The following is a 115,343-nucleotide window of genomic DNA, read 5'->3' as shown; positions in this document are numbered from 1 at the left end:
GTCGTCGAGCTGCTGCTTCAGCTCACCGATCCGGTTCAGGCTCGCCCGCTCGGCCTGCCAGCGCTGCTCGAGCTCGCCCAGTCGTTCCTCGCGCGTGCGGAGTTCGTTCCGCAGGGTCTCCAGCCGGGCCTTCGAGGCGTCGTCCTTCTCCTGCTTGAGCGCGAACTCCTCGACACGCAGCCGGTCGACGTTGCGCTTCAGTTCGTCGATCTCGACCGGGCTGGAGTCGATCTCCATGCGGAGCCGGCTGGCGGCCTCGTCGATCAGGTCGATCGCCTTGTCGGGCAGCTGGCGGCCGGAGATGTACCGGTTCGACAGGCTGGCCGCAGCGACGAGCGCCGAGTCGTTGATCGTCACCTTGTGGTGTGCCTCGTAGCGTTCCTTGAGCCCGCGGAGGATCGCCACGGCGTCCTCGACGCTGGGCTCGCCCACGTAGACCTGCTGGAAGCGTCGCTCGAGGGCGGCGTCCTTCTCGATGTACTCGCGGTACTCGTCGAGCGTCGTCGCCCCGATGAGCCGCAGTTCGCCGCGCGCGAGCATCGGCTTGAGCATGTTCGAGGCCGCGACGGACCCTTCGCCGCCGCCGGCGCCCATCAGGGTGTGCAACTCGTCGATGAACGTGATGACCTGGCCGTCGGAGTCGTTGATCTCCTTGAGCACGGCCTTGAGGCGCTCCTCGAACTCGCCGCGGTACTTCGCGCCCGCGATGAGCGAGGAGATGTCGAGCGAGACGAGCCGCTTGTCCTTCAGTGAGTCGGCGACGTCACCGGCGACGATGCGCTGCGCGAGCCCCTCGACGACGGCGGTCTTGCCGACGCCGGGCTCGCCGATGAGCACGGGGTTGTTCTTGGTACGGCGGGTGAGCACCTGGCTGACGCGTCGGATCTCGGAGTCGCGTCCGATGACCGGGTCGAGCTTGCCGCTGCGAGCGATCGCCGTCAGGTCGACGCCGTACTGCTCGAGGGCGGTCTTCTGTCGCTCTTGCGAGTCAGGAGCACCCTGGAGGTTCGCCATGCGTTCCGTCCTTTCGTTGCGGTGGTGTTGTACTTGAGTCTACTGCACTCAACTTACGTCGGCGCCGGGAGATTCCGGATCCCGACGGCGCTGACGACCGCGCCGGCCAGCAGGAGGACGGCCATCACGACGACCGCCCGGTGCAGGCCGGCGACGCTCATCTCGCCGCCGAGGACCACGCCCGCGAGCGCCACCATCACCAGGCCGGCGATCCGCGCGATCGCGTTGTTCACCGCCGACCCGACGCCGGCCTCGGACTGCGGCACCGACCCGAGCACGGCGCTGGTCAGCGGTGTCACCATGAGCGCGATCCCGAACCCGATGAGCACGAGCCCGGGGAACACCGCGATCCAGTACCCGTCCGGCTGCGCACCGACCAGCAGCATCAGGAGCGCACCGACCGCTGCCACCGCCGGGCCCGCGGCCATGAACCAGCGCGGCCCGAACCGTCCCGCCAGCCCGCCCACGGACGAGGACACCAGCAGCAGGACCACCGTCGGGGGCAGCGTCGCCAGGCCGGCGAGCCAGGCCGGGAACCCCCAGACCTCCTGCAGGAACAGGGTGACCACGAAGAAGACCATGCTCAGGGCGCCGTAGATCGACAGGGTGGCGAGGTTGCCCACCGCGAAGTTGCGGGCCCGGAACAGCGCGAGCGGCACCAGCGGCGAACCGGTCGTCCGGATCACGTGGAGTTCCCACGGCACGAAGGCCCCGAGTGCCAGGGCACCGAGCACGAGCGCGGTGACCACCACGGGCGCGCCCCACCCGAGCCGCTCCTGCTCGATGAGCCCGAGCACCGCCCCACCGACCCCGACGACCGCCAGCACGGCGCCGACCACGTCGATGCGCGGTCGGATCGCGGGGTGCACGTCACCGGTGATCCGCAGCACGAGCGGGATCGTCACCGCGATCGGGACGGCGGTCAGCACGAAGATCCACCGCCAGCCGACGCTGTCGACCACCAGCCCGCCGACCACGGGTCCGAGGATCGTCGACGCGCTCGACCAGGCGGTCCACGTGCCGATCGCCTTCGACTGCGCTGCCCCGCGGAACGCCGCCACGATGAGGGCGAGCGCGCTCGGGGTCACCAGGGCGCCGCCGACACCCTGGAACGCCCGCGAGACGATCAGGAACTCCCCCGTCGGGGCGATCGCACACGCGACCGAGGCGATCCCGAACACGACGAGCCCCCACGTGATGATGCGCACCCGGCCGAACACGTCCGACAGTGATCCGGCGACGAGGATGAGCGAGCCGAGCGTCACCAGGTACGCGTCGACGGTCCACTGCTGCACGACGAGTCCGCCGCCGAGCTCCTGTCGGATCGCGGGGAGCGCCACGTTGACCACGCTCGAGTCGAGCCCGACGACGAACGACGACAGGATCGCCACCACGAGCACGGTGCGCCGGTCGTCCCGGAGCGGCGCGGTCGCGCGGGGTGCAGCAGTGGTCATGTGCTCATCCTGCGCCCCCTCGGACCGCTGCGCGCCCCGCACGACGAAGCCCCCGCGACCGGAGTGGTCGCGGGGGCTGCCGACAGGACGGGGCTGGGTGTCCTGAGCTGGTGTTCTAGCGCCGGGAGTCGGTGTTCGGCTGCGCGCTCGGGCCGGGGTTCAGGATCGGACCGGCAGCGGGCTCGGCGGGAGCGTTCGGCACGGTGCTGGTCGGGGCCGCGGTGTTCTGCACCGTGGTGTCGCCTGCCTGAGCCTTCTTCTCGTCGTCGGTCATCTCCTTCTTGAAGATGTTGATCGACTGCCCGAGGCCCTTGGCGAGCGCCGGGAGCTTCGTCGCGCCGAACAGCAGGATGACGATCCCGAGGATGATCAGCAGGTGTACGCCGCCGAGGTTTCCGAGCATCATGACTCCTTGATCTGGAACTGGTCGCCGTCCGCAGGTCTTCTTCGACCCACGCGGCGGAAGTCCGTGTTCCCCCCATCGTAACTCTCCCGATCCCCGAAGCCCAGGCCGGGGACCGGAACGGACACCGTTCGCACAGGGAAGGCGCCGGGCCGATCCGCCGCAGCGCCCTCAGTACGCGCCGCGCGACCGGAGCACCGACGGCACCGTCCGGGCGAGGATCACCAGGTCGTGCAGGAACGACCAGTTCTCGACGTAGTGCAGGTCGAGCCGCACACCCTCGGCCCAGTCCAGATCCGACCGGCCGCTGACCTGCCACAGGCCGGTGATCCCCGGGGTGACCAGGAGTCGGCGGTCGGCGAAGTCCTGGTACAGGGCGACCTCGCGCGGGAGCGCCGGGCGGGGTCCGACCAGGCTCATCGCACCGGTGAGCACGTTCCACAACTGCGGCAGCTCGTCGAGCGACGTCTTCCGCAGGAACGCCCCGACCCGGGTGACGCGTGGGTCGTCCTTCATCTTGAAGAGCGGGCCCGCACCCTCGTTCGCTGCCTGCAGTGCGGCCATCCGCGCTTCGGCGTCCACGCACATCGTGCGGAACTTCAGGATCGAGAACTCCGCGCCCCCACGGCCCACACGGGTCTGGCGGAAGAACACCGGACCGCGGTCGTCGAGCCGGATGACGAGCGCGATCACCGCGAGCACGGGCGCCAGCAGCAGGAGACCGAAGCCGGCTCCGACGACGTCGAGCAGACGCTTGCCCGTGCGACGGCGGTAGTCGGGGGTCTCCACGTGCATCAAGGGCAGGCCGTCGACGGGACGCTCGTGCACGCGACCCGCGGCGATGTCCGCGAGGGGCGACGACACGACGAGCTCGACGCCGTGCTCCTCGAGTTGCCACCCGAGGCGGCGCAGTCGCTCGTGCCCGCCGCGTACGGCGCCGGCGACGACGACCGCCGAGACTCCCTCGGAACGAGCCAGCGCGAGGACGTCGTCGATCCCGCTGACCACCGGGACGGACGCCGAACCGAGGTCGATCGTCGCGCCCACCGGCTCGCAGTCGGTCACGACCGCGCGGACCCGGTACCCGGCGCTGGGCGTCGCGGCGATCCGTCGCCCGACGTAGCGGACGTCCTCGGTGTCACCGACGATCAGGACGTCCTGCAACCGTTGCCCGCGAGCACGACTGCGCGCCAGGACGGTGCGGACGGCCTTCCGCCCGACGGCGAGGAAGAGGAGCCCGAGCGGGAAGGCGATGGCCACGTACCCCCGGGCCAGGTCGAGCTGCGCGGCGTACGCCACGACCGCCACCACGGCGACGGCGACCAGACTCGCGGTGACGAGCCGGCGGTACTCGTCACTGCCGATGCCGGCGATGCGTGGGTCGCGGGTGCGGAACATCGACAGCAGGGCCATCCAGACCAGGATGATCACCGGAGCCGTCGCGAACTCGATCCAGCCAGCCTGGGGTCGCACGGCCGACAGCTCCCAGGGGAAGCGCACGACGTGGGCGACCGCGAACGCCAGGACCAGCAGTCCGACGTCCAGCAGGGCAACGGCGGGGGCGAAGCCTCGGCGACCACCCGCGGGTGCCGACGGCGGCGCGGTGGTCGGTGCGGCGGCGGGGGGAACGGTGATGGCAGCGGTGGGTGGGCGCATCGCGAGCGACATGGTGGGGTCCTCCTGTCGACCGGGCCGACGGGAGGTCGACCGGACGCCGGAGTCGTCGGGTCACGACAGCGAGCGGCGCACCACAAAATATATCACTGTGTCGTTCTGTATATCAATGTTCGAGCGCGCGGTCCAGGCTCCACAGGACGGGTTCGGCACGGAGCGCCGGGATGTCGGCCTCGGTCACACCGGTGAGCCGGAAGGTCACCCGCTCCCCGGGCAGCAGGGTCATGAACCCGCGGTCCACCACACCGGACGCGGTCACCCGGTCGGGCTGCACGAGCAGGTCGCGGACGAGCGTCTCGGCTTCGACGGTCAGGTCGAGCCCGCCGTCGACGGGTGTGAACGAGGTGCGGTACCGCGCGGGTTCCCACCGCACGTCGACGTCGGGGCCCGGTGTCCAGACCGCCCGACGCCAGTCCATGTCCGCCACGATGAGCTCCCGCGCGGGGTCGTCGACCACGCCGACGGACTCGGGCAGGGCGACGACGGCGACCCCGGCGGACGACAACCGGACGGGCAACGACGCCTCGGCCAGGATCGTGCCGGCCGTGGTGACCCGTCGCACGCGCACCACGCTGTCGTGGCCGCCGCGCGTGGACCGGACGGCGACCTCGACGGGCGAGGACCCGAACGCACCGGGCGAGACGCCGAGGGACAGGGTGTCCGCCACGTCGCCCAGATCAGCCGTCTCGCCGGCGGAGGCCGAGCGGCCGGGGTGATCCGGGCCTCCCGTCCGATCCGCACCGGACGCGACCGGCGAGGCGGGCGCGACCGCTCCGGAGACCGGTGAGACGGGCGACGACGCCGGCGAAGCAGCCGGCCCGGAGACGGCGGACGGCGCGACCGCCACCCGCGACACGGGACGGATCGTCAGCAGGACGTCGTCGTACAACCGACGCAGCTCGTGCGCGAGCGGCTTCAGCCGCCCCGCCGAGTCGATCGCCGACCACGACGACACCGGCCACAGGTCGTTGAGCTGCCACATGACCACACCCGTGTTGCGCGGCCAGTGCGTGCGCCAGTGCTCGACGCCCGTCGCGATGGCGCGGGCCTGCTGCAGCTGCGTCAGGTAGTGCCACGCATCGAACGAGAAGGGCCCCGTGCCGAACCGGGGCTCGATGCCGCGGGCCAGCTTGCCCATCCCGTCGGCAGCCTTCTGGTGGTGCACGACCCCGGGTGCGTCCTGCGAGAGCACCTCGTCCGCGACCCCGTCCCGCAGCGTCCGCCAGGCGGGCGGCGCCTGCCAGCCGAACTCGGACACGAACCGCGGCACGGATCCGCGGTAGGCGGTGTCCGGCAGGCGGTTCCAGGCGTCCCACGAGTGGTGCGTCTCGTGGTCGACGTCGTTCGCGGGCAGCGACTCGGCGCCCGACCACGGCGAGGCCACGGTGTAGAAGCGCGACGGGTCGACCGCGTCGACGATCGTCGGCAGCAGGTCGAGGTAGTAGTCGAGGCCCCAGCCGCGGTCACCGAGCGAGTCCGCCCAGCCGTCCACGTCGTGCAGCCAGATGTTCTCGTTGTTGCCGTTCCACAGCACCAGCGAGGGGTGCCGCGCGAGGCGGGCGACGTTGTCGCGGGCCTCGGCGATGACCTCGCTGCGGATCGGTTCGACCTCCGGGTACGCCGAGCACGCGAACGGGAAGTCCTGCCAGACGAGCAGGCCGAGTTCGTCGCAGACCTCGTAGAAGTCGCGCGACTCGTACACACCGCCGCCCCACACGCGCACGAGGTTCGTGCCGAGCGAGGCCGCCGCGGTCAGACGGGACTGCAGGCGCGCGCGGTCGACGCGGGAGACGATCACGTCGTCGGGGATCCAGTTCACCCCGCGCACGTCGATCAGCGTCCCGTTGACGTGGATGCCGAAGGGACGACCCATGTCGTCCACCTGCGTGTCGATCCGCGTCGACCGGAAGCCGGTGCGGAACGTGTCGCGGTCGAGCACCTCGCCGTCCACCGTCTGCAGCTCGACGACCACGTCGTACTGCGCCTGCGCGCCGTAGCCGCGGGGCCACCAGCGCAGCGCCTCGGGCACGCGCACGGTGACGACGGTCTCGTCGTCCTTCGGTGTCAGCTGCGCCCGCGACCGCTGCCGCGTCGGCGTGCCGTCCTCCTTCAGACCGCTCACGGTCACGACGAGCACCAGGTCGTCGTCCTCGCCGTCCTGGTCCAGGTCGTTGAGGCCGGAGCGCTCGACGGTGATGTGGGCGTCGAGCACGCCCTCGCCGGCCTCGACGTCGACGAGCGGGCGGATCTCGCGCAGCCGCGCGGTCGACCACCGCTCGATCGCGACCGGTCGCCAGGGACCGCTCGTGACGGCGGTGAGCCCCCAGTCCCAGCCGAAGTTCGAGGCGTTCTTGCGGATGTACGGGAACGGCTCGTCGTACGGGCCCGGCATGCTGCCGGCCTTCGCGGCGACCCGGCCGGCCTCGCGGTACGGCGACTCGAACAGGATCTCGAGGTCCTTCGTCGTCGCGCCGGACCCGGTCTGCACGCGCGCGTCGAAGCGGTAGCGGCGGTGCATGTTCCGGGTCGTGCCCACGACGACGCCGTCCAGGCTCAGTTCGGACACCGTGTCCAGGCCGTCGCAGACCAGGTCGACACGCTCGTGGCCGCGCGGGTCGACGTCGACCGCGGTCCGGTAGGCCCAGTCGGCCCGGCCGACCCACTTCGCCGCCTGCTCGTTCAGGTGGAAGGTCGGGTCCGGCAGCAGGCCCTCCCGCTCCAGGTCGGTGTGCACCTGCCCCGGCACCGTCGCCGGGATGCTGCGTCCCGCGACGCCGTCCGGCGCGCCGGTTCCTCCGGCCATGGTCACGGTCCAGCCGTCGCGGAGTTCCTCGCGTTCGAGGGTCATGCAGGTCCTTCTCTTCGGCGGACGGGGTGTCCGTCGCCTCGGTCGGGACGCCGGCCGGTGGCCCGCCCCGTGGCCGGTTGGTCGGCCTGGAGGCGCGGCACCGGTTGCCCGGGCGTCGTCACGTCGCGCGCGCGATCGGGTGGCGCTCGCGCGTGGGGGTGCTCGGCGATGCTAGTACGGGATGCTTTCGGCAACCTACGTGGTGACAGCGCGACTTCGTGGTGACAGCGCGGTCTCGCGCGTGCAGGGTGGGGAGGTGATCACCGTTGCACTCGCCAGGACCCTCCGCGACGCCGGCCTGCGCTGGCACCCCGAGACGGGCGACCGCTTCGTCATCGACAAGCCCGAGGTGGACGAGGACGTCTACACCGTGTCCGAGATGACCGTCGAACGACACGACTCCCCCACCGGCACGATCCTCGGCTTCAACGGGACGACCGAGTGGGCGCTCGACTCCGTGACCGCGTCGGAGTCGCTCTGGCTGCCGCGTGAGGACCAGTTGCGCGAGCTCCTCGGTCCGTCGTTCATCGGGTTGACCCGGGTGTCGGTGAACGGCCGGATCGTCTACACGGTCACCGCGACGATCGGCGGTGCTGACCGCAGCTTCGCGTCCGAGGTCCCCGCGATCGCCTACGGCCAGGCGCTGCAGGCGTACATCGCCGCTGCGCTGGAGTGACGGACCGCCCCTGTCCCTGGGCTGGGACAGGGGGCGGTCCGTGTTGGCTGCGCTGTGTCGTGCCGGCGCCGCTGCGCGTCAGACCTGGCGGTCGTCCGGGCGGCGCTGGCGGCGCCAGAGCAGCAGGACCGCTCCGGCGAGCAGGAGCACGATCGTCGCGGGGACGCCCATCGCGAGGACGGTCGATCCGGTGAACGCGAGTTCCACCGGCGCGGCGGAGGGCTTCTCGGCGGCGGGCACGGGCTGCGGCTCGGCGTGCAGCTTCGTGTGCACCTCGAGCGAGAACACCCAGACCGGCTTCGTCGACGCCGCGGCGGTGGTCACGCCGAACGTCGCTGGCGTCGCGGTCTGCCCCGTGCTCGCAGCACCCGGCTCCTCGGTCGTGGCACCGTCGGCGCGCGTGACCTGGCCGGCCACCTGACCGGTGATCGCGACCTCGCCGGTCGCTGCTTCTTCCTCGGTCACGACGTGCGCGTCGCTCTCGCACGTGGCACGCTGCCCCGGCTCGACCGTGGACTCCTCGCAGGTCACCGCGGGCATGCCCTCGGCCTGCTGCAGGTCGTGCACCGCGAGGTTGCCGGTGTTGAGCACCTCGTAGCGGACAGACACGCGGTCGCCCGGGCGCAGCACGTGGTCATCGGCGACGACCTTCGTGCTGCCGTCGGTTCCGTGCAGCACCGGCTCGGCGGACAGGTCGAGGGCGCTCTTCGCCGTCAGGCCGACCTGGACCTCGTCGCGCGAGGTGACGGAGTCTCCGGCGGGACCGGTCGCGTCGAGCACCGCTGCGACCGTCACTGTGCCGTGGTCGACGTCCGCCTGGGTGAGCACGTACTGCGGGGTCGTGCAGTCGATCGACGCACCCGGTGCGACACCCTCGCCGACGCACTCGACCGGTAGACCGGCGAGTTCGACGACCTCGGCGCGGGTCCCCGTCAGCGTGACGTTCCCCGCGTTGGTGGCGCGGATGCCCACGCTCACGTGGTCACCGGCGCGCGGCGCCTCGTGCTCGGACTCCGCCAGGTGCGCGGTGACCTGGACCTGCACGCCCGGGGCGCGCTCGATCGCAGTGCCGGCCTTCGCGCCGGCAGTCACGGTCTGGTCGTCCGGGCCGACGGCCGCTGCGGTGAGGGCGAACTGCACCTTGCCCGCGTCGACGTCGCCCTGGGTGAGCGCGTACTCCGCCGCTGCGCAGTCCGCCGAAGCACCGGGAGCGACCCGCTCGGCGGGGCAGGCGACCGTCGTGCCGGCCCGCTCGTCGACGATGCCGCTCAGGTCGTGCACCGTGACGTTGCCCGTGTTTGTGATCGACATGCGGACCGATGCCGTGTCGCCCGCGGTCGGGGCTCCGTGGTCGGTGTCGTCGAGCGCAGCCGTGGCCGTCGTCGTGATCGACGGCGCTCGCACGATCGAGAGTGTCGTGTCGGCACGGGCCTCGACGCGCTGACGGTCGGCACCGGTCGCTGCGCTCGACAGCACGAACCGGACGGCACCGCTGTCGACGTCGCTCTGGGTGAGGGTGTACTCGGACACCTCGCACGTCACCGCGGCGCCCGGGGCGAGATCGTCGTCCGGGCAGTCGACCTCGAGGCCCGCACGGTCTTCGACCTTGCCGCGGATGCCCGTGACCGTGACGTTGCCGGTGTTCCGGATCGTCATCGTGACCGTCGCGGTGTCGCCGGCCAGGGGGACCTCGTGCTCGTTCGCATCGAGGACGCTCGTCGCCGACACGGCGATGGCCGGCGCGCTGACGAGCTCGACCACCACGGTGTCCGATGCCTGGGCACGCGAACCGCCGGGGCCGTTCGCGTGGACCGTGAGCGCGAATTCGACGGCGCCGGCGTCGATCTCGTCCTGCGTCAGGACGTGGTCGCCGACGGAGCAGGTCGCCGCGGCGCCGGGGGCGAGCGCACCCTCGGCGCACTCCACGTCCAGGTCGCGGCCGTCCACCTCGGCAGCGAGGCCCCGCAGGGTGGTGTTGCCGGAGTTGCGCGCCGAGACGGACAGCTCGACGTGGTCACCGGCCTTCGGTACGCGGGACTCGTCGGCCAGGCCGGCGGTCGCGGTCGCGACGATGCCGTACTGGCGGTCGACGGTCACCGACGCAGAGTCCGAAGCAGTCACGCGACGGTCGTCGGGTGCGGTGGCGGTCGAGGTCACGGCGAACCCGACCGTGCCGGCGTCGATCTCCCGCTGGCTCAGGGTGTGGGCCGGAACGGTGCAGTCGACGCTCGCGCCGGGTGCGAGCGGGGAGGTCGGGCAGGAGACGGGCATGCCGTCGCGGTCCTCGACCTCGGCGGCGACGTCGCGGAGCGTGACGTTCCCGATGTTGCGTGCGGCGACGCTCAGCGTGACCTCGTCACCGGGAGCGGGGGTCTTGCCGGCGGTGTCGAGCGTCGGGGTGACGGTCGTGGCGAGCGCGGGGGCCTGGGCGACCGTGGTCTGTGCGGTCCGGGCGTCACCACGGACCGGCTGACCGGCGGCGTCGACTGCGGTCATCGTGGCGACGAACGTGACGGTGCCGCGGTCGACGTCGTGCTGCGAGACGGGGTGCGAGCCCTCGACGGCGCACTCGATGGACGCGCCGGGCGCGAGGCGGGTCGGCGGGCACGCGACGGTCATGCCGGGCTCGTCGGCCACGGTCACCGCGAGGTCGCGGATCGAGACGTTGCCCTCGTTGGTCACCGTCACCGTGAGCCCGATGTCGTCACCGACCGCGGGGGCACCGCCACGGACGACGGGCGTGATGGCGAGCAAGGCGCGCGAGGTGGTGGTCGAGGTGGGGACGGTGGCGGTTGCGCTGGCCGTCACGGCCTGGCCGGCGCGCGATCGTGCAGAGACCGTGGCGGTGTCGTCGATCGAGCCGTGGTCCAGGTCGTCCTGCGTGACCGGGCGGGGAGCGGTCGCGCACGCGGCGGATGCTCCGGGGGCGAGCTGCTGCACGTCGCAGTCCGCGTCGCCGTTCGGGCTGGTCAGCGTGACGTCCCGCACCAGGACGTTGCCGGTGTTGTCGACGGTCGTGCGGAACGAGACGGTCTCGCCGAGGTCGGCGACGGCGTCACCGTTGCCGCCGGACAAGACGGCCTGGTCGGTGACGCGCAGCTCGTTCACCTCGGGGGCGAAGGTGATGCTCGCCGAGCCGGTCGGCAGGTCGACGCCGGTGCGCTCGGTCACGGCGTCGGCACCGATCGTGTACGTGCCGGGAGCCGAGGCGCTGACGTCGAACGTCACCGTGCAGTCCGGTGCGTCGATGTCCAGGTCGCCCGACGCACCGATGGTCGTGGCATCTGCCTCGACGTCGAGGTCCGCCGCGGCGCAGGTGGTCGCGACCTTCGGGTCGGACGCGACGCTGAGGCCTTCGGGCAGCGTCTCGGCGAAGGACCAACCGGGCTTCGAACCGTGCTCGCTCGTGTTCACGACGCGCGCCGTCATGCGCGCGGTGTCCCCGACGATCGGGGCGCCGGAGAACTCGTTCGCCAGGGTCGGGGTCGAGTCGACGATCGTCACTCGGTCGATCGCGCCGTCGTTGCCGCTGTAGGACGACTGGGCGTTGCGGAGACGCCATCGCAGGGTGTCGCCGGAGAAGAGCACGCCGCCGTTCGAGACGAACTCGCCGCCCTTGTACGTGTTGCCGCCCGCGGTGAAGGTGCTCGAGCGAGGGTCGTTGCAAGGGTCGAGGGGACGCTCGGACACCGGGTGCTCGGCAGATCCGTCCACCAGCAGGAAGTCGAGCAGCGGGTGGTCGAACCCGACACAGCTTCCGGCGGCGGCGCTGACACCGAACGACACGAAGCGTCCGGTCTGCCCGAGCGAGAAGTCATCGCGCGACTCGATCTGAACGGCGTTCCGCGGCAGGTTGCGCGACGCGGTCCAAGCACTCACGACGTGGTTGGTCTCCGGGTCCTCGCCGGTGATCTGCCCGAGGACCGACCCGAGCTGCTTGAGCTGGGGGTTGGCGTCGCAGGATGCCATGTCGGAGCTGCTGGCGCTCGTGACGATGCCGTTGCACTCAGCGGCGTTGATCCACGCCGGGTCGGCCGTGTAGGTCTCACCGTTCGCGCCCTTGTACGCGTTCAACAGCACCGGCGTCGTCGTGACGCCGTTCTCGAAGTCCTCGACGAACAGGATCGTGGAGTCGGCGGCAGAGTCGGTCCGTGCGGATCCGGCGTCGGCCGCGGGGGCCGGGACTGCCGTGGCGGCGAGCGGGGTGGCGAGCGCGGCGACCAGGCCGGCCGCGGTCGCCACGGCGGCGACGCGCGGCGCGGTGCGCGCACGAGGGCGTCGTGAAGCGTGTCGGTTCATCGCGCCAGAATACCAATATTCTGCATTTGACTTGAACGGTCCTGGGAGCGAGCGGAATGCCTGGGAGCTGGTCGGGTGTTGTCTGGACTCATGACCGTTCCGAACATCACCCTGAACGACGGCAAGACCATCCCGCAGCTCGGCTTCGGCGTCTTCCAGATCGACCCCGCGTCGACCAAGGAAGCGACGCTCACAGCGCTCGAGGTCGGCTACCGCCACATCGACACCGCCGAGATGTACGGCAACGAGAAGGAGGTCGGCGAGGCCATCGCGTCGTCCGGCATCCCGCGTGACGAGATCTTCGTCACCTCGAAGCTCAACAACGGCTTCCACGACCCTTCGGCAGCTGCCGAGAACGGCAAGAAGTCAGCTGACCTGCTCGGCGGCTACACCGACCTGTTCCTCATCCACTGGCCGCTGCCCACCGTCTCGGACTTCGTGCCGACGTGGAAGGCGCTCGAGGAGCTCTACGCCGCCGGCACCTCCCGCTCGATCGGCGTCAGCAACTTCCAGGCCCACCACCTGCGCCGCCTGCGTGCCGAGACGGATGTCCCGCCGGCCGTGAACCAGATCGAGGTGCACCCGTACCTGACCCAGGACGAGCTCCGCGCCGTGAACAACGAGCTCGGCATCGCGACCGAGGCCTGGTCCCCGATCGCCCAGGGCCTCGTGCTCGACGACGAGACCATCACCCGCATCGCCGGCGCCACGGGCAAGAGCCCGGCGCAGGTCGTGCTCCGCTGGCACATCCAACGCGGCGACATCGTGTTCCCGAAGTCGGTCACGCGTGCCCGCGTCGAGGAGAACTTCGCGATCTTCGACTTCGAGCTCTCCGACGAGGACATGACGGACATCACGACTCTCGACAAGGGCCACCGAACGGGTCCGGACCCGGACACGTTCGACTACGTCCCGGCCTGATCGCTCGGAACACACGACGAAGCCGCCCGGGGAGACCCGGGCGGCTTCGTCGTCTCCGTCGCGTCCGGAGTCGTACCGGTGTGGATCAGGCGTCGGCGTCCGGGCCCACCTCGAGTCGGCGACGTCGAAGCGTCAGGAGCACGCCACCGGCGGCCGCGAGCCCCAGGCCGAGGACCGCTGCGACGAGCACCCCGTCGGAGCCCGTCCACGCGAGCCGGTCCGGTCCGCCGGACGACGGTCCGCCGACGGTCGACGCGTTCTGGGGACCGTCCCCGGGCCCAGCGGCGGAACCGGCACCCGGTACCGCGGTCGGATCGGCCGTCGGCCCCGCGGTCGGCGCCGTGGTCGGATCCGGCGTGGGTTCCGCCGTCGGCTCCGGCGTGGGCCCCGGCGTCGGGTCGACCGCACCGGCCTCGATCTCCACCCGGAGCTCGGCGGACGCGACCTGCCCGGCGTTCGACGTGATCTCGTACCGCACCGGCGACGCGACCCCGCTGAAGCCGTCCTCGGGCGTGAACGTCACCCGCCCGGCGTCGTCCACGACGTACGTGCCCTCGCCCGGAACGCGCAGCTGTTTGCCGTCGTCGGACAGCTCCGCACCGTCGAGTCCCTCGTCGGTGAGCCGCAGCGAGCCGAGGTCGGCACCGCCGCCGTCGAGCGCGTCGTTCCCCACGACGTCCACGACCACTGGTTCACCCTGCTGTCCGGTCGCAGCGTCATCCGAGGCGACGGCGTCCGGCAGCACGACGTCGAACGCGATCGTGTCCGTGTTGTTCGTCAGGTCGACGTCGCTCACCGAGCCGTCCCGCGCGACCGCGGCCCGCCCTTCGTCGAACCGGCCGGTGGTGAAGTCGGTGACACTCTCCACCGGCGCCGAGTACGTCCCGCTCCTCGTGGTCGCCGGCACGGTCCCGCGGGCCAGCAATTCGATCTGCCCTCCGGGCGGCGCCGTCCAGTCGGTCGCCACGACTCCTGCGCCCTGATCGGCACCGCACGACGCGCCGCCCGTGGCCTCGCACGACCAGGTGACGTCCTCGAGCGGGAGCGCATCGATCAGTGCCGTCGTCCGCGCCACTGCGTCGGTGGGCCCACCGATCGTGGCCGGCCCGTCGTTGACCGATCGGACGCGGAACGACACGTCGTCGCCTGAGGTCACCGGCCCCTCGGTGTCCACTGACGCCGTGGTCACGACGTCGGTCGGCTGTGTGGCCCGCACGTTGCGGATCTCGTGGAACTCGGCCCGCCCGCCGGTCGACGCGCTGAACCCCAAGCGCATCTGGCCAGGCAACGCCGTCGCCGGCAGGTCGGTCGAGATCAGGTGGTGCAGCTCCGCCGGCTCCGAGCCGACGGGGGTGGCGTCCGACATCGTGACGATGGCCGTGATGCCACCGGCGTCCCGGGGCACGACGTCGACCTTCACGTGCCGGTAGGTCGCCGTCTCGGCGTCGACGCCGCGGTCCTCGAGGAACCCGTCGCCGCGGTTGCCCGTCGTCGCCAGCACGGGGTAGCACTCAGCCTCGGCCCCGCGGACGGTGACGGCGTTCTGGATGAACTCCGGCAGCGCGAAGTTGCCGAACCGGTCGAACCCGACGCCGACGACACCGCCGTCCAGTCCTGCCGAGCAGGCGGACTTGCCGTCGAAGTAGCCGAGTCCGCCGCCCACGGGGCCGATGGAGTCGAGCGGCATCGCGGCGTCCTGCAGGAAGAACCCGATGCCGTCGGCGTACCCGGTGTCGGTGGGGCTCCACATCCGCTGGTCGAACTCGACGGTCAGTCCGTTGCTCGAGTCGTACGGCACCTCGTTGTACACCGCCGAGGCCATGTACTTGGCGTTGTCGGTCATCCGCAGCCACTTGCCCGCCGAGCCGTTCTCGACGATCGCGGCCTGCTGGTCGTTCGAGGCGATGCGAGCCCAACCCGACGGCATCGTGGTGCCGACGGGCAGGTCCACGAACGGATCGTGGACCGGGAACGGGTCGACGGCGTGGGCCGGTGGTGCATCTGCGACGACGCCCGCGCCGGCGACGAGCGCGCCCAGGGCGACCATCGGGACCAGCGCGACGGTGACGGCCGCGCGGGACGGACGGGCACGAGGCGGACGGGCCGGCGGTGGAAGAGCACGGGTGGAACGAGTGTGCATGGGAGTCCTCTCTGACGGTGCAGGAGACGACTGCGCACGGGCCGCGGAGTGGTCCTCAAGTATTATCCGTACGATATTCCGCGTTCGGTATGGCGGGCCTCAGTGCGGGGCAGCGACCGACGCCGTGACCGTGAACTTCGGGGTGCGCAGGACCTGCCGCGTCGGCCCGACCAGGCGCTCCAGTACCGGCCGGTAGCGCAGGTGCCCGTTCCACACGCACCACAGTTCGCCGCCGGGCTGCAGGACGGTGGCCGCGTTCCGGAACATCGCCTCGGCCGCGTCGGTGGTCACCGTGGTGTCCGCGTGGAACGGGGGGTTGCAGAGCACGAGCTGGGCGGACCCGACGGCGAGCTCGTCCCCGGCGTCGGTGCGCAGTGCCGTCACCCGGTCAGCGACGCCGTTCGCCTCGGCGGTCGCCCGTGTGGACGCCACCGCGATCCGGGACACATCGGTCGCGATCACCTTGACGTTCGGCCGCCGCAGTGCGATCGCCGCGGCGATGACACCGTTGCCGGACCCGAGGTCGACGACGGTCCGCGCGGTCGGCACCGCGGCGTCCATCGCCGCGAGCAGCACCCGGGTGCCCTGGTCGAGCGAGGTACCGGCGAACACCCCGCCGTGCGCGACGAGCGTCATGCCGAGGTCGTCGACGTGCACCGATCTGGGCCAGGGATTGGTCGCGGCCGCACGGTTCGCCTGGGCACGCAACGGGTCCTGCGCGATGAGCAGGCGCGACTTCCCCCGCCCCCGCGAAGCCGTGACCTCGCCGAACGAGCGGCGCAGCACGTCGTTCTGCGACAGGTTCATGTACTTGACGTTGCCGCCGCACAGCAGCACGACGTCGGGAGCGGCGAACCGCGCGACGGCCCGGGCGATCTCGTCGAGGCGGTCGTGTGACTTCGACAGCCGCAGCACGACGAGCCGGACGTCGCGGAAGGCGTCCTCGAGCGAGTCCGGATGGTGGAAGCCGCGGAGCCCGAACGTGCCAGCGTTGGCCTCGAGCGCGCGTTCCCCGACGAGCGAGTCCTGCACGACCCGGATGTCCGATGCGCCGTACTGCGTGATGAGCCCGAGGGTCAGGACTCCAAGACGGTCATCGACGACCGCCACCTCGCCGGGCTGCCGCAGGGCGTCCCCGTGCACGTGCGGCGCCTCGTCGATCAGGAACCGGTCGGTGCCGTCGATCGCGATGAGGTCCGGGGCGGTGTCGTCGCGGCGGCGGAAGAGGTCGGCGAAGTCTGGCACCGCGTCAGCGTACCCATCCCTTGACGGCGGACCTCGCAGCGGCGCGGACGACCGCGTCCAGTTCACGCGGACCAGCGTGCGACTGCACGTCGCCGCCCGAGCTCCACGACGGCAGGTCGGTCCGGGGGCGCTCCTCGTTGCAGGGGACTCAGCCGGTGGTGCCCTCCGCACGCAGCTCCAGCGACGAGTCGCCCGCGACCGCGTCGGCCGGGACACGGACGACCGGCTTCCAGCGAAGCGTCGAACCCGGGGGCATCGAGAACCCCGAACCCGTCTGCAGCGTGAACCGCATCGTCGTGCCGCCGTCGGCGAGCGTCCCGCCCCGCAGCACGAGGTTCGCGCTCGTCCGCCAGTCCTCGCCCGGCTTCCGGTACATGCCGGCGAGCGTCGACTGCCCGGGTGCGAAGGTCGTGCCGTCCGGACTGGTCAGCGTGATCGCCCCGGTGATCGTCGAGATCTGGGCGTGGACCTGCAACCCGGCCTCGACCTCGACGTCGGCGCCGCGGGTCAGGGCGGTCTTCGGGCCCTGCAGTCCGGACAGGGACTGCCACCCCGGGATCGCCTCGGGCGCGGTCAGGTGCAGTTTGCCGTCCGCGATCCGGAACGCCTGGGGCGCGCTCGAGTCCGAGATGAGCGAGTCGGAACGGTACGCGGCGAGGAGCGTCGGTTGCGCGTGCAGGACGAGCACGAACTCGCCGTCCGCGTACGGGCGGTCCCGGAAGGTCTCGTCGAGGACCTTGCCCGTCTGGTTGCCCTGCACCGTGCCCGTGGCGAGTACCGTGCCGTCCGCCGCGAAGTGCGTGACGGTCAGGTAGGCGTTCGATCCCCAGGACCAGTGCGCGTCGTAGGACGTGACCGCCCGCCACCGGAGTTCCTCGTTCCGCTGATCGAGCCACAGGTCGCCGACGACGCGGTTCGACGCCCCGCGCAGCACGATCGAGTCCCCGCCGACGGCCGCAGTCCTGACGACGATCGTGTCCTCGGCGCCGGTGTCGCTCCGGAGCCGCACGAGGAGCCGTCCGGTGTCGGTACCGACGGCATCGGCGACCGCTGCGGCGTCCACGGCGGTCGCGCTCCCTCGGCCGCTCGCGGTCCCGAGCCCGGTGACCGTCGGCGCGGCGACCACGTGCTCGCCGACTGGCACGGGCGACACTGCTCCGGTGACCACGCCGACCGGCGGGTCGTAGTCGGGGACGAGTCGTTCCACGATGCGGTGTCGTGAGTCGACGTTGTCCCAGATGGGCTCCCGCAGGTCGGGGAGCGCACCGATGACAGCGCGGGTCGCGTCCGACATCGGGAACCCGAGCTGGTCGTAGAACGGCGCGAGGTCGCGGTCGGCCACCCGCGAGGCGACCTCGACGAAGATCGCGTGCTTGTCGTCGATGGTCAGGGCGTTCACGTTCGTCTTCGCCGCCTCGGCACGCAGCGCCGCGAAGAACCTCGGCAGGTAGCCGTCGCCGAACGCGCGGCGCAGCTGTTCCCATGCCAGGAGCCGGACCCGGTCGTGGGCGCCTTCCCAGTCCCGGTCCGCGATCGGTGTGGTGAAGTACCGCTCGAGGAGCGGGATGCTCTCGTCCCACCGGCTCCCGAACCCGAGTCCGTCCTGCACGGCGAGCGCGGACAGGTTGGTGATGGTCTCCGCGGTACCCGGGAAGATGTTGATCGGTGCTTCGTAGGTGTGGCCGATCTCGTGCCACAGCCCCCACAGCCCACTCAACGGAAGCCGGAAGAGATCGGCGGCAGCACCGGTGCCGGTCTGGAACATGATGCGCGCGTTGCTCGCGTTGGCGTACCCGGCACCGGAGTCGGGTGAAGCGATGTGGATCCGGTGCGGGTACTTGTGCGAGGTCCCGACGGCACGCTCGTCGAGGCCGTACGTCTCGTTCGTGAGCTCGATCACCCGGTCCCAGTTCGCGGTGCGCTCCGCGAGGTCGGCACCGGCGATGGCCGTGCCGGTCTTCGGCTTCTGGAAGTCGCCGAACATCCGGTCCGACACCACCTCGACGAACGGTGCATCGGCGAACCGCCGGAGGTCCGCTGCGAACGAGTCGGCGGTCGATTGGCCCCGGACGTAGGTCGGGACGGCAACACCGCCGGCGATCGTGACCGTCGCTTCTCCGGTGTCCGCCGCGCTGACCATCGAGACCATCCCGTCGTGCGGAGCCGTGACACGGTTCACGCCAGCGGTCAGTCGCGTCTGCTGGTACCCGACATCGGCGCCCGAGTTGTGCGCCGCGTACGGGCCGATCAGCCCGATGGCGACGTCCATCGCCGGCGCACCGGTCGGTACCGACACGGTGACGACGTCGCCGGCGGCGACGAACCGTCCGGCAGGCTGCAGATCACTGTGCCGGAACCGCCGTCCCTCTGCTGTGGCCGCGGCCGCAGCATCACCGATGCCGTGCACCAGGACGCTCGTCGCGTCGCCGTTCGCCGAGTGCTCGATCACCGTCTCGTGGACGTCGACTCCGCCGGTTGCCGCTGCGGCGACCCCGCCACCGATGGCGAGTGCCGTGACGATGAGGACAGCAGGGAGGGCAGGAAACAATCGCATACAGATATTTTACATGCGGTATGGCGATTCGGGAAGGGTCAGCGCGGCCCGCGGTACAACACGATCTGCGTGTTCCGCTGCGGCCGCGCACCGGCCCGCAGCGACACCGCGGCACCCGTCGTCGTCGCCGCGAACACGCGCGCGCCGGGCCGGTTGATGAGCTGGTCGGCCAACGCGGTCTCGAGCTCGCGCACCCGGTCGCGCAGGTCCTTGTTCTCGTTCTCCAGGTCGAGCACCCGCCGGATCCCCTCCAGCGACACCCCCTCGGAGCCGAGGCGCGCGATCTCGCGCAGCTGCGCGACGTCGCGCATCGAGTAGCGGCGGGAACCGCCGCGAGTACGGCCGGGTACGACCAGGCCGAGCCGGTCGTACTGCCGCAGCGTCTGCGGGTGCATCTCGGACAGTTCCGCGGCGACCGCGATCGCGAAGACGGGCGAGTTCTCGTCCATGTCGGTCATGGCGTGCTCCTTCCGTCGTTCGCGTGGGGTGAAAACCAGCCTGGAGGCGCGGTGCGGCTTCCTGACGGAGCCGCGCCGCGCCTCCAGGCCGGGTCTACTGCATTCGGTGCGTGACGCTAGTCACGCGCCTGCGCGAGGATGTCCTCGCGCGGGTTCTCGTCGGGCAGGGTCGCCGCGAGTGCCTCGACGGCCTCGCGCTGCTTGTCCGACAGGTGCGACGGCACCGCGACCTGGACGGTCGCGAGCAGGTCGCCCGTGCCGTTCTTCGTCGCGACGCCACGGCCCTTGACGCGCAGGACGCGACCCGACGGCGTGCCGGGAGCGACCTTCAGCTTGACGGGCGAACCGCCGAGCGTCGGGACCTCGATCGTCGCGCCGAGCGCTGCCTCGACGAACGTCACGGGGACGTCCACGCGGAGGTTCAGCCCGTCGCGCTCGAACACCGGGTGCTTGCGGACCGAGACGGCGACCACCAGGTCACCGGCCTCGCCGCCGTCGGGCGAGGGTTCGCCCCGACCGCGGAGCCGGATCTTCTGGCCGTCCGCGACCCCCGCGGGGATGCGGACGTTCACCGGTCGACCGTTGCCCTGCGACAGCTTCACGGTGTCGCCGGCGATCGCGGTGGTGAAGTCGAGCGTCGTCGACGCCGTGACGTCGCGACCCTTCGTCGGTCCGCCGAAGCCGCGGTAGCCGCCGGACGTCTGGCCGAAGCCACCGCCGCCGCCGAACATCCCGCCGAGGATGTCCTCGAAGCCGCCGGCACCGCCCGGGCCGCCCTGGCCGAAGCGGACGCGCTGTCCGCCCCCGCCCTGCTGCTGCCCGAACATCCCGCCGAAGACGTCCTCGAAGCCACCACCCTGGCCTCCGCCGCCCGCCGTGAAGCGGGCGCCGGAGCCCATGGCACGGACCTGGTCGTACTCCTGGCGCTGCTCCTTGTCGGAGAGCACCGAGTAGGCCTCGCTGATCTCCTTGAAGCGGTTCTCCGCCGCGGCGTCACCCGGGTTGGAGTCCGGGTGGAACTGCCGGGCGAGCTTCCGGTAGGTCTTCTTCAGCTCGGCCTCCGACGCGTCCTTCGACACTCCGAGGACCTTGTAGAAGTCCTTGTCGAACCAGTCCTGACTGGCCACTGGTACCTACCTTCCGTTCCGGCTCAGGCCGGGACCGCCACCGCGACCTTGGCCGCACGCAGGACGCGCTCACCGAGCTTGTAGCCCGGCTCGACGACGTCCGCCACGGTCTGGCCGGTGGCACCCGGGGTCGGGAGCTGGACGATCGCCTCGTGGATGTTCGGGTCGAAGGCTTCACCCTTCTCGCCGATCTGCACGAGCTTGAACTTGTCGAAGCCCCCGCGGATCTTCTGGCCGATGACCTGCATCGGACCCTCGGCGAGGTCACCGTGGGCCTCGGCCCGGGTGAGGTCGTCGAGTGCCGGCAGCAGGGCCCGCACCACTTCGGCGATGGCGACCTCGCGGTTGGCCTCACGGTCGCGCTCGACGCGCTTCCGGAAGTTCACCAGCTCGGCCTGCGCACGGAGCATGTCCGCACGCATCTCGGCGACGAGGTCGCGGTCCGTGTCGGACAGCTTGTCCTCCTGGATACCGCGGGCTGCGTCGTCGAGCAGGGCCTGGTCTTCCGGGGAGAGGTCGTTCGCCGCGTCCGTTGCCGGACCGCCGGCGGCGGGGCCGTCGGTCGGTACTTCGACGTCGGGCCCCTCCGCCTCGATGAGGTCCTCGGGCTCGGCCGCGTTCGTGGCGTCGCCCTCGACCTGGGGTTCGTCTTCGTTGGGCGCGTTGCCCTTGGGGTCCGTCATCGTTACTTCTTGTCCTTGTCGTCCTCGTCGTCCACGACCTCGGCGTCGACGATGTCCTCGTCGTCCGCCGGCTGCTCACCCGCGGGCTGCTCGCCACCGGGTGCGCCGGCTGCTGCGTCCTGCTGGGAGTAGATGGCCTGGCCGAGCTTGCCCTGCGACTCGTTGAGCTTGTCGAATGCCGTCTTCACGGCGTCCTCGTCCTCGCCCGCGAGCGCCGACTTGAGCGCGTCGACGTCGGCCTGCACCTCGGACTTGACGTCCTCGGGGAGCTTGTCGTCGTTCTCCTTGATGAGCTTCTCGATCGAGTAGACGAGCTGCTCGGCCTGGTTGCGACGCTCGTTGGCCTCGCGACGGGCCTTGTCCTCGGCCGCGTGCTCCTCGGCTTCGCGGACCATGCGCTCGATGTCCTCCTTCGGCAGCGACGAGCCGCCGGAGATGACCATCGACTGCTCCTTGCCGGTGCCCTTGTCCTTGGCGGACACGTGCACGATGCCGTTGGCGTCGATGTCGAAGGTGACCTCGACCTGTGGGACGCCACGGGGAGCCGGCGCGATGCCGGTGAGCTCGAACGTGCCGAGCGGCTTGTTGTCGCGGGTGAACTCGCGCTCGCCCTGGAAGACCTGGATCGCGACCGACGGCTGGTTGTCGTCAGCGGTCGTGAAGGTCTCGCTCCGCTTGGTCGGGATCGCGGTGTTGCGGTCGATGAGCTTCGTCATCAGGCCGCCCTTGGTCTCGATGCCGAGCGACAGCGGCGTGACGTCGATGAGCAGGACGTCCTTGCGCTCACCCTTCAGCACACCGGCCTGCAGTGCCGCGCCGACGGCGACGACCTCGTCCGGGTTGACGCCCTGGTTCGGGGACTTGCCACCGGTGAGCTGCTTGACGACCTCGGCCACGGCGGGCATGCGGGTCGAGCCACCGACGAGCACCACGTGCGCGATGTCGTTGACCGAGACACCGGCTTCCTTGATGACGTCGTTGAACGGCTTCTTGGTGCGGTCGAGCAGGTCGGAGGTCATCTGCTCGAACTGTGCGCGCGAGATGGTCTCGTCGAGGTTGAGCGGGCCCTCGGCCGTGAGCGTCAGGTACGGCAGCTGGATGTTCGCCGACATCTGCGACGACAGCTCCTTCTTGGCCTGCTCAGCGGCTTCCTTCAGGCGCTGCTTGGCGATCTTGTCCGTGGACAGGTCGACGCCGTGCTCGTCCTTGAACTTCTTGATCAGGTAGTCGACGATGCGCTGGTCCCAGTCGTCGCCACCGAGGCGGTTGTCACCGGAGGTCGCACGGACCTGGATCGTCGAGAAGTCGTCGTCCTTGCCCACCTCGAGCAGGGAGACGTCGAACGTGCCGCCACCGAGGTCGAAGACCAGGATGAGCTCGTCTTCCTTGCCCTTGTCGAGGCCGTAGGCCAGAGCGGCCGCGGTCGGCTCGTTGATGATGCGGAGGACGTTGAGGCCGGCGATCTCACCGGCGTCCTTCGTGGCCTGGCGCTCGGCGTCGTTGAAGTACGCCGGCACGGTGATGACCGCGTCGGTGACGTCTTCACCGAGGTACTGCTCGGCGTCGCGCTTGAGCTTGCCGAGGGTACGGGCGGAGATCTCCTGCGGCGTGTACTTCTTGCCGTCGATCTCGGTGGTCCAGTCGGTGCCGACGTGACGCTTGACCGACGCGATGGTGCGGTCGACGTTCGTCACCGCCTGGCGCTTGGCGGTCTCGCCGACCAGGACCTCGCCGTCCTTGGTGAAGGCGACGATCGACGGCGTGGTGCGGAGGCCCTCGGCGTTCGCGATGACGGTGGGCTCGCCACCCTCGAGAACGCTGACGACCGAGTTGGTGGTTCCGAGGTCGATGCCTACTGCACGTCCCATGTGTGGTGCTCCTTCTTGCTCGAGGTAAGTCGTTGGACTTGCGTCCGATGGACTCAAGTCTACTCAGACCCCGGCTCGCGTCAACTCAGGGCGGCCGAAGTTGCGTCGATCCCACTCAACTCCCAGCCAACAGCGCGCCATGCAATGTTTCGCATGTCATATGCCATGTGATATTCTGGGCTTGCAGGCTGGCCGAGAGGTCCTGGACTGCGATCCCCCACCGTGCCGCGGATTCCCGGCGGCCCTCCCCGAAAGAACGTCACATGTCTCGAAAGAAGAGGGCAACGGCCCTCAAGTCCTTCGGCGCGGCAGGTCTCGCCGCAGCCACGCTCGTCTCCGGCTTGTCCTTCGGTCCGGCCGCCTCCGCCGCTTCCGCGGCCCCGTCCCCCACCGCATCGGGTGATCGCCTGACCGGCAAGATCGTCTTCAAATACCCTTTCAACGAGCAGTACGCCGCTGTTGATAAGAACTTCGGCTCCAAGTGGTATTCGACGTACGAAGCGGCACTGCAGAACGCCGCTCCAGGATGGGAGATCCCCGCCAAGGGATCAACAGGCATCATCAAGAACAGCGACGGTCGCTGCGTACAGAATCCTGGCTGGGACTTCGGCGGACGGCTGTTCTTCATGGGAGCCTGCGACTCGGTTCAAGCTCAGAGTGGCACTTACTACTCCACCGGTCAGCTGACGATGGCCCCGTGGGCGATGTGGCACAACGGTTCAGGCTTGTCGACTGGCAACCAGTCGAGCCTTGAACTTGCGAGCGGCAAGGACATGCGCCCCGCGCAGTCCCCACTCGTTGCGAAGGTCGACTCCGTGGACAACGTCGCGAAGACTGCCGTCGTCTCCGGCACCGCCACCCCCGGCGCCGCGATCACTGTCAGCGGCACCTCGTTCGCGACCACCGCAGACGGCACCGGCAAGTGGTCCCTCACCGTCCGCGACCTCCCCGTCGGTGCGAACGGCCGCACCATCATCCAGAAGGTGAACGGCACCGAGGTCGACCGCGTCAACGTCACGATCACCATCGGCGCGCCCTCGACGACGCTCGGGACGTACAACCTCACCGGGAAGCCCAACACCGGCGACGCCTTCGCCAACGGCACCCAGGGCACTGTCTCCTGGAACGCACGAGCCAAGACCGGCGAGACCGGCGTCGACATGGAGAGCGGAACCTCGTACTCCTGGCTGTTCACCATGCCCCGCGGCTACGAGGTCTACGACCTCCCCGCCGGGACGAACAACGGCGTGTGGAAGGACGAGTGGATCACCGGAACCAACTCGAACGGCCTCCAGACGCTGATCTACAAGGCCACCAACGTCTCCGCGGTCACGCAGAAGAACGTCGCCAAGGGCGTCGCCACCCGCACCTTCAAGATCCGTGCGACCACGCAGCCGACAGCCGACGCCACCCTGTCCGCCGTGTTCACGGCACCTCCGGGATACACCTCCACCACGCCCCAGGCCTCCACCATCCTCAAGGCCGGCGTCGGGAACAGCGTCGTGGTCCCGGAGACGACTCCCCCGGTCGCACTCAACCGCGGCGCGACGACGACCGTCCCGGTCACCGTCAAGACCACCGGCGCACGCTCGGGCGTCAACGCCACGATCGTCCTCTCTGCGCCCGCCGGCACTACCTTCGCCAACGCCGACACGCGTGCCGTGCAGTACAAGACGCCGGACGGCAACTGGACTGACTCGTCGTACCTCGGGATGCGCAACGGTGTCCGCTCCGACAGCAACACGAAGCTCACATACGCCGTCAACGGCTCCGGCTTCGATGTCCCCGCCGGCACGCTCATGCGGTTCAACACCCTGGTGTCCACGCCCGCCCAGGCCGCTGGCGGCAACAGCACCGTCGGCTACGTGTTCGCTGGCACGAGCACCCAGGGTGCCTTCAGCGCGACGGGGTCGACGGTCACCACGCTCACCGCTGCCGCCACGAGCCCGATCACGGCGAAGGTCGATTCCGTCGACAACGCCGCGAAGACCGCCGTCGTCTCCGGCACCGCCACCCCCGGCGCCGCGATCTCCGTCAGCGGCACCTCGTTCGCGACCACCGCGGACGGCACCGGCAAGTGGTCCCTCACCGTCCGCGACCTCCCCGTCGGTGCGAACCCCCGCACCATCATCCAGAAGGTCGGCGGCGTCGAGATCGACCGCACCAGCGTCACGATCACCATCGTCGAGAACGGCCCCATCATCGGCGTGCCCCAGCCGAACGTGACCCTCAGCCGCACCACACCCACCAACGTGCCGTTCGTGGTCGAGAACCAGGCGACCCGCACCGGCATGGAGGGGACCGTCACGGTTGCCGCTCCAGCCGGCACCACCTTCGCGCCCGGCCAGACCACGGTCACCGGACAGTGGCGCAACGGCTCCAGCGGCGCGTGGGCGAACTCCGAGGTTCTCAACCTCAAGAACGGCCGCCTGTTCGACAACAACCGCCAGATGGAGTTCAACTTCGGCAAGACCGGCGGCTCGCAGAGCGCCGGCCAGCAGTTCCGCTGGAACCTCAAGGTCGACGCCTCGAACGCCACGACGACCTCGAGCCAGATGAACTACCTGTTCATGGGCACCAGCTCCATCGGCAGCTACCGGGTCAACGGCTCGACCCCGACGACCCTCGAAGAAGCCCCGGCGAACCCGGCACCGCTCATCGTCCAGACCCCGACCAACGGGTCCACCGTCACCACCAAGCGCCCGGTGTTCTCCGGCACCGGCGACGAAGGCGCAACCATCGAGGTGAAGGGCAACGCCGGCCAGATCATCGCCACCGCAACCGTCAAGGACGGCAAGTGGTCTGCCCCCTCGGACATCGACCTCACGAACGGCGCCTACGACCTCACCGTCACCCAGACGCCCGTCCGCGGCGACACCTCGAACGCACGCGTCAACTTCACCGTCGAGGCGGCTCCGGAGTCGACCACCCTCGGCATCCACAACCTGGGTGCGGCACCGGACTCGGGCGAGGTGTTCACGAAGGACACGACCGGCAAGGTGCGGTGGAATCCGCAGGTATCGGCGAATCCCACCGGCATCGACATCGAGAACGGCAAGTCCTACTCGTGGACGTTCACCCTGCCGGTCGGCTACGAAGCCGTCAACCTTCCCGATCCGTCGACCTGGTACGGGTGGCACGTGGAGTGGTTGAAGGGCACCACCTCCGACGGCCAGCAAACCGTCACCTACAAGAACACGAACGTCTCCGGCGAGACGATGAAGAACGAAACCACCGACATGGGCGAGCGCTCGTTCAGCATCCGTGCCACCGAAAAGCCGACCGCGGACAGCACCCTCACCGCCTCGTTCACGCCGCCACCGTCGTACACTTCCTCGTCTCCCAAGGGATCGGCGACGCTGAAGGCTGCCGCCGCGCTGACCGCCACGGTCGGGACCGTCGACAACGTCGCGAAGACCGCCGTCGTCTCCGGCACCGCCACCCCCGGCGCCGCGATCTCCGTCAGCGGCACCTCGTTCGCGACCACCGCGGACGGCACCGGCAAGTGGTCCCTCACCGTCCGCGACCTCCCCGTCGGTGCGAACCCCCGCACCATCATCCAGAAGGTCGGCGGCGTCGAGATCGACCGCACCAGCGTCACGATCACCATCGTCGAGAACGGCCCCATCATCGGCGTGCCCCAGCCGAACGTGACCCTCAGCCGCACCACACCCACCAACGTGCCGTTCGTGGTCGAGAACCAGGCGACCCGCACCGGCATGGAGGGGACCGTCACGGTTGCCGCTCCAGCCGGCACCACCTTCGCGCCCGGCCAGACCACGGTCACCGGACAGTGGCGCAACGGCTCCAGCGGCGCGTGGGCGAACTCCGAGGTTCTCAACCTCAAGAACGGCCGCCTGTTCGACAACAACCGCCAGATGGAGTTCAACTTCGGCAAGACCGGCGGCTCGCAGAGCGCCGGCCAGCAGTTCCGCTGGAACCTCAAGGTCGACGCCTCGAACGCCACGACGACCTCGAGCCAGATGAACTACCTGTTCATGGGCACCAGCTCCATCGGCAGCTACCGGGTCAACGGCTCGACCCCGACGACCCTCGAAGAAGCCCCGGCGAACCCGGCACCGCTCATCGTCCAGACCCCGACCAACGGGTCCACCGTCACCACCAAGCGCCCGGTGTTCTCCGGCACCGGCGACGAAGGCGCAACCATCGAGGTGAAGGGCAACGCCGGCCAGATCATCGCCACCGCAACCGTCAAGGACGGCAAGTGGTCTGCCCCCTCGGACATCGACCTCACGAACGGCGCCTACGACCTCACCGTCACCCAGACGCCCGTCCGCGGCGACACCTCGAACGCACGCGTCAACTTCACCGTCGAGGCGGCTCCGGAGTCGACCACCCTCGGGACGTACAACCTCACCGGGAAGCCCAACACCGGCGACGCCTTCGCCAACGGCACCCAGGGCACTGTCTCCTGGAACGCACGAGCCAAGACCGGCGAGACCGGCGTCGACATGGAGAGCGGAACCTCGTACTCCTGGCTGTTCACCATGCCCCGCGGCTACGAGGTCTACGACCTCCCCGCCGGGACGAACAACGGCGTGTGGAAGGACGAGTGGATCACCGGAACCAACTCGAACGGCCTCCAGACGCTGATCTACAAGGCCACCAACGTCTCCGCGGTCACGCAGAAGAACGTCGCCAAGGGCGTCGCCACCCGCACCTTCAAGATCCGTGCGACCACGCAGCCGACAGCCGACGCCACCCTGTTCACCGTGTTCACGGCACCTCCGGGATACACCTCCACCACGCCCGTCGCGATCACGACGCTCAAGGCAGCCGAGATCCCGGCCGACCCGGCACCGCTCGTCGTCCAGACTCCGGCCAACGGCTCGGTCGTGGACACCAAGCGTCCGACGTTCTCCGGTACCGGTGACGAAGGCGCGACCATCGAGGTCAAGGGCAACTCCGGCCGTGTCGTCGCCTCGGCGACGGTCAAGGACGGCAAGTGGTCCGCTCCGGCGGACTTCGACCTCGGCGAGGGCTTCTACGACCTCGGCGTGACCCAGACCCCACTCACGGGCTCCGCCGAGACGAAGCGCGTGAACTTCACGATCCGCACCGAGGCCCCGGCGAACCCGGCCCCGCTCGTCGTCCAGACCCCGGCGAACGGCTCCACGGTCGACCAGAAGCGTCCGGTGTTCTCCGGTACGGGTGACAAGGGCGCACGTGTCGAGGTCAAGGGCACGTCCGGCCGCGTCGTGGCCGCTGCAGTGGTCGATGACAACGGCAACTGGTCCGCCCCGGCGACGTTCGACCTCGGCAACGGTGTCTACGACCTCACCGCGACGCAGACCCCGGTCCGTGGCAACGCCGACTCGAAGCCCGTCTCGTTCACGATCAACGCCTCGGAGTTCTCCACGGCGCTGACCGCCACGGGCGCCTTCGACCAGGACGTCACCAAGCCCGCGACGATCTCGGGCGCGGCGACCACCGGCGCGACCGTCGTCGTCAAGGACAGCCTCGGCAACGAGATCGGCCGCGTCGTCGCAAGCGACGGCCGCTACACGATCCCGGTCCCGGCGAACCGCGCACAGTTCGGCGTGAACGAGTTCAGCGTCACCCAGACGCTGAACGGCAAGACCTCCGCAGCCGTGAACGTCTCGCTCGACTACGGCACGCCGACGCCGATCAACATCACCTCGCCGGCGAACGGCGCGACCGTCAACAAGGAGGGCCTGACCTTCACCGGCACCGGTCAGACCGGCGCGAAGGTCACCGTCCGTGGCACCGTGAACGCGATCGCCAGCGGCGACGTCGTGAACGGCGAGTGGACCGCCAAGGTCGACTTCCCGCTGACGAGCAACCTCTACAACCTGTGGGCGGTGCAGACCACCAAGGGCGGTCTGACCACCCAGCAGGCGATCACCGTGACGGTCACGGACGAGCAGGCGGTCACCCCGCTCACCGCAACGGCGGCGTTCAACACCACCGACGAGAACCTGCCGGCGACGATCTCCGGCGCGGCCCAGATGGACGCGACGGTCACCGTGAAGGCTGCTGACGGCTCGATCGTCGGTACCGCGAAGGCGACCGGCGGTCGGTACACGATCACGATCCCGCCGGCCAAGGCCGCGTTCGGTGTCAACACGTTCACGGTCACCCAGACCGTCAACGGCGCCGTGTCCGCCCCGTTGAACCGCTCGCTCGACTACGGCAACCCCGTCGCCCCGGTGATCTCCACCCCGGCGAACGGCGCCACCGTGACGAACGGCCAGATCCGCTTCACGGGCACCGGCGCCACCGGCGCCAAGCTCGACATGCGCGGCAAGACCTCGTCGATCGGTGACACGAAGGTCGCCAACGGTGCCTGGACGGTCGACGTCTCCCGGCAGCTCACCCCCAACCTCTACGAGCTGCACGCGCTCCAGACGAGCAAGGGCGGGCTGACGAAGCAGGCCGAGATCACCGTCACGGTGCAGGACAAGCGGGTCACGGAGCTCACCGCGGCCGGCTCGTTCCAGGCCGACGTCGAGAAGCAGGCCACGATCAGCGGCAACGCCCAGACCGGCGCGACTGTCGTGGTCCGCGAGGGCAGCACCGTCATCGGCACCACCACCGGCGCCGACGGCAAGTACTCGCTCTCGATCCCGGCCACCGTCGCGGGCGTCCGCACCTTCACCGTCACCCAGACGGTCGACGGTGAGGTCTCCCCCGCCAAGACGGCGACGCTCGACTACGGCACGGCGACCCAGGTCGTCGTGAACACCCCGGCCGAGGGCGCACAGGTCCCCGGAACCGGCATCACGTTCACCGGTACCGGCCAGGCTGGCTCGAAGGTCGTCCTCGGCGGCACCACGAGCCGACTCGGCGAGGCCACGGTCAACTCCGAAGGCGAGTGGTCCACCACGATCAGCCGCACGCTGACCCCGCAGGTCTACGTGCTTTACACGAAGCAGATCACGAAGGGCAACCTGATCGGCGACGCGGTGGTCACGACCATCAACGTCACCCAGTAACACCCCAGCAGGACCCGACGGCCCGACCCCACCCAGGGGTCGGGCCGTTCGGCGTCCCCGGCACCTGCGCAACGCGCAACGCCACCGGCACCGGCACCGGCACCGGCACCGGCACGACAACCCAGCAACCGCAACCGCAACCGCACCGGCCCACCACCCACCGCCCACCGCCGACCGCCCTGCCACAGCCCACAGCCCACAGCCCACAGCCCACAGCCCACAGCCCACGTTCACCAACGACGAAGGCCGCTCAGCGGCGGACTGCGATCAGAAGGCGGCGATGCGGTGCCGCACGGAGCCTGCGAACCGGCCGCAGGCGGCGCCGACGCGCGAGGCGGCGGTGATCCGGGCCTCCTGGCCGGTGCCGGCGAGCAGAACGGCTTTGACCGTCGATGCGAGCTCACGGACCCCGTCGACCGCGCGCCACCGTGCACCGGCGGCGCGGTATGCCCGCAGGAGGCGCGCATCGTCGACGCCGTAGCGGTACGCCTGGTGGAACGCACCGCGGGCCGCGCTGCGCAAGCGGTACTGGACGACCGCCTGCGGGACGAAGACGATGGGCGAACCAGCCGCAGCCACCCGCCAGCAGAAGTCGATGTCCTCGCCGCAGTGCAAGGACTCGTCGAAGCCGTCGACGGCCTCGAGCAGCGCGCGGGTCACGCCGAGCGCACAGCTCGGCGTGTAGGGCAGGTGCCGGAACTTGACGGGCAGCTCCGTCGTCGACGCGGTCACCCGGGCCGCGAGCGCGGGTGCGTTGAGCAGGTCGTACGCCAGTCGGCCGCCGCCGATGCCGTGTTGCTGCACGGCCGCAGCCATCGCCGAGATCCATCCGGGTTCGAGCACGTCGTCCGCGTCGCAGAACAGCACGATGTCGTGTCGTACGGCGCGCCAGCCGACGTTGCGAGCGTGGCTCGGCCCACGGACGTCTGTCGCGTCGACGACGCGCACGGCCCAGCCGGATGGCCACTCCGTGGCGTCGACGAACGGGCGCAGGACGCTGGGCCTGACGCCGTTGGCAGCGAGGACGACTTCGACGTCGCCCTCGTGCTGTTGCACGGCGATCGCCCCGAGCTGCGCGCTCAGGGCGGTGTCGGGTCGACCGACCGGGACGACGACGGAGACGGGCACGGCGGAGACGGGCACGGCGGACTCGCTCTCTCAGGGTGTGGTTGCGGTGGTGCGCCCGAACTGGGCGGGCACGACGTGGCGCGCCATCGCGATGACGTCGCGGCGGATGCCCGGCAGCACGACGGCAAGGGCGAGCACGACGAGCGCAGAAGCGCCGCCGACCGTGATCGCGAGCCAGGGGCCGAGGTCGAGCAGCCGGGTCAGGAGCGTGACACCACCCACCGCCACGGCCACGATGCCGGGGCGGACGATCGGCGTGACGAGGTCACGGAGCCCGAGCCCTGGGCGTCGACCAGCGACCACGAAGCCGGGGACGACGAGGACGAGCGAGCTGACGGAGAACGCCCACGCCATCCCGGTGACGCCCCACGGCAGGCCGACGAAGAACGAGGCGAGGACGAGTGGACGGCTGACGAGCGCCCAGATGGTCTGACGAGCGCCCTGGCCGGTCGCGACGAACACCCAGACGGTGACGTAGCCGAGGGTCTGCGCGATGCCAGCGAGCACCAGCACGCGGAAGATCGGTACCGAGCCCGCCCACGCGGGGCCGAACAGCACGGTGACGACGGCGTCGGCGAGCACTGCCAGCACCGCGAAGGTCGGCCACAGCACGTACCCGGTCAGGGCTGTGAGGTGCCGGTAGTAGCGCCGGAAGCGCTCGCGGTCGTCGGCGACCTTGGCGAGCACGGGGACCGCGACGCGCTGGAGCGGCCCGTTGACCTGCTCCAGCGGGATCGTGAGCAGCTGCCCGGCCTGTGCGTACAAGCCGGCGGCGAGCGGGCCGAACGACGCCCCGACGATCACCTTGTCGAGGTTGCGGGCCGCGAAGTTGAGGACCTGGACCGCGGTGACGTTCGCTGCGAAGCCGAGTTCCGGCCGGACGGCGGACCACCGCGCGGGGCGGGTCGGGCGCCAGGGACACACGGCGATCGAACCGATGCCGAGCACGAGCGAGAAGAGGAGCGCCTGGGCGACGAGCGCCGATGAGCCCGCACCGGCGATCGCGAGCACGAGCGCCAGGGCGGCGCCGGAGACCATCGACGCGACCTCGAGCAGGGCGAGGGCACGGAAGCGGAGGTTGCGGGCGAGCAGCGCCGTGGGGACCGCGCTGGCCCCGGCCACCACGAAGGGAACCGCGAGCAGCATCACGGACCTGCCGGACGCTGGGAAGCCGAGGACGACCGCGAGTGCCGGCGCCGACAGGGCCAGCGCAGCGCCGACAGCGAGTCCGGCTGCGGCGCTGAGGAGGTGGAGCGAGGAGGCGACGCCGGCGGACAGGCGCGGCGCACGGGTGACGAGGGCTCCGATGCCACCGATGCGGAGGAGCTCGGCGAGACCGCTGAGCAGGAGCACGACGACCGCGAACCCGTACTCGGCGGGGCCGAGGATCCTGGCAATCACCACGACGGTGACGAGCTGCACGAGGAACCGGGTCGCGGTGCCGGCGGCGGTGACGATGCCGCCACGGGCTGCCGCGGTCGCGAGCGGAGCGGAGGACTGCCAGTCCGGCAGGGTCGTGCGGGTCATGGCAGTCCTCCGTTCGGGTCGGGTCGGACTCAGCGGGTGACGAACAGGTTCTCGGCGCCCTTGTCCGTGACCTTCGGCTTGCCGTCCGTGGTGACCCGGTTGCCGTTGCCGCTGACCGTGACCTTGCCGATCTCCTTGGCGTCGACGTCGTTGATGGTGCCGCTCATGACGAGCGCGTCGACCTTGCCGAGGTGGACGACCGCGTTGCTCGCGGTGATCTCGACCGAGGCGCAGTCGCCCACGGTGACGTCCTTGTTGCTCTGGTCGATGACGACCTTGCCGTCGGCGCACTCCGCCGTCGGCTTCTTGGTGGGTTCGTCGCCGCCGGTGCCGGAGCACGCCGTGACGACGGTGAGGATCCCGATCGCAGCCAGGGTCGTGGCGGCGATGCGGGCGGTGCGGGAGGTGTGACGCATGTCGGGTTCCGTTCTGGGATCGCGGCGAGGCGGATGACGCTTGGCACTGTCGCCCCGGTGACGTTTCAATGTCACGCTCTATAGAATACTGGTATTCTAGATGCATGACAACCCGGAACCTCCCGCTCGTCGCCATGCTCACCCACAGCGCAGCACTGTCCGGGGCGGAGCTCCTCGTGGCGCGGGTGGCCGCCGCCCGGGTCGAGACCGAGGTGATCGTCGTCCTCGGTGAACACGGGCCACTCGAGTCCCTGCTCTCCGGGCTCGGCGTCGAGCACGAGGTCGTCGCGCTCGACCCGTCCGTGACCGAGCACGCAGCCGATGCGGGTGGGGGCCTCCTCGCGAAGGGAGTGTCGACGCTCCGCTCCACGCGGGCCCTCGCGCGACGGCTCCGCGACGTCGGCGCCGACGTGGTCGTCACACACTCGGCGAAAGCGCACGTGTACGGCGGACTGGCCGGCCGGCTCGCACGCATCCCCGTCGTGGCGTACGTCCACGACGTCGTCGGAGCGGCCGGTGCCTCCCGCGCGAACACCCTGGTACTCCGCGCGGCGCTGACGACGCTCCCCGCAGCCAGAATCGCCAACTCACGGACGACGGCCCGCTCCCTCGGCCGGTCCGGTCCGGCACCCGCGGTGATCGGCTGCCCCGTGGACCTCCCGGACCAGGCCGCCCCGTCGGCACCCGGCCCGTTCACCATCGGCATGGTCGGGCGGCTCACCCGTTGGAAGGGGCAGGACATCGCGGTCCGCGCCTTCGCCGCGGCCCGCGCGCTCGGTCTCGACCCCGATGCGCGGCTCCGGCTGATCGGCGCGGCGCACTTCGGGACCGACGACCACCACGCCGCCGAGTTGCACACCCTGGTCACGGAGCTGGACCTGACGGCGGTGGTCGAGTTCCGGGGACACCGGCAGGACGTCGATGCCGAGATCAGCGCGTGCGATCTGCTCGTGCACGCCAGCCGCCGCCCGGAGCCGTTCGGGCAGGTGGTCACCGAGGCGATGGCGCTCGGTCGACCGGTCATCGCCGCGGACGCTGGCGGCCCTGCCGAGGTGCTCACGCACGGCGAGGACGGGCTCCTCGTCCGTCCAGGCGACGTCGATGCCCTCGCGCACGCGATCCTCCGGTTGGCCGGTGACGAGCAGGAACGGAACCGACTCGCCCGCAACGGGCGCCACTCCGCCGCGCGCTACGCGACGCCGCACATCGTGGCGCAGATCGAGCGCGTCCTGGTGAGCGCAGCCAGGTAGCGACCGACTGGAGGCCCGGTGCAGGTCCGACGGACCGGCACCGGGCCTCCAGGTGGTCCGGTCCACCCCCGCGGACCTTCAGCCGGTCCGGCCCCCCACCGGGATGCCGGTCCACTCCGCGATCTCGCGCTGGAACCGCTCGGTCGAGAACGCGGCGGCGCGCGCACGACAGGCCGCTGGGTCGAGTCGCACGGCACCGTCGACCGCTGCGGCCAGGGTCGAATCCGCGAGGTCGTGGAGGAGCGTGCCGCTCGTTCCTTCCTGCACCGAGTCGCGAGCCCCGCCCTCGGCGTTCGCGACCACCGGCGTGCCGAGGGCCAGCGCCTCGACGGGCAGGATCCCGAAGTCCTCGACGGGAGGGAACACGTAGACCGCGGCACGCTGCAGGAGCGCCGCGAGCATCGCGTCGGAGGGCGTGCAGACGAAGTGCACCTCGACCCTCGACTCGGCAGCCAGCGCGCGCAGCCGCTCGGCATCCGGACCGTCGCCGGCGAGCACCACCGGACGCCCGGACGCCCGACCGGCATCGATGACGACGTCGAGGCGCTTGTACGGAACGAACCGCGAGGCACCGAGGACGAAGTCGGCAGGCAGCGCCTCGAGGACAGCGCGGTCGCGCTCGTCGAGCACGGACGCCCAGTCGGCGACCGCAGCGAGCCGCTCCACGCCGACCGGCGGGTTGATCACCTGAGCGTCGATGCCCCAGGTGTCGCGGATGCGCTGCTGCACGAAGCGACTGTTCGCGGCGACGTGACGGAGCCCCTGGGCGCGACGGCGGTCGACGGAGCGGAGTACCGGCGAACCCGCGCGGGCGAGCATGGTCGATCCGCGGGCATCGAGTTCCGGGTTCCAGAGGTACCGGGCCGGCGTGTGCACGTAGGTGAACTGCCGGTCCGGGGCGACCCCGGTCACACGGGCCTGGTGGGCGAACAGGTGCGAGCTCACGATCGCCCAGTCGTACTCGCCGACGGTGCGCAGGCCGTGACTCCACAGGGCCGGGAGGAACGGCATCGACAGCGCCTTCCTGCCGCGGAGGGGCGACCGCGCCAGGACGCTCTCGACCACCCGCCGATCCGCGTATCGCCCGGGGGCGTCGTTCCACAGCCCGAACACGTCGGCGGCAGGATAGGCATCGGCGAATGCGTCGACGACACGCTCGGCGCCGCCCACCGCCTCGATCCACTCATGGACGAGCAGTCCGCGCACGGTCGGCTCCGTTCTGGTCGGTGGCGGCGCGTTCCGCGCACGCCGCGAGGGTCGCGATGGCGGAGATCGCCCGCTCGCGCATGGTCAGGAAGTCGTGCTCGTCGCCGCGTACCGGGTCGGCGACGTCGTCGAGCGCCGGGTCGGTCGGGGCCGTCGCGACCCGGAAGCGGGACACGAGGCGCGGGAGTTCCGCCCAGAACCGCTCGTCGACGGCATCGGCGTCCAGCAGGGGGCGGACGAGGCGGTCGAACTCCGCCATCGTGAAGGTCCGCCGCAGGAGGTGCGGCGCGAGGTCGAGGACCTGCGCTCGGTGCGCGCGCTCGAGCGTGAGCACGAGGTCCCTGTCGCGCAGCACCGCGGCGGTCAGCGGCGTCGAGACGAACGCGTCCGGGTCGCCGCCGTCCTGTCCGACAGCGGTGGCGGAACGCGGGAACATCGGCGTACCCGCTGTCGCAGCGGTGCCGGCGCTGTCCACGCGGAAGACTCCGGGCAGCACTGCGTCGAGGCGCGCCCGGAGGACGCGTTCGACGTACGGCGAACGGCAGATGTTGCCCTCGCAGACGATGAGGATCGAGATCACTGATGGGCTCCTGTCAGGGTGACGGGTCGTGCACCGGCGGCGTCCGGTCCCGGTTCCGGCGGCTCGGCGACGGGGCGCCAGACGCTCGAGGCACATGCGGCGAGGAGCAGCCAGAGGATCGGCGTCGAGAGGTCCGGGGTGCCGACGAGCTTCGCGACGAGCACCGCGGCGAGCGCGACCGAGGCCGGGACGGTCGCCGGTGACCGCGCCGCGCGCACGAGCACGCCGAGCGCGAAGACGGCGAACGCGATCGTGCCCGGGATCCCGACGCAGGTCAGCAGCGTCATCCCGAAGGACGACGGCCGGTTCGCGCCGAGCCCGGCGCCGATGCCGAGGGTGTCGGCGAGGACCCCCCAGCTGAAGCCGTCCGCGCCGGTCCGGGAGTCGTACGACTGACTGCCGACCTTGTCGTCCACGATCGCCTCGACCGGTGCGGCGAGCTGCGGGCCGGCCGCGAGCAGCACGATCGCGATCGTCAGCCCCCCGAGGACGAACCAGACGGTGCCGCGTCCACCCCGGACGACGTACCGCACGGCGACCACGAGCAGGCCGACGGCGATCACGACGGCGGAGGCGACGACAGCGGTGCCGGACGCCGCCTGCAGGAGGTTCGCGCACGACAGCGCACTCGCCGCGGCCCAGATCATCCGCTGCCCGCCGGACGACCGCAGTGCCGTGACGGCGAAGTACGCGGCGGCCGGGAGAGCGAACGCTGCGAGCTCGCTCGGTTCGCTGAAGACCCCCCGCAACCGCTCCCCCGGGAGCGCCCACGCGTAGGCGACCCCCGGCAGCGTGTCCATCAGGGGTGCCAGCACGTCCGCACCTGCCTGCACGAGCACCCCGCGCACGGTGGTCACGACCGTGCCGACGACCAGCGCGATCCGGAGCGCGGTCTCTGCCGCCCCGACGCGGACGAGGTACAGCAACGCGCACACCGCGAGCAAGAGGTACCCGAGCTGCGCGAGGTTGCTGATCGAGTAGGTGAGGTACCCGGGGTCCAGCACCTGACCGTCCACACCGCCACGTGGGACGAGGACACGGACGCCGGCGAACATCCAGGGGGCGACGGCGGTGGCGATGGTCGCCCACGCGACGAAGGCTGCGAGCGCGTTCGCCGACCAGTGCGTGGTGCGCAGCGGGCGGGTCCCGAGGAGCGCGATGCCCGACGCGAGCGCCGCAGCCGAGAACAGGGGCACGCCGTTCCCTCCGGCGACGACGGCAGCCGTGTACGGCAGGCCGCCGGCGACGCCGATCACCGCGGGGAGCCACGTCCGACGGGCGATCAGCGCAACGGCGAGCACAGCCGTGAACACGGCTCCGAGGACCGGCATGATCCCCCTCCATTCCACTGTCGCTTGCGGTGGTATTTCATATCATCTACGATAAGTATCACACATCCGATCGCCTCCCGGAAGGCCCCCAGTGACGCTCTCGCAGTTCCTCGAAGTGATCAGACGGCGATGGATCTCCGCGCTCGCGCTGGTCCTCCTCGCCACGTCGGCTGCCGTCGGCGTCACCCTCGTGCAGGCGCCGGAGTACCGCGCCTCGAGCGAGGTCTTCGTCTCGGTCGCCGCCGGCTCGTCGGTCACCGACCTCAGTCAGGGCAACAACTTCTCGGCGGCGCGCGTGAAGTCGTACACGGCGCTGGCACTGACCCCGCGCGTCCTCGGCGCCGCGGCGAAGCAGCTCGGACTCCCGGCCGGCACCGACCTCTCGAAGGTCGTGACGGCGTCCTCCACCGACGAGACCGTGATCATCTCGCTCAGCGCGACGTCCACGTCCCCGGCCCGTGCGGCGGCGATCGCCAACGCGGTCACCACGCAGCTCGTCGCCGTCGTGGACGAGGTCGAGCGCTCATCGCAGCAGAGCGACCTCGTCCACCTGAGCGTGTTCCAGCAGGCGAAGGCACCGACGATGCCGTTCGCTCCGCGGATCCCGGTCAACATCGCGATCGGGGTCCTCGCGGGCCTCGCACTCGGTGTTGCGCAGGCAGTCCTCCGCGAGGTCCTCGACACCCGGCTGCGGTCGTTCGACGCGCTCCGGCGCCTCACCACGGCGAGTGTGCTCGGCGAGTTCGGGGTGGACGACACCATCGCGAAACACCCCCTCGTCGCCGTCGACAACCGCTACAGCACCCGGGCCGAGAGCTTCCGGCAGCTGCGGACGCACCTGACGTACACGAACCTCGACGGCGGTCCGCAGAGCATCGTCGTGACGAGCGCGACCCCGGGCGAGGGCAAGTCCTCGACCGCCGTGAACCTCGCGCTCATGCTGGCGCAGAACGGGTCGCGGGTCCTGCTCGTCGACGCCGACCTGCGACGCCCGACGACCGGGACGTACTTGGGGATCGAGAGCCGCGTCGGCCTGTCCACCGTGCTCACCCGACAGGTCGCGCTCGACGATGCCATCCAGGAGGTCGGTGGGGACAACCCCCTGCACGTCCTCGCTGCGGGGCGGGTGCCGCCGAACCCGAGCGAACTCCTGAGCTCCAGCCGGATGGCGGACCTCGTCCGCGAGCTCGAATCCCGCTACGACGTCGTGATCGTCGACGCCCCGCCGCTCCTCCCGGTGACCGACCCCGCCGTCCTCGGCGCCATCTGCTCCGGGGTCCTGCTCGTCGTGAGCGTCAACGGACAGACACGGCGCGCCGACTTCGTCGCGGCCGAGCAGACCCTGCGGCAGGTGGGCGCACGACTGCTCGGGCTCGTGGTGAACCGCCTCCCAGCCCAGCGACGCATGAAGACCTACTACAACTACGAGCCCTCGGCGCCGGTGAGCGAGAGCCCTCGCCGCTCGTCACGCGCACGCAACGACTCGACCGCCACCACCGAACAGAAGGAAACCCGATGACCCGCAGCACACCGCCCCGATCGTTCGTCTACCTCGGCTGGCAGGGGTACGGCAACTTCGGCGACGACCTCCTGCACGAGACCTGGCGTGCCGCGCTCCGTCACCCCTTGGACGTCGAGGCGCCCCTGACCCGGCGGGACTACGCTCGCCGCTCACCGCGCTTCGTTCGCGACCGCGCCCGGCTGATCGGCCGCGAGCGGCTCGTGCTGCTCGGTGGCGGCACGACCGTCGGGTTCGCGTCCTGGGCCGGACACGTCGACCGTGCGACCCGGTACTTCGGCGCGACCGGCACCATCGGACTCGGTCTCGGGGCAGCTGCCGCCGACGACAGCTACTCGCTCGGGACACAACCGCAGCAGTGGGACGCCTGGCGTTCGCTCGACCGGTTCGCGCTGCACGGTGTCCGTGGGCCGCTCACCGAACACGAGGTCACCACGAACCTGTGCCCGGTCGACGTCGTGGGCGATCCGGCGCTGCTCTACCCCGAGCTCGTCCACGTCCAACGCACCGTCCGGCCCGACGGCCGGATCGGCGTCAGCATCGGATCTGATCCGACCACGAGGTTCGACGTCGACACGATCGCCGAGGCGGTCGACCGGCACGCGGCCGCGACCGGCACCACCGAGGTCGTCGCGTTCGCGCTGTCCGGGGCCGACCGCATGGCGGCGCACGGGTTGGCCGCCCGCCTGCGCACACCGGCGGTCGTGCACGAGTACGTCGACGTCCCGACGACGATGGCCGCCATCGCGGGATGCGACCTGGTCGTGTCCGAACGACTCCACGGCGCCATCGCGGCGATTTCGCTCGACGTGTCCACTGTCCCGCTGTCGTACGCGTCGAAGTGTGACGACTTCTGGCGCAGTGTCACGGACGGCCCCGCGCCGCTCACGGTGGGCCACGACGTCGACGAGCTCGTCCACGAGATGCAGATCGCCACCCGACACCGTGACGGGATCCGCGCCCGGACGGCCGAGCTCCGGGAGCGGCTGGGCTCCGTCCAGCAGCGCCTCCTCGACTGGCAGACCGCAGGCTCGCCGACAGCCGAGCTCTTCGCCCGCACGAAGGCCCACGCGTGAACGCCGACCACCGCTTCCACCTCGTCGTCTCGACGATCCGGACGCCGGACCACCTCGCCCGCTGCCTCGAGACGATCGAGCGCGCCGGGGTGTCGGTGTTCGTCACCGTCGTCGAGCAGCGACCGACTCCGGATGCACTGGCCGTGCTGCAGCCGCTCATCGACGCCGGGCACGCCGAACACGTGCACCAGCCGGACGTCCGTGGCGTCAGCCGGGGCAGGAACGCCGGGATGACTCGACTCCGCGGTGAGGTGATCGCGTTCCCGGACGACGACTGCTGGTACCCCGACGGCGTCCTGGCGACGATCTCGCACCGGTTCGCGACGCAGGGGCTCGACGCGGCCTCGATCCCCTCCCGCGGAAGCGACGAGCAGGGCACGATGCTCCGCTGGCGCCGGCGCCCGGGTGACGTCACGAGTTGGCGGGTGCCGCGGACCGTCGTGAGCTCGGGGATCTTCATGCGTCGCGACGTCCTCGAACGCCTCGGCGATTTCGACGAGGACCTCGGTACGGGCTCCGGAACGCCCTTCGGGGCCGGCGAGGAGACCGACATGGTCCTCCGCGCCCTCGCCTCCGGTGCGCGGATGCGCTACATGCCGGACCTTTCGGTGCGGCACCCGGACTTCCGTGACGCCGGTATGACGACCGAGACCCTCGCGAAGGTCCGCCGGTACAACCGCGGCTTCGGTCGGGTCCTCCGCAAGCACGGTCTGTACGGGCAGGCCGCGTACTGGATCGGTCGCGGCCTGGTCGGGACCGTCGTCCGGACCGTCCGTGGCGACCGCGACGGAGCGCGCTTCCAGCACACGCAGATGAGCGCTCGGTTGCAGGGATGGCGGGGCCGGGACGACGAGGGCCGGGTGTACCCGGCCTGTGGAACCGTGGTATTTCGTCCACAACATACCGAGAAGTAGGATCCCGACGAGATGCGCCACGACACTGGCCCGATGCACCATCGATTCCACTTGATCATCGCCACGAACCGGCCGCCCGAGTACCTCGACCGAGCGATCCGGTCGATCCAAGCCGAGCCGTACCGGGTCTTCCTCTCGGTCGTCGCGCAGCGCCCGGTCCCCGAAGTACCCGACCGGCTCGCGGCGATGATCCGGGACGGCGACGGTGAGTACATCCACCAGCCCGGCGCCAGCGGTGTGAGTACCGCCCGGAACGCTGGGATGCGAACGCTCCGCGCTGACCTCGTCGGGTTCCCGGACGACGACTGCTGGTACCCGACCGGCGTGCTGTCCGCGATCGATGCCCGGTTCAGCAGGGTGGACGAAGAACCCCGGCTCGGCGGTTTGTGCATCCCGACGAAGGACGCGACCGGCCGAGGCACCATGCTCCGGTGGCTCGGGCGATCCCGACGGATCCGGGTGCGGGACGTCCCGCGCACCGTCATCTGCTCCGGGGTGTTCTTCCGGCGAGAGGTCCTCGACGACATCGGGGACTTCGACGACACGCTCGGGTCGGGTGTGGAGCCCTTCGGCTCCGGCGAGGAGAACGACCTGGTCATGCGCGCGGTCGAGGCCGGGGTGCGTGTCGACTTCGACGCGGACCTGTACGTGCACCACGGCGACTTCCGCGACGACGGACCCACCACCGCGGTCCTCGCAAAGGTCAGGCGGTACAACCGCGGGTTCGGGCGAGTGCTCCGGAAGCACGGTTGCTGGGGGCAGGCGAGCTACTGGGTCAGCCGATCGGTGGTCGCGCTCGTGATCGCTCGCGTCCGGCGCGACGCCGCCGCGGTCGAGCAACAGCACGCCCAGCTCGCCGGGCGGTGGCAGGGGTGGTTCGGCCGCGATGACGCCGGGCACCGTCACCCCGTGCCCCCACGCACGCGCTGAGGTGCGCCGGCCACGGGACGGGTCGTGGGGTGTCTGCCCCACGACCGTGTCGCGCGGAGCACCGGCCGCTCGAGCAGGTACCACGATGCCGAGGCCACACCGATGCCCACCAGCGCGAGCCCCAGGCGCACCACACCGGTGGACGGGTCACCCCCGGGCTCGATTCGGAGCAGCGGGTAGTGCCACAAGTAGAGCCCGTACGAGATGGTCCCGAACCAGCGAGCGATCGCCAGGTCGAGCGCGGGAGCACCACCGAGCGCCCCTGCGACGACGACGAGCGCTGCGACCGCCACCGCTGCCGTCTCGACCCAGCGAGCCGCACCGGGCAGGGACCCGACCGTGATCGGCAGCGTGCACACCGACAGCACCACGAGCAGTGTCGCGCCCACGCCGCCGACCCCGAGCACGACGGCGCTCGGACGTCCGGTCCGCAAGTCGATCTGACCGAGACCGCGGAGACTGCCCGTGCGCAGGGCGAACGCGGCGAGCGCACCCACGAGCAGGGCGGCGGCGCTCGTGTCGAGCCCGTACGCCAGGCGGTCGTACGGCAGCACGACCGTGCCGACGACCCGCCAGGTGACCGCAGCACCGACGAGTCCGCAGAGCGCGACCGCGGCAGTGCGGGGCCGAGTGCGGGCGAGGACGCCGAGCAGGATGAGGACGAGGGGCCAGACGAGGTAGAACTGCTCTTCGACGGCGAGCGACCAGGTGTGCTCGAACGGTCCGAGCTCGACGCCGAGCACCCGGGCGTGGTTGCCCGTGTAGGACCCGACGGTGGCGAGGACGCGGGGCAGGTCACCGCGGATCGGGTCTGCCAGCACGATCACCGCGACGGTCACCACCACCAGGACGGCCGTCCACGCCGGGAGCAGCCGTGCCGCGCGGCGGAGCCAGAACCGGCCGAGGTGGATCCGCCCGGCACGCTCGGCCTCGTCGAGGAGCGCCCGGGTGATCACGAAGCCGGAGAGCACGAAGAAGGTCGTCACCCCGACGACCCCGCCGTAGGGGACGACCGACTCTGCGGTGTGCGATGCGACGACGAGCAGGACCGCGAGGCCGCGGAGCCCGTCGAGTTGCGTGAGGCGGTCCGCCGGTTCACCCATTCCAGACCACGAACCGGGGCTTCCACGTCGCCGACATCGCGAGCTTGCCACCGGTTCCCCGGACGGCTTTCGTGCCCCCGTAGGCGTCGACGATGGTGCCGTCGCCGGGCAGACCCACACTGATGGGCAGTTCGTCGAAGCGGTCAGCGGTCTGCCACACGACCCGCACCGAGCGTGTGCCGTCGGCCGAGACGAACCGGGCTTCGCGCACGGCACCCGTCACGAACTGGCCGGCGAACCGCATGCCGGCGAGCTGGCGCTGCATCGTCGCGTACGCAGCGGCAGCGGGCTTCGGCTCGTACGCGCGGCTCGGCGCGTCGACGAGCCCGAAGGTCCTGGCACTGCCGTCCGGATCAGGTTGGTCCGGGGCGGCCATCTCGAACGAGAACACCCGCTCGACGCCGTACTGCGCGGCGAGCACGTGGGTCCGGACCAGGAACGCCGCCTGATCGTCCTCGGAGACCCAGCCTGGCCTGCCGTTCGGGGTCGGCCATCCGACCTCGGTGATCCAGATCGGCAACGGTTCGCCGTTCGCACGGGGGTACTTCGCCGCTTTGTCCCGGAGCCAACGAAGCGCGTTCTCGATGCACGGGTTCGTCGCGACACAGTGCTCCGGCGCGTACGGCTGGTTGTACGGGTGCACGCTGATCGCATCGATGTGGTCGGCACCACCGAGCCGGAACCACTCGTCGAGCCAGCGGAGTTCGCCCGACGACACGGCGTTCTCGGCCGGCCCGACGATCCGTGCATCCGGGTCGACGCTCCTGATCGTCGCGGCCGTGACCCGTGACAGCGCGATGTACGCGGCAGGGTCGGCGGAACGGGTGCCGTGGGTGTTCGTCCACTCGTTCCAGATCTCGAACGAGCGGTCGGCGTCCGGGTACCGGTCGCGCACGTGCGTCACCGCCTCGGACACGAACCGGCGCCAGGCTGCTGTCTGCGCCGGGTCCGAGACGTCCGGCGGGGTCATCGCGCCGCCGGTGTACGCCATGTGACCGTAGTCGAGGACGAACAGCGGAGCGACGCCACGGTCGCGCACGATGGGGTCCACTCGCGCATCAGTGCTACGGAAGTCGAACACGCCCGGCACCTTCTCGACGGTGGACCACTGCAGGTCCTGGCGGAAGCCCGCGGCGCCCAGCCCGTCGAGTGTCGGGAGCGCCGCGGCGACCGGCCCGGGCGAGCCGTTCATCGTGACGTTGAAGAAGGCGTCACGGTGCTCGACGCCCGGCGTCCGGACGAACCGGAAGGACGTCTCGGGCAGAGCGGGGCCGTGCGCCGTCACGCGGTACGTGCCCGCGTTGAGACGTCGAGTCGGACGGATCTCCGCTCGTCCGGAGGAACCGACGACGGCGTCGCCGGCTTCGACGAGCACGCCTCTGGCGTCGGTGATCCGCCAGCCCACGTCCGCGAGCGCCGGTGTCCCCGCGGCACCGACTGCGAACGTGACCGGTTGATCCGGTGCGAAGAGACCGTTGGCCGACATCGGCTGGATCGTCGGTCGAGCGGTCGCCGTCGATGCTCCGGCGGCGTGGGCCGGCTGCCGCACAGTCGCTTCGGCGAACAGCAGCAGGGTCGTCGCCGCGGCGAGGACGACGACGCCGGAGGCTCTCCTGCGGGGACGGGTCGCGGGAGGTCGGGAGTCGGACGGGACGTGGGTCGATGGCATCCCACCACGCTCGCCCGGTGCCGGTACCGACGCCAAACATGTTGAATGACGCCGAGTTCGGAAGTGGCGTCAACTAGTCTCGGGCCGTGCGATGGAGTCGAGTGAACTGGCCGTCCGTGGGCTACGTCTCCCTCGAGGACTTCGACGGGCAGCGGGAACACGTCGCCCGCGTGCTCGAGGACGCTCCCCCGGCCGTCGCCGCACTCCTGACCGTCAAGTGGACGGACTCCCGCATCGCACGATGGGACGTCGAGCACCCGGATCTCGCGCACCCGGACCCCGCGCACCCGGACGACGAGGACGACGACGACACCGGGACGGCGGTCGACCTGCCGGGCCACGGCGTCCCCGACCCGGTCGTCGTGCACACCGAGGTCATCGTCCGCAACGACGAGGTGCTCGACACCCCCGACGGCCTGTGGCGCCGGTGGAACCACGCCAGGGTCACGCTCCGACTCCGCGACGCGGTGGTGGACCCACCCCACACCGACCCCGCGGCACTGCTCGCCGGGGACGCCCACGTCGTGCGCGGTGAGCTCGAGTACCTGCACGAGCTCGACCAGTGGGAGCTCCGCCTGCTCGTCTCCCCCGTCGGCGAGGTCGCGATCCGCTTCCGGGGCGTCCGGGTCGCGATCCGCAGCGTGCCCGAGTCCGTCTACACGGAGCTCGACGCACGGCCAGCGCGCGGCTGGCACGGTCCGGTGCCGGACGGCTGGGTCGAGTACGCCACCGAGGTGGTGCGTGCCGCCGCGTACGGCGACCTGGGCGGACTGCACCTGGCGGACGACGCGAGTGACGTCGACGACGTCGACCCGCGCTGGGGCTTCGCCCCGCTGCACGCCGCCGCGTGGTTCGACCGGCCCGAGATGCTCGAGGAACTCCTGCGCCGCGGCGCGTCGCTGCAGCTCACCGACACCGAGGGGCGGACGCCGCTGACGCTGGCGATCGACCGCGACGCACGTCGGGCGATCGACGTGCTCGTGGCTGCGGGCGCCGACCTGGAGGCCCGGGACACCGACGGCAACACCCCGATCGTCCGCGCCGCCTGGGGTGGCCACGCCGCGATCGTGCGTTCGCTCGCCGCCGCGGGTGCGGACACCAGGGCGCTCGGCTCACGGGGCGCGTCCCTGCTGATCGCCGCGGTCGACTCCGGTGACCTGGACACGGTGCGGTCCGTGCTCGCCCTGGACGTCGACGTGAACGCCGAGGACGACGAGGGCTCGACCGCCACCGCTCGCGCAGAACTGCTCCGCGACCGAGCGGTCGCGGAGCAGTTGGCGCACTACTACTCGGGGAGCTGATCGAGCCGGCGGGCTACTCCGCCGTCTCGATGGCGTTCGCCTGGGCGACCTTCCCGTACCAGTGCGCGGACGGCTTCGGGGTGCGCTCGAAGGTCTCCGGGTCCCACGACACCAGGCCGAAGGTCGGACGGAAGCCGGACGCCCACTCGTAGTTGTCCAGGAGCGACCAGTGCTGGTAGCCGAGGACCTCGATGCCGTCGTCGATGCAGCGGTGGATGCCCTCGAGCGCGCCCTGCGTGTACGCCTGTCGACGGGTGTCGTCGGCGGTGGCGATGCCGTTCTCGGTGATCATCAGCGGGACACCGCCGGACAGCTCCCACGCGCTGCGCAGCCCGTCGGCCGAGGCCTCGGGGTAGAACTCCCAGCCGGTGAGGGTCGTCTCGACGTCGTCCGCCACGGGCAACGGACCGGAAGCGCCGATGAAGGTCCGGGTGTACGCCTGCACGCCGAGGAAGTCGTCGCCGGCGGCGTTCTCGAGGTACCAGTCGTCGCGCGGGTACCCGTACTCGCGGAGCATCGCGTCCGCGCCGGGCTCCCCGTTGGACTTGAACGCCTGGGTCGCGATGGTCCAGCCGCTCTGGATGCCATCCACCTGGGAGAGCACCTCCCGCGAACGCTTGTGGGACTCGAGCAGGGCGTCGGCGACGCCCAGGTCCGGGTTCGGCAGGCCGTAGGCCACGAGGTTCGACGCGTCCTCGCCGCCGGCGAGCATCGCGGCGATGTTCGGCTCGTTGATCGTGCAGACGTACCGGACCCCGTCGGACACCACGGGCAGCGCGGCTTCGGTGTAGCGGGCGAACAGGTCGGCAGCGTCGGGTGCGCGCCAGAAGCCGTCGCGTTCGAACCAGCGGGGCACCGTGAAGTGCATGAGCGTGACGATCGGCTCGATGCCGAACTCGTGGCAGGCGTCGACCATGCGGCGGTAGTGGTCGATCTCGGCGCGGCTGACGAACCCGCGTTCCGGCTCGATGCGCGCCCACTCGATGCTGAACCGGTACGAGTTCAGGCCGAGCTCGGCGGCGATCCGGATGTCCTCGCGGTAGCGGTGGTAGCTGTCCGCGGCGTCGCCGGACGGCTCGACGATGGTGGTGTCCGGCTCGTGCTCGTGCACCCACCAGTTCGAGTTGACGTTGTTGCCCTCGATCTGGTGCGCGGCGGTGGCGGCGCCCCAGAGGAAGCCCTTCGGGAAGTCGAGCGTGCTGATGACGGGGTCCTTTCAGTGGGCGTTCATGAACGCATCGAAGACGGCGACCGTGCCGAGCGGGTTCTCGATCTGGGGGCCGTGGTAGCTCTCGGCGATCACCTCGTACGACGCACCGAGACGCGACGCCATGTCCGCCTGCCACGGGATCGGCCAGGCGCCGTCCCAGACGCCGTGCGCCACGAGCACCGGCAGTCCGGTCGCGCGGAGTTCCTCGGTGGTGTCGGCGCGGTCCTCGAGGATCGCCGCGCCGCCGAGGACGCTGAGGACGCTCGTGTGGTCGAAGCGTTCGCGGACCATCCGGGCGTCGTCGGGGAGTTCGGCGTCGGGGCGGCCGGCCCAGAGCGGGTTCTGCGCGTCGAACAGCGCACGGTTGGAGCACGTGTCGGCGACGATCGTCTTCTCGGCGGCCTTGCGGTACGACCAGCCGTGCGGGCCGGAGCAGAACATCGTCACGTCGCGGAACGACGTCGGCGAGGCGATCGCTGCGGCGCGGACGATCACGCCGCCGAGCGAGTGGCCGACGAGGTGGACCGGAGCGCCGTCGTCGAGCAGTCCGGCGACGCGGACGACGTCGGCGGCCTCCTGCTCGAGCGTGTACGCCGTGCGGTCGTCGGGCGAGACCGAGTCGGCCTGTCCACGGCGGCTGATCGCCACCGCCGACCACCCGGCGTCGCGGAGGAGTGGCAGGAACGTGCGCCAGTCCTCCTTGGAGCCGGTGTAGCCCGGGACGATGAGCACGACGCCCTTCGACACCCCGGACGGCACGATCCGGTACGCCGTGAGGCGGCCGATCGGCAGGTCGATGCCGACGACGTCGACACCGTCCGGCGTCGGCAGGTGGCCGAACGCCGGCACCGCCGGGAAGTCGTGCAGCGTGGTCACAGCCGGCCCTCCGCGAGGGCGCGTCGGGGGTTCGGCACGGCGTCGAGCAGGGCGATCGTGTACGGGTCCTGCGGGTTCTGCAGCACCTCGGCGGTCCGTCCCCGCTCGACCACGGCACCCTCGTGGAGCACCATGATGTCGTCGGTGATGAGCCGCGCGCTGAGCAGGTCGTGCGTGATGTAGAGGAGCGAGACGCCCCACTGCTCGCGCAGGTCCTCGAGCAGGGCGAGCACGCCGGCGCGCAACGTCACGTCGAGCATCGAGACCGGCTCGTCGGCGATGATCACCTGCGGGTCGGACGCGAGTGCCCGGGCGATGACGACGCGCTGCCGCTGCCCACCGGAGAGCTGGTGCGGGAGCTTCTGCGCGAACTGCTCGACCGGGGTCAGGCCCACGGTCTCGAGGAGCTCGAGCACGCGGCGACGGGCGTCCTGCCCCGTCAGGTCCGTGTAGTTCGCGATCGGGCGGGACAGCGTGTACTCCACGGTGTGCAGCGGGTTGAGCGCCGCGTACGGGTCCTGGAACACCATCTGCACCTCGGAGCGGAGGTCCCGCAGGCCGCGCTTGCCCAGGCGTGCGACGTCGAGGTCGCCGAACCGGACGGTGCCGGTCGTCGGCTTCTCGACCCCGGTCAGGAGCTTCGCGATGGTCGACTTGCCCGAACCGGACTGGCCGACCAGGGCGAGCGACTGCCCCGGCTCGAGGGTGAACGACACGTCGCGCACGGCCTGCACGGGCTGCTCGCCGCGGCGCGGCGCCGGGTAGGTCTTCACGATGTTCGAGACGACGATCGGGTTCTTCGCCGCCGAGCGCTCACGCGACCCGACGGTGCTGAACGACGACGTGGCCTCCTGCCGCTTCTCGCCGGACGTCGCACGCTGCGACCGGTCCGGGAACCCGGGCAGGGACACGATCTCGGCCCGCGGGTCGGCGTAGTGCGACAGCAGCATCTGCGTGTACTCGTCCTGCGGGTTGCGCAGGAGCTCCTTCGAGCCGCCGTCCTCGACGATGCGGCCCTCGTGCATGACGAGCACGCGCTCGGTGGCCTCGAGCACGATGCCGAGGTCGTGGCTGATCAGGATCGCCGTGAAGCCCTCGGCCTGCTGCAGCTCGATGATCGTGTCCATGACGGCGTGCTGCACGAGCACGTCGAGTGCCGTGGTCGGTTCGTCGAACACCATGAGCTGCGGTTCGAGCGACAGGGCCAGGGCGATCGAGACACGCTGCCGCATGCCGCCGGAGAGCTCCCCGGGGAACCGGGCGAGCATCGACGTCGGCAGCTTCACCTTCTCGATGAGCTCCTTCATCCGGGCGTCCCACCGGTCGCGCGACACGTGGCCGTGCGCCTTGAAGATGTCGATGAAGTGGTTCCGGACGGTGCGCACCGGGTTGAGCGCGTTCATGCCGGACTGCAGCACCATCGCGAAGCCGCCCTGGCGCTGCTGCCGGAGCGCTTCCTCGTCGAGGTCACGGATGTCGTGACCGTTGAAGACGATGCTGCCGCCGTTCGTCCGCGCCGGCGGCTTCTGCAGACGCGTCAGCGCGTAGCCGAGCGTCGACTTGCCCGAACCGGACTCGCCGACGAGGCCGACGAACTCGCCCTTCCGCAAGCTGAACGACACGTGGTCGACCGCCTGGACGGCCGTCTGGCCGGCCGATTCGTACACGACCGACAGGTCGCGGACGTCCAGCAGGACGCTCTGGGCGTCACCACCGTCGGACGGGAGGCCCGTGGCGGCGCCGTCCCGCGCCTCCAGGCCGTCTGCTGGTTGCGTCGTACGCGAGCCGCTCATGCGGTCGCCTCCTTGCGCTTCGGGCGCGCGCCTTCGCGCAGCCGCGGGTTGGACACGGCGTCGACGCCGAAGTTGATCAGGGTGAGGCTCATCGCGAGCAGCGCGATGCAGAGGCCGGGGGCGAAGAGCAGGATCCACTGGCCGGTGAGCAGCGCGTTGGAGTTCTGCGCCCAGTAGAGGATCGTGCCCCAGCTGACGATCGACGAGTCGCCGAGCCCGAGGAACTCGAGGCCCGCCTCGGCCAGGATCGCGCTCGTGGCCGCTCCGAAGAACGAGCCGACGATGAGCGAGGTCATGTTCGGCAGGATCTCGCGGAACACGATGCGGGTCGCACCGTCACCGGAGAACTGCGCGGCCGTCACGAAGTCGCGACCACGCAGGGACTGCGTCTGGCTGCGCAGGACGCGAGCGCCCCAGGCCCAGCCGGTGACGACGATCACCGCGATGATGACGGCGATGCCGCCGTTCTGCAGGTACGCCGCGATGACGATCATCAGGGGCAGGCCCGGGATGACCAGGAACAGGTTCACGATGAAGCCGATGACCTCGCCGATCCACCCGCGGACGTAGCCCCAGCTGAGGCCGATCGCCACGGCGACGAGCGTCGACAGGATGCCGGCGACGGCACCCACCATCACGGAGATCCGTGCGCCGTAGATGATCTGGGACAGGACGTCCTCGCCGGCGGCGGTGGTGCCCATCCAGTGGTCGGCGGTCGCGTCGGCGGACCGGGCGAAGCCGTTCTGGCTGGCACCGTACGGGGCCAGGAGCGGCGCGAAGATCGCGACCAGCACGAACACCGCGAGGATGATGATGCCGATCCGGGCCTTCGAGTTCGACCAGACGACGCCGAACTGGCGGGCGATGCTCTTCCACTTGGAAGGAGCCTGTTGTTCGTCGGTGTCCTGGGTCCGGACAGCGACAGTGGCGTTGTTGGTCATCGGCGCGTCCTCGGGTCCAGGACGCCGTACATGACGTCCACGATGAAGTTGGCGATGAGCACCGACACGGTGATCATCAGGAAGAGGGCCTGCATCAGCGGGTAGTCCTGCCCGATGACGGCGTTGAACAGCAGGTAGCCGATGCCGGGGTAGCCGAAGACCTGCTCGACCAGCACCGAACCGCCGACCACGCCACCGAGTGCCAGACCGAAGCCGGTCAGGTTCGGCAGGATCGCGTTCCGCGCCGCGTACCGGACGGCCACGGTGCGGCCGCGCAGACCGTTCGCCTCGGCGAAGGTCACGTAGTCGTCACCGAGCGTGTTGATCATCGCGTTGCGCATGCCGATGATCCAGCCGCCGAGGCTCGTCACGAGGATCGTCACCGCGGGCAGCACCGCGTGCTGCAGGGCATCGGCCGCGAACGCTCCGTTGAGCCCCGGGGTGGTGGTCGCCGAGTAGGCGCCCGTGGTCGGGAACCAGTGCAGCACGTAGCCGAGGAAGAACAGCAGGAGCAGGGCGGTCCAGAAGTACGGGAACGTCGACATGAACGACCCCGACAGCGTCGGGAGCGAGTCCAGCCAGGTGCCGCGCTTCCACGCCGCCGCGACGCCGATCAGGGTGCCGAGGACGAACGCGAGGATCGTCACGACGCCGACCAGGATGAGCGTGTACGGCAGGGCCTTCGACACGAGGTCGCCGACCGGCTGCGGGTAGAACGTGTAGCTCACCCCGAAGTCGAGCGTGACGACCTGGTGCAGGTAGTTGACGTACTGGTCCCACAGGTTGCCCGTGGGGACGCCGAGCTGGGCCTCGATGGCCTTCTTGGTGGCTTCGGTGACGGGGCCGTTCTGGCTGAGCTTCGCCAGCGCGGCGTCCGACGGGCTGCCCGGCATGAGGCGCGGGAGCACGAAGTTCAGCGTGACCGCGGCCCAGAGGGTCAGGACGAAGAGGACGAGTTTCTGGAGGATGTACTTCACTTCTGGTCCTCTTGCTGCTTCAGGATCTCCTGGCCGGCTGCGCTGTCCCGGAGCCGGAGCTTCGAGAAGATGAGCAGCGGTGCGGAGTCGTAGTTCTGCGGGGCCATGTACGGGTCCTCGGCGCTGGGCCAACCGACGAACTTGCCGGTGTTGAACAGCCCCCAGAGCCCGCCGTAGTACATGCCGATCACGGGCAGTTCGTCGTAGACGATCTCCTGCAGCTGGTTCAGGATCTCCTGCTGCTTCGCCGTGTCCGTCGTCGCCTTGTACTCGTCGAGGAGCTTCTGGGTGTCGGCGTTCTTGTAGCGCTCGTAGTTGTTCACCGTCGACTTGCCGACCGGCTGGTAGAAGTCGCTGCTGAGCAGGGAGTTGAACGCCTGGTAGACGTCACCGTTGCCCATGCCGCCCATCGCCATGTCGAACGTGCCGTTGTTGATGTTCTGCTGGTAGCCGGCGGGCTGTGGTGCCTGGATCGTCACCTTCACGCCGATGGCCGTCAGGTCGCGACGGACCTCCTGCGCGGCACGGAGCCAGTCCGAGTAGCCGTTCGCGGTCATGATGGTGATGGACAGCTGCTTGCCGTCCTTCATGATCTTCCCGCCCTGCTCGGTCCAGCCGGACTTCGCGAACGCGGCCTTCGCAGCGTCGACGTCCTGCGTGATCATGCCCTTGTCCGGGATGTCCGGGTTGAGGTACTTCTCCTGGTTCGGCAGGATCAGGCCGGTCTGGCCCGCTGCCGCCAGGTTGCCCTCGGACGCGGTCTCGGCGATGTCGTCACGGTTCAGCGCGAGCGAGATGCCCTTGCGGACGTTGACGTCGTTGTACGGGGCCTTCGTCAGGTTCGGGATGAGGCCGATCACGCCACCGGCCGGGAACCACCACTGGTTCGTCTTCGACGCGGCGCCCCAGGTGCCCTTGACGTCCGAGATGAACGAGTACGCCCAGTCGTAGCCGCGGGTGACGGTGTCGAGCTGCGTGTTCGTCGCCGGCAGGATGAGGTGCTTGATGGCGATCTTGTCGGCCTGCCAGTACGTCGGGTTCTTGTCCATCGAGTACTGCTGGTCGGTGTAGTTGCCGAGCACGAACGGGCCGGTGCCGACCGGGTTCGGGTCGCGGAACGTCGTGGGGTCCTTCACGCCGCCCCAGTGCTGCTCACCGAGGATGTACGTCGCGCCGATGATGTTCAGGCTCGGCACGTCGTCGCTCTTCAGGTGGAAGACGACGTGGTCGCCGTCCACCTCGATGCTCTTGATGTGCTGCCAGGCGCCCTTGACGTCCATCGCCGGGAACTTCTTCAGCAGGTCGAACGTGAAGACGACGTCCTTCGCCGAGAACGGCGAGCCGTCGGACCACTCGACGCCCTGGCGGATCGTCATGTCGATCGTGCTGGCGTCCGGCTGGCTCCACTTGCTGGCCAGCCACGGGGTGCCCTTGCCGTCGAGGGGGTTGATCTCGATGAGCGGCTCGTACATCCACTTGGAGGCCGTGCGGGCGTTCGCGATGTACGGGTTGAAGTTGCGGTCGAACAGCGGGTTGCCGTGGTCCGCGTTGATGAGCATCGTGTCCTTGCCGATCGTGGGATCGGGTTCGGACCGGACCTGGATGCTGCAGCCGGTGGCCATGAGGGCCACGGCTGCGAGCCCGGCGATCGCCGCGACGAGGCGTCCGCGTCGTCGGGTGCTGCCGGGGCGCGTTCCGGGAGCGCGGGTCCCGGGGTCGCGCTTGCCGCGCGTGCGCTGTGGGGGAAGCGTCATTGCTCGGTCGACCTCCGTGTCGAATCGGTACTGGGTCAATGTATGCGCTTACATCGCGTCGCGCAACACCGGGGTTCCGTGCCGGGGTGGTACGTAGGCGCGGGCGGCGGCAGCGAGGGTCGGAGCGAGGGTCGGAGCGGGGGTCGCTGCGCACGGTGCGCGTTCCGTCGCCGGGTGCGAGGCTGCCCGCTCCGTGCGCGGTTACAGGCCCGCACCGGGCGGTCAACGCCGCACGCGATGACCAAAGCCGCACGGTGCGGACGCACCGCCGCGCCGCTCGCAGCACCGCTCGCCGCGCCGCTCGCAGCACCGCTCGTCACAGCGCCGGCGGGCAGCTCTCGCGCAGCAGCACCTCGACCGGCAGCCGGACGGCGCGCGGCGGTCCCTCGCGGTGGTCCAGCCGGTCGACGATCGCCCGCACCGCCGCACGCCCGAGCTCCCCCATCGGCTGGTGCACGGTGGTGAGCCGCGGCGACGAGAAGCGCCCGGCGTCGATGCCGTCGAAGCCGGTGACGACGACGTCCTCGGGCACGCGCAGGCCCCGGGCCGTGGCGGCGTCGAGCACGCCGAGCGCCGACTGGTCGTTCGAGCACACGATGGCCCGGGGCACCTCGTCCGCCAGCAGCGTCGCCGCCAGCTCCCGCGCTCGCGCCCGGCCGAAGTCGCCGTGCACCACCCGGACCGACGACGCCGGCACCCCGTGGTCCGCCAACGCCGACCGGAAGCCCGTCGAGCGCTCCATGTCGTCCGGCGAGTCGATCGGGCCCGCGACGTACGCGAGCGACCGGATGCCGAGCCGCCCGATCACGTGCGATGCGAGCGTCCGCATGCCGGCGCTGTTGTCCACGCTCACGGAGTCGAACCCGTGCGACCGCCGGTCGTCGGCGAGCACCACGACCGGGATCCGACGGGCGACGTGCTCGAGCAGGTCGTCCGGCACGGTCTGCGCGAGCACGGCGAGGCCGTCCACCCGGCCGGCGACGTCGTTGACGATCACGTCGCGCGACGACCCCCGACCGGCGGCGACCATGAGCGCGAGTCCGCGCTGCCAGGCCTCGGTCTCGGCGCCGCGCAGGACCTCGTCGAAGTACAGGTTCGAGGAGAACGGCTGGGTCACGTGGCGGCGGTCGTCGACCACGCGGACGCCCCCGTCGGTGACCAGGTCCGGCCGTTCGTCGGGTACCACGTCGAACCCGGGCAGCAGCAGTCCGACGACGCCGGTGCGCTTGCCGGCGAGGGCTCGGGCGTTGCCGGAGGGGACGTAGCCGAGGCTGCGGATCGCCGCCTGGACGCGGTCCCGGGTGCCCTCGCGGACGGCGTCCGGCGTGCGGAGCACGCGCGAGACGGTCGCGATCGAGACGTTCGCGGCACTGGCGACGTCGTAGACCGTGGGAGGTGCGGTACGTGGTGCAGCCAAGCCGTGCCTCCCGTCCGACGTCCGCTGGTGCGCACCGGGGCGGCGCGGCCGCACCATCCTAGGCACGGTCCGTGACGGCACTTCTCCACATGTGACGAAAGCCCTTGCGGCGGCCGGAGCGACCGCGCGACACTGTCACGACCTCAGTACGTCCCGTGAGGAAGCGCACCGGCGGGCAGGATGCCCGCGCACACCACGATGCCCACACGCAGGGGAAGGACACCGACATGTCACAGGCGACACGATCCGGAAGCAAGCTGGCGAACCGCGCGAGCCACGACGAGGCCGAGGTGCGCGACGCGCTGCTCGAGCGCACCGACGGCGGCGGTTCGACGTTCGACCAGCTCGACGCGACAGAGGAGCGTGCGGACCGCCCGTAGCGGGTCACGTTCGGCGTCGACCGGGCGCCGGTTAGGAGGCGCGGACCGACAGCTGCTGTCGGGTCGCGTCTCCAGCACGGTCGCGTCCAGTGCCCAGCTCGCCCGGCAGATCGGGTCACGCTCCACGCTCCACGCGTGCCGTCAGGTCACGCGGTTCGCGTCAGCGCTCGGTCGCCCCGACGATCGTCATGCCCGCGCCGCGCAGTCGGCGGCGCTCCTGCGCGATCCAACCGAGCAACCGGTCGTTCGTCCCGGCGACGTGCGCTGCGACGAGCCCGGCCGCACGGTCGGCGTCGCCGTCGCGCACGGCGTCGATGATGGCGCTGTGCTCGTCCCACGCGGCGTCGCGGGCCTCGGGCGTGCGGACCTCGATCCACCGGGTGCGCTCGAGACGGGTCAGGGCATCGGCGATCGCGTCGGTGATGAACCGGTTGCCGCCGAGCGCCGCCAGGTCGAGGTGGAACGTCGAGCCCATCCGGATGCCGGCTTCCTGGTCGGGCGTCGGGCGCAGGGCGTCGAGGTGCCCGCGGACCTCGGCGAGCTGTTCGGCGCTCGCCCGCTCGACCGCGAGTCGGGTGGCGGCGGGTTCGAGCACGCCCCGGAGTTCGGCGAGCGAGGCGATCTCGTCGAGGTCGATCGGAGTGACCGTCCACGAGCGCCCCTCGTGCAGGATGAGGCCCTCGCGCTCGAGCCGCGACAGTGCGGCACGGACGGGGGTCCGCGAGGCGTGGAACCGCGCTTCGAGACCGCGCTCCGAGATGCGCTCACCCGGCGCGATGTCGAGCGTCAGGATCGCGGCACGCAGGTTGTCGTAGAGCTGGGCCGTCTGCGACACCGGGGTTCCATCGGTCGTGTCGGTCACGGCCAACAACTCTAGCGGGGACACCGTCGGAATGGTATACCGTTGTGGTATACCAATTGCTTCCGACATGAAACGATGCGAGCCACCACGATGACCGCGACCGCCGCACCCCCGACGCCCACCACGATCGGCCGCCGAGCGTGGACGATGCTCGCGCTCGGGGTCGCCGCGCAGGCCGCCGGGACCCTGGTGGTGACGGCTCCCGCTCTGCTCATCCCGTACCTGCACGCGAACGGTACGTCCCTGACCGTGGCGGGCGTGCTCGCCGCTGCACCGACGTTCGGCATGGTCCTGACGCTCATCGCCTGGGGCGCCATCACCGACCGGATCGGCGAACGGATCGTGATCGCCGGCGGACTCGTGCTGACGACCCTCGCGGTGGTCGGGGCATGGCTCGCCGCGGGCGACCCGGTCCTGCTCGGGCTGGCCTTCCTGCTGGGCGGCATGACGAGCGCGTCGACGAACGCCGCGAGCGGCCGGGTCGTCGTGGGGTGGTTCCCGAAGGAGCGGCGCGGGCTCGCGATGGGCATCCGGCAGATGTCGCAGCCGCTCGGGGTGACGCTCGCGGCCGTCACCGTGCCGCAGCTCGCCGAGGGGTCCGGGATCCGCGCGGCCCTCGTCCTGCCGATCGTCCTCTGCGCCGTGCTCGCGGTGCTCTGCGCCATCGGCATCCAGAACCCGCCACGACCGGCCCGGCACACGGCACCGGCCGACGCGACCGCGAACCCGTACCGGGCGAGCGGGTTCCTCTGGCGGATCCACGCGGTGTCGATCCTGCTCGTGGTGCCGCAGTTCACCCTGTCGACCTACGGGCTGGTGTGGCTGGTCGGACTGGGCTGGTCGACGGCCGCGGCAGGGCTGCTCGTCGGGGCGTCGCAGTTCGTCGGGGCGATCGGTCGGATCCTGGTCGGGGTGTGGAGCGACCGGGCCGGCTCACGCGTCGGACCGCTGCGGATCGTCGTCGTGAGCGCCGCCGTCGTGATGGGGCTCCTCGCGCTCGTCGACGTCACGCACCTGGCTGCCGGCGCCGTGTTCCTGGTGATCGCGACGAGCGTCACCGTGGCGGACAACGGGCTGGCCTACACGTCGGTCGCCGAGGCGGCCGGGCCGTTCTGGTCCGGTCGGGCCCTCGGGACGCAGAACACCGGGCAGTTCATCGCGGCGAGCGCCGTCGGCCCGGGCATCGGCGCGTTGGTGACGGCGCTCGGGTTCGCGGCGTCGTTCGGCATCGTGGCCGTGCTGCCGCTGCTGGCTCTGCCGCTGGTCCCGCGCGCGGACCGGTCGCACGACTGAACCGCGCGATGCACTGTAGGAACGGGCGTACCTGGTCGAAAGAACTGACCAGGTACGCCCGTTTCGATAAGGTACGCGCGCGGCTCGCTAGGCGGGGACGACCGGGCCCACGGGCCAGCGCAGCAGCGCGGCGGCGGGAGCGCCACCGGGCAGCGACGCGGCGTTGACGAGCACGAGCTCGGCGTCGGTCAGCACCGCGGCCCGCACCAGCGCGCACACCGCCGGCACCGCCCCGATGACCGGCGTCCCCGCGGCCTGCTCCGGTGCGGTGGCGACCCACGGCGCCCCGGCGAGCGCGAGCAGCGTCCGGTCGCCGATGGCCACGGCGTCGAGGGCAACGGTCGCACCCTGGGCCTGCTGCAGCGCCTCGACGACGGGTCCGAGGCCGGTGACGACCTGGTTGTCGCCACGCCCGACGTGCGTGCGGAGCGAGTCCTCGAGGTCGTGACGGCGGGTGGCGACGACGCGGGCGAGTGCGGTCTCGACGTGCTCGACGAACGCCTGCTTCGAACCGGCGTCGGCTCGCGGGTCGCCCGGGAACACCGAGACGAGTGCACGGGTCTCGGACGAGAGTGCCTTCACCAGCAGCTCGCGGGCGGTGACGTCACCGGCGACGACGACGAGTCCGGGGCGGATCGTCCGAACGGCCTCGTCCACGGCGGCAGCGGTCTCCGAGGAGTTCTGCTTCCAGATCTCCTCGGTGTGCTGCTGCCAGTGCGGCTGCTTCCACCCGGTGCCGGCCTTGGCGTAGTGCAGGGTGTCGTTCCGGCCTGCCACCTGCTGCTCGGACGCGTCGGCCGCGACCGGGGCGTGCCCGAGGCGGTAGGCGCGGAAGGCCCCGCCCTCCTTGCCGGCGTGGACCACCAGGAACGGCAGGTCGACGGGACGGTGGGCGACGAGCGGCACCAGGTCGGGCACGGCTCCGACGCCGACGGACTCCGATCCGTGCAGCGGCCCGGGCAGGACCTCGCTCAGCACGACCTCGCCGTCGTGCACGAGCACGTACCGGGTGACGGGCGAGGGGACGCCGGGCTCCTGCTCGAACTCGGTGGCGACGGCGTCGACGACCTCGTCGGACGCACCCTGTGCCCGGAGCCCCTCCTCGACACCGCGGAGCTTGAGCGCCGCCTGTCGTCGGGGATCCTCGACGTTGCCGGAGACGTCGGCGTAGGCCCAGGCCCAGGTGCCGCCGCCCTCCAGTCGCTCTCCCAGGATCCGGTGCAGTTCGCTCGTCGCGTTGGTCGACGTCATGGCAGCTCCTCTCGGACGGTTGCCGGAGCCGATGAGCCCCGGCGCTCTCACGTGCGACCACACTCCACCTCGCCGCCACCGGGCGTCCACAGTCGGGAGCGAACACCCAGGCGCGAATCTGCAACGACGCTCGGTTTTGTGGTTGGCTGACCTGGACCCCGAATCGACGACGAACCGGAGTGCGGCAATGACGCCACGACCACGACCCATCTCCAGACGACAACTCCTGGGCTTCGGCATCGGCACGGCGGCGGCAGGGCTGCTCGCCGGCTGCGCGGTCCCCGGTTCCACCAACGTGAACAAGGCCGCCCTCGTGCCGGCCGCCGCGTCGGGCGAGACCGTCCAGCTCACCTACTGGGCCTGGTTGAAGGACCTGCAGAAGGTCTGCGACGTCTGGAACAAGACGCACCCGAACATCCAGGTGTCGGCGAACTGGATCCCCGGTGGCAACAGCGGCGGGTACCAGAAGATGTACTCCGCGCTGGCGGCCGGCGGCGGTCCGGACATCGGTCAGGTCGAGCTCCGGCAGATCCCCGAGTTCATGCTCGCCAACGGTCTCGTCGACCTCGCCCGCTACGGCGCGAAGGACTTCGAGTCGAAGTACGACGAGGCGGCGTGGGCGCAGGTGTCGTTCGTCGACGGCATCTACGGCATCCCGCAGGACACCGGCCCCATGGGCTTCTACTACCAGACCGCCCTGCTCGAGCAGGCCGGCGGCGAGCCCCCGACGACGTGGGACGAGTGGCGCGACCTGGCCGAGAAGGTCCGGAAGACGGGCAAGCAGAACTACCTCGAGGTGTTCCCGGTCTCGGACGCGTCGCCGTTCGCCGCGTACGCGCAGCAGGCCGGCGCCCGCTGGTTCAAGGTCGACGGTGACGAGTGGGTCGTCGACATGACCGACGACAAGACCCTGATGGTCGCGGACTTCTTCGACGGGGTCATCGACGACAAGCTCGTCGACACCAGTGCCGGTGCGTACTCCCCCGGCTGGTACGCCTCGGCCGCGAGCGGCAAGATCGCCGCGGTCACGAGCGCGAGCTGGGGTGACGCCCTGATCGAGTCCGTGCAGGGCGGCGAGGGCAAGTGGAAGGTCGCCCCGATGCAGAAGTGGGGCGCCGACGGCTTCGGCTCGAGCGCCATCGGTGGTTCGACGGCGGCGGTCCTGGCGAACGCGAAGCACCCGAGGGAGGCGCTCGAGTTCATCACGTGGATGACCACCTCGAAGGAGGGCATCGACGCGATGATCAAGCACTGCGGCATCGGCTGGTCGCCCGCGGTCGACTACATCGGCAAGCAGCGTGAGCAGCCGTCGAAGTGGTTCTCCGGCCAGAACTACAACGAGGACGTCTTCGTGCCGGCCTCGAAGGAACAGAACATCGACTGGTCGTGGTCCCCCGTGACCCAGTCGGCGTTCACGAGCCTGCAGAACCAGTTCCGCCGCAAGCTCACCTCCGGCCTCAAGCTCTCCGACGCGGTGGAACTCGCGCAGCGGGAGATCGTCCAGTCCTTCAAGGACAAGGGCCTCAGCGTCAGGACGGCACGATGAGCCAGCAGACCAGCACGCGACCCGCCTTCCGCACGAGCACGAAGGCCACGAGTGCGCAGAAGCGTGCCCCGTGGATCCTGCTCGCGCCGTTCCTGGCACTGTTCCTGCTGACGTTCATCATCCCGATCATCAGCGCCCTGTTCCAGTCGTTCACGACCGTCGACCGCGAGGGCCTGTTCGGCGAGGACGGCGTCGTCGGCAAGTTCGCCGGCTTCGACAACTACGCGATCGCCCTGCAGGACTCCGGCTTCGTCGCCTCGATCGGCCGCATGCTGCTCTTCGGCATCGTGCAGGTCCCGGTGATGATCATCGCCTGCACGATCCTGGCGCTGCTGCTCGAGTCGGCGAGCGCCCGCTGGCCGGGCTTCTTCCGGGCGATCTACTTCATGCCGTACGGCGTCCCCGGCGTCATCGCGACGATCCTGTGGTCGTTCCTGTACGTGCCCGGCCTGTCGCCGATCGTGTCGCTGCTGCAGTCGATGGGGCTGCAGCCGGACTTCCTCGGCGCGAACAGCGTGCTGTGGTCGATCGCGAACATCGTCACGTGGACCTACACGGGCTACAACATGCTCATCATCGTGGCCCAGCTGAAGTCGATCCCCGGCGAGGTCTACGAGGCCGCCAAGATGGACGGTGCCGGCCCGTTCCAGGTCGCGTGGCGGATCCAGATCCCGCTCATCGCGCCGGCCCTGGTGCTCACCACGGTGTTCTCGATCATCGGCACGCTGCAGCTCTTCGCCGAGCCGCAGATCCTGTCCACGGTCGCCCCGGCGATCGACACCGAGTACACGCCGAACTACGCCGCGTACACGAACGCGTTCGCGTTCAACGAGTACGGCGTCGCGAGTGCGCAGGCGGTCATCATCGCGCTGGCCGCGTTCATCCTGTCGTTCGCGTTCCTCGCGTTGACGAACCGCGCGCCGAAGGACGAACGCGACCGGCGCAAGCGCGCCAAGCGTGACGGCCTGGAGGCCCGTACCGCGCTCCAGACGCGCGCTGCGGCGGGCAGCACCGGTACTTCCCAAGCCGCACCGGGCCTCCAGGCCAGGTCCGGTCTGCAGAACGGAACGAAGGGGGCGGACGCATGACCAGCGAAGCCATCGAAGCGCCGGCCACGGCGAAGACCGCCGTCCCTGTGGACACCACGTCGATCTCGGCGCACCAGCGCCGCAAGCTCGACCGGTCCCCGCGCTCGCAGATCGTCGTGACGGGCATCCTCGTCATCGTCGCGCTGTACTTCCTCGTCCCGCTGTACTGGGTCGTCATCGCCGCGACGAAGACGACCGGCGCGCTGTTCTCGACGAACGGGTTCTGGTTCGGCGGCGAGTTCGCACTGTGGAGCAACCTGCAGCAGGTGTTCACCTACGACGGCGGCATCTTCGTCCGGTGGATCGCGAACAGCATCCTGTACTCCGGCGTCGGTGCGGTCCTGGCGACCTACTTCGCCGCGGCCGGCGGGTACGCCCTGGCGAAGTACGACTTCAAGGGTCGGCAGTTCGTGTTCGGCACGATCCTCGGCGGAGTGCTCGTGCCCGGGACCGCGACGGCGCTGCCGCTGTTCCTGCTGTTCTCGACGCTGGGCCTGACCGACACGTACTGGAGCGTGCTCATCCCGAGCCTCGTCTCCCCGTTCGGCCTGTTCCTGTGCCGGGTGTACGCAGCGGCGTCGGTGGACACCACGCTGCTCGAACAAGCACGCATCGACGGTGCCAGCGAGCTCCGGATCTTCCACACCGTCGTGCTCCGGCAGATGACCCCGGCCCTGGTGACCGTGTTCCTGTTCCAGGTCGTCGGCATCTGGAACAACTTCTTCCTGCCGCTCATCATGCTGGCAGACCAGAAGCTGTACCCGATCACACTGGGGTTGAACAACTGGCGCTCGCAGGTCGACCGCCTGCCGGAGTTCTACCAGCTCACCACCGGCGGGGTGCTCGTCTCGGTCATCCCGCTCGTCATCGCCATCATCGTCCTGCAGCGCTTCTGGCGCGGGGGCCTCACGGAAGGATCGGTCAAGGGTTGACCAACTCCGCACTCGACGACCTCCACTCGACCTCGCCGGGTTCGGCATCACGGCTCCCTCCGCGGGCCGCGCTCCACACCGACGCACCCTCGCTGTCACTGAACGGCGACTGGCGCTTCCGGTGGTCGCCGGTCGCATCGGTGTCCGACGCGTTCGCGACCGACGCCGCCGTGGAGGACGACCCCGCGTGGGGCGAGCTCCCGGTGCCGTCGCACTGGGTGCTGCACGGGCACGGGTCGCCGAGCTACACGAACCTGCAGTACCCGTTCCCGATCGACCCGCCACACCCGCCGGACGAGAACCCCACCGGCGATCACCGGCGCACGTTCGAGCTGCCGGCGTCGTTCGCGGCCGCCGGTCGGGTGCTGCTGCGGTTCGACGGGGTCGAGTCGCACTTCCGGGTGTGGCTGAACGGCACGCTCGTGGGCTGGTCGACCGGGTCCCGCCTGGCGACCGAGTTCGACGTCACGCAGCTGCTCCGTCCGGGGTCGAACGACCTGGCCGTGCGGGTGCACCAGTGGTCGGCGGCCTCGTACCTGGAGGACCAGGACCAGTGGTGGCTGCCGGGGATCTTCCGCGACGTCACGCTGCTCGCCCGTCCGACGGCGCCGATCGACGACGTGTTCGTCAGGGCTTCCTGGGCGCCCACGTTGGGCAGTGCCGCGACGGCCGGGACCGCTGCGTCCGGACGCCCGGCGACCGGCAGCGGGACCATCACGTTCCCGACGCTGGACGCTGGCTTCCCGGTGCGGTTCGCGGTGCCCGACCTCGGCGTCGACGTGACGTGGGCGACGGCCGACGAGGTCACGCCGATCGAGGTCGAGGGCGTCGAGCCGTGGAGCGCGGAGCTGCCGAAGCTGTACGACGCGACGGTGTCGACCGGCACCGACGCCGGCGGTGCCGCCGGTGGTGAGACCGTCTCGTTGCGGCTCGGCTTCCGCACCGTGTCGATCGAGGGCGACCGGTTCCTGGTGAACGGCGAGCGCGTGGTGTTCCACGGCGTGAACCGCCACGAGACCCACCCCGTCCGCGGCCGCGTCTTCGACGAGGAGCACGCCCGCGCGGACATGGCGCTCATGAAGCGCAACAACGTCAACGCGATCCGCACCTCGCACTACCCGCCGCACCCCCGCGTGCTGGACCTCGCCGACGAGCTCGGCTTCTGGGTGATCCTCGAGACCGACCTCGAGACCCACGGGTTCATCTTCACCGGCTGGGTCGGCAACCCGTCGGACGACCCGGCCTGGGCGGACGCCTACCTCGACCGCGTCGCACGGACCGTCGAGCGGGACAAGAACCACCCGTCCATCGTGATGTGGTCGCTCGGCAACGAGTCCGGCACCGGCCGGAACCTGGCGGCGATGTCCCAGTGGGTGCACGACCGCGACGCCGAGCGGCCCGTGCACTACGAGGGCGACTACACGGGCGAGTACACCGACGTGTACTCGCGGATGTACCCGTCGCTGCAGGAGACCGAGTCCATCGGTGGCGGCACCCCGACGCCCCTGCTCGGCTGCGGCCCGGCCGAGGCCGCACGGCAGCGCTCGAAGCCGTTCATCCACTGCGAGTACGTCCACGCGATGGGCAACGGCCCCGGCCAGATCGCCGAGTACGAGGCCCTGGTCGACCGGTACCCGCGCCTGCACGGCGGGTTCGTGTGGGAGTGGCGCGACCACGGACTCCTGGCGCAGACGGCGTCCGGCCAGGACTACTACGCCTACGGCGGCGACTTCCACGAGGTCGTGCACGACGGCAACTTCGTGATGGACGGCCTGGTGCTGCCCGACGACTCCCCGACCCCGGGGCTCGCCGAGTTCGCGGCCGTGGTCGCGCCGATCCGCCTGGCGGTGTCGGACACCACGATCCTGGTCGAGAACCGGTACCACTCGGCCTCGACCGCCGGGCTGCGGTTCTGCTGGACCCTGTCGCGGAACGGCGTCGTCGAGGCCTCCGGTCGGTTCGCCGCCGGTGTGGTGGCCGCCCGCGAGTCGGCGACCGTCCCGGTGCCGTCCGAGGTGCTCGACGCGGCCACCGCCGAACTCGCACCCGGCGACGAACTCTGGCTCGACCTGACCGCCGAACTGGCGGGCCCGACCGCGTGGGCGGACACCGGCCACGTCGTCGCACGCACCCAGCGGCTCGTCGCGAGCCGTGTGGCGGACGCACCACGGGCCTCCCGGCAGGGGTGGGACGGCGACCGTCTCGGCGACGGGACGTTCTCGGACCGCGGCGACCTGGTGTCCTGGAAGGGACACGAGGTCGCAGGACCCCGCCTGGAGCTCTGGCGCGCCCCGACCGACAACGACCGCTTGGCGTCGCAGGGCGGCTACGAGACGGCGGACCCGGTGCTGACGCACGGTGTCGGTGACCCGGACGCTCCCCCGTCGGCCTCGCGCTGGCGGGACCGTGGACTGGACCGGCTGAGCCACCGCCTGGTGTCGGTGGCACGGACCGACTCCGGCCTGGAACAGCGGGTGCGGGTGGCGGCGGCGAACAGCGGGTGGGGCCTCGAGGTCACGCACCGCTGGACCCTGACGTCCGACGGGCTCGTGCTGCAGACCGACGCGGTGCCGTTCGGGGCGTGGGACGTCACCTGGCCGCGGATCGGGGTGCGGTTCGACCTGCCGGCCGGGTTGGCCGACGAGACGGCCACGTGGTTCGGCACCGGACCGCTCGAGTCGTACGCCGACTCGTCGCACGCTGCCCGGGTCGGTCGGTTCACCGCTCCGGTGCGGTCGCTCGGGGTCGAGTACTCGCGGCCGCAGGAGACCGGGCACCGGCCTGCGCTGCGCTCGTTGTCCGTCGGGCCGTTCACGGTGTCGACCGTGGGGTCGCACCGTGCGGGCTTCACCCTGTCGCCGTGGACCGCGCAGCAGATCGACCGCGCCGAACACCCGTACGAGCTGCCGACGTCGGACCACCTGTACCTGTACCTCGACGCGGCACAGCACGGGCTCGGCTCCCGCGCGTGCGGCCTCGACGTGCTGCCCGAACACCAGCTCTGGCCGCAGGCGTTCAGTTGGAGCGTGGCGCTGGCGTAGGGCGCGGCGGCCTGCGTCCGGCTCGTCCGCGCCCCGCTGGCGTCATCGCGCCCCGTCTCTTCGGGGCGCGATGACCGCCACGGGGCGCGAGTCGTCGGCCGCGCGCCGCGCGCCGCGCTACGCGCCGGCGGTCAGGGCGCGCAGGGCCTCGGGGTCGCTCGCGTTCAGGAAGTCGGTCAGGCGCTCGGGCTCGCCGGGCTCGTCGATCGCCTCGGCCGCACGGCGCAGCGCGAACAGGGCACGGAGCACGCCCCGGTTCGGCTCGTGCGACCACGGCACCGGACCGGCACCGCGCCACCCGGCCTTGCGCAGGGCGTCGAGCCCGCGGTGGTACCCGACACGGGCGTAGGCGTACGACTCGAGCGCCGCGCCACGCTCCCAGGCCTCGTCGGCGAGCAGGGCCCACGCCAGGCTCGACGACGGGTGCGACACCACCACGCTGGCGACGGGGGCGTCGGCGGCGAGTGCCGCGGTCACCTCGGGTTCGGCGCGCAGCAGGGTCTCGGGGTTCGTCGACGGGTTCGGCAACAGGTTCTCCGGCATGCCCCCAGCCTGTCATCCCTTGCGCGTCCCCGTGGCCGGGATTACCGTGGGAGGCACCTCGTCGTCATCACGAGGCCCCCGGGGCGGGAGACCGACCGGCGGCACGGATGGCGGACACGGGGGTCCCCGACGGAAGAAGACGGATTGCTGTCGATCACCGGTTCTGCTCAGCCCACGCGCTGACACCGTGATCGCGCGCCCCGTCGGGCGCTCCACCGCACAGCGGTGGGTTCGGTGTCGTGCGCCCAGCATCGACACCGGGAGGCATCCCCATGCCCAGCAGTCCATCCGTCGTCCTGCACGACGTCACCTTCGCCTGGCCCGACGGCACCGTCGCGCTCGACCACCTCACCGCCGCCTTCGGGCGTGGCCGGACCGGCCTGGTCGGGAGGAACGGGGCCGGCAAGTCCACGCTGGTCCGGCTCGCGACCGGTCGGCTCCACCCCACGTCGGGTACCATCTCGACGTCCGGCCCCGTCGACCACCTGCCGCAGCGCCTCGCAACGGGGATCGACGACGCCGTCGCCGACCTGCTCGGCATCCGGTCGACGCTCACCGCACTCCGGGCCGTCCTGTCCGGTGACGCGTCCCCCGAGCACTTCGAGGCGGTCGGCGACGAGTGGGACCTCGAGGAACGGGCCGCCGCCGCGATCGCGAGCGTCGGACTCGACGGCGCCGACCTGGAACGCCCGGTGTCGACGCTGTCCGGCGGGCAGTCCGTGCTCGTCGCCGTCGCCGGGGTGCGGTTGCGCGGCCGTCCGATCGCGTTCCTCGACGAACCGACGAACAACCTCGACCGTCGGGCACGAGGGCTCCTGCTCGACCTGGTCGACGACTGGCGCGGCACCCTCGTGGTGGTCAGTCACGACCGGGAGCTCCTCGAGCACGTCGACGAGACGTGCGAGCTCCGCGCCGGTGCGATGACCGTGTTCGGCGGGACGTTCAGTGCGTTCGAGGAGCACGTGGCCGTGCAGCAGGCGGCCGTCGAACGGGAGGTCCGGGTCGCCGAACAGCGACACCGCACCGAGAAGCGGCAGCGCATCGAGGCCGAGACGAAGATCGCCCGGCGAGCGCGCGCCGGGGTGAAGGCCGTCGAGAACATGCCGAAGGGCTACGCGAACGAGCTGCGGAAGAAGGGCGAGCAGACCGCCGGCCGACTGCGCGTCGGGTACGCGGACGACGAGGCCGCTGCCCTCGAGACGAAGCGGGAGGCACAGCTCCGGCTGCGCGACGACGAGTCCATCCACGTGACCCTGCCCGACCCGGACGTGCCGGCGTCACGGCAGATCGCGACCGTCACGGTTCGCGGGCGGGACGTGATCGTGCAGGGGCCGGAGCGGATCGCCGTCACCGGGGACAACGGCGTCGGCAAGTCCACCCTGCTCGAACAGCTCGTCGGTGCGCCGGAGGCCCGGGAGCACCCGCTCCCCGACACCGGTGCCGTCGCCCACGTCGAGCGGATCGCGTACCTGCCGCAGCGGAAGGACACCCTCGACGACTCCGCCACGGTGCTCGACAACGTGCGACGGGACGCCCCGCACGTCGCCGTCGCCGAGGTGCGGAACCGCCTCGCGAAGTTCCTGGTGCGCGGCGACACCGTCGACCGGCTCGCCGGGGCGCTGTCCGGCGGGGAGCGCTTCCGGGTGGCGTTGGCGAGCCTGGTGCTGGCCGACCCGCCGCCGCAGTTGCTGGTGCTCGACGAGCCGACGAACGACCTCGACCTGACGAGCGTCGACCAGCTCGTCGACGCGCTGCGGGCCTACCGCGGCGCGCTCGTCGTGGTCAGCCACGACGAGACGTTCCTCGACCGACTCGAGCTCGACGCGCGCATCGAGCTGTCGTAGCCCGCTGTCAGCGCCGTCGGGTCGGTCGGATCGCGAGCGACTCGACGGTGCCGCGCTCCGGCAGGTCGACGACCGTCCGGACGGCGGCGGCCACGTCCTCCGGCGCCAGGTAGTACGCGGTGTCGTAGTCCTCGCCGAGCTTCTCGGTCAGCGCCCGCTGCATGTCCGAGTCCGTCCGGCCCGGGTGCACGCTCGAGACCCGGACGCCGTTCGCCCGTTCTTCTTCGCGCAGGGCATCGGCGAAGGCCCGCAGTGCGAACTTCGACGCCGCGTACACACCACCGCCGGGGCCGGAGTGGAACCCGGAACCGCTGTTGATCGGCACGACGATGCCCCGAGCCGCCCGGAGTGCCGGCAGCGCCACCCGGGTGAGCTCGGCGACCGCGAACAGGTTCGTGGCGAAGACCTGCTCCCACACGGCACGCGGGGTGTCGGCGATGGTCGTGCCCTGCTCGACACCGGCGGAGTGCGCGAGCACGTCGAGCCGGTCGGGCAGCGGCGGCAGGTCCCCCGCGCCGAGGTCACCGACGAACGGCACGGCGCTCGGCAGCTCGGCGACGAGGGCGTCCACTGCCTCGGCGTTCCGCCCGCCGACGAACACGTGGTGGGTGCGACCGAGGTCGGTCGCGATCGCGCGGCCGATGCCGCGGGTGGCACCGGTGACCAGGGCGACCGGACGGTTCTGGAGCTGTTCTGTCGTCACGTGGGCCAGCCTACGGAAGCCGGGCCGGGCCTCCTGTCCGGTTCCGCGATCTGTGGAGAACCGTCACCGCGACGACCATCGCGACCACCAGGACGGCCACCGCCGCGATGCCCCAGGGCGAGCCGGCCAGCGCGGCGACGACCGCCCAGAACACCGCGAGCCCGACGGTGGCGTAGAGGAAGGCCCACGCGACGCACCCCGGCACCATCGCGATCGTGTACCGCCACCACGCCACGCGGGCGAGCCCCGCGGCCGCGTTCATCACCGTCTGCAGCCCGACCACCACGAAGCTCACCGTCACCACCGGCAGGCCCCAGCGTTCGAGGAGCACTGAGCCGCGGCGGACCGCCGGCGAGTGCAGCCAACGACCCCAGCGGGAGCGCGAGGCACCCGTCACTGCGAGACGCGCGACCCAGTACGTGGCCTGCGCACGGCAGAACACGATCACGAAGAGCGCGAGGACGAGCTGCCAGAACGGCAGCCCGTCGAGGAAGGCGGGCACGGTCGCACCGTAGCGCGCCGACCCCCGCGGACGCCTGGAGTAGACGCGCCGCGTGCTCGAGGACCCGGTGGCACATGACAGCCGTCGTTCGCAGTGGGCGCAGATCGCCGACCTCGTGGCGTACACGGTGAACATCCACCTCAATCGGCACCCACGCAACGCGTTCGGATGGGATTGGTACGACCAGCACCTGCGACCCCTGGACCGAAACGGTGCGCCGTTGCACGTGCCCGGAGAAACAGCTAGACCCGCCTGATCCACGAGAGTGGGGCGGGTCCGCTGCACCAGTTTACCGGATTCGGTCAGTCGCCGTCGGCGCCCTGCCGGATCCTGATCCCCTCGAGCACGTCCTGCGCCCGCTTCTCGTCCTGCTTCTCGATCTGGCGGGTGTCGCGCTCGGGGAGCTGGATGTCCTCCTCCGCACGGATGCCGGCCTGCAGCTGCCGGCCGCGCTCGAGCTCGGCGTCGAACTCGGCACCGAACAGCAGCGCGTTGTTCGTGATCCAGATCCACAGCAGGAACACGATGACCCCACCGAGGGAGCCGTACGTGGCGTTGTAGTTCGAGAAGTTGCCGACGTAGAACCCGAACCCGACGCTCGCGATGATCCAGATGAGGAGCGCGAGGATCGATCCGCCGCTGACCCAGGTGAACTTCGGCTGCTTGACGTTCGGCGACCAGTAGTAGAGCACTGCCACGGTGACGATCGCGATGATCAGCAGGATCGGCCACTGCACGATCAACAGCACCGTCGCGGCGACGTCTCCGAGGCCGATGACGTCACCGAAGCTGCGCGCCAGGGGGCCGGAGACGAGCACGAGCAGACCGAGCACGAGCAGGACGACGGTGACGAGCGTCACGCCGAGCATGGTCGGGCGGAGCTTCCAGATCGGCCGGCCCTCGCGGACGTTGTAGATCCGGTTCATCGCCCGGCCGAAGGCGCCGACGTACCCGGAGGCCGACCAGAGCGCACCGACGACACCGACGATGAACGTGATGGGAGCGGCGGGCGAGCGGACGAGACCTTCGAGCGGCTCCTTGATCAGGCTCACGACCTGGTCGGACCCGATGTTGCCGATGATCTGCAGCAAGGTCTTGATCGTGTTGTCGGCCTGCCCGACCAAGCCCAGGAGCGACACGACGGCCAGCAGTCCGGGGAAGAGCGCGAGGACCGTGTAGTACGTCAGGCTCGCGGCGAGGTCGGTGCACTGGTCGCTGGAGAACTCACGCAGGGTCTTCTTCAGCGTGTAGACGAGCGTGGGCTTGGTGAGGTCGGTGGGACTGTCCGGCTTCCGGGAGTCGTCCGGGTCCGGCTTGTGCTGCTCCTGCGCCATCGGACTACCCCCGCGCCTTCAGGGCCTGCTTCGACCGCTTCACGGCGGCCTTGCGGTTCTTGTTCGCCCGTCGCTGCACCGCGGCGATGCCGGTCTGCTGCTTCACGCGGGCCTTGTGGGCCGGGTCACGGTCCAGCGCCTGCTCGGCGGCCTTCGCCCGGGCCTTCCGACCCTTGCGGCCGGACTGTGCCTGCTCCTTGGCCGAGGGGCCGTCGCCGCGCGCGCCGAACGGCAGCAACGCGGTGAAGGCCGAACTCGCCGGAGGCGTCGCCAGGTGGCCGGCGGGGCGGTTGCGGATCGCGATGCCGGTGATGATCGCCGCGATCCCGGTGAGACCGGTGATGCCCATCGCCACGAGGGGCGTGGGGTCACGGTGCCAGCGCTGGCGGGTCTTCGCGGCTGCGAGCCGTGCCCGCGCCGGGAGGTTCGCACGGCGCTTGAGCTCGGTGACGGTGTCGGTCATGCGCTCACGCGTGCGGACGTTCGCGAGTTCGAGCTCGGGGAGACTGTCCTTGGCCATTCCCCAGTTTCTACACGGTGGGGCCGGGGGCGCGCCCAGATGGCCGCGGTGAGGCCTCCTGCTCGGTGTCGCTCCTGCGGCAGTGGGCGTGGCCCCTGGGCGGACGGGAGGCCCGTGGCGGGCCCGCCACGGGCCTCCCGTCCGTCGGTCACGGCGTTCAGGACGGGACGACGACGTCCTCGGGCTGGCCGCTGGCAGCCGAACGACCGGCTGCCTCCATGAGTGCGAGGCTGCGCAGGTTGTCGCGGCCGCTCGTCGCCGGTGCCGGACCGCCCTCGACCGAACGGGCGAAGGCCTGCAGCCCGCCCTGGCGGTCGGTGTGCTCGAGCACGGGCAGCTCGACGGGCTCGGCCTCGTCGTCCTGGGTGCGGCGGAGGGTGACCACGTCGCCGTCGACCGCGTTCGGCGCTCCGTCGCGGCTGGTGAACCAGAGTTCGCCGTCCTCGCCCTGGATGCTCCACTCGCCGGCCCACGCCGTGCGGGGGCCGCGGCTCAGCCAGCTGCCGCGGTAGCTGACGACCAGCCCACCATCGAGCTCGATGAGCATCGAGGCGATGGCTTCGTCCTGGTACTTGCTGTACGACGGGAAGGTCGCCTTGGCGAAGACCCGGACGGCCTCCTGCCCGGTGACCATCCGCAGCAGGTCGAAGTGGTGGATGGCCATGTCGTTGATCATGGCGTGGGGGAACTTGTAGTGCGGGTGTTCCTCGAACGCCAGGTCGTTGTCCCACTGCCGGAAGTCGACGTTGATCGCGGAGAGCTCGCCCACGGTGTTCGCAGCGAGCAGGTCCTGCACGGCGCGCGGTGCCGGGTACCAGCGGTAGTTCTGGCTGACCTGCAGCACGAGGCCGAGCTCCTCGGCACGGCGCACGGCGGTGACGGCCTCGTCCGTGGTGTTGGCGAACGGCTTCTCGACCAGGACGTGCTTGCCGGCGTCGAGGGCCTCGAGCGCGAGCGGCACGTGGGTGACGGCGGGGGCGGTGATGACGACGGCGTCGGCCTCGACCCCGGCGAGCGCCTCGGTCAGGGACGCGAACGCAGCGGACGCGGGCAGCCCGAGGTCCTGCTGCACGGCGGTCAGCGTCGCCGGCACCGGGTCGACGATCCCGACCACCTCCACTTCGGAGACCTCTGGGATGGCGGTGCGGGCCCAGTTGCCGCCCCACCCTCCGAGACCGACGTGGATGATCCGGACCGTCATGCGTGCACTCCTTCGTGGCTGCCGCGTCACGACTCCCGTGACGCGTCCGTCCAGTCTGTCAGTGCTGCGCGCGCCGGGCGGCGTCGGTGCCGCGCGCGGCGGGCGCCGGGCGCCGAGGTTCCACGACATGCCGCGTGCGCGGCGCCGAGGTTCCACGGATCGCGCCGGGCGACGTCGAGATGCCGAGATTTCGGAACCTCGACGGGACGCCGACGGAGCCCGACCGCGACCAGCGCGACCCGGGCGCTCAGTGCGTGAAGGCGTAGGCGATGAGCGCCATCGTCACGATGAACCCCGCCAAGTAGTTGATCCAGAGGAACCGCTTCCACCCGGCGTTCGCGGCCTCGGCGCCCTGGTCCGTGATGTTCCACCACGGCAGCACGTTGAGCGCGTACGGGATCACGACGACGGCGGCGATCGGTCCGGGGAACGCCGAGAAGAGCAGCGCGACGCCGGCGACGAGGTACGCGACGAACGCGAGTCGCACGGTCGCCCGCGCACCGATGACGGTCGCGACGGACCCGATGCCGCCGGCCCGGTCGGCCAGGACGTCCTGCACCGCGCCGAACGCGTGCGAGGCGACCCCCCACAGGAAGAACGCGATGCAGACGGCGACGAGCTGGCCGGTCCAGTGCGGTCCGGCGAGCGCCAGGCCGTAGATCGCGGGCGAGACGAAGTGGGTCGACGAGGTCAGGGAGTCGAGGAACGGCTTCTCCTTGAACCGCAGCCCCGGCGCCGAGTACGCGATGACCGCGAAGACGCTGATCGCGAGGACGAGCCACGACCACGGCCCGTTCCCGCTCACCGCTCCGAGCACGACGAGCGCGACCAGGAACGGCACGTTCGTGACGACGACGGCCCAGAGCGTGGTGCGGTGGACGCTCTTGTCGAGCAGCGCCCCCTCGACGCCGCCCTTGCGCGGGTTGCGCAGGTCGGACTCGTAGTCGAAGACGTCGTTGATGCCGTACATCGCCAGGTTGTAGGGCACCAGGAAGTACACGACGCCGACCAGGAACGCGACGAGCGAGAACCCACCGCCGCCCTCGACGCCGACCCCGCTGCTGAGCAGGTACGCGGCACCGAACGGGTAGGCGGTGTTCACCCAGCTGATCGGGCGTGAGGACACGAACAGGGCGCGCAGGGTCGACGGCCTGGAGGCGGTGCTGGCGTTCACGGGGTGTCCTCCGGTGGTGCGGTGGTCGGGTCGGGCGCGGGGCGCGCGGTGGTCGGGTCGGGCGCGGGGCGCGCGGCGGCCGGGTCGCGCGGGCCCGTCCGGTCGAACAGGACCCACAGGCTCGGCAGCAGCACGATCGCCGCCATCGCGTACGCGAGGTCCTCGACCGGGATCGCCCCGATCTTCGCCCCGCTGATGAGCGAGGGGTCGTAGGCGACGATGCGCAGGGTCACGATGACGTTGTCGAACACGATCGTCATCACGAGCAGCGCGATCCCGGCGACGAGCGACGTGACCAGTGCGACCCGACGCCCGGGCCCCGGTGCGCGTCCCGCCGCTCGTGCACGGCGCGCGGCCACGATGCCGGCGGCGACCGCCACCACCGCCACGACGGCGAAGAACGGCAGAGCCAGGAGGGCGTACGCGCCGGAGCCGGTCACGGGCGCCGCCGTCCGAGTGACCGCTGCACGACGGGCCGGACGAAGCCGACCAGGTCCATCGTCGAGTAGCAGAGCAGCAGCAGGAAGAAGAGCTCCTCGAGCGGGACCTCGGGGGCGAGGAGCACCCCGGTCAGCAGGTGCTGCGGGCCGATGAAGAAGATGCCGTACGCGACCCCGGCGACGTCCCACACCATGAAGAACGCGACCCCGACGACCATCACCGCAGCCGCACGCCAGGGAGCTCGCCAGAAGAACAGCCGGAAGCGGGCGTCGAGCACGGTCATGCCGATCAGCGACACGACCAGGCCGGCGAGGTACAGCCCGGGCATCAGACGGTGCCGGACTGGTTCCGCGGGGTGCCGAGCGGCGTCGGCAGCGGTTCGGTGCTCGTGTCGCCGTGGATCCGCTTGAGCAGGACCTCGGCGCTGATCAGGCACATCGGCAGACCGATGCCCGGGATCGTGGACGCCCCGGCGTAGTACAGGCCCTCGACCTTGGCCGATGCGTTCTTCTCGCGGAAGAACGCACTCTGCTTGAGCGTGTGCGCTGGGCCGAGCATCGACCCGTTCCACGCGTTGAGGTCGTCGGCGAAGTCGCGCGGGCCGATCGTCCGACGGACCCGGATGCGGTCCCGCAGGTCGGGGACGCCCGAGCGCTCGGCGACGACGTCGATGGCGCGGTCGGCGATCTGCTCGACCTCGTAGTCGCCGGCACCGTCGATCCCGCCCTTGCCGATGGACAGGTCGGCGGGCAGGGGCACCAGGATGAAGAGGTTGCTCGAGCCGCGGGGCGCGACGGACGGGTCGGTCTCCGACGGCGCGCAGACGTAGATCGACGCGGGGTCGGGGACGTGCCGGTCCTTGCCGAAGATCGCGCCGAAGTTCGCCTTCCAGTCCTCGGTGAACACCAGGGTGTGGTGCAGCAGGCCGGGCGTCGGTCCGTCGATGCCGAGGTAGACGAGCACCGCGCTCGGTCCGGGGTCGCGGGTCTTCCAGTGCTCAGCACCGTGGGTGCGGTGCTCGCGGTCGAGCAGCTGCATCTCGGTGTGCTGCAGGTCGGCGGCGCTCACGACCAGGTCGGCCGGAGCCGTGTGCTGCACGCCGTCGCGGTCGCGGTGCACGACCCCGGTGGCGACGCCGTCCTCGACGACGATCCGTTCGACCTTCGCACCGGCGATGATCTTCGTGCCCTCGGCACGGGCAACCCGCTCGACCGCGGCGATCACCTCGGTGATGCCGCCCTTCGGGTAGAGCACTCCGTCGGCGAGGTCGAGGTGGCTCATCAGGTGGTACATGCTCGGTGCGGCGTACGGGCTCGTGCCCAGGAAGACCGCGGGGTAGCCCAGGATCTGCCAGAGCCGCCGGTCCTTGACCGCCGAGGCAGCGCGGGACGACAGTGGCTGCAGCAGGAGCCGGGCGAGCTTCGGCAGGCGACGGAGCACGTCGGGGGCGGCGAGCTTCGTGAGGTCCTGGAACGTCGTGTACAGGAACCGGCGGATCGCCATCGCGTAGGTGTCCTCGGCCGAGGCGAGGTACTTCCGGATCCGCTTGCCGGCTCCGGGCTCGACGGACTCGAACAGCGCGATGTTCGCCTCGGCGTCGGCGCGCAGGTCGATCGGTTCGTCGTTGCCCTCGCTGTAGACGCGGTACCCGGGGTCGAGTTTCACGAGGTCGAGTTCGGCGTCGGCCGAGGTGCCGAGCAGCTGGAAGAAGTGGTCGAACACCTCGGGCATGAGGTACCACGACGGCCCGGTGTCGAACCGGAAGCCGTCGCGCTCCCACGAACCGGCACGGCCGCCGAGCTGCGACCGCTGCTCGAGCACGGTCACGGCGAAGCCGTCCCGCGCGAGCAGCGCCGCGGACGCCAGTCCGCTGATGCCGCCGCCGATCACGACGGCGCGTCGGGCGGGCACCTTGCGCCGGGTGGTGGCGGCGACGGCCGTCGGACGGGAGGCGCGGGGCGGGGTCATGACGTGCCTCCTGGCCGACGTGTGGCCACCTTCGACCGCACGGGGGCGCGTCCGGCGAGCACCTGTGCGGCCAGGCGTGCCTTCACCGGGTTCGGGACGCGCACGCGCGTCGTCACCAGGCGCGTCGCCGGCGTGCGGGCGATGCGGTCGTTGAGTTCCTGGAACAGGGCGTGCGCGAGTCCGACGGCGTTCCGGGCGTCGGCCGGCAGCAGCCGGATCGTCCGGGCCGCGTGGTCGAGGTCGGACTGCACGTCGGCAACCAGGCGGTCCTTGGTGGCTTCGTCGAACGACCGGATGTCGACGCCCGGGAAGTACGACCGACCGAGCACCTCGAAGTCGGCGTGCAGGTCACGCAGGAAGTTCACCTTCTGGAACGCGGCGCCGAGCGCACGCGCCCCGGCGACGAGCTCGGCCTGGTCGAAGGTCGGGCGGCCGGCGCGGTACACGAACGCACGCAGGCACATCAGCCCCACGACCTCGGCCGAGCCGTACACGTACGCAGCGAACGAGGCGTCGTCGTGCTCGGTGCGCTCCAGGTCCATCCGCATCGACGCGAAGAACGGCTTGGTGAGCTCCGCGCCGAAGCCCGTGACCCGTGCACTCCGGGCGAACGCGTGCACGACGGGGTTCACCGAGAAACCGAGGGCGATCGCGCGCTCGGTGTCGGCCTCGAGCTCGTCGAGGACCGTCCGTGCCAGGTCGGGGTCGAGCCCCGCCTCGGTCGCGGGACCATCGACGACCTCGTCGGCGACGCGCACCAGCGCGTAGACGTTGCGGATGTGCTCGCGGGTGTCCTTGGCGAGCAACCGGCTCGCCAGGCCGAACGACGTCGAGTAGCGGTCGATGACGACGCTCGACGCTGCCTCGGCCGTGGCGTCGTACAGGGGGAGCCGACCGGACGGCGCACTGCCGGTCCGGGTGGTGTCGGTCGTCACCGGGCGCGCTCCACGAGTTCGGTCACGAGGCCCTCCAGGCGGTCGGCGAGGTCGTACGGCAGTCCGGAGAGCTCGGCACGGGCGAGTGCGACGTGGTCGGCGATCCGGGACTCGGCTGCGGCACGGGCGCCGCAGGTGACCAGGGTCGCACGGAGTTCGGCCGCGCGTTCCTCGGTCAGGTCCGGGTCACCCAGGTAGGGCGCGATGTCCGGCCAGCAGTCCGTCGTGGCCGCGTAGGCGATGAGCATGGTCCGCTTGCCCTCGCGCAGGTCCCCCAGCACGCTCTTGCCGGTGGTCGTCTCGTCGCCGAACACCCCGAGCAGGTCGTCGACGATCTGGTAGGCGATGCCGATCTCGCGGCCGAAGGCGCCGAGCGCGGTGACGACCGTCTCGGGCGCGCCGGCGAGCACGGCACCGGACTGCAGCGGTGCCTCGAACGAGTACACGCTCGTCTTCGCCCGTTCCATCGCCAGGACCTCGTCCACCGTCGGCATCACGCCCAGGGCCAGGTCGACGTCGGTCATCTCACCGGCGGCGCTGGCGAACACGGCTTCGTCGAGCAGTTCGAGCAGACGCCCACGACGCTCGCCCGTCACACCAGAGGACTCGATGAACCGCGGTGCGCCGGAGAGCGCGAGGTCTCCCGCGATCACGGCGGCGCTCATCCCGCGGTGCTCGGCGGTCGGCAGCGGCAGCCCACCGGTGGTGCCGGCGTCGCGGTAGGAGCCCGCGACGTTCGGCTGGCCGCGGCGCGCCCAGTCACGGTCGATGACGTCGTCGTGCACGACCAGCGCGGTGTGCAGGAGTTCGTAGGCCGCGGCGACGTGCGCGGCAGCGTGCACGTCGTCCCCGCCGAGGCCGAGGTACGCGGTCAGGACCATGCGCGGTCGGAAGCGCTTGCCGCCCAGGCTCGCCTTGCGGAGCACCCGCCAGAGTTCCTCGGACGGACGGCCGTAGCGCGCGGCACGAGCCGAGGACACGACGAAGAAGCGCTCGAGACAGTCGTCGACGAGCGCGAGGTCGATGTGCGCCACGGTGGCCGCTTCCTCGCTCATTGGCCTAACCTATCGGTGCAGATGAGCGCTTTCCCGGAAACCGTGGTCCTGCTGGCCGACGACCGTACCCCGATCGGCACAGCGGACAAGTTCACGGTGCACACAGACCACACGCCCCTCCACCTGGCCTTCTCGTGCCACGTCCGCAACACCGACGGGGACGTCCTGGTGACCCGTCGCGCCCTGTCGAAGAAGACGTGGCCCGGTGTCTGGACGAACACGTTCTGCGGGCACCCCGGCCCCGACGAGTCGTTCGAGGACGCCATCGCCCGCCGGGCATCGCGCGAACTCGGCATCACCGTGCGCGACGTCGAGCTCGTGCTGCCGGACTTCCGGTACCGCGCGGTCGACGCCTCGGGCATCGTCGAGAACGAGGTCTGCCCGGTGTTCCGCGCCGTCACCGACGACCTGCCCGCCCCCGCGGACGACGAGGTCGCCGAGTACGCCTGGGTCTCCGAGGACTCGCTGCGGGCCGCCGTCGCCGGTGCGCCGTTCGGCTGGAGCCCCTGGCTGGGCTGGCAGCTGACCGAGCTCGAGGCCGCGGGCCTGCACATCACCCGCTGACCCCGGGCGGCCGCCTGGGCCGGGACTCGGGCTCAGCGACACTCCTCGTGCCCGCGAGCACGAGAACCGTCGTCCAGGCCGAGCCTCGGTCGAGCGCGGCCGAGCGTTTGGCTCCCTCGTGCGTCCGGAGTAGGGTCGGACGTCGGCCACGGTTGTGGCCACGAGGCTGCGCACCGCGGCCGCACGACCAGGAGAAGGGCAGGTGAGGCGCGATGTCGGGTGACCATCCTCGCGCGGGCCGGCAGCCCCTCCCCCTCGCCGCCGCGCCCGTGTCCTAGATCTCCTCCGCCCGCTGCGGCCCGCCCGCGGCATCGCGCCTGCCTGCTCCCGACCACGAGGAGCACGCGCATGGCAATGATCGACAACGCGATCTACGTCGAAGGACGTCGCATCGAGTCTCCGTCGACCCTGTCGCTCGGCGCACGCCACGAGGTCGCACGGTGCGACCTGGCGTGGATCGGACTCCTCCGCCCGGACCCGAAGGAACTCGACGCCGTCGCGACCGAGTTCGACCTGCACGAGAACGCGGTGGAGGACGCCCGCAAGGGGCACCAGCGCGCGAAGCTCGAGCGGTACGGCGACACGCTCTTCCTGGTGCTCCGTCCGGCCTGGTTCGACCGCGCCGCGGGCACGGTCGAGTTCGGCGAGGTGCACCTGTTCGTCGGCGACCGGTTCGTGGTGAGCGTCCGGCACGCCGAGCGCCCCGACCTCGCGGCGCTCCGTGCCCAGGTCGAGGCCGACCCCGAGTTCCTGGCGCTGGGCTCCGAGGCCGTGACCGCCGCGGTGCTCGACGAGGTCGTGGACGGCTACGCCCCGGTGGTCGAGGTGCTGCAGGACGGCATCGACGCCATCGAGGACCAGCTCTTCGCCGGGCAGGTCGACCCCGGTGTCTCGAAGCGCATCTACCAGCTGCTCAGCGAGGTGCTGTCCTTCCAGCGCGCCACGAAGCCGGTGCCCGCGATGGTGAAGGGCCTGCTCCGCGGGGCCGACAAGTACGGCGTCGACGACGAGGTGCAGCACCGACTGCGCAACGTGCTCGACCACGCCCTGCGCGTGACGGAGCGGGTGGACTCGTTCCGGTCCCTGCTCGAGAACGCCCTGACACTGCACGCGACCCTGGTGTCGCAGGAGCAGAACGAGGCGATGCGGCGGATGACCAGCGCGAGCCTGGCGCAGGGCGAGGAGAGCCGGCAGCTCGCCCGCGCCGCGCACCGTCAGGGCGAGGAGGTCAAGAAGATCTCGTCGTGGGCGGCGATCCTGTTCGCCCCCGGGCTGATCGCCGGTGTCTACGGGATGAACTTCGACCACATGCCCGAGCTGCACTGGCGGTACGGCTACCCGGTCGCGATCCTCGGCATGCTCGCCCTGATGGGTGTGCTGTGGGCGATCTTCCGCAAGCGCAACTGGCTCTGACGCGCCGCGAGGGCGCAGCGAGGCTATGGCCCGGCACGCCGCCGGGCCGCAGCCTCGAGGACGTTCAGGTGGCGTCGATCCGCCGGACGTGCATAATGATCTGGCCCGGAATGTGAACGTGCACATCGACGTGCCACGGCCCCGGGCGGAAACGAGCAGCAATGGCGTCATCGCGGGCACAGCAACCGCGTTCGCCCAGCATCCGTGACGTCGCACGGATCGCGGGCGTCTCCCACCAGACCGTGTCGCGGGTGCTGAACAACTCCGACGCCATCCGCGACGCCACACGCGACAAGGTGCTGGCGGCGATGGAGCAGCTGCAGTACCGGCCGAACCGTGCGGCGCGGGCCCTCGTCACGAGCCGGACCCACACGATCGGCGTCCTGACCGCCCGGCGCGCCCACTACGGCCCGGCGGTCGCACTGCAGGCGATCGAGGACGCGGCGATGCTGCGCGGGTACTCGGTGACGACGGCGAACATCGCCGAGGCGACCGACACCGCCGTGCGTGAGGGGCTCGGGCACCTGCTCGACCTGGACGTCGAGGGCATCGTCGTCATCGCACCCCAGCAGCGGGTGTTCGACCTGATCGAGGAACTCGGCATCCGCACGCCGTACGTGACGATGCGGGCCAGTGTCGGCGAGGACCCGACGGCCCTGTGGGTCGACCAGATGGAGGGCGCGCGGCTCGCTACCGAGCACCTGCTCGACCTGGGTCACGAGTACATCCGGCACATCGCCGGCCCGCAGGACTGGATCGAGGCGGACGCCCGCATGCAGGGCTTCCTGCGCGCCATGTCGGACCGCGACATGTCCGTCGTCCCACCGATCCTGGGCGACTGGACGGCGGACTTCGGCTACCACGCCGGCCGAGAACTCCTGCGGTGGCGGGACTGCACGGCGGTGTTCTGCTCGAACGACCAGATGGCCCTGGGCGTCATGCACGCGGCGCGCTCCTACGGGCTCGACGTGCCGGGCGACCTGTCGGTGGTCGGCTACGACGACATCCCCGAGGCGAAGCACTTCTGGCCGCCGCTCACCACGGTGCAGGTCGACTTCGCCGAACTCGGGCGACGCTGCGTCGACCTGCTCCTGCCCGGCGACGACGAGCTCCTGCGACCGATCGACATCGTCCCGCAGCTCGTCGTGCGCGCGTCCACGGGAGCCCCGCGCGGTCGTTGACGCGACCACCGTCGATCCGCAGGACGCGGGTCGGACCGGCACCGTGCCTCCCGTCCGGGGGACGTTCGTGCGGGATCACGCAGGCCGTTACGAAAACGCGACCAATCCGAATTGACAGCCGCACCGGGGCTGTGCGTAAATTACCTCCGTCCAGCCGATGTGACCGTTCACATGAGCGTCACACCAGCGGGGCACCGGACGCGACAACGAAGTCCACGCAGGCCACCTGCGCCCATTCGCTGCCGCAGCAGAACCACCCGAACAACTGCCGCATCGCAGCGGCAGAAGGAGATGCACTGTGGCGTCAACCCCGATCGACACCGGCCTCGAGACCCGGTCGATCACCGCACCCGAGACCATCCTCGAGATGCGCTCGATCACCAAGGAGTTCCCTGGTGTCAAGGCGCTCTCCGAGGTGTCCCTCAACGTCCGCGCCGGCGAGATCCACGCGATCTGCGGCGAGAACGGCGCCGGCAAGTCGACCCTGATGAAGGTCCTGTCGGGCGTCTACCCCTACGGCACCTACGACGGCGAGATCGTCTACGAGGGCGAAGAGGTCCGCTTCAAGGACATCAAGCAGTCCGAGCAGGCCGGCATCGTTATCATCCACCAGGAGCTCGCGCTGATCCCGGAGCTCTCGATCACCGAGAACCTGTTCCTCGGCAACGAGCCCGGCAAGTTCGGCGTGATCGACTGGACGAGCGCCCAGCTCCGCGCGCAGGACCTGCTCGCCCGCGTCGGCCTGGCCGACGACCCGGACACCCAGATCAAGAACATCGGTGTCGGCAAGCAGCAGCTGGTCGAGATCGCGAAGGCCCTGCACAAGGACGTCAAGCTCCTCATCCTCGACGAGCCGACCGCGGCCCTGAACGAGAACGACTCGCAGCACCTGCTCGACCTGATCGTCGGGCTGAAGGCCAAGGGCATCTCGAGCATCATCATCAGCCACAAGCTCAACGAGATCGAGCAGATCGCCGACGAGATCACGATCATCCGTGACGGCAAGACCATCGAGACGCTGAACGTCAAGGGCGACGGCGTCAACGAGGACCGCATCATCCGCGGCATGGTCGGCCGGTCGCTCGAGAGCCGGTTCCCGGACCGCACCCCGAAGATCGGCGAGACCTTCTTCGAGGTCCGCGACTGGACCGTGCAGCACCCGCTCGACGCCAGCCGCCTGGTCTGCAAGGGCTCGAACTTCCACGTCAAGCGTGGCGAGATCGTCGGCTTCGCGGGTCTGATGGGCGCCGGCCGCACCGAGCTCGCGATGAGCCTGTTCGGTCGCTCCTACGGCACCTGGCTCGGTGGCGAGATCATCAAGGACGGCCACGAGATCAAGGTCACGAACGTCCAGCAGGCGATCCAGAACGGCATGGGCTACGTCTCCGAGGACCGCAAGGCCCTCGGCCTCAACCTGCTCGACACCGTCAAGCGGTCCACCGTCTCCGCGGACCTGCAGAAGATCTCGAAGGGCGGCGTCGTCGACTCCATCGAGGAGTACGACGTCGCCGAGAAGTACCGGAAGATGCTCCGCACCAAGGTGCCGAGCGTCGAGGAGAACGTCGGGAAGCTCTCCGGCGGGAACCAGCAGAAGGTCGTCCTGTCCAAGTGGATGTTCACCGACCCGGACATCCTGATCCTCGACGAACCGACCCGTGGCATCGACGTGGGCGCGAAGTTCGAGATCTACGGCATCATCCAGCAGCTCGCAGCACAGGGGAAGGGCATCATCCTGATCTCCTCCGAGCTCCCCGAACTCCTCGGCCTCTCCGATCGCATCTACACGATCTTCGAGGGCCAGATCACGGCCGACGTCCCCGCGGACCAGGCCGATCCAGAAACGCTCATGCGCAGCATGACCTCCGCGCGGAAGGGCGCTCCCGTCTCATGAACAACCTGAAACTGCTCTTCGGCAAGGGCAACTCGATCGGCCAGTACGGCATGATCATCGCCCTCGTCGCGATCGTCATCTTCTTCTGGTTCACCACGGACGGGCTCATCCTCGAGCCCACCAACGTGATCAACCTGTTCCTGCAGTACTCCTACATCCTCATCCTCGCGCTGGGGATGGTCATGGTGATCATCGCGGGCCACATCGACCTGTCGGTCGGTTCGGTGGCGGCGTTCGTCGGCATCATCGTCGCCCAGTCGATGTCCGTCTGGCACTTCCCGGTCTGGCTGGCGATCGTGCTCGGCCTGGTCGTCGGCGCGCTCGTCGGTGCCTGGCAGGGTTTCTGGGTGGCGTTCGTGAAGGTCCCGGCCTTCATCGTGACCCTGGCCGGCCAGCTCATCTTCCGCGGTGCGAACCAGATCATCGGTGCGTCCACCTCGGTCCCGACGCCGGACGGCTACAACACCATCGGCTCCGGCTTCCTCGGTGACTTCGGCCCCGACTTCGGGTTCTCGAACGGCACGCTGCTGATCGGCGCGGTGACCATCGCCGTCCTGATCATCGTCGAGGTCCGCGGTCGTGCCCGTCGCCGCAAGATGCAGGCCGAGGTCCCGCCGCTGTGGGTCTCCGTCGTCCGCACCGGCATCCTGGTCGCCGTCACCCTCGTCGCCACGTACCTGTTCGGCGCTGGCCCGGTCGGCACGTCGATCCCGATCGTCGCGATCATCCTCGGTGTCCTGACCATCGTCTACGGCTTCATCACGAAGAACACGATCTTCGGTCGCCAGGTCTACGCGGTCGGTGGCAACTCCAGCGCCGCCGTCCTGTCCGGCGTCAGCGCCCGCAAGGTGAACTTCTTCGTCATGGCGAACATGTCGGTCCTCGCCGCGATCGCCGGCATGGTGTTCGTCGGCTACTCGAACGCCTCGGGCCCCGCGGACGGCACCGGCTGGGAGCTCGACGCGATCGCCGCCGTGTTCGTCGGTGGCGCAGCGGTCGCCGGTGGCATCGGCACCATCTCCGGCTCCATCATCGGTGGCCTCGTGATGGCGCTGCTGTCGAACGGTCTGCAGCTGATGGGCATCGAGTCCAACAAGGTCCAGATCATCCGTGGTCTCGTGCTCCTCATCGCCGTCGCCTTCGACGTCTACTCGAAGTCGCAGGGCCGCCCGTCGCTCATCGGCGGCATGATGCGGCAGTTCCAGCGCAAGGACGCAGCCGAGGTCCCCGCGGCCCAGCAGCAGCCGCGCTCGATCGAGGACCAGCCCGACAAGATCACCCTCCCCTAGTCCAACCCTTCCCCTCACAGCACCACCACCTCAACGAAGAGAAAGCACTCTCATGCGCAAGAAGCTCATCGCCGGCATCGGTCTGGCACTCGTCGCGGGCCTGGCCCTCAGCGGCTGCTCGGCTCGTGGCACCTCCGACTCGGGCGACGGCTCCGGCTCGTCCATCAAGAAGGGCGACCTCATCGGCGTCGCCCTGCCGGCCAAGACCTCGCAGAACTGGGTGCTCGCGGGCGCCGCGTTCAAGAAGTCGATCGAGGACGCCGGCTTCAAGGCCGACATCCAGTACGCCAACGCCGGCAACCCGGTCCCCGACCAGCAGTCGCAGATCTCGGGCATGGTCACCAAGGGTGCGAAGGCGATCATCATCGGCGCTGCCGACGGTTCGCAGCTCGGCTCGCAGGTCAAGGCCGCCAAGGCCCAGGGCACGACCGTCATCGCCTGGGACCGCAACATCCTGAACACGAAGAACGTCGACTACTACGTCGCGTTCAACAACTTCAAGGTCGGCCAGCTGCAGGCCCAGGCACTGCTCAAGGGCCTCGAGGAGAAGAAGGGCGACGGACCGTACAACGTCGAGCTCTTCGCCGGTTCGCCGGACGACGCCAACGCCACCGTGTTCTTCAACGGTGCGATGGACGTCCTGCAGCCGAAGATCGACGACGGCACGCTCAAGGTCGTCTCGGGTCAGACCACGTTCGCCAAGGTGAACACGCAGGGCTGGCTCGCGCAGAAGGCCCAGTCGCGCATGACCGACCTGCTGGCCCAGTACTACACGGGTGACACCAAGCTCGACGGCGTCCTGTCGCCGAACGACACCCTCGCCCGTGCGATCCTCACCGCGACCAAGGCCGCCGGCAAGGACAACCCCGTCGTGACCGGGCAGGACTCGGAGACCGCTTCGATCCCGCTCATCATGAAGGGCACGCAGTACTCGACGATCTACAAGAACACCACCGAAGAGGCCCAGGCGGCCATCGACCTGGTGTCCGACCTCGCCGACGGCAAGACCCCGAAGACGACCAAGGACAAGAACAACGACAACGGTTCGAAGGTCGTCCCGGCCGTCGAGCTGACGCCGATCCTGGTCACGAAGGACAACGCGGTCGAGGCCTACAAGGGCAACGACACCCTCGAGGAGCTCGCCAAGAAGGGCTGATCTCCCCTGCTCACACGGACGGCCCCGTCTCGCTTCGGCGAGACGGGGCCGTCTTGCGTCGTCGTGGGGCCGGCCACGGTCGGACGGGAGGCCCGGGGCACGTCGTGATCCGTGCCTCCCGTCCGCCGTGCACGCACGTCCGGTGCCCGCGCGACCCGCCGGGTCAGGGCCGGGTCGCGCGCAACCGCCGCGCCGCGTCGGCCAGGTGCGGCACGTCGGTGTGGGCCGTGCCGAACACCACCGCGCGGGTGGTGTCGAAGTAGCGCCGGGTCAGCCGGTCGCCGAGGTCGGACACCCGCGACCACGGGATGTCCGGTTCGCTCGCGGTGACGGTGCTCGGCAGGACACGGACCGCCTCGCCGATCTCGACCAGCCGCATCCGGACGGCGTCGTGCACCAGGTCCTCGGGCAGCCGCTCGTCGCCGACGTACCGGCCGATGGCCTCGCACGCGCCGATGACGTCGTCGAGTCGATCGCCGACCAGCCGGGGGGTCACCGGTTGCGGGCTCACAGCGGCACCGCGCGTCGGACGACCTCGGGGCTCATGCCGGCGGCGTCCACGACGTCGACGCGCACACCGAGCAGTCGCTCGGCGCCGTCCTGGATGCGCATGAGCGCGAAGATGCCGAGCCCGGCGTCGACGTCGATCATCAGGTCGACGTCGCTGCCCGGGCCGTCCTCCCCGCGGGCGACGCTGCCGAACAACCGTGGGTTGCGGCCGCCGAACCGCTCCACGACGGCGACGAGGTCGTGCCGTGCTGCGGCGACGCGTTCGCGCAGCGGCGGTGGGTCCTCGACCGGTAGCAGGTCGATCGACGTGGTGAAGCCCGCGGCCCGGAGCATGCGCTGGAGTGCGGCGAGCGAGGGTTCGCGTCGGCCGTTCTCGTACGTGCTGATGACACTCTGCGTGACACCGGCCCGCCGGGCGAGCTGCACCTGCGTCAGTTCGGCGCGGTCACGGGCGTCACGGATGAGCGCGGCCGCCGACACCGTCGGCATCGGACGTGGAGGGACTGCGGACATGCTGCAACGATACACAGCATGCGACATTTCGTCCGCTGGATGACGTGGCGGTGTCGACTCGGAACGACGTCATCGAAGTCGCACGACGTCGATGACGTCGTTCCGGGTCGGTGGACCGCGGTCAGGGGCGCGCTGAGACGTCCGCGCGGTGGAAGTTCTGCGCCGAGCGGGACGGGGTCGGCCCGCGCTGGCCCTGGTACCGCGACTGGTACTCGGCCGAGCCGTACGGCTTGTCGGCGGGACTGGACAGCTGGAAGAAGCACAGCTGCCCGATCTTCATGCCGGGCCAGAGCTTGATCGGCAGCGTCGCGACGTTCGACAGCTCGAGCGTCACGTGGCCGGAGAACCCGGGGTCGATGAACCCCGCGGTCGAGTGGGTCAGCAGGCCGAGGCGTCCGAGCGAGCTCTTGCCCTCGAGCCGTGCGGCGATGTCGTCGGGCAACGTGACGACCTCGTACGTCGAGCCGAGCACGAACTCGCCGGGGTGCAGCACGAACGCCTCGTCCGGGTCGGTCTCGACCAGCCGGGTCAGGTCGGGCTGGTCGACCGCCGGGTCGATGTGCGGGTACTTGTGGTTGTCGAACAGCCGGAAGAACTTGTCGAGCCGGACGTCGATGCTCGACGGCTGGACGAGCGAGGCGTCGTGGGGGTCGAGACCGATCCGGCCCTCGGCGAGCTGGGCGGTGATGTCGCGATCGGAGAGCAGCACGCCGTGCAGCCTAGCGGCAGCGGACCCCCGCCGATATGCTGCGAGGCTGTCCGGAGCCGGGCGGCGTCGCACCGCCGGGAGGAACCGACATGACCGCGTACACCGTCCACGAACTCGTGGTCCCCGCCACGATGGACGACGACCCGGGGACCGTGCAGGCGTTCCGCGAGTGGCTCGCCGTGTCCGACGCCGCCGAGGTCGCGGTGCACGGGCTCCGTGAACTCGTGTGGGTACCGGACGAGTACCTGCCGATGTGCCACGAGCCAGGAGCTCCGAGCCGCCTGTTCGCGGTGCGCGACGAGACCGGCGCGACGGTCGCCGCCGGGTCGTACGACACCAAGCAGGAACCGGGCACGAGCAACTGCTGGCTGGCCGTCGGTGTCGCGCCCGAGCACCTGCGTCGCGGGGTCGGGACACTCCTCGCCGACCACCTCGAGGGCATCGCCCGAGCCGAGGGACGCACGCAGTGCAAGACGTACGCCGTGTCCCGCCAGGTGGGTTCGGCGTCCGGGCCCGGGTACGTGCAGGCGCCGACGGGATTCGGTGCCGTGCCCGAGGACGAAGCGGGGGTCCGGTTCCTGACCGGCCGCGGCTGGCGGTTCGGGCAGGTGAACCGGATCAGCCGGCTGCCACTGCCCACCGACCACTCCGTCGTGCGCGAGCTGCACGACCGGGCGTCGGCCGCTGCCGGACCGGACTACGCGGTGCACGCCTGGACGGGCCGGACCCCCGACGAGTGGCTCGAGGGCATCGCGCTGCTCGAGACCCGGATGAGCACCGATGCGCCGTCCGGCGACATGGACGAACCCGAGGACGTCTGGACCCCCGAACGGCTGCGCGCTCACGAGGACGAGCTCGCCCGGGCACCGCGCACTATGCTCACCGTCGCGGTCGAGCACGTCCCGAGCGGCATCCTGGCCGGCTTCACGCAGGTGGCGGTGCCGGACGATCCCGCGCGCGCTGCGATGCAGTGGGACACCCTCGTGCTGCGTGAGCACCGCGGCCACCGGCTCGGGTGGCTGCTCAAGGTGGTCGGGATCGAGACGATCGAGCGCGACCACCCGGGGCACCCCTCGATCATCACGTTCAACGCCGAGGAGAACCGCCCGATGCTCGACGTGAACGAGGCCGTCGGGTTCGTGGGCGTCGGCAGCGAGGGGATCTGGGAACACCGCCCGGCGTAGGGTTCCCCCATGGCGCGCTCACGGGGGATGGACGATCTGGTCAGCGACGGGGTCTTCCTGGCCTGGGAGGCGCAGCTGCAGCTCGCAGACTTGTACGACGACCACGAACGCTGGAACGTCGACCTCGCCGCCGGCACCCTGCAGTTCGTCGGGCCGCACCCGGGCGAGTTCCGGATCCAGCTCCTGGGGTCGGCCGCACCGGGGCCGCGCAGCTGGCTCTGGGGCTGGGCGAACCCGTCGCAGTACCCCGCGTCGGTGCTCGCCGCCGCGAACGCCACCCGCGCGCTGGGCGAACGGCTCGGCATCCCGGAACTCGTGCAGGGCGAGGTCCCGTTCGGCGAGCACCGGCAGGCCGACGCCGCAGACGCCGGGTACGAGTTCGCGTGGGACATGTCGATCGCGGCACGGCTGGCGACGGGTTCGTGGTTCGGCTTCGGCGGGCACGTCGGCGGAGGTGCCCGCCTGTGGGTGCTGTTCGAGGGTCTGCTGTTCGCGCCACCGACGGTCCCTCGGATGGTCCGGGTCTTCGGTGAGGGCCTGCAGACGACCGAGGTGCACGACCACCGCCGCGCTGTGGGGAGCTGGGCGTCGCTCCGCGGTGTCCCCTGGGACGGGCGCACGCTGACGTTGGCGGACGGGACCATCACGGTCGACTTCGACGAGCTGGGCCGGATCCGCGACCTGCAGGGGTCGTCGGCGCGAGCCTGAGGCGGGCCGCAGCGCGCGCTGCGGACTGACACCGCGCCTCCAGACCGACCCGCCTACCATGGAGGGTCCGCGGTCTCGCGGACGCACGCGTCCCTGGAACAAGGTTGATGACCGTCACGTCCCCCGCAACCCAGCCTGGAGGCCCGGCGCCGGAATCCGCGCCCGTCACCGCGCGCACGTCCACCGTCGCGACCGTGCTGGTCGTCGCCATCCCGCTCGCGGTCGCGTGCTCGATCCTCGGCCTGACGATCACCGGAGCGTTCACCGCGAACCAGCAGCTGGTGTCCGCCGGCGACGTGGTCGAGTACGGCCTGCCGATCGCCCGCGTGGTGCACGACACCATGGCGGCGCTGACCGTCGGCCTGCTCATCGTCGCCGCGTTCGCGCTGCCGGCGCAGAAGAAGGACCACCGGGCACTCTCGAGCGTGCAGCACCGTGCCACGCGCTGGGCGGCGGCGACCGGATCGATCTGGTTCCTCGCCGCGGCCGTCACCGTCGTGCTGACCGGCGCCAACACCCTCGGCGTCCCGCTCACCAGCCCGGTGTTCGCCCGCAACTTCATGCTGTTCGCGTTCCAGGTCGAGATCGGCCAGGCGCTCGTGGTCTCCGCGGCGGCGATCCTCATCGCGACCGTGCTCGCCGCGTTCGCCACCCGGGTCACGACGCTCGCCGTCGCCACCGTGTTCGGCCTCTTCGCCCTGCTCCCCCTGGCACTGTCCGGCCACGCCGCCGGCTCGCTCGAGCACGCCAACGCCGTGAACTCCCTCGCGATCCACCTGATCGGGGTGTGCGTCTGGGCCGGCGGGCTCGTCGCCGTCGTGCTGCTGCGCACCCGCACGAAGGGCGCGACCGGTCGGGTGGTCTCCCGCTACTCCACGCTGGCCGGGTGGTCGTTCGGCGCCGTCGCGTTCTCCGGCATCGTCAACGCCTCCCTGCGGCTGACCGGTCCGCTCGACCTCGTCACCACCCCGTACGGCGCACTCATCACGGTCAAGGCCGTCATCCTGGTGCTGCTCGGTGTCGCCGGCGTCGTGCAGCGCCGCAAGCTGGTGCCCGGGCTGCTCCGCGCGCCGCTCGACCGCCGTCGGTTCACCCGGTTCGCGCTCGCCGAGATCGTGTTCATGGCCGTGGCGATCGGCGTCTCGGTGGCCGTGTCCCGCTCGCAGCCGCCGATCCCGCAGACGCCCGAGACCGGTGAGGACACCCGCTCCGGCCTGATCGGGTTCCCGTTCCCGCCGGCCCAGACGATGCACACGTACCTGACGCAGTGGCACATCGACTGGGTGTGGCTCGGGCTCGCCGTCGTCGGTGCCGTCTGGTACCTGCTCGCCGTGCGGAAGCTCCGGAAGCGCGGCGACAAGTGGCCCGTCGGGCGCACCATCGCGTGGGTCATCGGCTGCGCCCTGTTCATCTGGACCACGTCGGCCGGACCGGCCGTGTACGGCATGATCCACTTCTCGTCGCACATGGTCCAGCACATGCTGCTCATGATGTTCGTGCCGCTGCCGCTCGTGCTCGGCGGTCCGGTGCTGCTCGCCATGCGCACCCTGCCGGTCCGCAACGACGGTTCCCGCGGGGCCCGCGAGTGGCTCATGCTCTTCGTGCACTCGCGGTACATGCAGTTCATGGGGAAGCCCGCCGTCGCTGGTGTGATCTTCGCCGGGTCGCTCGTGGTGTTCTACTTCACGCCGGCGTACCAGGCGGCGATGCAGTCGCACGAGTGGCACGTCGCGATGGTCGTCCACTTCGTGCTGAGCGGCTACCTGTTCTTCTGGGTGTTCGTCGGCGTCGACCCGGGGCCGAAGCGCCCGCCGTACCCGATCCTGATCATCGCGCTGCTGGCCACCCTGGCCTTCCACGCGTTCTTCGGCGTCGCCGTGATGACCTCGCAGTCGGTGTTCGCGATCGACTGGTTCCACGCTCTCGGGCAGACGAACGACGCCGCCCTGCTCGACGACCAGCACACCGGCGGCGGGATCGCCTGGGGTGCCTCCGAGCTGCCGATGGTCTTCGTCGCGCTGCTCGTGGTGCGGAACTGGATCCGCACGGACAAGCGCGACGCGAAGCGGCTCGACCGCAAGGCCGAACGCGACGGTGACGCCGACCTGAAGGCGTACAACGAACGCCTGGCGGCGATCAACGCGACCGACACCGCGCGCAGCGACTGACGCGCGCGTCCGGCGTCCGCGTCGGTTCCGTCAGTCGCCGTGGACGATGCAGACCGCGTCGAGGTCGAGCGCGGCCTCGAGCGCCGCCGAGATCCCGGACTCGCCGTCAGCCCCGGCGGGGGTGACGGTGTCGACCCACCACAGCGGCGTCGCGATCGTGGGGGCGTCCGGCAGGATCCGCTCGACCTCGTCGAACGAGTCCACCCGCCGCACCCCGAGCACGGTGATCACCGGGTGCGTGGCGTCGCGGCAGACCTGCAGCATCGGGCCGTCGTCGAGGGCTCGGACACCCCAGGACTCGTCGTGCAGGAGCAGTGCCTCGGCGACCTCCCGCGGCTCGACCGGCTGGCGGCAGAGGATGGTGACGTCACGCGGCACCGTGACCGCCTGCCACCCGGGCGTCCCGCACGTGTCCGTCGAGCGTGCCCTCGTCGTGGGCCGGGTCGAGGGGCGCTCCGCCGACGAGCTGCAGGAAGCGGTCCTCGTCGATGCGGTCGAGGAAGGACTCGAGGGCTTCCCAGCCGTCCTCGAAGCGGACGATCATGCCGCCGTCGACGATGTCGCTGTCAGCGGCACCGGTGTCGCCTGCTCCGGACGGGTCGCCCGCCCCGGACCGTTCGCCCGCCCCGGACCGGGTGCCGAACGTCGCCGTCGTGGTGCGCGGTGGCGGCCAGACCCCGTCGCGGTCCAGGAACTCGGAGGCTTCGGGTCCGACGACGACGGCGAGCGGCGACGGCTCGCCGTGCGACACCGCGCGGATCAGGTGGTCGGCGTCCCCCCGGCGCTGCATCACCACACCGAAGACGGGCACGACCTGGTCGGCGACCTGCTGCACGGCGTCGAACAGGCGGTTCGCGAGCTCCGGGTCGGTGTTCTCCTCGGGCACGGTCAAGACGGCGGACATCGTCTCGACGACGACGCCACCGACCAGGTGGGCGGTCATCGTGGCAGAGAAGCCCTCGCCGACGGCGTACGAGGTCGACACCCCGGGTGCCTCGTGCTTGGCGTACTGCGTGACGACCCATCGGTCCCACGGAACGGTGAGCGGTTCGGCGGTGCCCCAGCGGGTGGGGCAGGTGCCGACGGTGTGGCACAGGGCCTCGATCGCGGACCCCATGTCCACGGCACGCTCGGCGTGGTGGCGGAGCGTCAGGTCGATGCTGATCTGGCGGACGGAGTCGGCTGCGACCGGGTGCTCGGGCGACGGTGTGCCGACGAGTTCGGGGCCGCGGTGCACGAAGTCCTCGATGCCCGAGGCTGCCGCACCCGTCCGGCCGTCGCGCAGTGTCCCGTCGAAGTCGGCGACGGCCCACGCGGCACCGTAGGCACCGAGCGCGTGCCGCAGGGCGGGGGTGATCGCGGATTCGCGCCCGGTCCGCAGCAAGACCATGCGGCCGGCGTCCGCCGAACGACGGAGAAGTGAGGCGAGCGCGTCCGTCAGCCACACGACCGGCGAGGCGGACTCGACCACGATGGCGGGACCGACCACGTCGTCGATGAGGGGATGCCTGACCATCCGGTCCTCCTCGGGTTCTTCGGCGCTGGAACTCCCTGGACGGTACACACGAGGACGACACCTGTCCGTCAGGCTGGCGTGCTCACAGCGGAGACTCGGGAGGCACGACACACGCCCGACAGGAGGCGTACGGTGCGCGGTCGGCTGGCTTCCAGGCGAGAATCCGATAGGCTTGCCGAGTCCCGTTCTGCGGGGTGCGCGAGTGTAGTTCAATGGTAGAACTCCAGCTTCCCAAGCTGGTAGCGCGGGTTCGATTCCCGTCACTCGCTCCAACTAGCATCGTGCTGTGGAGTCCAAGCCGGCATCTGTCCTCAAGGCGATCAGGGCCGAGATCATCGCCGGCACGCTCGCACGTGGCTCCCGGCTGAAGGAAGACGCCCTCGCCGAACGCTTCGGCGTCTCGCGGGTCCCCGTGCGCGAAGCACTCCGGCAGCTCGAGACCGAGGGGTTCGTCGAGTCCGAGAAGTTCAAGGGCGTCCGGGTCGCCGACTCCTCGACCGAGGTGGTCATCGAGCTCATGCAGATCCGCCGAGGACTCGAGGTCCTCGCCGCCGAGCTCGCCGCCCGTCGCCAAGGTGGCGAGTGCGCCGACCTGCTCCGTGCCGTCGGTCGCGAACACCGGTCCGACCAGGAGGTCGAGGCCGCGCAGTCACCGCGGTTCGCGTTCCACGGGCTGGTGGCACGTGCCTCGGGGAACAGCCGGCTCGAGACGATGATCGACCACCTCATCCACCAGACGGCGTGGGCGTTCGAGCGGGTCACGCAGGACGAGGTGGCGTCGAGCAGCGATGACCACACGGCCGTCGCCGGCGCGATCCTGCGCGGCGCGTCGGTGCAGGCAGGGCTGCTGATGGACGAGCACCTGCGCCGCGACGAAGCGATCTACCGGGCCCTGAACCCGTAAGAACGTATACAAAACAGCCCGAGAGCTTGGCGAGGCTCTGCCTGGATGCTTGAATATGCAGGTGATTCAGGCAGCCGTAACGAACCGTCTCGTGTTCGAAACCAGCCCGAAACAGCTTTTCGTATACAAAAGAGTGACCGCACGGTGCACCCACCTCACTCTTCCCCCGCTGGAGTTACGAATGACTGCTGTAACCCGCTCCACCGCACCAACCCGAACCGCTTCCGCCACCCCGTCCTCCGGCGGCGTCGGATCCGCCCTCGACTCGATCGGCTTCACCCGGGCCCAGTTCTGGGTCCTCATGCTCATCCTCGCCGGGGAGTTCTTCGATACGCTCGAACAGAACTCCATCGGCGCGATGGCCACCAACATCAAGGCCTCGCTCGCCATCGGCGACGTCCAGCTCTCCACGATCAACACCGCCACCGTCCTGGGTGGCCTCGTCGGCCGGTTCCTGGCCGGCTGGCTCGCCGACAAGTACGGTCGGCGGTTCTCACTCGGGCTCAACCTGCTCGTCTACACGCTCGGCGGCCTCCTCAGCGCCGTCTCCTTCAACTTCGACATGCTGCTCGTCAGCCGGTTCATCGTCGGGATCGGCGTCGGCGGCGAGTTCATGATCGGCATCGCGATGCTGTCCGAGATGGTGGCCACCAAGTACCGCGGCGGCCTCATCGCGACCATCAACGTCGGCGCCGGCGGCATCGGCAACTTCATCTCCTACGGCCTCTTCCTGCTGCTGCTCGGCCCGCTGGCCGCCCCGCTCGGTGGTGACGACCACGTCTGGCGCTGGACGTTCGTGATCCTCGCGATCCCCGCCCTGTTCGTCGTCCTGTACCGCCGCAAGCTGCCCGAGACGCCTCGCTGGCTGCTGTCGAAGGGCCGGGTCGACGAAGCGAACCGTTCGCTCGCGGTCCTCGCCTCGAACACGCTCACCCCGCCCGCCGACGCCGCTCCCCCGGTGCGCCTGACGCCGGCCGACCTGCCGCCGGTCGCTCTGCACTCGTCGCCCGCAGCGGTGTTCCACAAGCTGGTGCTCCGTCGGACGATCGCGATCGGGGTCGCCTCCTGGATGGCCTTCGGTGTGCAGGTCACGCTGAACTTCCTGATGCCGACCCTGCTCGTCGAGCGTGGGTACACCGTGTCGCAGAGCCTGCTCTACACGATGATCATGAACATCGGATCGCTCCTCGGGTGCACGGCAGCGGCGCTCCTCGCGAACCGCGTCGGACGACGGCCCCTCATCGCCGTCGCGGGCATCCTCGGCTGCCTCACCGCCCTGGCGTTCGCGGCCTTCGGCAACGACACCGCCGCGATCCTCGTGCTCGGTGCCCTGTTCCAGTTCTTCACGATGCTGACGAACACCACCCTCGCGGCGTGGACCGCCGAGGTCTACCCGACCGCGATCCGTGCTTCCGGCGCCTCGATCGTCAACGGCATCGGCAACATCGCCGGAGCGGTCATGCCGTTCGCCGCGATCGCGCTGTACGGCTCGTGGGCCTTCGCCGGCGTCTTCGGACTCGCCGCCGTCATGTACGCGGTCCTCGTGGTCGCGTCACGCTTCGCACCGGAGACCCGCGGCCGGTCGCTCGAGGACGTCAACGAGAACGCCCTCTCGACCACCGCCGCCTGACCCACCTGACCACCCGCACCAACCGCACCACCTCGGTGGGCCGGACACCCCGGCCCACCACCCCACGATCGGAGAACACCATGGACACCCTGAAGATCTCGGCGACCGCGAACGGCCTCAACTACCTGCCCGAGTACGTCGCCGACGTCGGCGGTCTGTTCGCCGAGCGCGGCCTGTCCGTCACCGCGAAGGCCTGCGACCCGTGGACCGGCGTCCTCGACGACATCGACTCGCACGAGGCCGACCTCGCCCTCGGCGGTCTCTGGGTCCCCGCGATGTACGCCGGGACGCCGCGGAAGCTCTCCGTCGTGGGCCAGCTCAACCACGGGTTCCCGATGACCATCGTCGCCCGCGACGAGACGAACCCGATCACGCTGGACTGGCTCGCCGGCAAGGTCGTCCTGGCGCCCGGCGCCGGCGGCAGCGCCCCGTACGAGTTCACGGCCGGACTCGTCCGCGAGGCCGGGTTCGACGTCGCGGCGACCCGCTTCGTCCGCGACCTGTCGACCGCCATGCTCATCGAGCTGTACCAGGGCGGGCTCGGTGACGCGATCATCCTCGACCTCGTCTCCGCCCAGGAACTCGTCGCCGCCGGTGGGGGCACGATCGTCTTCCGGCACCTCGACGCCGGTGGCGTGATGCCGAACAGCGTCTACTACACGCGCACGGACCGCATCGACGAACTCGGCGACCGGGTCGACCGGTTCATGGACGGCATCGCCGCCGCGATGGCCAAGATCACCGCGGGCGACGCCGACGCCGAGATCGCGGCCGTGCTCGCCGCCCGGTGGCCGGAGAAGGACGCCGCCCTGCTGCGACGGGCCGCCGACGAGATGGCTGCCGGGGGCGTCTGGGACTCCGCGGTCGTCGACCGCGATGCCTCCGACCGCTGGATGCGCATCCTGTTCGACGGTGGCCTCACGACCCACACCCCGTCGCTCGAGGAGCTGCTCGGCGCCTCGACCGCCGTCACCGCGTCGTGACCGTCGTCCTCGGCGCTGCCGACGTCGCCGGTCTCATCGACGCCGTCGACGTCGTCGGGGCCGTGGAGGCCGTCCACGCCGACCTCGGGACCGGCGCGATGCAGCAGCCGGCCCCGGTCGCCCTGACCGGCGCCGACGACGCGCTCTTCCTGCCGATGGCCGTGCGCTCCGACCGGCTCGGGCTCGTCGCCGTCAAGCTGATGGCCGACATCCCCGACAACGGTGCGCGAGGGCTGCCGTCGCAGCGCTCCACGATCCTGGTGTCCTCCTCGGTCACCGGCGAGTGCGTCGCCGTGCTCGACGGCATGACGATCACCCGGGCACGGACCGCGGCGACGACCGTCGTCGCGACGAAGCACCTCGCCCGCTCGGGCAGCCGGACCCTCGGGATCCTCGGCGCCGGCAACCTCGCCGTCGAGCACGTCCGTGCCTTCGAGGCGACGCGACCGTTCGAGCGGATCGTCCTGTGGTCACGGTCGTCGGGGACGGTCACCCGGTTCCTCGAGGCCGTCGGACCGCACGTGGCCCGGCGGTGCGTGGTCGCGCCGGAGGTCCGTCGCGTGGTCGAGGAGGCCGACGTGCTCTGCACCCTGACGCCCTCGGTCGACCCGATCGTCCGCGGCGCCTGGTTGCACGCCGGCCAGCACGTGAACGCGGTCGGGGCCCGTCCCCGCCCGACGCACCGGGAGCTCGACGGCGCGGCGATGGCACGCGGCACGCTCTTCGTCGACAGCCGGGCCACCGCCTGGACGAAGTCGGGTGACCTGCTCGAGGCCGTGGTCGAGGGGGCGGTCCCGCAGGACCTCCACCCGGCGGAACTCGGCGAGGTCATCGCCGGACGCGCACCCGGCCGGACCGGGGACGACGAGATCACCGTGTTCGACTCGGTCGGGCTCGGCGCGCAGGACCTCGCCGTCGCTGCCCGGCTGATCGACCTCGCCCGCGAGCGGGGCGTCGGGACGCAGGTCTCCGTCGCCCGGGTCGGGGTGCCGGTTCCCGGCGTGTGACCAGGGTCGAGCGGCAGGGTGCTCCCATGCACCAAGCTCTCCCCCTGGTCGTCGGCGGCACCGTCGCCGTGCTCGTCCTCGCCGGGTGCTCCGGTGGCGGCTCCGTCGGACCGACCGCGTCGGCCACGTCGTCCGTACGGTCCACGAGCACACCGACGAGCACCTCAGCGACGACGCCGCCGACGACGACGGACGCCGCGACCACCGCCACGGTCCGCCGAGCACTCGCAGGCCTCGAACGCGAGTACGACGCGACGGTCGGCGTCGTCGCGACCGACACCGTCTCGGGTGAGACGGTCGCGTACAACGGCGACCGACGCTTCGGCTACGCCTCGACCATCAAGGCGTTCGCCGCGGCACAGTTCCTGCGCTCGGTGCCCGCGGACGCCCGGAACGAGGTCGTGCACTGGACGGCCGCGGACGTCGCCGCTGCCGGGTACTCCCCCGTGACGGAACAGCACGTGGCCGACGGGCTGTCGTACGAGCAGCTGGCCGAGGCAGCCGTCCGGATGAGCGACAACACGGCCCTGAACCTCGTGCTCACGCGCATCGGCGGTCCGAGCGGCCTGGACGCCGCGTTGACCGAGCTCGGCGACACCACCACCGAGGTGGTCCACGGCGAGCCGGACCTCAACACCATCGAGCCGGGCAGCACCGAGGACACCACGACCCCGGCGGCGTTCACCGCGGCCCTGACGACCGTGCTCGACGGCAGCACCCTGGACCGCGCCGACACCGCGCTGCTGGTCGACTGGATGGGCGGCAACGCGACCGGCGACGCGCTCATCCGGGCCGGCGCACCGGACGGCTGGGTCGTGGTCGACAAGTCCGGGGGCGCCGGGCCGATCCGGAACGACGTGGCGCGGGTGACCCCGCCCGGCGGTGACCCGATCGTGCTCTCGGTCCTGACCACGCGGAACGACCCCGACGCCGCCTACGACGACGCCCTGGTGGCCCGGTCGGCATCGGCGGTGCTCGACGCGTTCGACCGCTGATCGACCGCTGATCGACCGGCGCGGCGATCGCCGTTCTGCACCGCGTCACACGGCGTCATGAACGACACCTGTCGGGGACCCCGGGACACTACGCTCGCTCCATGTCCTCCTCCGGATCCCCCGTGGTCGTCGTCGGCGCCGGCATCATCGGACTGAGCGCCGCGTGGCACCTCGCCGGGCTCGGGCAGCGGGTCCTGCTCCTCGACAGCGGGACGGTCGCCGGGGGCACGACCACCGCGGGTGCCGGGTTCGTCGGCCAGTGGGCAGCCGGGTACGCCTGGTACTGGAACGAGTCCGAACGCGACGTCGAGCAGTACGGCATCGACTTCTACCGCGACCTCGCCGGCGCCGGCCACGGCCCGACCGGGTACCGGCAGAACGGCAACGTCTGGCTGACCGTCACCGAGCAGGGCCGGGCCGACCACCTGCCGCCGTTCGAGCAGCACCCGCTCCGGCCGGCCGGGGCGCGGACGCTCACCCCGGCCGAGGCGGCCGACCTCGTGCCCGGGCTCGACCCGACCGCGGTCACCGCGGGCTTCCTCCATCCGGACGGCATCCAGATCAGTGCGCCGGACACGGCCGCAGCGCTGGTGCACGCGGTCCGTGCGCGGGGCGTCGAGATCCGCGAGCACACGCCGGTCGCCGGTCTGGAGGCCCGTGGGGGCTCCGTCACGGGCGTCCGGACCGCGAACGGCGAGGTCATCGACGCCGCGAAGGTCGTGCTCGCCGCCGGCAGCTGGACGAACGCCCTCCTCGCCCCCTTCGGGCGCGAGCTGCCGACGGTCCGGGTCGTCGCCAGCCGGCTCGTGACGACGCCGTTCGGTCTGCCGGGCACCCTGCCGACCCTGATGCTGCCGGAGCTGCACGGCCTGTGGATCCGTGAGCACCGCGGCGGCCTGACGTACGGTGCCGGGCCCGGGTACGAGCCGCTGCACGTCGGCGGTGCGGACCGGAGCGACGAACCCGACCGCCGACCGGTCCGCACGGACCTGCTCGACGCCATGCGGACCTACCTGCACCCGATCGTCACCCGGCTGCTCCCCGCCGCCGCGAGCGTGCTCGGGGTCGACGAGACCCCCACGCAGGGCGTCGTCTCGATGACCGCCGACCGGAACTTCATCGTCGGCGCGGTCCCCGAGCTCGACGGGCTCGTGGTGGCCGGTGGCGACAACGAGTCCGGCGTCACGCACGGTCCCGGCCTCGGGCGGATCGCGGCGGAACTGAGCGTCACCGGCACGACCACCCTCGGCGACGCGAGCCGCTACGCCCCGGCACGGTTCCCGGCGGCGGCCCCGACCGAGGCCGAGGTGGTGGCGATGATGCCGGCGCGGCGCGAGGCCGACGCCCGACGAGCCGGAGCCGTGGCATGAGCGACGTGCTGAGCGACCGGGCCCCGACGCACGTCGTGATCGGCGGCGGGGTCGTCGGCGCCGCCACCGCGTACGCCCTGACACTCCGCGGCGAGCGCGTCCTGCTCGTCGAGCAGCACGAGCGCGGGCACCACAACGGCTCGTCCCACGGCGCGACCCGGATCTTCCGGCAGGGCTACGCCGACCCCGAGTACGTCGCCCTGACCTCCCGCGCGCTGGCGCTGTGGGAAGCGCTCGAGGGCGCTGCGGACGAGGAGCTCATCGTCCGCACCGGGGCCGTCGACCACGGCCGCGCCGAGGTCGTCGACGCCATCGCCGCCGCACTGACGGACGCCGGCATCCCGCACGAGACCCTCAGCCCGGACGCCGCGGCCGCACGCTGGCCGGGGATCGCGTTCGAGGGGCACGTGCTCGCACACGCCACGGCCGGTCGCATCCGGTCCGACCGTGCCATCGAGTTGTTCCTCACCCTGGCGGAACGGACGGGGCTCGCCGAGCTGCGCTTCGACACGGGCGTGACGGGGCTCGAGGACCACGGCGACGACGTGACGGTGACGCTGTCCGACGGGTCCACCCACCGCACCGCGTCCGTGGTGGCGGCCGTGGGGTCGTGGGCCCCCGCGCTGGTCGGCGACCTGCTCGCCGGACGCGGGGCGGGCCTCCCGGCCATCCGCGTCACCCAGGAGCAGCCCGCGCACTTCCCCAGCCGTCTGCCGGACCAGGCGTGGCCGAGCTTCGTGCACTGGGCGGCCGACGACGACGTGTACGGCCTGCTCACCCCGGGCGAAGGCGTCAAGGTCGGGTTCCACGGCACCGGCCCCGTCGTCGATCCGGACCACCGCGACTTCACGCCCGTGCCGGCCGAGGCCGAGCGGCTGCAGGCCTACGTCGCGCGGTACGTGCCCGGTGTCGACGCGACGAAGCCGACCTTCATCAGCTGCCTGTACGACAACTCCCCCGACGAGGACTTCGTGATCGACCGACGTGGTCCCGTCACCGTCGCGACCGGGTTCTCCGGCCACGGCTTCAAGTTCGCACCGCTGCTCGGCGACATGATCGCCGACCTCGCGACCGGCGGGGCCGCACATCCCCGTTTCTCCCTCTCGAAACCATCCCCCTCAGGAACCCCGTGACGACCCGACTCCTCTCCGCGCTCGCGCTCTCCGCTGCCGTCGCCGCCGTGCTCACCGGCTGCGCCTCGACCGGGGCGTCCACCGACGTCTCCGACGGCCTGGTGATCGGGACGACCGATCCCGTCACGTCCCTCGACCCGGCCGGCGCTTGGGACCGCGGCAGCTACACGGTGCAGACGCAGCTGTACCAGCACCTGCTCACCTACCCGGCCGGTGAGACCACGACGAGTCCCGAGGTCGCCGAGTCGTGCGACTTCACCGACGGCACCCACTTCGTGTGCCGGATCCGTGACGGGCTCACGTTCTCGAACGGTGACGCCCTGACGGCGAAGGACGTCGTGTTCTCGTTCGAGCGCCAGGTCGGCATCGGCTCCGAGAACGGTCCGGGGTCGCTGCTCGCCAACATGGCGTCCGTGGCGGCCGACGGTGACGAGGTCACGTTCACCCTGAAGCAGGCGAACGACCAGACGTTCCCGTACGTCCTGGCGAGCATGGCCGGGGCGATCGTCGACAGCAGTGTGTTCTCGGGGACGAAGGTCCACGCGGACGACGGGGTCGTCGGGTCCGGTCCGTACGCGCTGCAGCAGTCCGCCGACGGCGGGGCGACCATCGCGTTGACGGCGAACAAGGAGTACGACGGCACCGCGCCGGAGTCGTCGAGCGTGACGATCAAGCAGTACACGAAGTCCGCCGACCTCAAGCTCGCGGTGCAGGAGGGTGACGCCGACGTGGCGTACCGCCAGCTCACGCCGACCGAGGTCACCTCGTTGTCCGAGGACGACGGCCTGCAGCGGGTCCAGGGCTCGTCGGGCGAGGTCCGGTTCCTCGGCTTCAACCTCGACACGATGCCCGGTGACGACACCGCGCAGAAGACCGCGATCCGCCAGGCCGTCGCCGCGACGGTCGACCGCGCGGCGATCGCGAAGGACGTCTACCAGGGCACCTACGCTCCGGCGTACTCGATCGTGCCGTCCGACTTCACCGGCGCGACCGATGCGTTCCAGACGGAGTACGACGGCGCCGACCCCGCGGCCATCCTCGAGAAGGCCGGCGTGCGCACGCCCGTCACGCTGCCGATCGAGTACACGACCGACCACTACGGCTCCGGGTCGGACGACGAGTACGCACTGATCAAGCAGCAGCTCGAGGACACCGGCCTGTTCACGGTCGACCTGCAGTCGGCGAGCTGGGACACCTACGTCGGGAACGTCGGCAAGGGCGAGTACCCGGTCTTCCAACTCGGGTTCTTCCAGGACTACCCCGACGCCTCGTCGTACCTGACGCCGGCCTACGGTTCCGAGGACGTCAACCTGCTCGCGAACCACTTCGACGACCGGGCCGTGCAGCAGCTGGTCGCCGCGCAGGCGGTCGAGGCCGACGCGACCGAGCGGACGAAGCAGATCGAGGAGATCCAGCAGGACACCGCCGAGTCCGTGCCGCTCATCCCGTTGCTCGCCGGGCAGGAGAACGTCATCGGGCAGAAGTCGCTCACCGGGCTGACGAAGTCGGTCGACGCCTCTGGTGAGTTCCGCATCTGGGAGATCGGGCGCTCGTGAGCACCGGCGACGCAGCGCTGCGCGACGCGGTCCGCGCCGGGATGTCCGCGGGGCTCGACGAGCTCGCGGCGCTCGTCGCCATCCCGTCGGTCCACGACCCGGCCGTGCAGTCGCTCGACGACTGCCGCCGCGTCGCCGAGCGCGTGCGGGGTGCGTTCGACGGCCTCGGCCTGACCTCGTGCCTCGTCACGACGTCGGACGGCTCGCAGGCGGTCCTCGCGACCCACCGCGCGCCGCCCGGCGCCCCGACGGTCCTGCTCTACGCCCACCACGACGTCCAGCCCGCGGGCGATCTCGCAGCGTGGACGAGCGACCCGTGGACCCTGACCGAGCGCCAGGGTCGCCTGTACGGTCGCGGTGCTGCTGACTGCAAGGGCGGGGTCGTCACCCACCTCGTGGCGCTGCGGGCGCTGCTCGACGTGCACGGCTCGTTCCCGGTCGGACTCGTCGTGGTCGTCGAGGGGTCCGAGGAGCAGGGCACCGACGGTCTCGAGCAGTACGTGTCCACCCACGCAGCGGACTTCGCCGACGTCGACACAGCCGTCGTGATGGACGCCGGCAACGCCGCCGTCGGGGTCCCCGCGCTCGTGACCACCCTGCGCGGCACGGCGTTCGTCGAGCTGCGCGTCCGTGCGCTGCACGGCAACGTGCACTCCGGGATGTTCGGCGGTGCCGCACCCGATGCCGTCGCGACCCTGGTGGCCCTGCTCGCCACGCTGCGCGACGACGCCGGGGACACCACCGTCGACGGCCTCGAGGCCTCGCAGACCTGGGACGGCCTGCCCTACGACGCCGACCGGTTCGCCGCCGACGCCGGGCTGCTCGACGGCGCGGTGCCGATCGGGTCCGGGGACCCGGCATCCCAGGTCTGGGCACGGCCGGCGCTGACCGTCGTCGGCATCGATGCGCCGGCGGTCGCCGGGTCGTCGCCGTCCGTGCAGGCGACCGCCGGTGCCGCGCTGAACCTCCGGGTCCCGCCGGGCGTCGACCCCGCTGCCGCCGGCGATCTGCTCGTGGCGCACCTGCTGCGGCGAGCGCCCGCCGGGGTCGAGGTCACCGCGCGGGTCACGGGCACGGGCGACGGCTTCCGGGCGACGGCGGGGCAGTACTCGTCGGCGTTCCGGAGCGCACTGGCATCGTCGTACCGGGTGTCCTCCGTGGGCTCCCTCGGCGGCGGCGGATCGATCCCGCTCTGCGCGACGCTCGAACGGGCGATCCCGGGGGTCGAGGTCATCCTGGCGGGGGTGTCCGAGCCGGCTGCGAACGTGCACGCGCCGGACGAGAGCGTCGATCCGTCCGAGATCGAGCACATGGCCCTGGCCGAGGCGACTTTCCTCGCCGGCCTCGGAGCGGCCGGAGGCTGACCCGCCGGGCGCCTGGGCCGGGCGCCGGCGCCGTCACGCGACGCCAGCGCCCGGGCGTCAGGCGGCGGCAGGTGCCGATGGCTTCCGCCGCGTCCGAACCTGCAGCACCCCCGTCAGCAGCAGCACGACCAGGCCGATCGCGAGCACCACGAGCCCGCCGAGGAACCCGATCACGACGAGCAGCATCGTCTCGGTGGACATCCCCCCGCCGCTGCTCCCGTCGGACGCGGCCGCGGCGGCGACCGACCCGTCGGTCTGCTGCGTGACCGCCTCGACGCCGTCGACCACCGTGAACGGCACCGCGACGACCGTTCCCTGGTCCCCGACGAGCACGACGTGGTGGTCGCCGACCTCCAGGCCCGTGGTGTCGACCGAGGCGGTGGCTGTGGCGTCCTCGACGGTGAAGTCGTCGCCCTGCACCGGTTCGGAGTAGGTCCACACGCTCCCGCCCTCGTCGTCGCCCGTCCACGGCAGGCGGAGCTCGAGCTGGTCACCGGCGGTGACCTCGTCGGGGATCCCGGCGTCGGCGGCCGCGACGGTCGTGATGTCGCCGGCGTCGATCTTGCGTGCCAGCTCGTCGGAGTCCGCGGCGGGGGCCGTGGGTGGCTCGGCGGCCGAGGGGGCCTTCGCGCTGTTCCGGGGCTGGGCGGCGGTGTTCCGCGGCGCTGCGGTCGGCGCGGCCGTCGGCGCCGTGTCCGAGGCGTTCGTGATGGTCGGTGCCGTGGCGGCCGGCGGCAGCTGCACGACGGGCGGCTGGATCACCGTGCCGCCGTTGCCGCCGGTACCACCACCCGTGGTCGGACCGGTCGGCAGGGTGCCGGGGACCGTCTGTCCGGCGAAGTACACCGGCGTGAAGGTCTCGAGCGCGGCGTCGGCGGCGCCGTGCGCACCGATGGTCAGGACCCCGCACTGCACGGCCCCGGACAGGCAGTCGACACGCTTCGTCGACTGGCCGGTGAACGTCGAGCGCGCGATGACGCCGCCCTGCGTGAAGCCGGCGTTCTTCGTGCCGCTGAGCTTCGCGGTCGCTGCGGCGCCGGTGCCGGTGTTGTCGGGCCAGGCGACGAAGCCCTGGCCGTCCTGCCCGGTGCCGCCGGACCCGGGGACGTAGTCGTAGCCCGCGCCGGCCGCTCCCCCGGCGCTCGGGTGCTTCGTGACGTACCCGAACAGCACGTACAACCCTGAGCCGTTGGTGTTCTTCGTGAAGCCGGAGCCGGTCACGGTGAGCTTCGTGCCCGCCGCGGCGGTCGAGAGGCCGGTGGCCGGCCGCACGTTCGTCGAGGCACCCCGGGCGTTCTCCGCCCCGGTGATCGACCCGTCCGCACCGACCACGGTCGACTCGCCGCCGGTGCCGCCGCCGCCCGTTCCCCCGCCGCCGGTGCCGCCGCCCGGGTTCGTCGGCGCCTGCACGGTGACGCGCAGGGTCGCGGTGTCCGAGGCGACCCGACCGACGACGGTCGCACCGAGGACGTTCGTGGCGACCGCGCGGTACCGGTCGCCGTCCAGCCCCTCGGTGGCCGTGATGCGGAGTGCGCTGGTCGTCGCGCCGGCGACCGAGGGACCGTCCTGCAGGTCGGCCCACCCGGACGGGGTGTGCTGCTGCCACTGCACGGTGGGCGTCGGGGTCCCGGTCGTGGTGACCGCGAAGGACACCTGCTGCGGCGTGGCGGGGGTCGTGCTGCCGTCGGTTCCGGTGGTCGCGCCGGTCAGCGTCACGGCGACGTCGGCCGGCTGCGCCGTGATGGTCGGGGTGGTCACGACCGTGAACGTGCGGAGCCCCTGGTCGGCGGCGTCGGGCGCGGCGTTCACGACGCCGACCACCGCGCGGCCGTCGGCAGCGACCACGATCGGGTCGCCGGTGTACGTGGTGCCGGGCTGGTACTCGGCACCGAGCGTGGGCGCGGTGCTGCCGTCGATCGCGTAGGCGCGGACGACGTTGCCGGTGTCGGTGCTGCCGGCGGCCGACACCCAGAGGCGCTTCGCGGACTCGTCGACGGCCAGGTACGCGGCACCGCCGACCCGGTCGATCGAGGTCGTCACGGCCGGGGTCCCGCGCAGCGAGACGGCTCGGAGCGTGGCGTCGCCGTCGTTGCTCCACCACGCCCGGCCCCGGGAGTCGACGACGGTCCCACCGGTGGCCCCGGACGTCGCGGTGGCGCCGATCGACACGTCGGCGACCGAGGCTCCGGTGTCGAGGGCGACGACGCGGGCGAGGGCGGCGGCCTGGTCGAATACGACGGCGCGCTTGCCGGTCCAGTCGACGCCGACCGACGAGATCGTCCCGGTGACCGAGCCGATCAGGGTTGCCGTGCGGGTGACGGCGCGGACGGTCCCGCCAGCGGGGCTGGTGCCGACCTCGGTCACCGCACCCGAACCAGAACCGGAACCAGAGCCAGAGCCAGAGCCAGAGCCAGAGCCACCCGAACCAGAACCAGCACCCGCTCCCACTCCCGCACCGACCGCGGCCACCCGCAGCAGCCCCGCGGACCCACCGTTCGCGGCCGGGGCGACCTGCGCGACGATCGAGCCGTCGGCGGGGTCGATCGTGAACGCCTTCGCGGCGGGCACCGCGACGGACGGCTTCACGTGCACGACGTCCCGGTAGGCGGCGTCCGTGCCGCGTTCGACGACGACCCAGCCCTGGACGTTCGCGCCGGTGCCGCCGAACTCCGCGGCGGGCAACGACGCGGTCGCGACGATGTTCCCGGTCGACGGGTCGACGCTCGGCTTCGAGGTGGCGACACCGGGGTCGATCGGCCCGGCGACGCGCTTGCCGTCGTCGTCCACGACGAAGTAACTTGCCTTGGCGGTTCCGGCAGCCGGTACCTGCACGACGTTCAGGGCGCGCGCGGCGTCCCGCACCACCGTGGTGACCCGGCCGATCGTGCTGTCACCGACCGTGGTCTGCACGCCGGTGCTCACGAGCCCCTGGACGCCGGGGTCGCTGAATCCCTGGTCACCGTCGGCGCCGCCGTCACCGTCCGTGCCCTCGGCGGCCCAGTCGCCCGTCACGGCGACCGAGAGCGGGTCCAGGGCGGTGCCCGCGGCGTAGAACTGGGTCGGGTTGCCGCCGCCGGTGACGTCGGCTGCGAAGGCCGCTGCACCCGCCGCGGTGATCGTGGTGGGCAGACCGGTCCACGAGTACTCCCCGTCGGTGACCGATCGGGTGCCCTTGGTGACGTCGATCGTCGCGAACGCGATGCGCTTCGTCCCCGGGTCGGACGTCGTGGCACCGGTCGTCGGGTCCACGAGCCGCACGTCGACCCCGGCGGTCAGGGTGCCGGTGGTCGGCGTGAGTTCGATCGCCGGGTCGCGCAGCGAGATCACGAACGTGTGTGCCCGGTAGTCGAACACCGCGGCGCCGGAGCCCGTGACGGTGAGCTTCCGCGTGCCGGGGTCGTAGCTGCCGCCTGACGCGGCGAACCGGAACGTGCCGTCGGCGTTCTTCGACGCACCGCCGGACACCGACTGCCCTGCGGCCGGCACGTAGTTCCGGAACGACTGCTTGAACCCCCAGTCGAGCGTGCCGCCCGTGACGGACGTGCTCGGGCCCGAGGCCGCGGTGGCCGCGGTGGCGGCGGTCGCCGCGGTGGGCACGGTGCCGGCGACGGCCGCCGTCAGGCCGATGATCGCGGCGACGGTGGCGCTGAGCGCGCGGAGGCGACGGGCCGGTCTGGTCTGGGTGTGCATCGGTTCCTCGGGTCGGGTGGTGCGCGTGTGGGGAGGCGGTGCCCCGGGCGGACCCGGGGCACCGCGTGGGTCACCAGGTGACGGGGACCTGGACCTCGTCGAGGTCGACCGGGTCGTTGGCGACGCCGTGCGCCGAGAACGTCTGGACGAAGCACTCGTACTGCCCGAGGGCAGCGTTGGCGGTCGCGGTCTTCGTGGCGTCGTAGTCGCAGCTGACGGTCGCGGCCGCGTCGCCGGTGTGGTGCGGGTCCGCGGTGTAGGACTTCGCGACGTCGATCGTCGTGGTGAAGCCGCCGCCGGCCGTGAACGCGCTCTTCGACACCCACTGGGCGGAGCCGAACCAGCCGGAGTTGGTGGCGTAGTCCGCCTGCTTGGGCCCGTAGACGACGTAGACGCCGAAGCCGCGCCCCTGCGCGTCCCCGTCGAAGCCGCTGCCGGTGACCGTGACGCTGCCGTCCGAGACGCCGTGGAGCGCCCCCGGGCCGTCGGTGACGACCGAGGCCGGACCGCTGACGGACAGGCTGGCGCCGTAGTCGTTCGTGACCGCGGTGGCCGCGGACGCGCTGACCGCGGGCAGGACGGCGATCCCGACCGCGGCGACCCCTGCCGCCAGCGTGATCCCGAACGAGCGTGCGATTCGTGTCATGTTCGTGTTTCCCTCTCGATGTGGGCGCCCCCTGTGAGCACCCGGGTCCGGTGGTCCTACGGCGCGACGTCGGTCGCGGTGCGTCGTGCGGTGCGGCGGGAGTGCACGATCGCGAAGACGACGAGCGCCGCGACGGCCACGACGAGCGCGGACAGGCCGCCGAGCACGATGCGCAGGACGCTCGGGTCGATCCCGCCCGCGGAGCCGTCGGCAGCCGCGGCCGCCACCGCCGAGGGGGTCGCCCCGGCCGGCACGGTGGGGGTCGCCGACGCGGTCGGCTCCGCGGTGGCGCTCGGCTTCGCCGTCGACCGCGCGGACGGCTTCGTGGTCGCGCGGGTGTCGGCGCTCGCCTCGGACGACGGCTCGGCGGACGGCCGGGAGGCACTGCCCGCGTCCGTCGTGTCGGCCGGCGCCTGCCCGGTGGTCGCCCTGGTGCCGCCACCGGCCAGCGTGCCGCCGCTGCCGTACAGGTTCTGCACGGAGACGGGTGTGAACGACTCGTTGTTCGCGTTCGCGACGCCGTGCGCACCGATCGTGATGATCCCGCACTGCACGACCGTGCAGTCGACGGTCTTCGCGGCACCGTTCCGGTCGAGCGCCTGGAACGTCGAACCGGGGACCTTGAGGGTCGCGGACCAGGTGCCCGTGGCGGAGTCGACCGTGCCGCCGTTCGCCGCCGACGCGGTGGTGCTGCCCTCGAAGGCCACGAAGTCGAGGTACCCGGTGGGGTTCGACTCGTCGTCGGGCACGTAGCTGTAGTCCGCGCCCGTCGCCCCGCCCTTGCTCGGCTGCCAGGTGCCGTTCACGGTGCCGAACGCCACGTAGATGCCGCCGTACCCGTTCTTGATGCCCTGGAACCCGGAACCGCGCAGGCGCAGCGTCGTCAGGTACGTCGAGTCGACCTGGTTCGTGACCTCGGGGTGCCCCTCGATCGCGACGCTGACACGGCCGGCTGCCGATGCGGGGGCGACGCCCACCAGGGCGGCTCCCCCGGCACTGAGCGCGACGAGCAGTCCGGCGAGCGCGAGCCGCAGCGGGCGGGTGCGGGTGGTCACGAGGAGGCCTCCTGGAGGGTTCGGGACGGCACGACGACGGGCGTGCCGGTGTTCGGGTCGGGCACGACGGTGACCGGGTGTCGGTAGACGGTGCCGATGCGGTCGGCGGTCAGGACGTCGGTGGGGGTGCCGTCGGCGACGATCCGGCCGCCGGCGAGCATGGCGACGCGGTCGGCGTACGCCCCGGCGAGGCTCAGGTCGTGGAGCACCACGACGACGGCGCCACCGGCCCGGGCGTGTGCGCGGGCGACGGCCAGCACGGCCTCCTGGTGTCGAAGGTCGAGGGCGGCGGTCGGTTCGTCGAGCAGGAGCACCGGGGTCGACTGCGCCAGGACCCGGGCGAACGAGGCCCGGGCGCGCTCCCCGCCCGACAACGAGGGGAACGCCTGGTCGATCCGGTCGGCGAGTTCGACCTGGTCGAGCACCCGCGCGACCACGGTGTCGTCGTCGACCGCTCGCGGGGTCCCCCGCCACGGAGCACGGCCCATCCGGACGACCTCGCCGACGCGGAACCCGAAGGCCACCGCGGTGTCCTGCTCGAGCACGGCGCGACGACGAGCGGTCGCGAGCGGTGCTTCGCCGCCGGTGCGCACGCCGTCGATCGCGACCGTGCCGCTGTGGGCGAGGTCACCGGCGATCGCCCGGAGCAGCGTCGACTTGCCGGCACCGTTCGGACCGACGAGCGCCAGGACCTCGCCCGCGCGCACGGTCAGGTCGACGTCGGCGAGCAGCGGTCGTCCGTCGATGACGACGCCGATCCCGGAGACGACCACGGCGCCGACCGCGCTCGACTCGATCATGCCCAGCCTCCCGACCGTCGGCGGGCACGGCGCAGGAGCCAGAAGAAGAAGGGACCGCCGACGAGCGAGGTCAGCATGCCGATCGGCAGGTCCGCGTACGGCACCAGGGTGCGCGCGAGCAGGTCGGCGATCGTCAGGAGCAGGGCGCCGCCGAGCGTCGAGACCAGCAGCAGCGGGCCGTGTGCCGGGCCGATGACCATCCGCATCAGGTGCGGGACGACGAGCCCGACGAACGCGATGATGCCGGCGAACGCGACCGCTGCGCCGACGAGCAGGGCGACCACGACGATCGCGACGACCCGGACGGCCTCGACCCGCACCCCGACGTGCCGCGCGGCCCGGTCACCGAGGGCGAGCAGGTCGAGCGAACGCGTCAGCACGACGGCGCCGACGAGGCCCGCACCGATGACGGGGGCGATCGCTGCGGCCTGGTCCCACATCGAGCCGTTCAGGGACCCGAGCTGCCAGAACACGATCTGCTCGCGCGCCTGCTGGTCGCCGAGGAACGTCAGGAAGGCGAGCCCCGCGCCGGTGAACGCGTTCACGGCGATGCCGGTGAGCAGGAGTGTGACGACCTCGGTGCGGCCGCCGGCACGGGACAGCCCGTAGACGAGCAGCGTCGCGACCAGGCCCGCGGCGAAGGCCATCAGCGGCGTCGTCCAGTACCCGGCGAACTGCAGGCCGAACACGATCGAGGCGCAGGCCCCGAACGCCGCGCCACCGGACACCCCGACGACGCCGGGGTCGGCCAGGGGGTTCGCGAACACGGCCTGCATGAGCACACCGGCTGCGGCGAGCGCGGCTCCGATCAGCAGCGCCATCACGACCCGCGGGAACCGGATCGTCCACAGCGCTTGGGTGACGAGGTCGTCGGCGGGGCCGTCCACGGGCAGCCCGATCGATCGGCCGACGGTCCGGAGCACCTCGGCGGGCGAGATCCCGAGCTGTCCGACGCTCGCCGACACCAGCGTCGCGACGACGAGTGCCACCACGAGCCCGGTGGTGAGCAGCGCGATGCGGCCGACCCGCGACCTGGACGTGACCGCCGGTGCGGCGGGGACGTGCGTGGCGGGCGCGATCCGTTCCTCCCGGACGGTCACGAGGCGTCCGCCGGACCGTAGATCGCCGCGGCCAACGCGGCCACGATCTCGGGCGTGCGCGGCCCGAAGCTCATCACCGTCGTGTCCGCCATGTCCACGATGCGGCGGTGCTCGCCCGCGGGCGTCTTCGCGATCGCGGGGACCCGCTGGAGCAGCCCGTCGACGCCGTCGACGGACTCGAGGCCCTTGGTCATCATGATCACCAGGTCCGGCTGCATGGCGACCAGCGCCTCGGCGTTGACGGGGCGCATGCCCGTCCAGTCCTGTTCCGTCGCGACGTCCCGCCCGCCGACGGCGTCGATGAGCGAGTCGGCGCCGGACTCGCTGCCGAACAGGTAGTAGATCCCGGCGTTCCCCCGCACGTACAGGAACACCATCTTCAGCTTGTCGGCCCGAGCCGACGGCGCGATCCGGGCCACCTGCGCGGCGACGGCCTGCTCCTGCGCGTGCACCTCGGCGGCCAGGCGGTCGCCGGTCGCCGGGACGCCGAGCGCGGTCGCGACCTGCTCGATGATCGCGTCGGTGTTCGTGGTGTCCCGGTGCGGGTCCAGGACGACGACGGGGACACCGGCCTTCCGGATCTGCAGGACGACGTCCCACGGGCCGAGTGAGGTGTCGGTCAGCAGCACGGTCGGGCGGAGCGCGAGGATCGCCTCGGCGGAGAGTTCGTGGCCGTTCTGGGTGACGAGCGGCAGGTCCTCGGTGCCGGAGAAGCCGGTCGAGACGTCCCGTCCGACCAGGTGGTCCCCCAGGCCGAGGCCGTACACGGTGGACGACAGCGTGCCGGAGATGTCAAGCGCGAGGATCCGGTCCGCGCTCGTGACGGTCACCTCGGTGTCCTGGTTGTCGGTGACGGTGACGGGCAGCTCGGGCTCGTCCACCGTGCTCGCCGTCGGCGGCAGGTCGGTCGCCAGGGTCGCGGTGCGCTCGCCGGTCACGTCCTGCGCGTCGGTCACCGGGGCGATGGCCTGGAGGCTCGCGGCCGGGTCCGTCGCGCTCGTCCCGCGACCCGCGGCCTGCGTCGCACCCGCGGTGCCGGTGCCGCCGCCGGTGCAGCCGGTCGCCACGGCGAGGACGACGATGGCGGACGCTGCGGCCGTGAGGGCGCGACGGAGTGACGACATGGAGATGATCCCGAGTGCTGGTTCGTGAAGTTAGGTGAGCCTCACCTAACCGTTAACTTAGGTGAGCCTTGCCTACCTTGTCCAGCACGTGTCGCCGTCTCCCCGCTACGGTGGTCCCGTGCGCATCGTGGTGGCTCCGGACTCGTTCAAGGGCACCGCGACCGCGGCGTCCGTCGCCCAGGCGGTCCGCGACGGCTGGTTGGCCGAACGCCCCGACGACGACGTGGTGCTCGTGCCGATGGCCGACGGCGGCGAGGGCACCCTCGATGCCTTCGCGACCGCCGTCCCCGGTGCCGTCCGGGTCCCCGTCACCGTGACCGGGCCCGCCGGCACCCCCGTCGAGACGTGGTGGCTCATGCTGCCCGACGGCCGTGCGGTGGTGGAGCTCGCGGCGACGAGTGGTCTGCCACTGCTCGACGAACTCCTGCCGGACACCGCGACGAGCCGCGGGTTCGGCGAGGCGATCGCCGCCGCGCTCGACGCCGGCGCCACGGGGCTCGTGCTCGGCATCGGCGGCAGCGCCTCGACCGACGGCGGCCGTCCCGTGCTCGAAGCCCTCGGCTACGACGGCGATCGCGGCACGCTGCGTGCCCTGCCACCGCTCGGCGTCACCGTCCTGACCGACGTGACCTCTCCCCTGCTCGGCCCGACCGGCGCCGCCGCGGTCTTCGGACCCCAGAAGGGGATCGAGCCCTCGCGGGTCGCATTCTTCGACGAGCTGCTGGCCGCCTGGGCCGCCCGCTTCCCTTCGGTGGACCCCGTGACCCCCGGCGCCGGCGCCGCGGGTGGCGTCGGCTTCGGCCTGCTCGCCTGGGGTGCGACCCTGGCCCGCGGCGCGGACGGTGTCGCCGAGGTACTCGGGCTGGCCGACCGACTCACCGGCGCCGACGTCGTGATCAGCGGCGAGGGCCGGTACGACGACCAGTCCGCCGCCGGCAAGGTCCCGTCGGTGGTGCGGTCACTCACGGCGACGCACGCCCCCGGCGCCCGGTCGATGCTCGTCGCCGGCGCGATCGAGGCCTCGCTTGACGACTACGCCGCCGCTGCCTCGCTCACCGTCCTCGCCACGCAGACCACCGGGGAACCGGACGACGCCCTGGCCGACCCGCTGCGCTTCGCCACGATCGCGGGCCAGCGCCTCGCACGGCTGGCCTGACCACTCCGATTCCCGCACTGGGGAGCCCCATTGGAACCTCCCACGCTGTGGCGCGCTCCATCAGACTGGTTCCGGGCCGGAACCGGCCCGCAACGCACCCCCACGAGGAGATCATTGCGCACCGTCAACGCCTACGCGGCACCGTCAGCGACCGAGCCGCTCGTCAAGACCACCATCACCCGTCGTGACGTCGGAGCGAACGACGTCGAGATCGACATCGCCTACGCCGGCATCTGCCACTCGGACATCCACACCGTCCGCGGTGAGTGGGGCCAGATCCAGTACCCGCAGGTCGTCGGCCACGAGATCGTCGGCCACGTCTCCGCCGTCGGCGAGAACGTCACCAAGCACCAGGTCGGCGACCGCGTCGGCGTCGGCTGCATGGTGAACTCGTGCGGCGAGTGCGAGAACTGCGTCGCCGGCGAGGAGCAGTACTGCCTCAAGGGCAACATCCAGACCTACGCGGGCGTCGACCCGGCCGACGGCTCGATCACCCAGGGCGGCTACTCGCAGGCGGTCGTCGTGAACGAGGACTTCGTCCTCCGCGTCCCCGAGTCGCTCGACATCGAGAAGGTCGCGCCGCTGCTCTGCGCCGGCATCACCACCTACTCGCCGCTGCACCACTGGAAGGCCGGCCCCGGCACGAAGGTCGGCGTCGTCGGCATGGGCGGCCTCGGCCACATGGCCGTCAAGATCGCGGTTGCCCTGGGCGCCGAGGTCACCGTCCTGTCGCAGACCACGTCGAAGGAGGCCGACTCGCTCCGCTACGGCGCGAAGGCCCACTACGCGACGAAGGACCCGGAGACGTTCGAGAAGCTCGCGAACTCCTTCGACCTGATCATCAACACCGTGTCGGCGAAGATCCCGATGGGCTCGTACCTCGGCCTGCTCGCCGTCGACGGCACCATCGTCAACGTCGGTGCACCGTCCGAGCCGCTCGAGGTCCCCGCCTTCGCGCTCATCGGGTCGCGCCGCAGCTGGGCCGGTTCGGCCATCGGCGGCATCCGTGAGACCCAGGAGATGCTGGACTTCTGCGCCGAGCACGACATCCTGCCGGAGACCGAGCTCATCAGCGCCGACCAGATCAACGAGGCCTACGAGCGCGTGCTGTCCTCGGACGTCCGCTACCGCTTCGTGATCGACGCGGCCACGCTGGCGTAGTCGTCACCACCTGATCCACGGAAGGCCCGGTACCAGCTGGTACCGGGCCTCCTGTCTGTGTCTGTCCGTCGGGCCGTCAGCCGACCTCGTCGCCGGACGGCAGCGCGCCGCACCAGTCGACGGAACCCGCGTCGATGCTCGCCCCGAGCGCACCGGAGGTCGCGTCGACGATGCTCACCAGCTCGTCGGTCGCCGACTTCGTCGCGACCGCCACGAACTGCCCGTTCGGGGACGGGCAGACCGCCGTGACGCTCGCGTCGTCGGGGACGGTCACCGGCAGCCGGGAGGCCCGCCCACCGTCCACGCGCACGATCCGTGCCGAGACGGTCCCGTCCGACCGCACGTCCCCCAGCACGCGCAGGTACGTGTCGTCCGTCAGCGGGGCGATCCTGCCGAGCACCGCCGCGTCGGTGCTCGCGGCCGGCGCCCGCAGCGCCGTCTTCGCGCCGTCGGTCAGGTCGAGGCGCTCGATGCCCGTGCCGGTCTCGACCACCGCCGTGGTGCCCGAGCCGACGAACCCGTGCAGGTACGTGGCGCTGCCGAGCCGGACGGGGTCGGCACGGCCGCTCATGTCGACGAGCACCAGGTCGTCGCTGCCCGTCCGCACCAGGGCGCTCTCGGTCCGGGGCACGTAGGCCCACTGCCCGACCGTCATCGGCACGGCGCCCGTCTGTGGCTTCCCGTCCTCGGCGATCGCGGTGGGCAGGTGCGTGCCCGTCATGTCGACCACGTACAGACCGGTGTTCCGCGACTGCCCGGTGGACGTGTCGGCGTACTCGAACCCGAACGAGGCCGCGTCGTCGGCGACGTGCAGCGCGGTGACCCGACCCTGCGAGGACGGCAGGGTGAGGTGCTCGACGGGGGCGTCCGGGTCCTGCACCCCGCCGGACAGCGCGACCACGTCGACCGAGGAGCTCGCGTCGCTGCCGCTGACCACCACCAGGGACCGTCCGAGCCGGGCGTACTCCGAGATGTCCGTGCCCTGGTACACCGTG

The 115,343-nt window shown here is 71.0% G+C and carries 89 protein-coding genes, 1 tRNA gene and 1 pseudogene (2 of these 91 running past the window's edge); 37 read left to right on the top strand and 54 right to left on the bottom strand.

The features are described 5' to 3' along the window. The 5 genes from ITJ69_RS13360 to ITJ69_RS13340 form a co-directional block, all read right to left on the bottom strand. Positions 1-1,014, bottom strand: partial view of an ATP-dependent Clp protease ATP-binding subunit gene (locus ITJ69_RS13360; RefSeq protein ID WP_194672983.1) — the beginning only. The gene continues 1,155 nt to the left of window position 1, outside the view; 1,014 of the gene's 2,169 nt are visible here — the first part of the coding sequence; its start codon is at positions 1,012-1,014; the stop codon falls past the left edge of the window. A gap of 53 nt (positions 1,015-1,067) precedes the next feature. Then, positions 1,068-2,468, bottom strand: a complete 1,401-nt coding sequence (locus ITJ69_RS13355) for an MFS transporter (protein WP_194672982.1) — start codon at positions 2,466-2,468, stop codon at positions 1,068-1,070. Positions 2,469-2,583: 115 nt separating this feature from the next. After that, positions 2,584-2,871: a twin-arginine translocase TatA/TatE family subunit gene (gene tatA / locus ITJ69_RS13350; RefSeq protein ID WP_123293839.1), complete on the bottom strand. Its 288-nt coding sequence runs from the start codon at positions 2,869-2,871 to the stop codon at positions 2,584-2,586. 171 nt (positions 2,872-3,042) lie between these two features. Continuing rightward, positions 3,043-4,539, bottom strand: coding sequence for a sugar transferase (locus ITJ69_RS13345; protein WP_131921348.1), 1,497 nt, complete (start codon positions 4,537-4,539; stop codon positions 3,043-3,045). Between the two features lie 112 nt (positions 4,540-4,651). Beyond that, positions 4,652-7,393 carry a glycoside hydrolase family 2 protein gene (locus tag ITJ69_RS13340; protein ID WP_194672981.1) on the bottom strand — a complete coding sequence of 914 codons (2,742 nt, stop codon included), beginning with the start codon at positions 7,391-7,393 and terminating at the stop codon, positions 4,652-4,654. Between the two features lie 256 nt (positions 7,394-7,649). Between ITJ69_RS13340 and ITJ69_RS13335 the strand changes: the two genes are divergently transcribed. Then, entirely contained in the window at positions 7,650-8,069 is a 420-nt protein-coding gene (locus tag ITJ69_RS13335; protein ID WP_131847075.1) for a pilus assembly protein CpaE, read from the top strand. Between the two features lie 78 nt (positions 8,070-8,147). Here ITJ69_RS13335 and ITJ69_RS13330 read toward each other — a convergent pair whose 3' ends face one another. Further along, positions 8,148-12,368: a hypothetical protein gene (locus ITJ69_RS13330; protein WP_194672980.1), complete on the bottom strand. Its 4,221-nt coding sequence runs from the start codon at positions 12,366-12,368 to the stop codon at positions 8,148-8,150. A gap of 90 nt (positions 12,369-12,458) precedes the next feature. Here ITJ69_RS13330 and ITJ69_RS13325 point away from each other — a divergent pair, with 90 nt between their 5' ends. Beyond that, complete coding sequence (locus tag ITJ69_RS13325; protein WP_131847077.1) at positions 12,459-13,289, top strand: aldo/keto reductase; 831 nt, start codon at positions 12,459-12,461, stop codon at positions 13,287-13,289. Positions 13,290-13,374: 85 nt separating this feature from the next. On the opposite strand, the gene ITJ69_RS13320 is transcribed toward ITJ69_RS13325, so the two are convergent. From ITJ69_RS13320 to dnaK, 7 genes are all read right to left on the bottom strand, one after another. Then, positions 13,375-15,429: a lectin-like domain-containing protein gene (locus ITJ69_RS13320; RefSeq protein ID WP_194672979.1), complete on the bottom strand. Its 2,055-nt coding sequence runs from the start codon at positions 15,427-15,429 to the stop codon at positions 13,375-13,377. Positions 15,430-15,528: 99 nt separating this feature from the next. Next, positions 15,529-16,674, bottom strand: coding sequence for a class I SAM-dependent methyltransferase (locus ITJ69_RS21000; RefSeq protein ID WP_159573465.1), 1,146 nt, complete (start codon positions 16,672-16,674; stop codon positions 15,529-15,531). Between the two features lie 148 nt (positions 16,675-16,822). Further along, positions 16,823-19,228 carry a M60 family metallopeptidase gene (locus ITJ69_RS13310; RefSeq protein WP_134195406.1) on the bottom strand — a complete coding sequence of 802 codons (2,406 nt, stop codon included), beginning with the start codon at positions 19,226-19,228 and terminating at the stop codon, positions 16,823-16,825. A gap of 38 nt (positions 19,229-19,266) precedes the next feature. After that, positions 19,267-19,677: a heat shock protein transcriptional repressor HspR gene (locus tag ITJ69_RS13305; RefSeq protein ID WP_123293837.1), complete on the bottom strand. Its 411-nt coding sequence runs from the start codon at positions 19,675-19,677 to the stop codon at positions 19,267-19,269. A gap of 125 nt (positions 19,678-19,802) precedes the next feature. Continuing rightward, on the bottom strand, positions 19,803-20,813 hold the full coding sequence (locus ITJ69_RS13300) for a DnaJ C-terminal domain-containing protein (protein WP_194672978.1): 1,011 nt from the start codon (positions 20,811-20,813) through the stop codon (positions 19,803-19,805). Between the two features lie 23 nt (positions 20,814-20,836). Then, positions 20,837-21,496 carry a nucleotide exchange factor GrpE gene (locus ITJ69_RS13295; protein WP_131921354.1) on the bottom strand — a complete coding sequence of 220 codons (660 nt, stop codon included), beginning with the start codon at positions 21,494-21,496 and terminating at the stop codon, positions 20,837-20,839. A 2-nt stretch (positions 21,497-21,498) separates the two neighbouring features. Further along, positions 21,499-23,364 (bottom strand): molecular chaperone DnaK, encoded by a 1,866-nt coding sequence (dnaK, locus tag ITJ69_RS13290; protein ID WP_131847083.1) that lies wholly within the window; start codon positions 23,362-23,364, stop codon positions 21,499-21,501. A gap of 263 nt (positions 23,365-23,627) precedes the next feature. Here dnaK and ITJ69_RS13285 point away from each other — a divergent pair, with 263 nt between their 5' ends. Next, a complete protein-coding gene (locus ITJ69_RS13285) occupies positions 23,628-30,341 on the top strand; it encodes a beta strand repeat-containing protein (RefSeq protein WP_194672977.1) in 6,714 nt (2,237 codons plus the stop codon). Between the two features lie 267 nt (positions 30,342-30,608). Here the strand turns inward: ITJ69_RS13285 and ITJ69_RS13280 are convergent, their stop codons facing one another. From ITJ69_RS13280 to ITJ69_RS13270, 3 genes are read right to left on the bottom strand one after another with little or no spacing between them, the layout of a single operon-like run. Beyond that, positions 30,609-31,484, bottom strand: coding sequence for a glycosyltransferase family 2 protein (locus tag ITJ69_RS13280; RefSeq protein ID WP_194672976.1), 876 nt, complete (start codon positions 31,482-31,484; stop codon positions 30,609-30,611). Positions 31,485-31,499: 15 nt separating this feature from the next. After that, positions 31,500-32,996, bottom strand: a complete 1,497-nt coding sequence (locus tag ITJ69_RS13275) for a lipopolysaccharide biosynthesis protein (RefSeq protein WP_194672975.1) — start codon at positions 32,994-32,996, stop codon at positions 31,500-31,502. Positions 32,997-33,025: 29 nt separating this feature from the next. Then, the gene (locus tag ITJ69_RS13270) at positions 33,026-33,412 is read right to left on the bottom strand and encodes a DUF3060 domain-containing protein (protein WP_194672974.1); all 387 of its coding nucleotides are present in this window, start codon (positions 33,410-33,412) and stop codon (positions 33,026-33,028) included. Positions 33,413-33,516: 104 nt separating this feature from the next. Between ITJ69_RS13270 and ITJ69_RS13265 the strand changes: the two genes are divergently transcribed. Next, a complete protein-coding gene (locus ITJ69_RS13265; RefSeq protein WP_159571035.1) occupies positions 33,517-34,662 on the top strand; it encodes a glycosyltransferase in 1,146 nt (381 codons plus the stop codon). Positions 34,663-34,740: 78 nt separating this feature from the next. On the opposite strand, the gene ITJ69_RS13260 is transcribed toward ITJ69_RS13265, so the two are convergent. Genes ITJ69_RS13260 through ITJ69_RS13250 form a run of 3 tightly spaced genes read right to left on the bottom strand, consistent with a single transcriptional unit; the run spans position 34,741 to position 37,779 of the window. Beyond that, a complete protein-coding gene (locus ITJ69_RS13260) occupies positions 34,741-35,868 on the bottom strand; it encodes a glycosyltransferase (protein WP_131847612.1) in 1,128 nt (375 codons plus the stop codon). Beyond that, the gene (locus ITJ69_RS13255) at positions 35,846-36,448 is read right to left on the bottom strand and encodes a low molecular weight phosphatase family protein (protein WP_194672973.1); all 603 of its coding nucleotides are present in this window, start codon (positions 36,446-36,448) and stop codon (positions 35,846-35,848) included. Before ITJ69_RS13255 ends, ITJ69_RS13260 begins: the two co-directional genes overlap by 23 nt. Next, positions 36,445-37,779, bottom strand: a complete 1,335-nt coding sequence (locus ITJ69_RS13250) for a hypothetical protein (protein WP_159571026.1) — start codon at positions 37,777-37,779, stop codon at positions 36,445-36,447. Before ITJ69_RS13250 ends, ITJ69_RS13255 begins: the two co-directional genes overlap by 4 nt. 91 nt (positions 37,780-37,870) lie before the next feature. Here ITJ69_RS13250 and ITJ69_RS13245 point away from each other — a divergent pair, with 91 nt between their 5' ends. From ITJ69_RS13245 to ITJ69_RS13230, 4 genes are read left to right on the top strand one after another with little or no spacing between them, the layout of a single operon-like run. Further along, a complete protein-coding gene (locus ITJ69_RS13245; RefSeq protein ID WP_159571023.1) occupies positions 37,871-39,298 on the top strand; it encodes a polysaccharide biosynthesis tyrosine autokinase in 1,428 nt (475 codons plus the stop codon). Further along, positions 39,295-40,374, top strand: coding sequence for a polysaccharide pyruvyl transferase family protein (locus ITJ69_RS13240; RefSeq protein ID WP_194672972.1), 1,080 nt, complete (start codon positions 39,295-39,297; stop codon positions 40,372-40,374). Before ITJ69_RS13245 ends, ITJ69_RS13240 begins: the two co-directional genes overlap by 4 nt. Continuing rightward, positions 40,371-41,288, top strand: coding sequence for a glycosyltransferase family 2 protein (locus ITJ69_RS13235; protein WP_159571017.1), 918 nt, complete (start codon positions 40,371-40,373; stop codon positions 41,286-41,288). The genes ITJ69_RS13240 and ITJ69_RS13235 overlap by 4 nt, the downstream gene beginning before the upstream one ends. 33 nt (positions 41,289-41,321) lie before the next feature. Further along, positions 41,322-42,218 carry a glycosyltransferase family 2 protein gene (locus ITJ69_RS13230; RefSeq protein WP_165901154.1) on the top strand — a complete coding sequence of 299 codons (897 nt, stop codon included), beginning with the start codon at positions 41,322-41,324 and terminating at the stop codon, positions 42,216-42,218. On the opposite strand, the gene ITJ69_RS13225 is transcribed toward ITJ69_RS13230, so the two are convergent. Beyond that, complete coding sequence (locus ITJ69_RS13225; protein WP_194672971.1) at positions 42,191-43,321, bottom strand: acyltransferase family protein; 1,131 nt, start codon at positions 43,319-43,321, stop codon at positions 42,191-42,193. The two genes, ITJ69_RS13230 and ITJ69_RS13225, sit on opposite strands and share 28 nt — an antisense overlap. Then, positions 43,314-44,990 carry a GH39 family glycosyl hydrolase gene (locus ITJ69_RS13220; protein WP_194672970.1) on the bottom strand — a complete coding sequence of 559 codons (1,677 nt, stop codon included), beginning with the start codon at positions 44,988-44,990 and terminating at the stop codon, positions 43,314-43,316. The genes ITJ69_RS13225 and ITJ69_RS13220 overlap by 8 nt, the downstream gene beginning before the upstream one ends. A gap of 101 nt (positions 44,991-45,091) precedes the next feature. Here ITJ69_RS13220 and ITJ69_RS20995 point away from each other — a divergent pair, with 101 nt between their 5' ends. Continuing rightward, positions 45,092-46,291 carry an ankyrin repeat domain-containing protein gene (locus tag ITJ69_RS20995; protein WP_323743105.1) on the top strand — a complete coding sequence of 400 codons (1,200 nt, stop codon included), beginning with the start codon at positions 45,092-45,094 and terminating at the stop codon, positions 46,289-46,291. A gap of 13 nt (positions 46,292-46,304) precedes the next feature. On the opposite strand, the gene ITJ69_RS13210 is transcribed toward ITJ69_RS20995, so the two are convergent. The 7 genes from ITJ69_RS13210 to ITJ69_RS13180 form a co-directional block, all read right to left on the bottom strand. Next, entirely contained in the window at positions 46,305-47,495 is a 1,191-nt protein-coding gene (locus ITJ69_RS13210) for a glycoside hydrolase family 1 protein (RefSeq protein ID WP_159571083.1), read from the bottom strand. 12 nt (positions 47,496-47,507) lie between these two features. Next, the gene (locus ITJ69_RS13205) at positions 47,508-48,377 is read right to left on the bottom strand and encodes an alpha/beta fold hydrolase (RefSeq protein ID WP_194672969.1); all 870 of its coding nucleotides are present in this window, start codon (positions 48,375-48,377) and stop codon (positions 47,508-47,510) included. After that, a complete protein-coding gene (locus ITJ69_RS13200; protein ID WP_123937402.1) occupies positions 48,374-50,170 on the bottom strand; it encodes an ABC transporter ATP-binding protein in 1,797 nt (598 codons plus the stop codon). Before ITJ69_RS13200 ends, ITJ69_RS13205 begins: the two co-directional genes overlap by 4 nt. Beyond that, positions 50,167-51,111 carry an ABC transporter permease gene (locus tag ITJ69_RS13195; RefSeq protein WP_123293511.1) on the bottom strand — a complete coding sequence of 315 codons (945 nt, stop codon included), beginning with the start codon at positions 51,109-51,111 and terminating at the stop codon, positions 50,167-50,169. Before ITJ69_RS13195 ends, ITJ69_RS13200 begins: the two co-directional genes overlap by 4 nt. After that, a complete protein-coding gene (locus ITJ69_RS13190) occupies positions 51,108-52,088 on the bottom strand; it encodes an ABC transporter permease (RefSeq protein WP_111085432.1) in 981 nt (326 codons plus the stop codon). The genes ITJ69_RS13195 and ITJ69_RS13190 overlap by 4 nt, the downstream gene beginning before the upstream one ends. Continuing rightward, a complete protein-coding gene (locus tag ITJ69_RS13185; protein ID WP_228505606.1) occupies positions 52,085-53,842 on the bottom strand; it encodes an ABC transporter substrate-binding protein in 1,758 nt (585 codons plus the stop codon). Before ITJ69_RS13185 ends, ITJ69_RS13190 begins: the two co-directional genes overlap by 4 nt. A 316-nt stretch (positions 53,843-54,158) precedes the next feature. Then, positions 54,159-55,259 (bottom strand): LacI family DNA-binding transcriptional regulator, encoded by a 1,101-nt coding sequence (locus tag ITJ69_RS13180; RefSeq protein WP_228505604.1) that lies wholly within the window; start codon positions 55,257-55,259, stop codon positions 54,159-54,161. A gap of 227 nt (positions 55,260-55,486) precedes the next feature. Here ITJ69_RS13180 and ITJ69_RS13175 point away from each other — a divergent pair, with 227 nt between their 5' ends. Beyond that, the gene (locus tag ITJ69_RS13175) at positions 55,487-55,639 is read left to right on the top strand and encodes a hypothetical protein (RefSeq protein ID WP_159570996.1); all 153 of its coding nucleotides are present in this window, start codon (positions 55,487-55,489) and stop codon (positions 55,637-55,639) included. Between the two features lie 160 nt (positions 55,640-55,799). On the opposite strand, the gene ITJ69_RS13170 is transcribed toward ITJ69_RS13175, so the two are convergent. Continuing rightward, on the bottom strand, positions 55,800-56,501 hold the full coding sequence (locus ITJ69_RS13170) for a GntR family transcriptional regulator (RefSeq protein ID WP_323743104.1): 702 nt from the start codon (positions 56,499-56,501) through the stop codon (positions 55,800-55,802). 75 nt (positions 56,502-56,576) lie between these two features. On the opposite strand from ITJ69_RS13170, the gene ITJ69_RS13165 reads away from it, so the two are divergent. Next, entirely contained in the window at positions 56,577-57,794 is a 1,218-nt protein-coding gene (locus ITJ69_RS13165) for an MFS transporter (protein ID WP_228505600.1), read from the top strand. 87 nt (positions 57,795-57,881) lie between these two features. Here the strand turns inward: ITJ69_RS13165 and ITJ69_RS13160 are convergent, their stop codons facing one another. Next, entirely contained in the window at positions 57,882-59,045 is a 1,164-nt protein-coding gene (locus ITJ69_RS13160; protein WP_123293507.1) for a hypothetical protein, read from the bottom strand. 187 nt (positions 59,046-59,232) lie between these two features. On the opposite strand from ITJ69_RS13160, the gene ITJ69_RS13155 reads away from it, so the two are divergent. From ITJ69_RS13155 to ITJ69_RS13140, 4 genes and pseudogenes are all read left to right on the top strand, one after another. Continuing rightward, the gene (locus ITJ69_RS13155; protein WP_123293506.1) at positions 59,233-60,591 is read left to right on the top strand and encodes an ABC transporter substrate-binding protein; all 1,359 of its coding nucleotides are present in this window, start codon (positions 59,233-59,235) and stop codon (positions 60,589-60,591) included. Further along, positions 60,588-61,508, top strand: a pseudogene (locus tag ITJ69_RS13150) (carbohydrate ABC transporter permease); the annotation flags it as partial. The gene ITJ69_RS13155 and the pseudogene ITJ69_RS13150, both read left to right, overlap by 4 nt. Positions 61,509-61,675: 167 nt before the next feature. Further along, a complete protein-coding gene (locus tag ITJ69_RS13145; protein WP_111085425.1) occupies positions 61,676-62,611 on the top strand; it encodes a carbohydrate ABC transporter permease in 936 nt (311 codons plus the stop codon). After that, entirely contained in the window at positions 62,608-65,652 is a 3,045-nt protein-coding gene (locus ITJ69_RS13140; protein WP_194672967.1) for a glycoside hydrolase family 2 TIM barrel-domain containing protein, read from the top strand. Before ITJ69_RS13145 ends, ITJ69_RS13140 begins: the two co-directional genes overlap by 4 nt. Positions 65,653-65,769: 117 nt before the next feature. Here the strand turns inward: ITJ69_RS13140 and ITJ69_RS13135 are convergent, their stop codons facing one another. After that, positions 65,770-66,195: a DUF3151 domain-containing protein gene (locus tag ITJ69_RS13135; protein WP_194672966.1), complete on the bottom strand. Its 426-nt coding sequence runs from the start codon at positions 66,193-66,195 to the stop codon at positions 65,770-65,772. A 272-nt stretch (positions 66,196-66,467) separates the two neighbouring features. Between ITJ69_RS13135 and ITJ69_RS13130 the strand changes: the two genes are divergently transcribed. After that, positions 66,468-68,039 carry an ABC-F family ATP-binding cassette domain-containing protein gene (locus ITJ69_RS13130; RefSeq protein ID WP_194672965.1) on the top strand — a complete coding sequence of 524 codons (1,572 nt, stop codon included), beginning with the start codon at positions 66,468-66,470 and terminating at the stop codon, positions 68,037-68,039. A 7-nt stretch (positions 68,040-68,046) separates the two neighbouring features. Here ITJ69_RS13130 and ITJ69_RS13125 read toward each other — a convergent pair whose 3' ends face one another. From ITJ69_RS13125 to ITJ69_RS13075, 11 genes are all read right to left on the bottom strand, one after another. Continuing rightward, positions 68,047-68,742 carry an SDR family oxidoreductase gene (locus tag ITJ69_RS13125; protein WP_194672964.1) on the bottom strand — a complete coding sequence of 232 codons (696 nt, stop codon included), beginning with the start codon at positions 68,740-68,742 and terminating at the stop codon, positions 68,047-68,049. Between the two features lie 10 nt (positions 68,743-68,752). Then, positions 68,753-69,244: a DedA family protein gene (locus tag ITJ69_RS13120; protein ID WP_159570975.1), complete on the bottom strand. Its 492-nt coding sequence runs from the start codon at positions 69,242-69,244 to the stop codon at positions 68,753-68,755. 302 nt (positions 69,245-69,546) lie between these two features. Then, positions 69,547-70,578 carry a YihY/virulence factor BrkB family protein gene (locus ITJ69_RS13115; RefSeq protein WP_134195425.1) on the bottom strand — a complete coding sequence of 344 codons (1,032 nt, stop codon included), beginning with the start codon at positions 70,576-70,578 and terminating at the stop codon, positions 69,547-69,549. 4 nt (positions 70,579-70,582) lie between these two features. Then, positions 70,583-71,098 (bottom strand): hypothetical protein, encoded by a 516-nt coding sequence (locus ITJ69_RS13110; protein WP_123672087.1) that lies wholly within the window; start codon positions 71,096-71,098, stop codon positions 70,583-70,585. Between the two features lie 157 nt (positions 71,099-71,255). Beyond that, positions 71,256-72,299 (bottom strand): Gfo/Idh/MocA family protein, encoded by a 1,044-nt coding sequence (locus tag ITJ69_RS13105; RefSeq protein WP_111085419.1) that lies wholly within the window; start codon positions 72,297-72,299, stop codon positions 71,256-71,258. A 247-nt stretch (positions 72,300-72,546) separates the two neighbouring features. Then, positions 72,547-73,473 carry a prenyltransferase gene (locus ITJ69_RS13100; protein ID WP_194672963.1) on the bottom strand — a complete coding sequence of 309 codons (927 nt, stop codon included), beginning with the start codon at positions 73,471-73,473 and terminating at the stop codon, positions 72,547-72,549. Beyond that, positions 73,470-73,913, bottom strand: a complete 444-nt coding sequence (locus ITJ69_RS13095) for a lycopene cyclase domain-containing protein (protein WP_194672962.1) — start codon at positions 73,911-73,913, stop codon at positions 73,470-73,472. The genes ITJ69_RS13100 and ITJ69_RS13095 overlap by 4 nt, the downstream gene beginning before the upstream one ends. Continuing rightward, entirely contained in the window at positions 73,910-74,242 is a 333-nt protein-coding gene (locus ITJ69_RS13090) for a lycopene cyclase domain-containing protein (RefSeq protein ID WP_111085416.1), read from the bottom strand. Before ITJ69_RS13090 ends, ITJ69_RS13095 begins: the two co-directional genes overlap by 4 nt. Further along, positions 74,242-75,882 carry a phytoene desaturase family protein gene (crtI, locus tag ITJ69_RS13085; protein WP_228505598.1) on the bottom strand — a complete coding sequence of 547 codons (1,641 nt, stop codon included), beginning with the start codon at positions 75,880-75,882 and terminating at the stop codon, positions 74,242-74,244. Before crtI ends, ITJ69_RS13090 begins: the two co-directional genes overlap by 1 nt. Further along, positions 75,879-76,817 carry a phytoene/squalene synthase family protein gene (locus tag ITJ69_RS13080; protein WP_323743103.1) on the bottom strand — a complete coding sequence of 313 codons (939 nt, stop codon included), beginning with the start codon at positions 76,815-76,817 and terminating at the stop codon, positions 75,879-75,881. Before ITJ69_RS13080 ends, crtI begins: the two co-directional genes overlap by 4 nt. Next, complete coding sequence (locus ITJ69_RS13075) at positions 76,814-77,872, bottom strand: polyprenyl synthetase family protein (protein WP_111085415.1); 1,059 nt, start codon at positions 77,870-77,872, stop codon at positions 76,814-76,816. The genes ITJ69_RS13080 and ITJ69_RS13075 overlap by 4 nt, the downstream gene beginning before the upstream one ends. Positions 77,873-77,893: 21 nt before the next feature. Between ITJ69_RS13075 and idi the strand changes: the two genes are divergently transcribed. From idi to ITJ69_RS13045, 6 genes are all read left to right on the top strand, one after another. Next, positions 77,894-78,436 (top strand): isopentenyl-diphosphate Delta-isomerase, encoded by a 543-nt coding sequence (gene idi / locus ITJ69_RS13070; protein ID WP_111085474.1) that lies wholly within the window; start codon positions 77,894-77,896, stop codon positions 78,434-78,436. Between the two features lie 348 nt (positions 78,437-78,784). Then, positions 78,785-79,849, top strand: a complete 1,065-nt coding sequence (locus ITJ69_RS13065) for a magnesium and cobalt transport protein CorA (protein ID WP_194672961.1) — start codon at positions 78,785-78,787, stop codon at positions 79,847-79,849. Positions 79,850-80,010: 161 nt separating this feature from the next. Then, positions 80,011-81,030 (top strand): LacI family DNA-binding transcriptional regulator, encoded by a 1,020-nt coding sequence (locus ITJ69_RS13060; RefSeq protein ID WP_123293492.1) that lies wholly within the window; start codon positions 80,011-80,013, stop codon positions 81,028-81,030. Positions 81,031-81,397: 367 nt separating this feature from the next. Further along, positions 81,398-82,921, top strand: coding sequence for a multiple monosaccharide ABC transporter ATP-binding protein (gene mmsA / locus ITJ69_RS13055; RefSeq protein WP_123293834.1), 1,524 nt, complete (start codon positions 81,398-81,400; stop codon positions 82,919-82,921). After that, the gene (mmsB, locus tag ITJ69_RS13050) at positions 82,918-84,210 is read left to right on the top strand and encodes a multiple monosaccharide ABC transporter permease (RefSeq protein WP_123293491.1); all 1,293 of its coding nucleotides are present in this window, start codon (positions 82,918-82,920) and stop codon (positions 84,208-84,210) included. Before mmsA ends, mmsB begins: the two co-directional genes overlap by 4 nt. Before the next feature lie 52 nt (positions 84,211-84,262). Next, positions 84,263-85,366, top strand: coding sequence for a sugar-binding protein (locus tag ITJ69_RS13045; RefSeq protein WP_123937388.1), 1,104 nt, complete (start codon positions 84,263-84,265; stop codon positions 85,364-85,366). 163 nt (positions 85,367-85,529) lie between these two features. Here ITJ69_RS13045 and ITJ69_RS13040 read toward each other — a convergent pair whose 3' ends face one another. The 3 genes from ITJ69_RS13040 to dcd form a co-directional block, all read right to left on the bottom strand. After that, positions 85,530-85,877 (bottom strand): DUF86 domain-containing protein, encoded by a 348-nt coding sequence (locus tag ITJ69_RS13040; RefSeq protein WP_323743102.1) that lies wholly within the window; start codon positions 85,875-85,877, stop codon positions 85,530-85,532. Then, positions 85,874-86,389 (bottom strand): helix-turn-helix domain-containing protein, encoded by a 516-nt coding sequence (locus tag ITJ69_RS13035; protein WP_159570953.1) that lies wholly within the window; start codon positions 86,387-86,389, stop codon positions 85,874-85,876. The genes ITJ69_RS13040 and ITJ69_RS13035 overlap by 4 nt, the downstream gene beginning before the upstream one ends. 121 nt (positions 86,390-86,510) lie before the next feature. Beyond that, the gene (dcd, locus tag ITJ69_RS13030) at positions 86,511-87,098 is read right to left on the bottom strand and encodes a dCTP deaminase (protein ID WP_111085408.1); all 588 of its coding nucleotides are present in this window, start codon (positions 87,096-87,098) and stop codon (positions 86,511-86,513) included. Between the two features lie 89 nt (positions 87,099-87,187). Here dcd and ITJ69_RS13025 point away from each other — a divergent pair, with 89 nt between their 5' ends. The 3 genes from ITJ69_RS13025 to ITJ69_RS13015 all read left to right on the top strand — a co-directional run bounded on the left by ITJ69_RS13025 (position 87,188) and on the right by ITJ69_RS13015 (position 91,158). Continuing rightward, on the top strand, positions 87,188-88,282 hold the full coding sequence (locus ITJ69_RS13025; protein ID WP_194672959.1) for a GNAT family N-acetyltransferase: 1,095 nt from the start codon (positions 87,188-87,190) through the stop codon (positions 88,280-88,282). Positions 88,283-88,291: 9 nt separating this feature from the next. Then, positions 88,292-88,990 carry a DUF6882 domain-containing protein gene (locus tag ITJ69_RS13020; protein WP_194672958.1) on the top strand — a complete coding sequence of 233 codons (699 nt, stop codon included), beginning with the start codon at positions 88,292-88,294 and terminating at the stop codon, positions 88,988-88,990. A gap of 107 nt (positions 88,991-89,097) precedes the next feature. Further along, positions 89,098-91,158, top strand: a complete 2,061-nt coding sequence (locus tag ITJ69_RS13015; RefSeq protein ID WP_194672957.1) for a cytochrome c oxidase assembly protein — start codon at positions 89,098-89,100, stop codon at positions 91,156-91,158. 30 nt (positions 91,159-91,188) lie between these two features. On the opposite strand, the gene ITJ69_RS13010 is transcribed toward ITJ69_RS13015, so the two are convergent. Then, a complete protein-coding gene (locus ITJ69_RS13010; RefSeq protein ID WP_123293483.1) occupies positions 91,189-91,536 on the bottom strand; it encodes a hypothetical protein in 348 nt (115 codons plus the stop codon). Continuing rightward, entirely contained in the window at positions 91,526-92,674 is a 1,149-nt protein-coding gene (locus ITJ69_RS13005) for a DUF6177 family protein (protein ID WP_194672956.1), read from the bottom strand. The genes ITJ69_RS13010 and ITJ69_RS13005 overlap by 11 nt, the downstream gene beginning before the upstream one ends. A 198-nt stretch (positions 92,675-92,872) precedes the next feature. Here ITJ69_RS13005 and ITJ69_RS13000 point away from each other — a divergent pair. The 10 genes from ITJ69_RS13000 to ITJ69_RS12955 all read left to right on the top strand — a co-directional run bounded on the left by ITJ69_RS13000 (position 92,873) and on the right by ITJ69_RS12955 (position 103,616). Further along, positions 92,873-92,946, top strand: a tRNA-Gly gene (locus tag ITJ69_RS13000). 14 nt (positions 92,947-92,960) lie between these two features. After that, the gene (locus tag ITJ69_RS20990) at positions 92,961-93,578 is read left to right on the top strand and encodes a GntR family transcriptional regulator (protein ID WP_123339989.1); all 618 of its coding nucleotides are present in this window, start codon (positions 92,961-92,963) and stop codon (positions 93,576-93,578) included. 181 nt (positions 93,579-93,759) lie between these two features. Beyond that, positions 93,760-95,208, top strand: a complete 1,449-nt coding sequence (locus ITJ69_RS12990) for an MFS transporter (protein WP_228505596.1) — start codon at positions 93,760-93,762, stop codon at positions 95,206-95,208. Positions 95,209-95,288: 80 nt separating this feature from the next. Beyond that, positions 95,289-96,191, top strand: coding sequence for an ABC transporter substrate-binding protein (locus ITJ69_RS12985; protein WP_131922140.1), 903 nt, complete (start codon positions 95,289-95,291; stop codon positions 96,189-96,191). After that, the gene (locus ITJ69_RS12980; RefSeq protein ID WP_194672955.1) at positions 96,188-97,198 is read left to right on the top strand and encodes an ornithine cyclodeaminase family protein; all 1,011 of its coding nucleotides are present in this window, start codon (positions 96,188-96,190) and stop codon (positions 97,196-97,198) included. The genes ITJ69_RS12985 and ITJ69_RS12980 overlap by 4 nt, the downstream gene beginning before the upstream one ends. Before the next feature lie 26 nt (positions 97,199-97,224). Further along, positions 97,225-98,193 (top strand): class A beta-lactamase, encoded by a 969-nt coding sequence (gene bla / locus ITJ69_RS12975; RefSeq protein WP_194672954.1) that lies wholly within the window; start codon positions 97,225-97,227, stop codon positions 98,191-98,193. A gap of 101 nt (positions 98,194-98,294) precedes the next feature. Next, on the top strand, positions 98,295-99,563 hold the full coding sequence (locus ITJ69_RS12970) for an NAD(P)/FAD-dependent oxidoreductase (protein WP_194672953.1): 1,269 nt from the start codon (positions 98,295-98,297) through the stop codon (positions 99,561-99,563). Next, the gene (locus ITJ69_RS12965) at positions 99,560-100,696 is read left to right on the top strand and encodes an FAD-dependent oxidoreductase (protein ID WP_228505594.1); all 1,137 of its coding nucleotides are present in this window, start codon (positions 99,560-99,562) and stop codon (positions 100,694-100,696) included. Before ITJ69_RS12970 ends, ITJ69_RS12965 begins: the two co-directional genes overlap by 4 nt. Continuing rightward, positions 100,693-102,252 (top strand): ABC transporter substrate-binding protein, encoded by a 1,560-nt coding sequence (locus tag ITJ69_RS12960; RefSeq protein WP_194672952.1) that lies wholly within the window; start codon positions 100,693-100,695, stop codon positions 102,250-102,252. The genes ITJ69_RS12965 and ITJ69_RS12960 overlap by 4 nt, the downstream gene beginning before the upstream one ends. After that, the gene (locus tag ITJ69_RS12955) at positions 102,249-103,616 is read left to right on the top strand and encodes a M20/M25/M40 family metallo-hydrolase (RefSeq protein ID WP_323743100.1); all 1,368 of its coding nucleotides are present in this window, start codon (positions 102,249-102,251) and stop codon (positions 103,614-103,616) included. The genes ITJ69_RS12960 and ITJ69_RS12955 overlap by 4 nt, the downstream gene beginning before the upstream one ends. A 57-nt stretch (positions 103,617-103,673) precedes the next feature. Here the strand turns inward: ITJ69_RS12955 and ITJ69_RS12950 are convergent, their stop codons facing one another. The 6 genes from ITJ69_RS12950 to ITJ69_RS12925 form a co-directional block, all read right to left on the bottom strand. Beyond that, positions 103,674-107,306, bottom strand: a complete 3,633-nt coding sequence (locus ITJ69_RS12950; RefSeq protein ID WP_194672951.1) for an HtaA domain-containing protein — start codon at positions 107,304-107,306, stop codon at positions 103,674-103,676. Between the two features lie 70 nt (positions 107,307-107,376). After that, positions 107,377-107,952 (bottom strand): hypothetical protein, encoded by a 576-nt coding sequence (locus tag ITJ69_RS12945; protein WP_111085395.1) that lies wholly within the window; start codon positions 107,950-107,952, stop codon positions 107,377-107,379. A gap of 56 nt (positions 107,953-108,008) precedes the next feature. Further along, positions 108,009-109,007 carry a hypothetical protein gene (locus ITJ69_RS12940; RefSeq protein ID WP_194672950.1) on the bottom strand — a complete coding sequence of 333 codons (999 nt, stop codon included), beginning with the start codon at positions 109,005-109,007 and terminating at the stop codon, positions 108,009-108,011. Next, entirely contained in the window at positions 109,004-109,807 is an 804-nt protein-coding gene (locus ITJ69_RS12935) for a heme ABC transporter ATP-binding protein (RefSeq protein ID WP_194672949.1), read from the bottom strand. The genes ITJ69_RS12940 and ITJ69_RS12935 overlap by 4 nt, the downstream gene beginning before the upstream one ends. Beyond that, positions 109,804-110,907, bottom strand: coding sequence for a FecCD family ABC transporter permease (locus tag ITJ69_RS12930; protein ID WP_416354935.1), 1,104 nt, complete (start codon positions 110,905-110,907; stop codon positions 109,804-109,806). The genes ITJ69_RS12935 and ITJ69_RS12930 overlap by 4 nt, the downstream gene beginning before the upstream one ends. After that, positions 110,904-112,031: a heme/hemin ABC transporter substrate-binding protein gene (locus ITJ69_RS12925; RefSeq protein ID WP_159570924.1), complete on the bottom strand. Its 1,128-nt coding sequence runs from the start codon at positions 112,029-112,031 to the stop codon at positions 110,904-110,906. The genes ITJ69_RS12930 and ITJ69_RS12925 overlap by 4 nt, the downstream gene beginning before the upstream one ends. A 118-nt stretch (positions 112,032-112,149) precedes the next feature. On the opposite strand from ITJ69_RS12925, the gene ITJ69_RS12920 reads away from it, so the two are divergent. Both ITJ69_RS12920 and ITJ69_RS12915 read left to right on the top strand, forming a co-directional pair. Then, positions 112,150-113,187, top strand: coding sequence for a glycerate kinase (locus ITJ69_RS12920; RefSeq protein ID WP_194672948.1), 1,038 nt, complete (start codon positions 112,150-112,152; stop codon positions 113,185-113,187). 114 nt (positions 113,188-113,301) lie between these two features. After that, on the top strand, positions 113,302-114,348 hold the full coding sequence (locus ITJ69_RS12915) for an NAD(P)-dependent alcohol dehydrogenase (protein WP_123937370.1): 1,047 nt from the start codon (positions 113,302-113,304) through the stop codon (positions 114,346-114,348). A gap of 76 nt (positions 114,349-114,424) precedes the next feature. Here ITJ69_RS12915 and ITJ69_RS12910 read toward each other — a convergent pair whose 3' ends face one another. Further along, on the bottom strand, positions 114,425-115,343 hold the 3' portion of the coding sequence (locus ITJ69_RS12910; protein WP_194672947.1) for a hypothetical protein. Its footprint extends 524 nt past the window's final position; the window shows 919 of its 1,443 coding nt (coding positions 525-1,443); its start codon lies beyond the right edge, outside the window; the stop codon is at positions 114,425-114,427.

Origin of the sequence: Curtobacterium sp. VKM Ac-2887 (assembly GCF_015350935.1) — a bacterium.
Taxonomy (GTDB): domain Bacteria; phylum Actinomycetota; class Actinomycetes; order Actinomycetales; family Microbacteriaceae; genus Curtobacterium.
Note: the sequence above shows the minus strand (reverse complement) of the source record. Positions and strands in the feature narration are given on the sequence as shown.

Bases quoted from the DNA above. Each gene is read 5' to 3' on its own strand.
- ITJ69_RS13345 (WP_131921348.1), bottom strand. From the start codon at position 4,539: ATGTCGCTCGCGATGCGCCCACCCACCGCTGCCATCACCGTTCCCCCC.
- ITJ69_RS13075 (WP_111085415.1), bottom strand. From the start codon at position 77,872: ATGAGCGAGGAAGCGGCCACCGTGGCGCACATCGACCTCGCGCTCGTC.
- ITJ69_RS13225 (WP_194672971.1), bottom strand. From the start codon at position 43,321: ATGGGTGAACCGGCGGACCGCCTCACGCAACTCGACGGGCTCCGCGGC.
- ITJ69_RS13115 (WP_134195425.1), bottom strand. From the start codon at position 70,578: ATGGCGCAGGAGCAGCACAAGCCGGACCCGGACGACTCCCGGAAGCCG.
- ITJ69_RS13200 (WP_123937402.1), bottom strand. From the start codon at position 50,170: ATGAGCGGCTCGCGTACGACGCAACCAGCAGACGGCCTGGAGGCGCGG.
- ITJ69_RS13020 (WP_194672958.1), top strand. From the start codon at position 88,292: ATGGCGCGCTCACGGGGGATGGACGATCTGGTCAGCGACGGGGTCTTC.
- crtI (WP_228505598.1), bottom strand. From the start codon at position 75,882: ATGACCCCGCCCCGCGCCTCCCGTCCGACGGCCGTCGCCGCCACCACC.
- ITJ69_RS12985 (WP_131922140.1), top strand. From the start codon at position 95,289: ATGGACACCCTGAAGATCTCGGCGACCGCGAACGGCCTCAACTACCTG.
- ITJ69_RS13305 (WP_123293837.1), bottom strand. From the start codon at position 19,677: ATGGACGAGAACTCGCCCGTCTTCGCGATCGCGGTCGCCGCGGAACTG.
- ITJ69_RS13185 (WP_228505606.1), bottom strand. From the start codon at position 53,842: ATGACGCTTCCCCCACAGCGCACGCGCGGCAAGCGCGACCCCGGGACC.
- ITJ69_RS13175 (WP_159570996.1), top strand. From the start codon at position 55,487: ATGTCACAGGCGACACGATCCGGAAGCAAGCTGGCGAACCGCGCGAGC.
- ITJ69_RS13240 (WP_194672972.1), top strand. From the start codon at position 39,295: ATGACCCGCAGCACACCGCCCCGATCGTTCGTCTACCTCGGCTGGCAG.
- tatA (WP_123293839.1), bottom strand. From the start codon at position 2,871: ATGCTCGGAAACCTCGGCGGCGTACACCTGCTGATCATCCTCGGGATC.
- ITJ69_RS13275 (WP_194672975.1), bottom strand. From the start codon at position 32,996: ATGACCCGCACGACCCTGCCGGACTGGCAGTCCTCCGCTCCGCTCGCG.
- mmsA (WP_123293834.1), top strand. From the start codon at position 81,398: ATGCGCTCGATCACCAAGGAGTTCCCTGGTGTCAAGGCGCTCTCCGAG.
- ITJ69_RS13130 (WP_194672965.1), top strand. From the start codon at position 66,468: ATGCCCAGCAGTCCATCCGTCGTCCTGCACGACGTCACCTTCGCCTGG.
- ITJ69_RS13195 (WP_123293511.1), bottom strand. From the start codon at position 51,111: ATGACCAACAACGCCACTGTCGCTGTCCGGACCCAGGACACCGACGAA.
- ITJ69_RS13265 (WP_159571035.1), top strand. From the start codon at position 33,517: ATGACAACCCGGAACCTCCCGCTCGTCGCCATGCTCACCCACAGCGCA.
- ITJ69_RS13230 (WP_165901154.1), top strand. From the start codon at position 41,322: ATGCACCATCGATTCCACTTGATCATCGCCACGAACCGGCCGCCCGAG.
- ITJ69_RS13155 (WP_123293506.1), top strand. From the start codon at position 59,233: ATGACGCCACGACCACGACCCATCTCCAGACGACAACTCCTGGGCTTC.
- ITJ69_RS13330 (WP_194672980.1), bottom strand. From the start codon at position 12,368: ATGAACCGACACGCTTCACGACGCCCTCGTGCGCGCACCGCGCCGCGC.
- ITJ69_RS12950 (WP_194672951.1), bottom strand. From the start codon at position 107,306: ATGCACACCCAGACCAGACCGGCCCGTCGCCTCCGCGCGCTCAGCGCC.
- ITJ69_RS13285 (WP_194672977.1), top strand. From the start codon at position 23,628: ATGTCTCGAAAGAAGAGGGCAACGGCCCTCAAGTCCTTCGGCGCGGCA.
- ITJ69_RS13065 (WP_194672961.1), top strand. From the start codon at position 78,785: ATGGCAATGATCGACAACGCGATCTACGTCGAAGGACGTCGCATCGAG.
- ITJ69_RS13015 (WP_194672957.1), top strand. From the start codon at position 89,098: ATGACCGTCACGTCCCCCGCAACCCAGCCTGGAGGCCCGGCGCCGGAA.
- ITJ69_RS13295 (WP_131921354.1), bottom strand. From the start codon at position 21,496: ATGACGGACCCCAAGGGCAACGCGCCCAACGAAGACGAACCCCAGGTC.
- ITJ69_RS13135 (WP_194672966.1), bottom strand. From the start codon at position 66,195: ATGCCGGAGAACCTGTTGCCGAACCCGTCGACGAACCCCGAGACCCTG.
- ITJ69_RS13220 (WP_194672970.1), bottom strand. From the start codon at position 44,990: ATGCCATCGACCCACGTCCCGTCCGACTCCCGACCTCCCGCGACCCGT.
- ITJ69_RS13035 (WP_159570953.1), bottom strand. From the start codon at position 86,389: ATGTCCGCAGTCCCTCCACGTCCGATGCCGACGGTGTCGGCGGCCGCG.
- idi (WP_111085474.1), top strand. From the start codon at position 77,894: ATGAGCGCTTTCCCGGAAACCGTGGTCCTGCTGGCCGACGACCGTACC.
- ITJ69_RS13355 (WP_194672982.1), bottom strand. From the start codon at position 2,468: ATGACCACTGCTGCACCCCGCGCGACCGCGCCGCTCCGGGACGACCGG.
- ITJ69_RS13270 (WP_194672974.1), bottom strand. From the start codon at position 33,412: ATGCGTCACACCTCCCGCACCGCCCGCATCGCCGCCACGACCCTGGCT.
- ITJ69_RS12965 (WP_228505594.1), top strand. From the start codon at position 99,560: ATGAGCGACGTGCTGAGCGACCGGGCCCCGACGCACGTCGTGATCGGC.
- ITJ69_RS12935 (WP_194672949.1), bottom strand. From the start codon at position 109,807: ATGATCGAGTCGAGCGCGGTCGGCGCCGTGGTCGTCTCCGGGATCGGC.
- ITJ69_RS13320 (WP_194672979.1), bottom strand. From the start codon at position 15,429: ATGCACACTCGTTCCACCCGTGCTCTTCCACCGCCGGCCCGTCCGCCT.
- ITJ69_RS13090 (WP_111085416.1), bottom strand. From the start codon at position 74,242: ATGCCCGGGCTGTACCTCGCCGGCCTGGTCGTGTCGCTGATCGGCATG.
- ITJ69_RS13105 (WP_111085419.1), bottom strand. From the start codon at position 72,299: ATGACGGTCCGGATCATCCACGTCGGTCTCGGAGGGTGGGGCGGCAAC.
- ITJ69_RS13110 (WP_123672087.1), bottom strand. From the start codon at position 71,098: ATGGCCAAGGACAGTCTCCCCGAGCTCGAACTCGCGAACGTCCGCACG.
- ITJ69_RS13145 (WP_111085425.1), top strand. From the start codon at position 61,676: ATGACCAGCGAAGCCATCGAAGCGCCGGCCACGGCGAAGACCGCCGTC.
- ITJ69_RS13325 (WP_131847077.1), top strand. From the start codon at position 12,459: ATGACCGTTCCGAACATCACCCTGAACGACGGCAAGACCATCCCGCAG.
- ITJ69_RS12945 (WP_111085395.1), bottom strand. From the start codon at position 107,952: ATGACACGAATCGCACGCTCGTTCGGGATCACGCTGGCGGCAGGGGTC.
- mmsB (WP_123293491.1), top strand. From the start codon at position 82,918: ATGAACAACCTGAAACTGCTCTTCGGCAAGGGCAACTCGATCGGCCAG.
- dnaK (WP_131847083.1), bottom strand. From the start codon at position 23,364: ATGGGACGTGCAGTAGGCATCGACCTCGGAACCACCAACTCGGTCGTC.
- ITJ69_RS13045 (WP_123937388.1), top strand. From the start codon at position 84,263: ATGCGCAAGAAGCTCATCGCCGGCATCGGTCTGGCACTCGTCGCGGGC.
- ITJ69_RS12925 (WP_159570924.1), bottom strand. From the start codon at position 112,031: ATGTCGTCACTCCGTCGCGCCCTCACGGCCGCAGCGTCCGCCATCGTC.
- bla (WP_194672954.1), top strand. From the start codon at position 97,225: ATGCACCAAGCTCTCCCCCTGGTCGTCGGCGGCACCGTCGCCGTGCTC.
- ITJ69_RS13005 (WP_194672956.1), bottom strand. From the start codon at position 92,674: ATGGTCAGGCATCCCCTCATCGACGACGTGGTCGGTCCCGCCATCGTG.
- ITJ69_RS13250 (WP_159571026.1), bottom strand. From the start codon at position 37,779: ATGCCGGTCCTCGGAGCCGTGTTCACGGCTGTGCTCGCCGTTGCGCTG.
- ITJ69_RS12970 (WP_194672953.1), top strand. From the start codon at position 98,295: ATGTCCTCCTCCGGATCCCCCGTGGTCGTCGTCGGCGCCGGCATCATC.
- ITJ69_RS13310 (WP_134195406.1), bottom strand. From the start codon at position 19,228: ATGCGATTGTTTCCTGCCCTCCCTGCTGTCCTCATCGTCACGGCACTC.
- ITJ69_RS13165 (WP_228505600.1), top strand. From the start codon at position 56,577: ATGCGAGCCACCACGATGACCGCGACCGCCGCACCCCCGACGCCCACC.
- ITJ69_RS13340 (WP_194672981.1), bottom strand. From the start codon at position 7,393: ATGACCCTCGAACGCGAGGAACTCCGCGACGGCTGGACCGTGACCATG.
- ITJ69_RS13025 (WP_194672959.1), top strand. From the start codon at position 87,188: ATGACCGCGTACACCGTCCACGAACTCGTGGTCCCCGCCACGATGGAC.
- ITJ69_RS13060 (WP_123293492.1), top strand. From the start codon at position 80,011: ATGGCGTCATCGCGGGCACAGCAACCGCGTTCGCCCAGCATCCGTGAC.
- ITJ69_RS13160 (WP_123293507.1), bottom strand. From the start codon at position 59,045: ATGACGTCGACCAACGCGACGAGCGAACTGCACCGGATCCTGGGAGAG.
- ITJ69_RS12990 (WP_228505596.1), top strand. From the start codon at position 93,760: ATGACTGCTGTAACCCGCTCCACCGCACCAACCCGAACCGCTTCCGCC.